Annotated in this window: 87 protein-coding genes and 1 pseudogene; 31 read left to right on the forward strand and 57 right to left on the reverse strand. The window is 69.0% G+C overall.

The genetic code is table 11. The annotated features are described in order from the left end of the window. Window positions 1-97 precede the first annotated feature (97 nt). Window positions 98-712, reverse strand: coding sequence for a LysE family translocator (locus ACQEU8_RS19175; RefSeq protein WP_433102650.1), 615 nt, complete (start codon window positions 710-712; stop codon window positions 98-100). A gap of 122 nt (window positions 713-834) precedes the next feature. Between ACQEU8_RS19175 and ACQEU8_RS19180 the strand changes: the two genes are divergently transcribed. After that, on the forward strand, window positions 835-1809 hold the full coding sequence (locus ACQEU8_RS19180) for a LysR family transcriptional regulator (protein WP_433102652.1): 975 nt from the start codon (window positions 835-837) through the stop codon (window positions 1807-1809). A gap of 435 nt (window positions 1810-2244) precedes the next feature. Here the strand turns inward: ACQEU8_RS19180 and ACQEU8_RS19185 are convergent, their stop codons facing one another. The 6 genes from ACQEU8_RS19185 to ACQEU8_RS19210 all read right to left on the reverse strand — a co-directional run bounded on the left by ACQEU8_RS19185 (window position 2245) and on the right by ACQEU8_RS19210 (window position 9007). Then, complete coding sequence (locus ACQEU8_RS19185) at window positions 2245-3123, reverse strand: hypothetical protein (protein ID WP_433102654.1); 879 nt, start codon at window positions 3121-3123, stop codon at window positions 2245-2247. 542 nt (window positions 3124-3665) lie between these two features. After that, the gene (locus ACQEU8_RS19190) at window positions 3666-4550 is read right to left on the reverse strand and encodes a hypothetical protein (protein WP_433102656.1); all 885 of its coding nucleotides are present in this window, start codon (window positions 4548-4550) and stop codon (window positions 3666-3668) included. A 311-nt stretch (window positions 4551-4861) separates the two neighbouring features. Beyond that, on the reverse strand, window positions 4862-5473 hold the full coding sequence (locus ACQEU8_RS19195; RefSeq protein WP_433102658.1) for a DUF1963 domain-containing protein: 612 nt from the start codon (window positions 5471-5473) through the stop codon (window positions 4862-4864). Window positions 5474-5897: 424 nt separating this feature from the next. Further along, entirely contained in the window at window positions 5898-6683 is a 786-nt protein-coding gene (locus ACQEU8_RS19200) for a DeoR/GlpR family DNA-binding transcription regulator (RefSeq protein ID WP_433102660.1), read from the reverse strand. 323 nt (window positions 6684-7006) lie between these two features. Continuing rightward, entirely contained in the window at window positions 7007-7441 is a 435-nt protein-coding gene (locus ACQEU8_RS19205) for an ATP-binding protein (RefSeq protein WP_433102662.1), read from the reverse strand. 195 nt (window positions 7442-7636) lie between these two features. Next, the gene (locus ACQEU8_RS19210; protein ID WP_433102664.1) at window positions 7637-9007 is read right to left on the reverse strand and encodes a cellulose binding domain-containing protein; all 1371 of its coding nucleotides are present in this window, start codon (window positions 9005-9007) and stop codon (window positions 7637-7639) included. 659 nt (window positions 9008-9666) lie between these two features. On the opposite strand from ACQEU8_RS19210, the gene ACQEU8_RS19215 reads away from it, so the two are divergent. Continuing rightward, entirely contained in the window at window positions 9667-12414 is a 2748-nt protein-coding gene (locus ACQEU8_RS19215; RefSeq protein WP_433102666.1) for an AAA family ATPase, read from the forward strand. A gap of 88 nt (window positions 12415-12502) precedes the next feature. Here the strand turns inward: ACQEU8_RS19215 and ACQEU8_RS19220 are convergent, their stop codons facing one another. The 12 genes from ACQEU8_RS19220 to ACQEU8_RS19275 all read right to left on the reverse strand — a co-directional run bounded on the left by ACQEU8_RS19220 (window position 12503) and on the right by ACQEU8_RS19275 (window position 26539). Next, entirely contained in the window at window positions 12503-13135 is a 633-nt protein-coding gene (locus ACQEU8_RS19220) for a hypothetical protein (RefSeq protein ID WP_433102668.1), read from the reverse strand. 34 nt (window positions 13136-13169) lie between these two features. After that, complete coding sequence (locus tag ACQEU8_RS19225; protein ID WP_433102670.1) at window positions 13170-13784, reverse strand: hypothetical protein; 615 nt, start codon at window positions 13782-13784, stop codon at window positions 13170-13172. 71 nt (window positions 13785-13855) lie between these two features. After that, a complete protein-coding gene (locus ACQEU8_RS19230) occupies window positions 13856-14407 on the reverse strand; it encodes a hypothetical protein (RefSeq protein WP_433102672.1) in 552 nt (183 codons plus the stop codon). Between the two features lie 104 nt (window positions 14408-14511). After that, window positions 14512-15489, reverse strand: a complete 978-nt coding sequence (locus ACQEU8_RS19235; RefSeq protein WP_433102674.1) for a hypothetical protein — start codon at window positions 15487-15489, stop codon at window positions 14512-14514. 135 nt (window positions 15490-15624) lie between these two features. Then, on the reverse strand, window positions 15625-16383 hold the full coding sequence (locus ACQEU8_RS19240; RefSeq protein ID WP_433102676.1) for a GH12 family glycosyl hydrolase domain-containing protein: 759 nt from the start codon (window positions 16381-16383) through the stop codon (window positions 15625-15627). Between the two features lie 18 nt (window positions 16384-16401). Next, complete coding sequence (locus ACQEU8_RS19245) at window positions 16402-17277, reverse strand: spherulation-specific family 4 protein (protein ID WP_433102678.1); 876 nt, start codon at window positions 17275-17277, stop codon at window positions 16402-16404. Between the two features lie 46 nt (window positions 17278-17323). Beyond that, window positions 17324-18241, reverse strand: a complete 918-nt coding sequence (locus tag ACQEU8_RS19250; protein ID WP_433102680.1) for an RlpA-like double-psi beta-barrel domain-containing protein — start codon at window positions 18239-18241, stop codon at window positions 17324-17326. A 468-nt stretch (window positions 18242-18709) separates the two neighbouring features. Next, window positions 18710-20158, reverse strand: coding sequence for an aldehyde dehydrogenase family protein (locus ACQEU8_RS19255; protein WP_433102682.1), 1449 nt, complete (start codon window positions 20156-20158; stop codon window positions 18710-18712). Between the two features lie 731 nt (window positions 20159-20889). Then, complete coding sequence (locus ACQEU8_RS19260; protein WP_433102684.1) at window positions 20890-22047, reverse strand: acyl-CoA dehydrogenase family protein; 1158 nt, start codon at window positions 22045-22047, stop codon at window positions 20890-20892. A 12-nt stretch (window positions 22048-22059) separates the two neighbouring features. After that, entirely contained in the window at window positions 22060-23655 is a 1596-nt protein-coding gene (locus tag ACQEU8_RS19265) for a 5-guanidino-2-oxopentanoate decarboxylase (protein WP_433102686.1), read from the reverse strand. Further along, window positions 23652-24458, reverse strand: coding sequence for an SDR family oxidoreductase (locus tag ACQEU8_RS19270; protein ID WP_433102688.1), 807 nt, complete (start codon window positions 24456-24458; stop codon window positions 23652-23654). Before ACQEU8_RS19270 ends, ACQEU8_RS19265 begins: the two co-directional genes overlap by 4 nt. Next, complete coding sequence (locus tag ACQEU8_RS19275) at window positions 24455-26539, reverse strand: acetate--CoA ligase family protein (protein ID WP_433102690.1); 2085 nt, start codon at window positions 26537-26539, stop codon at window positions 24455-24457. Before ACQEU8_RS19275 ends, ACQEU8_RS19270 begins: the two co-directional genes overlap by 4 nt. Before the next feature lie 338 nt (window positions 26540-26877). On the opposite strand from ACQEU8_RS19275, the gene solA reads away from it, so the two are divergent. From solA to mgrA, 4 genes are all read left to right on the forward strand, one after another. Beyond that, window positions 26878-28059, forward strand: a complete 1182-nt coding sequence (gene solA / locus ACQEU8_RS19280) for an N-methyl-L-tryptophan oxidase (RefSeq protein WP_433102692.1) — start codon at window positions 26878-26880, stop codon at window positions 28057-28059. Between the two features lie 153 nt (window positions 28060-28212). Then, the gene (locus ACQEU8_RS19285; RefSeq protein ID WP_433102694.1) at window positions 28213-29409 is read left to right on the forward strand and encodes a Glu/Leu/Phe/Val dehydrogenase dimerization domain-containing protein; all 1197 of its coding nucleotides are present in this window, start codon (window positions 28213-28215) and stop codon (window positions 29407-29409) included. Next, on the forward strand, window positions 29406-30527 hold the full coding sequence (locus ACQEU8_RS19290; RefSeq protein WP_433102696.1) for an FAD-dependent oxidoreductase: 1122 nt from the start codon (window positions 29406-29408) through the stop codon (window positions 30525-30527). Before ACQEU8_RS19285 ends, ACQEU8_RS19290 begins: the two co-directional genes overlap by 4 nt. Before the next feature lie 124 nt (window positions 30528-30651). Further along, window positions 30652-31674 carry an L-glyceraldehyde 3-phosphate reductase gene (mgrA, locus tag ACQEU8_RS19295; RefSeq protein WP_433108568.1) on the forward strand — a complete coding sequence of 341 codons (1023 nt, stop codon included), beginning with the start codon at window positions 30652-30654 and terminating at the stop codon, window positions 31672-31674. 129 nt (window positions 31675-31803) lie between these two features. Here the strand turns inward: mgrA and ACQEU8_RS19300 are convergent, their stop codons facing one another. Next, window positions 31804-32889, reverse strand: coding sequence for an S-(hydroxymethyl)mycothiol dehydrogenase (locus tag ACQEU8_RS19300; protein WP_433102698.1), 1086 nt, complete (start codon window positions 32887-32889; stop codon window positions 31804-31806). A gap of 289 nt (window positions 32890-33178) precedes the next feature. On the opposite strand from ACQEU8_RS19300, the gene ACQEU8_RS19305 reads away from it, so the two are divergent. Together ACQEU8_RS19305 and ACQEU8_RS19310 are read left to right on the forward strand one after the other, a co-directional pair. After that, window positions 33179-33802, forward strand: a complete 624-nt coding sequence (locus ACQEU8_RS19305) for a TetR/AcrR family transcriptional regulator (RefSeq protein WP_433102700.1) — start codon at window positions 33179-33181, stop codon at window positions 33800-33802. A 120-nt stretch (window positions 33803-33922) separates the two neighbouring features. Beyond that, window positions 33923-34972: a DMT family transporter gene (locus ACQEU8_RS19310; protein ID WP_433102702.1), complete on the forward strand. Its 1050-nt coding sequence runs from the start codon at window positions 33923-33925 to the stop codon at window positions 34970-34972. Here ACQEU8_RS19310 and ACQEU8_RS19315 read toward each other — a convergent pair. The 9 genes from ACQEU8_RS19315 to ACQEU8_RS19355 all read right to left on the reverse strand — a co-directional run bounded on the left by ACQEU8_RS19315 (window position 34869) and on the right by ACQEU8_RS19355 (window position 45694). Beyond that, the gene (locus ACQEU8_RS19315; RefSeq protein ID WP_433102704.1) at window positions 34869-35696 is read right to left on the reverse strand and encodes a DUF1963 domain-containing protein; all 828 of its coding nucleotides are present in this window, start codon (window positions 35694-35696) and stop codon (window positions 34869-34871) included. The two genes, ACQEU8_RS19310 and ACQEU8_RS19315, sit on opposite strands and share 104 nt — an antisense overlap. 170 nt (window positions 35697-35866) lie before the next feature. Further along, complete coding sequence (locus ACQEU8_RS19320) at window positions 35867-37093, reverse strand: amidohydrolase family protein (RefSeq protein ID WP_433102706.1); 1227 nt, start codon at window positions 37091-37093, stop codon at window positions 35867-35869. Window positions 37094-37152: 59 nt separating this feature from the next. Then, on the reverse strand, window positions 37153-38739 hold the full coding sequence (locus tag ACQEU8_RS19325; RefSeq protein ID WP_433102708.1) for a phytoene desaturase family protein: 1587 nt from the start codon (window positions 38737-38739) through the stop codon (window positions 37153-37155). Continuing rightward, entirely contained in the window at window positions 38736-39578 is an 843-nt protein-coding gene (locus ACQEU8_RS19330) for an ABC transporter ATP-binding protein (RefSeq protein WP_433102710.1), read from the reverse strand. Before ACQEU8_RS19330 ends, ACQEU8_RS19325 begins: the two co-directional genes overlap by 4 nt. Then, window positions 39575-40570 (reverse strand): ABC transporter ATP-binding protein, encoded by a 996-nt coding sequence (locus tag ACQEU8_RS19335; protein ID WP_433102712.1) that lies wholly within the window; start codon window positions 40568-40570, stop codon window positions 39575-39577. Before ACQEU8_RS19335 ends, ACQEU8_RS19330 begins: the two co-directional genes overlap by 4 nt. Then, the gene (locus ACQEU8_RS19340; RefSeq protein ID WP_433102714.1) at window positions 40567-41487 is read right to left on the reverse strand and encodes an ABC transporter permease; all 921 of its coding nucleotides are present in this window, start codon (window positions 41485-41487) and stop codon (window positions 40567-40569) included. The genes ACQEU8_RS19335 and ACQEU8_RS19340 overlap by 4 nt, the downstream gene beginning before the upstream one ends. After that, window positions 41472-42416, reverse strand: coding sequence for an ABC transporter permease (locus ACQEU8_RS19345; RefSeq protein ID WP_433102716.1), 945 nt, complete (start codon window positions 42414-42416; stop codon window positions 41472-41474). The genes ACQEU8_RS19340 and ACQEU8_RS19345 overlap by 16 nt, the downstream gene beginning before the upstream one ends. Further along, a complete protein-coding gene (locus ACQEU8_RS19350) occupies window positions 42413-43900 on the reverse strand; it encodes an ABC transporter substrate-binding protein (RefSeq protein ID WP_433102718.1) in 1488 nt (495 codons plus the stop codon). Before ACQEU8_RS19350 ends, ACQEU8_RS19345 begins: the two co-directional genes overlap by 4 nt. Before the next feature lie 282 nt (window positions 43901-44182). Next, complete coding sequence (locus ACQEU8_RS19355) at window positions 44183-45694, reverse strand: aldehyde dehydrogenase family protein (protein ID WP_433102720.1); 1512 nt, start codon at window positions 45692-45694, stop codon at window positions 44183-44185. Window positions 45695-46342: 648 nt separating this feature from the next. Here ACQEU8_RS19355 and ACQEU8_RS19360 point away from each other — a divergent pair. The 4 genes from ACQEU8_RS19360 (at window position 46343) to ACQEU8_RS19375 (ending at window position 54945) form a co-directional block, all read left to right on the forward strand. After that, window positions 46343-49090 carry an AAA family ATPase gene (locus tag ACQEU8_RS19360; protein WP_433102722.1) on the forward strand — a complete coding sequence of 916 codons (2748 nt, stop codon included), beginning with the start codon at window positions 46343-46345 and terminating at the stop codon, window positions 49088-49090. Between the two features lie 320 nt (window positions 49091-49410). Beyond that, a complete protein-coding gene (locus ACQEU8_RS19365; protein WP_433102724.1) occupies window positions 49411-50451 on the forward strand; it encodes a tetratricopeptide repeat protein in 1041 nt (346 codons plus the stop codon). A 42-nt stretch (window positions 50452-50493) separates the two neighbouring features. Next, on the forward strand, window positions 50494-51237 hold the full coding sequence (locus ACQEU8_RS19370) for a class I SAM-dependent DNA methyltransferase (RefSeq protein ID WP_433102726.1): 744 nt from the start codon (window positions 50494-50496) through the stop codon (window positions 51235-51237). A gap of 282 nt (window positions 51238-51519) precedes the next feature. Next, window positions 51520-54945: an NACHT domain-containing protein gene (locus ACQEU8_RS19375; RefSeq protein WP_433102728.1), complete on the forward strand. Its 3426-nt coding sequence runs from the start codon at window positions 51520-51522 to the stop codon at window positions 54943-54945. A gap of 666 nt (window positions 54946-55611) precedes the next feature. Here the strand turns inward: ACQEU8_RS19375 and ACQEU8_RS19380 are convergent. After that, window positions 55612-56469 carry an MBL fold metallo-hydrolase gene (locus ACQEU8_RS19380; RefSeq protein ID WP_433102730.1) on the reverse strand — a complete coding sequence of 286 codons (858 nt, stop codon included), beginning with the start codon at window positions 56467-56469 and terminating at the stop codon, window positions 55612-55614. Between the two features lie 15 nt (window positions 56470-56484). Between ACQEU8_RS19380 and ACQEU8_RS19385 the strand changes: the two genes are divergently transcribed. Beyond that, entirely contained in the window at window positions 56485-56745 is a 261-nt protein-coding gene (locus ACQEU8_RS19385) for a hypothetical protein (RefSeq protein ID WP_433102732.1), read from the forward strand. Window positions 56746-57095: 350 nt separating this feature from the next. Here ACQEU8_RS19385 and ACQEU8_RS19390 read toward each other — a convergent pair whose 3' ends face one another. After that, on the reverse strand, window positions 57096-58061 hold the full coding sequence (locus ACQEU8_RS19390; protein ID WP_433108570.1) for an AraC family transcriptional regulator: 966 nt from the start codon (window positions 58059-58061) through the stop codon (window positions 57096-57098). 82 nt (window positions 58062-58143) lie between these two features. On the opposite strand from ACQEU8_RS19390, the gene ACQEU8_RS19395 reads away from it, so the two are divergent. Further along, window positions 58144-58998 carry an NAD(P)H-binding protein gene (locus ACQEU8_RS19395; protein WP_433102734.1) on the forward strand — a complete coding sequence of 285 codons (855 nt, stop codon included), beginning with the start codon at window positions 58144-58146 and terminating at the stop codon, window positions 58996-58998. A gap of 271 nt (window positions 58999-59269) precedes the next feature. Beyond that, the gene (locus ACQEU8_RS19400; RefSeq protein WP_433102736.1) at window positions 59270-59854 is read left to right on the forward strand and encodes a TIGR03086 family metal-binding protein; all 585 of its coding nucleotides are present in this window, start codon (window positions 59270-59272) and stop codon (window positions 59852-59854) included. Between the two features lie 198 nt (window positions 59855-60052). Here ACQEU8_RS19400 and ACQEU8_RS19405 read toward each other — a convergent pair whose 3' ends face one another. The 4 genes and pseudogenes from ACQEU8_RS19405 to ACQEU8_RS19420 form a co-directional block, all read right to left on the reverse strand. Continuing rightward, the gene (locus ACQEU8_RS19405) at window positions 60053-60535 is read right to left on the reverse strand and encodes a hypothetical protein (RefSeq protein WP_433102738.1); all 483 of its coding nucleotides are present in this window, start codon (window positions 60533-60535) and stop codon (window positions 60053-60055) included. Between the two features lie 139 nt (window positions 60536-60674). After that, window positions 60675-61225 (reverse strand): annotated as a pseudogene (locus ACQEU8_RS19410) (hypothetical protein). 215 nt (window positions 61226-61440) lie between these two features. After that, window positions 61441-61878 carry a DUF6196 family protein gene (locus ACQEU8_RS19415; RefSeq protein ID WP_433102740.1) on the reverse strand — a complete coding sequence of 146 codons (438 nt, stop codon included), beginning with the start codon at window positions 61876-61878 and terminating at the stop codon, window positions 61441-61443. A 190-nt stretch (window positions 61879-62068) separates the two neighbouring features. After that, complete coding sequence (locus tag ACQEU8_RS19420) at window positions 62069-62644, reverse strand: TetR/AcrR family transcriptional regulator (protein WP_433102742.1); 576 nt, start codon at window positions 62642-62644, stop codon at window positions 62069-62071. A 105-nt stretch (window positions 62645-62749) separates the two neighbouring features. Here ACQEU8_RS19420 and ACQEU8_RS19425 point away from each other — a divergent pair, with 105 nt between their 5' ends. After that, complete coding sequence (locus ACQEU8_RS19425) at window positions 62750-64525, forward strand: ABC transporter ATP-binding protein (protein WP_433102744.1); 1776 nt, start codon at window positions 62750-62752, stop codon at window positions 64523-64525. A gap of 305 nt (window positions 64526-64830) precedes the next feature. Here the strand turns inward: ACQEU8_RS19425 and ACQEU8_RS19430 are convergent, their stop codons facing one another. Continuing rightward, window positions 64831-65199 carry a hypothetical protein gene (locus tag ACQEU8_RS19430; RefSeq protein ID WP_433102746.1) on the reverse strand — a complete coding sequence of 123 codons (369 nt, stop codon included), beginning with the start codon at window positions 65197-65199 and terminating at the stop codon, window positions 64831-64833. A 222-nt stretch (window positions 65200-65421) separates the two neighbouring features. Here ACQEU8_RS19430 and ACQEU8_RS19435 point away from each other — a divergent pair, with 222 nt between their 5' ends. After that, window positions 65422-65646, forward strand: coding sequence for a hypothetical protein (locus tag ACQEU8_RS19435; RefSeq protein ID WP_433102748.1), 225 nt, complete (start codon window positions 65422-65424; stop codon window positions 65644-65646). A 214-nt stretch (window positions 65647-65860) separates the two neighbouring features. Here ACQEU8_RS19435 and ACQEU8_RS19440 read toward each other — a convergent pair whose 3' ends face one another. Beyond that, on the reverse strand, window positions 65861-66793 hold the full coding sequence (locus tag ACQEU8_RS19440) for an ADP-ribosylglycohydrolase family protein (RefSeq protein ID WP_433102750.1): 933 nt from the start codon (window positions 66791-66793) through the stop codon (window positions 65861-65863). A gap of 267 nt (window positions 66794-67060) precedes the next feature. Here ACQEU8_RS19440 and ACQEU8_RS19445 point away from each other — a divergent pair, with 267 nt between their 5' ends. The 3 genes from ACQEU8_RS19445 (at window position 67061) to ACQEU8_RS19455 (ending at window position 69736) form a co-directional block, all read left to right on the forward strand. Then, window positions 67061-67807 (forward strand): DUF1838 family protein, encoded by a 747-nt coding sequence (locus ACQEU8_RS19445; protein ID WP_433102752.1) that lies wholly within the window; start codon window positions 67061-67063, stop codon window positions 67805-67807. Between the two features lie 223 nt (window positions 67808-68030). After that, window positions 68031-68486 carry an N-acetyltransferase family protein gene (locus tag ACQEU8_RS19450; protein ID WP_433108572.1) on the forward strand — a complete coding sequence of 152 codons (456 nt, stop codon included), beginning with the start codon at window positions 68031-68033 and terminating at the stop codon, window positions 68484-68486. A gap of 350 nt (window positions 68487-68836) precedes the next feature. Further along, on the forward strand, window positions 68837-69736 hold the full coding sequence (locus ACQEU8_RS19455; protein ID WP_433102754.1) for a GNAT family N-acetyltransferase: 900 nt from the start codon (window positions 68837-68839) through the stop codon (window positions 69734-69736). Window positions 69737-70204: 468 nt separating this feature from the next. Here ACQEU8_RS19455 and ACQEU8_RS19460 read toward each other — a convergent pair whose 3' ends face one another. Further along, entirely contained in the window at window positions 70205-70861 is a 657-nt protein-coding gene (locus ACQEU8_RS19460; RefSeq protein ID WP_433102756.1) for a winged helix-turn-helix transcriptional regulator, read from the reverse strand. Window positions 70862-70925: 64 nt separating this feature from the next. Here ACQEU8_RS19460 and ACQEU8_RS19465 point away from each other — a divergent pair, with 64 nt between their 5' ends. Then, the gene (locus ACQEU8_RS19465) at window positions 70926-71867 is read left to right on the forward strand and encodes an alpha/beta fold hydrolase (protein WP_433102758.1); all 942 of its coding nucleotides are present in this window, start codon (window positions 70926-70928) and stop codon (window positions 71865-71867) included. 229 nt (window positions 71868-72096) lie between these two features. Further along, a complete protein-coding gene (locus ACQEU8_RS19470) occupies window positions 72097-72933 on the forward strand; it encodes a maleylpyruvate isomerase N-terminal domain-containing protein (protein ID WP_433102760.1) in 837 nt (278 codons plus the stop codon). 228 nt (window positions 72934-73161) lie between these two features. Here the strand turns inward: ACQEU8_RS19470 and ACQEU8_RS19475 are convergent, their stop codons facing one another. The 16 genes from ACQEU8_RS19475 to ACQEU8_RS19550 form a co-directional block, all read right to left on the reverse strand. Continuing rightward, window positions 73162-74571: a glycoside hydrolase family 5 protein gene (locus ACQEU8_RS19475; protein ID WP_433102762.1), complete on the reverse strand. Its 1410-nt coding sequence runs from the start codon at window positions 74569-74571 to the stop codon at window positions 73162-73164. Window positions 74572-74753: 182 nt separating this feature from the next. After that, a complete protein-coding gene (locus tag ACQEU8_RS19480) occupies window positions 74754-76100 on the reverse strand; it encodes an NAD(P)-binding domain-containing protein (protein ID WP_433102764.1) in 1347 nt (448 codons plus the stop codon). Window positions 76101-76190: 90 nt separating this feature from the next. Continuing rightward, on the reverse strand, window positions 76191-77165 hold the full coding sequence (locus ACQEU8_RS19485; protein WP_433102766.1) for a methyltransferase: 975 nt from the start codon (window positions 77163-77165) through the stop codon (window positions 76191-76193). A 128-nt stretch (window positions 77166-77293) separates the two neighbouring features. Continuing rightward, complete coding sequence (locus tag ACQEU8_RS19490; protein ID WP_433102768.1) at window positions 77294-79426, reverse strand: DUF1989 domain-containing protein; 2133 nt, start codon at window positions 79424-79426, stop codon at window positions 77294-77296. Window positions 79427-79779: 353 nt separating this feature from the next. Then, a complete protein-coding gene (locus ACQEU8_RS19495) occupies window positions 79780-81177 on the reverse strand; it encodes a glutamine synthetase family protein (protein ID WP_433102770.1) in 1398 nt (465 codons plus the stop codon). Window positions 81178-81241: 64 nt separating this feature from the next. After that, window positions 81242-82675, reverse strand: a complete 1434-nt coding sequence (locus ACQEU8_RS19500; RefSeq protein ID WP_433102772.1) for an LLM class flavin-dependent oxidoreductase — start codon at window positions 82673-82675, stop codon at window positions 81242-81244. Window positions 82676-82732: 57 nt separating this feature from the next. Then, on the reverse strand, window positions 82733-83605 hold the full coding sequence (locus ACQEU8_RS19505; RefSeq protein WP_433102774.1) for an NAD(P)H-binding protein: 873 nt from the start codon (window positions 83603-83605) through the stop codon (window positions 82733-82735). A gap of 45 nt (window positions 83606-83650) precedes the next feature. After that, on the reverse strand, window positions 83651-89431 hold the full coding sequence (locus tag ACQEU8_RS19510) for an amino acid adenylation domain-containing protein (RefSeq protein WP_433102776.1): 5781 nt from the start codon (window positions 89429-89431) through the stop codon (window positions 83651-83653). Between the two features lies 1 nt (window position 89432). Continuing rightward, window positions 89433-91256, reverse strand: a complete 1824-nt coding sequence (locus ACQEU8_RS19515) for a non-ribosomal peptide synthetase (protein ID WP_433102778.1) — start codon at window positions 91254-91256, stop codon at window positions 89433-89435. Window positions 91257-91263: 7 nt separating this feature from the next. Further along, window positions 91264-92130, reverse strand: a complete 867-nt coding sequence (locus ACQEU8_RS19520) for an alpha/beta hydrolase (protein ID WP_433102780.1) — start codon at window positions 92128-92130, stop codon at window positions 91264-91266. After that, a complete protein-coding gene (locus ACQEU8_RS19525; protein WP_433102782.1) occupies window positions 92123-93166 on the reverse strand; it encodes a methyltransferase in 1044 nt (347 codons plus the stop codon). The genes ACQEU8_RS19520 and ACQEU8_RS19525 overlap by 8 nt, the downstream gene beginning before the upstream one ends. Before the next feature lie 179 nt (window positions 93167-93345). Further along, entirely contained in the window at window positions 93346-94593 is a 1248-nt protein-coding gene (locus ACQEU8_RS19530) for an aminotransferase class V-fold PLP-dependent enzyme (RefSeq protein ID WP_433102784.1), read from the reverse strand. Beyond that, window positions 94590-95444: a hypothetical protein gene (locus ACQEU8_RS19535; RefSeq protein WP_433102786.1), complete on the reverse strand. Its 855-nt coding sequence runs from the start codon at window positions 95442-95444 to the stop codon at window positions 94590-94592. Before ACQEU8_RS19535 ends, ACQEU8_RS19530 begins: the two co-directional genes overlap by 4 nt. Further along, entirely contained in the window at window positions 95441-96334 is an 894-nt protein-coding gene (locus tag ACQEU8_RS19540) for an LLM class flavin-dependent oxidoreductase (protein ID WP_433102788.1), read from the reverse strand. Before ACQEU8_RS19540 ends, ACQEU8_RS19535 begins: the two co-directional genes overlap by 4 nt. After that, a complete protein-coding gene (locus tag ACQEU8_RS19545) occupies window positions 96331-97248 on the reverse strand; it encodes a hypothetical protein (RefSeq protein WP_433102790.1) in 918 nt (305 codons plus the stop codon). The genes ACQEU8_RS19540 and ACQEU8_RS19545 overlap by 4 nt, the downstream gene beginning before the upstream one ends. Then, complete coding sequence (locus tag ACQEU8_RS19550) at window positions 97245-97715, reverse strand: VOC family protein (protein WP_433108574.1); 471 nt, start codon at window positions 97713-97715, stop codon at window positions 97245-97247. Before ACQEU8_RS19550 ends, ACQEU8_RS19545 begins: the two co-directional genes overlap by 4 nt. Window positions 97716-98298: 583 nt before the next feature. On the opposite strand from ACQEU8_RS19550, the gene ACQEU8_RS19555 reads away from it, so the two are divergent. The 8 genes from ACQEU8_RS19555 (at window position 98299) to ACQEU8_RS19590 (ending at window position 109377) form a co-directional block, all read left to right on the forward strand. Then, a complete protein-coding gene (locus ACQEU8_RS19555; protein WP_433102792.1) occupies window positions 98299-99714 on the forward strand; it encodes an FAD-binding protein in 1416 nt (471 codons plus the stop codon). 58 nt (window positions 99715-99772) lie between these two features. Then, window positions 99773-101572 carry a gamma-glutamyltransferase family protein gene (locus ACQEU8_RS19560; RefSeq protein WP_433102794.1) on the forward strand — a complete coding sequence of 600 codons (1800 nt, stop codon included), beginning with the start codon at window positions 99773-99775 and terminating at the stop codon, window positions 101570-101572. Window positions 101573-101609: 37 nt separating this feature from the next. Then, window positions 101610-102662 carry an SAM-dependent methyltransferase gene (locus ACQEU8_RS19565; protein ID WP_433102796.1) on the forward strand — a complete coding sequence of 351 codons (1053 nt, stop codon included), beginning with the start codon at window positions 101610-101612 and terminating at the stop codon, window positions 102660-102662. A 26-nt stretch (window positions 102663-102688) separates the two neighbouring features. Continuing rightward, window positions 102689-103882 (forward strand): cytochrome P450, encoded by a 1194-nt coding sequence (locus ACQEU8_RS19570; RefSeq protein WP_433102798.1) that lies wholly within the window; start codon window positions 102689-102691, stop codon window positions 103880-103882. A gap of 78 nt (window positions 103883-103960) precedes the next feature. Further along, window positions 103961-105829, forward strand: a complete 1869-nt coding sequence (asnB, locus tag ACQEU8_RS19575; protein WP_433102800.1) for an asparagine synthase (glutamine-hydrolyzing) — start codon at window positions 103961-103963, stop codon at window positions 105827-105829. A gap of 67 nt (window positions 105830-105896) precedes the next feature. Next, window positions 105897-106673: a VOC family protein gene (locus ACQEU8_RS19580; protein WP_433102802.1), complete on the forward strand. Its 777-nt coding sequence runs from the start codon at window positions 105897-105899 to the stop codon at window positions 106671-106673. Between the two features lie 24 nt (window positions 106674-106697). Next, the gene (locus ACQEU8_RS19585) at window positions 106698-107900 is read left to right on the forward strand and encodes an MFS transporter (protein ID WP_433102804.1); all 1203 of its coding nucleotides are present in this window, start codon (window positions 106698-106700) and stop codon (window positions 107898-107900) included. A 37-nt stretch (window positions 107901-107937) separates the two neighbouring features. Next, a complete protein-coding gene (locus tag ACQEU8_RS19590; protein ID WP_433102805.1) occupies window positions 107938-109377 on the forward strand; it encodes a flavin monoamine oxidase family protein in 1440 nt (479 codons plus the stop codon). A gap of 29 nt (window positions 109378-109406) precedes the next feature. Here the strand turns inward: ACQEU8_RS19590 and ACQEU8_RS19595 are convergent, their stop codons facing one another. Beyond that, window positions 109407-110357 carry a helix-turn-helix transcriptional regulator gene (locus ACQEU8_RS19595; protein ID WP_433102807.1) on the reverse strand — a complete coding sequence of 317 codons (951 nt, stop codon included), beginning with the start codon at window positions 110355-110357 and terminating at the stop codon, window positions 109407-109409. A gap of 62 nt (window positions 110358-110419) precedes the next feature. Here ACQEU8_RS19595 and ACQEU8_RS19600 point away from each other — a divergent pair, with 62 nt between their 5' ends. Then, complete coding sequence (locus tag ACQEU8_RS19600; RefSeq protein WP_433102809.1) at window positions 110420-112654, forward strand: ATP-binding cassette domain-containing protein; 2235 nt, start codon at window positions 110420-110422, stop codon at window positions 112652-112654. Between the two features lie 27 nt (window positions 112655-112681). Here the strand turns inward: ACQEU8_RS19600 and ACQEU8_RS19605 are convergent, their stop codons facing one another. After that, window positions 112682-113422 carry a response regulator transcription factor gene (locus tag ACQEU8_RS19605; RefSeq protein WP_433102811.1) on the reverse strand — a complete coding sequence of 247 codons (741 nt, stop codon included), beginning with the start codon at window positions 113420-113422 and terminating at the stop codon, window positions 112682-112684. Window positions 113423-113916: 494 nt separating this feature from the next. Beyond that, window positions 113917-114450, reverse strand: coding sequence for an NADPH-dependent FMN reductase (locus ACQEU8_RS19610; RefSeq protein ID WP_433102813.1), 534 nt, complete (start codon window positions 114448-114450; stop codon window positions 113917-113919). Between the last annotated feature and the right edge of the window lie 893 nt (window positions 114451-115343).

The following is a 115343-nucleotide window of genomic DNA, read 5'->3' on the forward strand; positions in this document are numbered from 1 at the left end:
CGCCACGGGTCGGACAGGGCAACCTCATAGCTGCCGGTACACAAGGACGGCAGATGGCCCGCGCGGTCGGGCGCTGGAAGAAGTACCGGCCCGGCCCTCAGACACCTGCGGCCACCGTGGCGCCCAGCCCCAGCAGGACAACGCCGGTGGTCACGCTGATTCCCCGCAGGACGGTCGGCTGCGACACCAGGGCGCGCCCTCGGCTGACGGCCCAGGTGAACAACATGTACCAGGAAGCGCTGACGAGCGCCCACAGGGCTCCCAGGGCGACGGTTGACAGGAACACCGGGCCTTTCGAGGTCACGAACTGGGGCAGCACCGAGACGGCGAACACGCCCGCCTTGGGGTTGCCGAGGTTGGTGATCAGGCCGGTGAGATATCCGCCCGCAAAGCCAGTGCTGTGCCCGCCCTCGCGGGGCAGGCGGGTGGAGATGGTGGTGGTGAGCGCGGTCCGTAGCGTCTTCACCCCGAGGACCATCAGCACGATGCCGCCTGCGATCCGGAGCGCCGCATACGCGGTGGGGCTGGCCAGCAGGACCGCGGACAGCCCGGCCGCGGCGGCCGTGGACCACAGCAGGAAGCCGCTGGCATTGCCCGCGAGCGTGCCTTGGAGCGTACGTTGGCCGCCTTCCAGAACCTGCCGGATCATCAGGGCTTGACTCGCGCCTGGCAGCATCGCCAGCAGCAAGGTGGTGGCGATGAAGGCGGGCACATGCGTGGGCATGGGAGTAGAACCCCTTCCGGGGGTTGCGGCCGATGGGTGCGCCACCAGGCTTCCTCTCCCGGACTCGTAAGAGAAGTTAAAGGAGATCGGTGCAGCGTTAGGGTGAGTGAATGCTGGTGGATCCGGGACAGCTGCGGCTTCTCGCGTTGATCGAGCGGCACGGCTCCCTGACGGCGGCGGCTCACGCTCTCCAACTCACGCCCGCGGCGGTCACCCAGCAGGTGGCCAAGGCCGAGCGCGACTGGCAGGTGCCCCTGGTCATCCGTGGTCCTCGCGGAGCAACGCTCACCGCGGCCGGTGCGCTGCTCGCCTCCCACGGTCGAACTGTGGAGGAGGCATCGCACAGGGCCGAGGCGGAACTGGCCGCACTGCTCGGCCACCTCTCGCTCCGTCTGCGGATCGGGACGTTCCAGGCGGCTGCCCTGCATCTGCTGCCACCGGCCCTGACGGCTCTGCGACACCGCCATCCGGACGCCGACGTCTCGGTCGTGGACGTGGTGTCCGGACGCGGAGCGGACGAGATCAGCGCGGGGCGCCTGGACGTGGCCATCGTCGCGTCCTGGGGCACGCCGCTCGCGCCGCCCCCACACGTACGGGCCCACCCGCTCCTGCTGGATCCGATGGTCGTGGTTCTCCCCGATGACCATCCACTGGCCACCGGGCAGCCCGCGCACACCGAACTCCGCCTGGAGCAACTGCGCGACGAATCGTGGGTTTCCATCCTGGCCGGCCATGCCGCCCGCGAACAGTTCCACGACGCCGCCCGCGAGGCCGGCTTCACGCCCACCGTGCGGTTCGAGACCGAGTCCTACGACGTGGCCCAGGCCCTCGTCGGCACAGGCATCGCAGTGGCCCTGGTCTCACGCCTGGCCCTGACCCACGCGCCCGGCACCACCCATCGCGAACTGGCCCACCCCAGGCCCTACCGCCAGCTCTACGCCCTGACCAAAACCGACGCCGGCCTCACACCACTCGCGGACATGCTCATCGACCTGCTACGTGATGTCGCCCGCGACATCACCGCCACCTGGGAGGCTCCCCTGCAAGAAGAACAACGCTCATCGAACTCACCGCACGGAGCCTGAAAGGCCCTCGGTTCTGAAATCGACACCGCTTCTGGATCGACACCGCCCGGTCCGGAGCGGCCGGCCCCGCTCCGACCGACCATCGACGCCGGCAGTCGGCTCGGCGTCGGCCCCGCCGTAGCCGGTGCCCCGGGAGGTCGAAGCCACGGCAGCCGGCTTCAACCACCCCACCGCGTCGTCGGCGCTTCACCCAGCGGCTGCGTGCTGCGGTTCCTCCGTCCGGGGATGGGCGTGGACGCCGCGGCGGATGGGCTTGCCGGTCAGCAGACAGAGGATGGCCGGAGGCGTGCAGTTCACGCCTCCGGCCACAACTCGCCGGATACGGATCCCCCGGTGCCCGGCCCGAAAGGGGGTCCCTCGTGGGGCAGATCAGCCGTTACGTCTACCGATTGAGGACGGCTGCGCCGGGGCCCGGCGTCAGGGTGACAGGGTGTCTCAGTTCCGCAGCTTGGCCAACTGCGCCTCAAGAGTCTTGGTGGGCAGTGTGCTCTTGTCGGTAATCGTCATGGTGGCTCCGCTGGTGGAGGCAAGCGAGATGACGACAGGGCCCTTCCGAACGACGGCCACATGGAAGCGCACCGTGGCTCCACTCTGCACCAGCTCAAGGGTGTAGGCGACACTGTCGTCGCCCCAATTTCCGGGCAGCTTCCTGACAGAGGTGACGGGAGCCGCGTCGGAGTTGCCCTCTGGGACGTCCTGGTTGTCGTTCCCCACTCCCAGCTTCGATCGGTCTTGCACGTCCAGCAGGAAACCTCTGGAGCACTTCAGCGCAGAGACCTTCAGGGCGTCGATGGTCCGCTGCGCTTCGCCTCGCCCGTAGGACGCAAGCGAGAGAATGTCCATTCTCAGGTTGGCGAGCTGCTTCTCTGCCTCCTTCAAGCCTCCCTCCAGATCCCGAACCTTCTTCTCCGGGGCACCTGCCACTCCCCCCGTTCCCGTCGCGGCGCTCGGACGCCCTTGGGGAAGTGCGGCAATCGTACGGGCGAGGGGCTTGCACGCCGGCTTGTCGGTGGTAATCGCTCCACTGGTGTCGCGCCCGTAGCCCGAACCCAGCTTCCGCGTGTCGTCGTCGTCCGCCTTGACCTCGAAGCCTCTTTCCCCGGGCTGGAGAATCAGCTTCTTGAGCTCGGCAGCGGAGGGCGGCGCAGCTTCGGTTGAAGACTGTGCCTTCTTGGGCTCGGCTGAAGTCTGTGCCTTCTTGGCACGGTTGGACTTCGCCGACCCCTTGGAATCCGCATCACCGCACGCGGAGGCGAGCAGGAGTAGTGAACCTGCGCAAGCAGCTATCGCGGTTCGACGGGCAAGAAACTTCACGAGTATTCCCCTGGTGCTGATGGCATGGACAAACGAGCGGGTCCAAGCTCGCCGGACTGAACCAAGCGCGCATCGCGCACAACGCACAGCGTTGCGGAATGCCCTCCTCAGTTCGTGTGGCGAGACAGTAGTGGAGGTTTTCGGGACTTCCCCGCACCGCCGAACACCGGGCGACACGGCCCGGCTGACCGAGCGCACCACGGACACCACCCAAATCCGCTGGGCGAACGGCCAGTTAGCATGCTTCAGACCGGTCGACCGGGTCACCACAATGTTCACCCGGGGTGCGCACTGTCGCCCAACCCCCCTTCACAACCACGCCGGTTCAACTGCCCCGCACAAAGGCGAGGGGCAGATGAGCCGTTACGTTTACCGAGTGAGGACGCCAGAACAGATGGCTTCTGGACGACTGGTGAGACTGAGGGCACCGGAGGCCCGACGCGGAGTCCCGGCGGTCAAGCAGACGCGTCCGGTCAGCAATACGCGTCCCGCTCGATGAGAAAGGCTCCGCCGGGACTCCGGCGTCAGGGTGACAGGGCGCCTCAGTTCCGCAGCTTGGCCAACTGCGCCTCAAGAGTCTTGGTGGGCAGTGTGCTCTTGCCAGTACCCGTCATGTCCATGCTGAGGGAGGCGAGTGAGATGACGACAGGGCCCTTCCGAACGGCGGCTACATGGAAGGGCATCGTGGCTCCATTCTGCGCCACCTTAAGGGTGTAGGCGACACCGTCATCGCCCCACTTGCCGGGCAGCTTCGTGACAGAGGTGACGGGAGCCGGGCCGGACTTGCCCTCTTGGACGTCCTGGTTGTCGTTCTCCTTTCCCAGTTTCGATGGGTCAGGCACGTCCATCTTGAAACCACCGGAGCACTTCAGCGCAGAGACCTTCAGAGCGTCGATGGCCCGCTGCCCTTCGCCTCGTTTATAGGACGTAAGCGAGAGAATATGGATTCTCAGGTTGCCGAGCTGCTTCGCTGACTCCTCCATGCCTTGCTCCAGATCCCGGACCTTCTTTTTCTTCTCTGGGACACCTCCTATTCCGCTCGTTGCCGTCACTGCGCTCGGACGCCCTTGGGGAAGTGCGGCCATCGCACGGGCGAGGGGCTTGCACGCCGGCTTGTCGGTGGTAATCGCTCCACTGGTGTCGCGCCCGTAGGCCGAAGCCATCTTCCGTGCGTCGTCGTCCTTGTCCCCCTTGACCTCGAAGCCTCTTTCCCCGGGCTGGAGAATCAGCTTCTTGAGCTCGGCAGTGGAGGGCGGCGCAGCTTCGGTTGAAGACTGGGTCTTCTTGGGCTCGGCTGAAGTCTGTGCCTTCTTGGCACGGTTGGACTTTGCCGATCCCTTGGAATCCGCATCACCGCACGCGGAGGCGAGCAGGAGTAGTGAACCTGCGCAGGCAGCTATCGCGGTTCGACCGACAAGAAACTTCACGAGTATTCCCCTGGTGCTGATGTCATTGACAAACGAGCGATGTCAAAGCTCGCCGGACTGAACCAAGCGCGCATCGCGCAGCGCAATGCCTCCTCAGTTCGTGGGGCGAGACAGTAGTGGAGATTTGCGGGACTTCCCCGCACCGCCGAACACCGGGCGACACGGCCCGGCTGGCCGAGCGCACCACGGACACGGCCCAAATCCGCAGGGCGAACGGCCAGTTGGCATGCTTCAGACCGGTCGACCGGGTCACCACAATGTTCACCCGGGGTGCGCATTGTCGCCCAACCCCCCTTCACAGCCACGCCGGTTCAACTGCCACGCGCAAAGGCGAGGACGGCTCGGTCGAATCGATACGCGGCAATGTCCGAGCGGCGGATCAGCCAGGACATAAGGGGGCCTTCACGGATATGCGCCATGTCATAGGTGGCCAGTAAGGCCCACGTCCTCAACTGCTGGGCTACTCGGGCATCGTCTTCCTCCGTACACAGATGACCGCTCACCACCTCCATATCCGGAGCGTTCCGCAACATCGGCGGATAGCCACCGATCTGATACCCCGAATTACTGACGGTCAGCTGCCCGACCAGCGCCTCGAAAGCATCAGTTCGGGCGACGTCGGCCAATCTCTGCTGATGCCGGTCGCTCAGCGGAGGAGCCGACAGAACGCAGGTGGCGAACAGCGGGATCGCCGTGCGGGTACCGAGTCCTCCCGGCGCCTGGCGTTCCACGCACGACACTCCTTTGGGCACATGGATCACCCGGTTTTCGCTGCTCGTATCGCTTGAGAAGAACAACAGCCGGCCCGCGCGAGGGAAGGGAATGTCCAGGGCTTCGGTGGGAATCGCGGCGCAGTTGATCGACATCAGAAAGTGCAGCGGCCCGTTCTCCCCTTCAGGCCAGGGCATGCTGTAGGGAAGCATCGGAAGGCCGTCCGACTGACCTGCTTGCGGCCCCCTTCCCTCGCATCCGAGGTGTATCGCAGGGCGAAGCCGACGAAGCCACTGTCCCCTGCCCCCGGGTGGAAGTTCGCTTGCAATGTGGAGCCATGTTTCGAACGATGCGCGATACATGTCGGCGAATCTAGAGGAAAAATCGAGACGCGGGAACGCCATCAACCCTGGCTGTCGAGACATCCTTTACAGAGATCAGCGCACTCTTCTTCCTCATGTCGCCTTCATAGCCCCTGACCAAGGCGGTCACACCCGAGGGTTCCTCAACTCCCGGTGCAAATAAAGGCGGAGTAGCGATCCGAGGCGACACGGGAACGCCACCGCATTGCTCATGAGTGCCGAGCATTCTGCTGCTCCAAGCGGTGCTCGGCACCAACGAGCCCTCCACCTCACCTCACCCGGTTCGCGGCCGGCCCTCCGCTTGAAGCGGAGGGACCACGACCAAGGTGGTCGTTATACCGCTCTCCCGGAACTTCGCCACCACGTCGGCATTGGCGCGAGAGTCGGTCACGACGTTGTGCACAGCCGTGATGCCGGCGACCTTGGCGCGATGCACCCTGCCCAATTTGGAGCTGTCGGCCACTACGATCGCGTGATCCGCCTGCTCCAGCATCACCCGGTCGACATCGGCCCCTCGCGCGCTGTAACGGGTAAGCCCCTTTTTCGGGCTGATGCCGTCGACACCGACGATGGCGAAGTCGAACTGATAGGAGCGCAGCGACCGTTCCGCGGCCCGGCCGACGAGATCGTTCGAGAGTGGTCTGGCCTGCCCACCGGTGACCACCACGTGCACCAACTGCCGGGCCAGCAGGGCATCCGCGGTGTCGAGGCCGTTCGTCACCACCGTGAGATCGCTCCGTCCCGCCAGATGCTGGGCTACGAATCGCACGGTGCTGCCCCCACTCAACGCCAGCGTCAGCGGACGGTGCGGAATGAGGGACGAGGCCAGGGCGCCGATGCGCTGTTTGGCCTCCGCATTCCGGGAGTATCGGAGACTCACCGGCATCTCGGCGCTTCTTCGTATCGCGGAGATTTTCCCGTACGAACGACGCAGGAGCCCCTTTTCCTCCATGGTGGCCAGGTCCCGACGGACCGAGGCGCCCGAGACTTTGAGCAGTCCCGGCAGGGTGTTGACCTCGATCTCTCCGTACCGGGTGAGCAGCGCCATGATGACGCCCATGCGTTCGTTCCGCTTGTTCTCATTCACCATATGCTCCGGCTAATTTCCGGGCGGACAGCCGCGGGGAACGGCTTCCGGAGAACCGGTCAGGTTGGATCGATGGCGAATGCATGTTGCCTGATGTCATGAATTGTCCGAATGGGTGTACCGACTGGCGGTTTCATCCAGTGGGGGGAGGGGACGGCGGGGCCGAGCTGCGGCACCCGGTGCGCTTGGCTGCGTCCACTCTGCTAGGGCGGGGACGCAATGGGACTAGGGGAACGCCCTAGTCCAGGGAGGTAAAAGTCCCGTTTCCGGGTGGGGCGTTGCTCCGCCGCGACGACCTACCGCGAGATTGTGAGCTGCGCCTGAATCTTCTTCCCCTGGCTGTTCGTCACCACTGCCCAACTGTCGACCAGTTCGGCGACGAGGTTGAGGCCGAACCCGCCCGAAGCGCCCCGCTCCTCCGGAGGCACGATGCGCGGGACCACCCTGCTGCTGTCACTCACTTCGAGGTGGAGGAGCCCGTCGCACAGAGCCATGCTCATGCTCTGGGGACCCGCAGTGTGCCGGCAGGCGTTGGTCACGAGTTCGGAGACCGCCAGGAGTGCCGCCTCGGCCTGCTCGCTGGTTTCTCCGTCAGGGCCTCGCAGAAATCCGTACTCACCGAGATATTCCGACAAGGCGCGACGAGCGAATCGGGCGGCCTGGACCCGGTTGGCCAAGTCCTCGGTGCGGGGAGACACGGCCTGGGGGCCGTGCACCGTCAGATGCGGCATGATCACTCGCCATTTACTGTTGATCGCAGCGGTTGGGTAGCTGGTCGGCCCTCGCGAGCCATCCCTTGTCTCCACCCTGGCACTGCTCAGTTGTTCTGCCTTCAGGGAAAATCCCTATGTTTCTCCTACCGCACACCATTGCCAGGTGTGACGGATTTGTCACCGTGCGCCATTCCCCGGCGTCTCCCGGCGTGCTCACGATGACCCGAGCGAGCAGGCACTTCCGTTGACGCGTAGACCGCTGAGCCATGGGCCTTCCGGATAGCCCCGTATCACCATGCCGACCGTGAGTTTGGCGCCGGCTTTGACAACCTGGTTGTACGAGTCGGCCGTGATCGAGACGCGACGCCCCTGGGCCGTCGACTTTCCGTGCCACGTCTGCTCGAGGCGGGTGCCTGGGGCAACCTGAAAGCTCACCTCCCAGCCCTGCCCGAGCGCCGAACCGGCCGAGATTTCCAGGTCAGCCTGCATGCCGTCCTTCCAGGTGTTGACGACTCCGAGCCGCGCGGTGCACCCCGGAGGGTCAGAGCGTTCATCGGCCGGTGCCTCGTCCTTCTCGGATCGGCTCTGGGACGGGTGGAGGGACGAGGATTGTCGTCCCGGAGCGCGCGACGATTCACTCGAGCCCTGGCCTTTGCTCGGCGTGGCCCTGCCTGTATCCGGAACCGACGATGTTTGCGCGGGAGGCTCAGTCGGCATTCCGCCATGGCCACCAGCCCTCTCCCGGCCCGAGTCGTCGCTGGACAGAGCACTGGTGAGGGCGAACGCGCTCACCATCACCAGCAGAACCCCGAAGACGACGCCCAGCCTGGCGCGTGGCACGTGTCTCGGGTGACGCGGTTCCTCCGCCGTGCGCGTGCCGACGCCGGGGTTGCGCGTGCCGGCGCTGGGGTGCGGTTGAGCCCGGCGCCGCCGCAGGTAGGCGGAGCCGCCCCACGGCACGGCTGCTTCTGCGAGCAAGGACGCGAGACTCTCGCCCTCCGCGCTGAGGCACGCATACGCCTCCGTACATCGTTGGCAGTTCTCAAGGTGCCCGGCCAGGCTCGGGGAACTCGCCCGCGCGCGTTGTCCGGCCGCGGCGTCCAGCAACCCGAAGTACGAGCGGCAGGGGTCCTGCATGCTCAGCCGGTACATGAGCCAGCTCCGGTCCCGGAATTCCGCGGAGACCCGTTCCACCTCGCCGTTCACTGAAAAGACTGAGCGGCCAAGGTTTAGGGCGAGCTCAGGGGCTGCGAGTCGCTCGACGAGACCCCACCAGAGCAGTTCCCCGTCGTCCGGCTCCATCTCGCGCAGGACGCGCAACGGCACCTGATCCTCTTCGCACAGTGTCGCTTCATCCCCCAGTGAAGCCAGCAGCTCGGGGTTGAGCAGCGCCCGCGATCCCGGGGACGCCGACCACTCCCGAGCGGTGTACAGCACGTGCCACAGAGTGCGCAGAACGCCGGGCATGCCCCGTTCCCAGGTCGCCGGGTAGGGGCTGTTACTGTTCCGCGAGGCGTCGACGGCCTGTTCGGCCAGGAGCTCGGCAGACGGTCGGTCGACGGTACAGAGCTCCGCGTAAAGCACGGCGGGTGCCCCCTCCCCGAGGCCATGACCGGGTTCACGTTCCAGGGGTTCGCCTCCGGGGGCAGATTGTGAAGTGGGGGTAAGGCGCCGCGGAGCAAGCCGGTAAGACAAGGGGCATCGTTCCCATGCAAGGTGTGGCCAAGGCATCTGTTGCTGGGCCCCTGGCAGGATCGGTGTTCGGCGCGCGCGTCATCAGCGGCCGTGCAGGGGTTCTCATCGATATCCGACCCTGGCACGCACAACAGCAATCCTCAAGATCCACTATTTCGGATCCTTTCCCGCGTTTACGTTAGGGGCCAGGTCAGGGACGTCCTATGGACCGAGCCACCGCGAGAGATGATCAATTCAATGAGCATTTCCCAGCCAGGACCACTCCCCCGCGTCCTCGGTCCTTACGGGAATTGCCGCTGTCCGCTTCGTCGGGATCGCTGCTGTCCGTCACATCCATGCATCCGTGGCTGCATTCCACCGTGAAGCGGAACTACGCCTCCATGTCCGCCTCTCCGCACCGACCGTATGCTGACCGCCGGCCCCGGAAGCCCTCTTCGCTCACCGGTATCGGCCCACCGGGTATCGGCCGTGTCCGCGGATGACCGTCCGGAATCGGTAAGATGAAACTTGCTGCTGAGCCCGTCGAGCATCAGTATCGGGGGGTGTGTATGAACAAGTCTCACGGTCATCGGTTCATCGGGCGCGCCGATGAATTGAGAATTTTGCGGAAGGGCGCCCGGGCCGCTGCTCGGGAAACTCCCCGGGTCGTCATAGCCTCGGGACCGGCGGGGGTGGGCAAGACGACTCTTGTCGGCCATTTTGCGGACGCCGTCGCCAAGGAGTTCACCGTTCTCAGAGCGTGGGACATCCCGCCGAAGATGGAATTGCCCTTCTACACGGTCACCGGTCTCCTCGACGACGGCATCGCTCTGAACCCGACGGGGCTCGCACGTGAAGTCACAGGCCCGGCATCCTCCGTGCTCAGCGTGGGCGGAGCAGTCATCGACCTGCTCGACGCGTTGCAGGAGGCCGCCCCGGTGCTCCTCTGGCTGGACGACGCCCACAAGTTCGATCTCGAGTCCTTGCAGGCGCTCGGATTCGCCCTGCTCCGCCAGGGCGCCGAGCGGATCCTGACAGTCATCTCCACCCAGCACCCCGCTCGGACGGTACGGGACATGGGCCTGGCGAACCTGGTCCCCGAACCGGACCACATCGTGCTCCGCGGATTCACGCTCCCCGAGACCCGGGACTTCATCGAGGACCGGACCGCCCGGCCGCACTCCGAGACCAAACTGCGCAGTCTGGCCAGGTGGAGCGACGGCAATCCGCTGTTCCTGGAAGCGGCGCTGGGAGCCTTCGCGGGGAGCCTGCCCGACGATCCGAGCACGATCCGGGTGCCTTCCTCTCTCAGTGAAGCCGTCGGCGCGTGGTCCCGTTCGTTCCCCCCGGCCGGCCTGGCCATCCTCAATATGCTCGCCGTCCTCGACGCCCCGGCCACCATCCCGCTCCTCGGCCGGCTGCTGGACTCCGACTCGGTCGGCGCCGACGCCGAAGCCCTGGTGGACCAGCACGCCGCGGTCTGGGCACCGGACGGTGTGCCGGCCGCCCTCCGGCTCGTGCATGTCGGCCAGCGAGACGCGCTGTACACGGCCATCCCCCAGCCGGAACGGAAGCGGATGCATCTCCGGGTCGCCGAGGTGCTGGAGCCACCGGTCAGCTGGCGCCATCAGGTGGCAGCGGCGGAGACCTACGACCCTCTCCTGGCGGAAGAGTTGCGCGGCGCGGCATGGCGCGAGGCACAGGCCGGACATGCGGCACTCGCCGCCGAGTACCTCCTTGTGTCGTCCGAGATCGAGCCGGACGGCGAGAGGCGGCAGGATGCGCTGGTTTCAGCCATCCGGTTGCAGGTCACCGGTGGCCAGCACCGGACCTCGCTGCGCCATGAGGACACGATCCTCAACTCCTCCGCGGGGCCTCAGCGGGACGAAGCGCTGGGCCTGCTCAGCCTCGCGAAGGGCAAGGACGGCGCTGCGTGCGCGTATCTCCGCCGCGCGCTTGACGCCTTCGCCGCACGTGGAGAGCTGGACCAAGCTGCCTGCGCCGCAGCCGGACTGGGCCTCGGGGAAGGCTCCCTGGGGCAGGGGCAGCAGTCGGTGAGCACCTCCGAGTTCGCCCTGCGGCATGCTTCCGACGAAACAGTGCGAGGCATGGCCCAGGCCAATCTCGCGTACGGACACGCGCTGCTCGGCGGCCCTGCCCTGGGTCTGCGGCACGTCGACCATCTGCCGGCCGATCCCGACCTTGTGCCGACGGCCGGCACTGATGCCCTCATCTACCGCGGAATGTTCCGCGGTCTCGCGGGCAACCTGACCGGCGGTGTGGCTGATCTGACCACGGCGGCCCGCCGCCGGGACATGGGGGTGTGGCGGATCAGCAGCATCGCGGCGCTGAGCCATGCCATCCTCTTCCAGTTCTTTCTCGGAGAGTGGCACGCGGCCAGGTGCAACCTCTCGATCGGGCTGGACATCACGCACACCGCCGGTCACCCGGCCGACTTCTTCGTCCTCAAATGCCTCAACGCCGTCCTGGACGCCTTCGGCGGCCGTCCCGACGAGGCCCAGGCCTCTCTCAGGGAAGCAGTGGCGATGGAAGCCACGGCGGACTTTCCGGGCCCGGATTTCCATCTGGCCTCGTTCGAGGCGGTGGTGGCGTTCGCGGCGGGTGACTACGAGCAGGTGGTTGCGCTGATCGGCACCGCCGTGGACAAGCCCGTCAACGTCAGCCGGTCACGGCTGTACGCGATCCGGCACATGCCGTTTCTCGGGGTGGCCTGTGCGCGTACCGGCGACACCGACCGCGCCCGGTCGATCCTGCACGGAATGGAGGCGGCAGAATCCCACGGTGCGCTGCTGCCGGTGGTGGTCCAGTGGCTGAAGGGCGCCATCGCAGCTGCCGACGGCGACCCGGCGGCCGCTGCGCGTGCCTACGAGAACGGACTCGCCGTGCCCCCGGCCGGCGGTGATCCGGCGCTGCACAGGGCCTTCGTTCAGGAGGATCTGGGCACCGTGATGATGGAGAACGGCAACCTCGACCAGGCTCGCCGGCACCTGAGCAGCGCGGAGGAGGCGTTCACCCGTCTCGGAGCGGAGCCCTCTCGGCGGAGGTGCCGCACGCTGCTGGCCGGCGCCGATGCTTCGGCACAGTTCACAGCCGGCGCAAGTCTGTGGGACACGCTGTCGGACCGCGAACGAGACGTCGCCGGGCTGGTGGCCCGAGGCTGGACGAACCCGGAGATCGCCGCGCGGCTGTACCTCAGCGTCAAGACGGTCGAATACCACCTGGGAAACATCTACGCGAAGAACGGCATTCACGGCAGGCGGCAACTCCGCGACCTGATGCAGTCCCAGCCGATGTGAGACCTCGGCCCGGGCAGAGAAGGGGCGCTCGTGAGCGACGCATTCTCTGCCCGGGCCGAGGAGGGGCGTGGTGGAGGGAGTGATGTGCCTATTCGCAGACCTTGCTTCGTTCGTCCGCCGTCATCGCCCTGGTGCGCTGCGTCTTGGAGCTGGGGTTGTCGGGGACGGGTCCTGTCGCGGTGAACGGGACGTACCAGTAGCGGCGGCCGTGGAACTTGTCCTCGAAGATGAGCTCGTACATACCCTTGACCTTCTGCAGCCTGGGCGAACGGACCACCCAGCCGACCTCGTCGGGCGGGACATTCAGAAACGTCGTCTGTGTCTCGCTGTGCTCACTGGCCCATGTCTTCTTGAAGGATTGCTCGAAGGCCACCTTGAAGACCGGGCCGAAGGGGAATTTGCGCTCGAATTCCTCCTTGAGGGACACGCCCATGGAGTTCGACTCGCCGGTCTTGTCCTCCCAGGACATGCTGGAGGTCTGTGGGTCTTCCGTGCAGTTGTGGACAAGGTCCCCGACCCGTCGCCGCTTCCCCGTGAACTCCTCGGGCGGGCCGCTCGGGTGGAACGTGCAGGACTTGGTGCCGTTGTCGCACTTCGCCAGCAAGGTGGCGTCACTGGGCCGTGGTTCGTCCTCGGCCTGGGCCGACGGGACACCGGTCAGACACCCCAGAGCGGTCACCAACGCCAGGCCCGCGGGACAGCGGACACGATCACGCATCATCGTTCGGATCTCCTCTGGTGAGGGGGTCGGCGCCTCATGAGCACAGGGTCGCCTTTTCCTTTTTCGTCATCGGCCGGGTGTGCTGCGATTTGACGCTCGTCCCCACCGGGGCTTTCGCCGTGAACGGGACGTACCAGTAGCGGCGTCCGTGGAATTCGTCCTTGAAGATGAGTTCGTACGTGCCCTTGACCTTCTGCATGCGCGGCGCGCGTTCCACCCAGCCGACCTTGCCCGGGCGGACATCGACGAAGGTGGTGGCGCTCTCGGTGTGTGCCTTCTTCCACGTCCGCTCGTACGACGTGGTGACGCTCACCATGAAGACGCCCGACCAGCCCGTGCCCACCGTCATGGAGAGCCCCAGGGAGTTGGACTGTTCGGTGGTGTCGGACCATGTGATGCCCGAACGCTGCGGCAACGAGGTGCAGTTGTAGGCGAAGTCGCCCACCTGGCGATCGTCGCCCCGGTAGTCGGTCGCCGGTCCGCTCGGGTGGAAGGTGCAGGACTTGGTGCCGTTGTCGCACTTCTTCAGCAAGGTGGCGTCAGTGGGCCGTGGTTCGTCCTCGGCCTGGGCCGACGGGACACCGGCCAGACACCCCAGAGCGGTCACCAACGCCAGGCCGGCGGACCAGCGGACACGATCACGCATCATCGTTCGGATCTCCTGTCGCGGGAAGTCGTGCGAAGGGGGCTCTGCCGGGCGGCTGGAGGGCGGCCCACTTGTCATCTGAACTCGACTGACTGAGCACGGTCGTTCCACTGCTCACTCACCTTCGGGGTGAGGCCCTTGAAGCGTTCGGAGCTCTCACCGGCGAGGTAGGGCTCGGCATGGAGGACGATGTCGCATTCGGCCCAGCCCTGGAACGAGGAGAGGTTGTTCTGGAACTTCTCGGGGAGGTTGAAGTAGAAGTCGGCCTTCCCGTTGCGGTGGCACGGTCGACTTCCCCACAGGGTGAGCGTGTCACCGCCGTAGCGCTTTCCGGTGAAGAGGGTCCCTATCACCACGTCGCTCGACTTCTCCACCCGCGTCTGGGCGCTGTCCGCCCCGTCCTTGATCTCCTGGGCGGCGTACTGCTTCGCCCGCTCGTACGTGGCGAAGCATTTCTGCTCGTCGTTCGAGACATTTTTCGTGCAGTGCTGGGAGGGTGTCTCACCGGCGCCTGCCGCGTTGGTGGTCACCAGGGCGGCACATGTGAGGCCGACAAGTCCGGTGACGGCAGCCATGATCTTCTTGGTTCGTGAGGACTTCCTGAGACGGTGCGATACAGCGGTCATGGGGTTGGTTTCTCCTGAGCCGTGGGGAGCTGGTGCGCCGGTCGCACCGGCGCGACCAGCCGAGGGGTGCCGCTGGCGTAGTGGCCGGGTTCAGAGGTGGTTCGTCAGCCGCTCGTGACGTCGGCGTGAGACACGCGGGTCTCCAGATCGGCGCCTTTGGTGCTGTTCACGATCTGCACCGAGTCGATGGCTGATTCCTTGGGGGGACCCGTCCGGTCAGAGTTCTGGTGCAGATATTTGCGGTACTTCTTCGCAAGGCCGGTGAAATCGACGCTCACCCGGGTCGTCTTGCCCGCCTGGATCTGCTGGCCCGGCACGGTGATCCGGCAGCCGGGTACTCGCTTACCGTTCTCCACGCTTCCTGCGCACTTGTTCGTCCACAGGACTCCGTCCGCGTTCGGAGTCATGAAGTGCCCGGGGTCGTAGTGGACGACCGAAATGACGTCCTTACCGCCGCCTGGCACGTGGTAGATGAGATCCGTGGTCAGAATGGCGCGCTTCTCGTTGCACGTGAATCCTCCTGACTTCCGGGCGAAGGCGTCGTAGGAGACCTTCAACGGGCCATCGGCGAAGTTGTACGTCTCGCCCGACTCCTTACGCCTGATCGAACTACCTATGTATTCGTAGGAGAACGCCATCTCTTTGAGGTCGCACGACCCCTCGGTCCGTGAGTTGTTCTGCATGACGAGCTGCAAAGGGCTGCCGGAAGCGCCCTTGACCTGATGGTCGTAGCCGGGATATTTGCCCAGGCGCTCCTTCGGCCAGCCGTAGTTGATGAACCGCCATGCAGGACACTCGCGTCTCCCGGCGTCCGAGACATAGTTGAACCATTTGCAGCCTTCGTTGTTCTCGCGCCACGGGCTGTCGATGGCGTTGCAGCCCCTGTGGTCGTTCCCGTAGTTCTCACCGGTCGTCTCGACCGAGACGCTGTAGCAGCGGAGTGAGGGGCCGGGGTCGTACAGGATCGACTTGGCCGGCTTGGCGGCGGCAGGGTCGTGGAGGGAGTACGCCAGAGCAGCGAACAGGACCGCCGCAGGTACTCCGATACGCAACGGGTAGGGAAGTCTGACGGAATTGCGCACAGATCTCTCCTGGGGACACGGTTGAAGAACGCACATTCCTGACGGGGTACGGGGAGGGCGGGGTGCCTGGGAACGGGGGACGACGGCTGGTCGGCCGGCCGGCGGTTCGGCCGGCCGACCAGCCGAAGAGGGGGCCTATCCGGCGTTCACCTCCGACATGAACGAATCGAGCTTCAGTCCAGCGCCGCCCTTCCACGGCTCGAATCCGGCCTGGATGCTCGTCAGATACCAGGAAGACTCGCCGAACCCGCGGCTGTTGGCGTCGCTGATGAATTCCTTGGCGTCGAAGGAGACTTTCTCCATGGCCGAGGGAGCCACATAGGAGATGACCTTGCTCGTGCCGTTGTTGCCCTCCCAGATTTCCCATGTGCTGCCCGCCACGGTCGCGGTGCCGGTCTTGCTGCCGATGGGCTGGATCGGGCCTGACTTGTTCGCCCAGACCATGATCTCGACGGCGTTCACGCCGCCCTTCTTCGGCTCGGGGTCGAGCCAGATGTCGTAAGCGGCATTGTGGGTGGCGTCAGCGGCGGTGCCGAAAGTCGCGGTGGTCGGTGCACTGCTGATGGAGCTGATGCGCGCAGGCAGCTTGGTGCCGGGCGAGCAGGTGTCGTAGTGACAGCCGTTGAATATGGACGGGTACGACTTGGGCGCGCCGTTGGTGGGCACCTGACCCTCGGCCTTCGTCACCTCGAAACCCGAGTCGGTGGTGTTGATGCACTGCGCGCCGACCTGGTTCCAGACGTTGTTCTGCACGATGTATTTGCCGACCTCGACCTTCCCGAACTGCTCGCACATCTCGGTCGCCTCGGCCGAGGAGGCGGCGGTGAACAGGGCACCCGCCCCCGCCAGGACCGGGGCCAGGACGAGGACCGTGGCTCGGAGCTTTTTCTTCATCGTGTCTCCTTCTTCGTATTACGAGAACCGGCCGGTCTGGCCGAGTTCGGATTCCCAGTACGCAGCCGGTGGCAGCGTGTCCCAGGGGTTCTGGTCGGTCGTGGTGTCGTTGGTGACGTAGACATGGTCGGCGTTGCGCTCAGCCGAGAGGGCCACGACCTCTTTCATCCGGGCGGTGTCGGGCACGTCGTAGACGAGGTGCCAGATCCGCTCCGAGGACGCTTTCGCCTCCCACGCCTCCGGCCGGTGCTGCCTGTAGGAGTTCTCGCTGCCCTCGAACGTGACGAGGGTGTCGGCGGCGCGGGTGTAGCACTCCTCGGCGCCGGTGCCGGGGTTGTCGACGACGACGGCCTCGGTCCCGTGGTTGTCCTCGACGTACTTCTTCAGCTCCGCGTAGTAGTCGACGTAACTGTTGTCCGGGCCGCACTTGGACAGCCCTTCGTCGAAGAAGATGCCGTCGAGACCCGCGCTGCCGTACATCTCGTACCAACGGTCGATGTCGGCCTTGATCTGCCTCATCCATGCGGCGGGGTCGGTGGCGCCGCCGCGCGTCTTGAGGCCCGTCGTGCCGAAGTAGCCCGTGGGCACATAGCCGATGATGTCGACGCCCGCGCTGTCGGCCTTCCGTAGTGAGGCGAGGTACTCCTCGTCCGGACCGGTGCCCGGTCCGCTCGCGGGATTGGCCACCGCCATCCCTACCGCCTTGCCGCCCTTGACGAGCCGGTCCCAGGAGGGGCCCGGAGCGAAGTACGCGGGCACGGAGACCTTCTGGCCCGGCGCGGCATCGGACGCGGGCTGGTCCGGTGTGGCGAGGGCCGGCAGGGCCACAGCGGTGAAGGCTCCGGCCGCAGCGACAGCGGCGACGAGGGTGAGAAGTCGTGCAGGACGGGGCATAAAGGCTCCTCAGCGGAGTGCGGGGGGGATGCGGGGGCTCGGCAGATCAGCCGGCCGGCGCGGTGTTTGACGCGGCGTCCTTGGCGGCGTCGGACCGCTCACTGGTGCGGTAGTCCAGCGGGGTGTAGTCGGTGGGGCAGCGCTCCGCGCAGGAGGCGGGCACCTGGAAGGTGTACTCGCGGCCGCCGTGCACCAGCTTGTCGTCGGCGTCGACGATGCGCACGGTGTAGGTTCCCGAGGGGTTCGGCGGGAGGTTGTACCACTGGCCGTTGTCCCCGTTCCGCTCAGCCCGCTGCCAACGGCCGTTCTTCAGGACCTGGACGCCGTGCACGCCGTTGGGCAGATCGGTGAGGAGCAGGGGCACGTACCACTTGGACGCGCCGCGTCCGAGGGCGAGCTTTACATCCCCGCGGTCGCGGGGCGCGGGAATGAACTTCCACTCGATCTTGCGGTTGTTCCAACGGCCGGCACCCTCGATATCACCGATCGGCCGGCCGTGCAGCCGGAATTTCGGCAAGGAATGCCTGGTGATGTCGAGGTGCTCGTAGTTCGAACGGCACCACTCGTTCGCATCGCCGCAGCTGTCGGTGACCACCGCGTCCAGTGTCGCGCCGTTGTACCGGTCCGATGTCCAAGTGCCGCCACGGCAGATTCCGGTACCGGCTGCGCCGGAGTTCTTTCCCTTGCAGTAGTCGCCAAGTGAGATGCGCACCCACCGGCCACAGTTACGGCCATTGTCCCAGAGTCCCTTGAGTTCGGACTGCGCGTCGGGCACCGGCCGAGGGGTCACCGCTTCCTTGAACTCACCCGGAGTGTGCCAGACATTGAGTGCCACAACGTGACGGCTTTCCGCGCGCGAGGGCGGAACGCCGCAGCCGCCGCTGACATCGCCCGTCTTGTCGAAATGGGTGGCGACACCGTCCGTGTGGGTCTCGGCGCCCGTGGCCCGGGACGGCAGCAGCAAGCCGATGGTGATGAGGAGTCCCAGCGCCGCCGCCGCGTATAGGTGAGGCTTGCCGGGTTTCCGTCTGATGTGCACGTGACTGACCTCCGTGAAAGGCAAAGGCGTCAGACAGGTCGGAAATTCAAGTGGGAATGTGCTCGCTGACCACCGGAACCTAGAACGGCAACTCCTGGGGCCACAAGCTCAGTTGTGCGGATGCGATTCTCGACAGCGGCACCTCGCCGGCCGGGCGCCCGTAGCATTCCGTCCCTCGCAACATGCTGCCGATTCCGCTTCCGGGGAGGTCAGGGCGGGTGGCAGCGGGTGAACGGCGGTCACCACGCATCGGCGATCGACGGTGCGTCGTCACGTTCCGGACCGCTGCTCGGGTGCGGGAAACGCTCATCGAAATGATCGGTGAAGTGGCGGCACGTCCGCACGCCACCGCCGCGGGCGTACTGCTCGGAAAGCGGCCCGGGCGAACGACAGTCAGGGGTTCCAGCCGAGGTATACGGATTTGGTCCAGGTGAAGAAGTCGACTGCGGTCGCGCCCTGTTCGCGGAAAGTGTTGCTGGAGGAGTCCCGCACACCGCCGAAGGGGACGTTGAGGTCGAGTCCCGTGGTGGGGCGGTTGACCTTGATGACGCCGACCTGGGCGCGGGCGGCGAACTGCTGAGCGGCGGCCAGATCACGGGTGCAGATCGCGGCGGCGAGCCCGTAGCGGGAGTCGTTGACCACGTCGATCGCCTCGTCCAGGTCCTCGGCAGGCAGGACCGCCACCACCGGGCCGAAGATCTCGTCGCGAGCAGCGGAGGTCTCGCGGCCGACGCCGCTGAGGACGGTGGGAGCCAACAGCAAGCCCTCGGGCTTCGCGCCTCCTGTCGCTACCGTCGCGCCCGCCTGCTCGGCACGTCGGATCGCGTCGAGGTCGGTGGCCAGTTGGGCCTCACTGACGACAGGGCCAATGGTCGTCCCGGCTTCCATACCGTTACCGGGGCGATAGCGGGCCGCCTCGTTCACCAGTGCCTCCACGAAGGCGTCGTGCACCCGAGGTGTGCAGATCACCCGGGAGGAGGCGGTGCAGGCCTGCCCTGTCAGGGCGAAGCCGCCGGCAGCGGCGATGCGGGCGGCGTGGACAACGTCCGCGTCGTCGAGTACGACCAAGGCGTTCTTGCCGCCCATCTCGACCTGGACGCGTGCGCGCCTCTCGTACAGATTCCGTTCCACACGCATGCCGACGGCGGTGGAGCCGGTGAAGGACACCGCGGCGACTCGCGGGTCGGCGGTCAGCGTCTCGCCGATGACCGCGCCCCGGCCGTGGACGACGTTGAGCACACCCGCCGGGAGCCCGGCCGCAGCGAGGGCTTCGCTGAGGTGGTACGCCGAGACCGGGGTGATCTCGGCCGGCTTGAGAACGACCGCGTTGCCGCTGATCAGCGCGGGCGCTGTCTTCCAGGCGGGGATCGCGATGGGGAAGTTCCAGGGCGTGATCACCCCGGCGACACCGAGCGGCTCGCGGCGGGTGTGGATCAACGTGTCGGGCTGCGAACCGGGCAGGGTCTCGCCGCCCAGCCACCAGCCGGCGGAGCCGAAGTAGCGCAGTACGTCGATGGCGCGCCGTACCTCGCCCCGTGCTTCGGCGAGGGTCTTGCCCTCCTCGCGTACGAGATCGCGGGCGACCGTCTCGTGGCGACTGCGCAGGATCTCCGCCGCGTCCATGAGGACCGCGCCGCGCGCCGGGGCCGGGAGCGCCGCCCAGCCCGGCTGCGCCTTGGTAGCGGCGCTCACGGCCGCGTCCACCTCGTCCCTGCCGGAGGAGGGCGCAACGGCGACGACGTCGGCGGGATCGGCGGGGTTGCGGCGCTCGAATCCTTCCCCGGGCAGGCGCTTTCCGGCGATCAGATTGCCCACCTGAAGGGTGTTCGTGGTCGTACTCATGGGATGGGGTTCCTCTGCTTCTACGAGTTCCGCAGCTTCTGCGGAGACGTGGTGTGGACTTCTGCGGAGACGGGGTGTGGAAAGGGGCGGTGGTCAGCCAGGTGTCGATGCTCTGGGGCACGGCCCTGACGGTCGGCAACGGGGAACCGGACGAACGCACCGAGCAGTAGGAGGCGGCATCGGCCGGCCACGCGGCGTCGAAGCCGAGCAGGCCGCGGGTGGCGACGTACTCGTCGAGCCGGCCGGGGCCTGCACAGCAGCGGGTCGTCTGCGTGGAGGAGACCGGGCAGCGGATGCTCGGCTGGCCCGGGCACCACGCCGAGCAGAACGTAGGAGGTGGGGCAACCGTCCAGGACGGTGCGCACGGCGGCAGCCAGGCGGCCCGGGTTCACCGGTGTAGGGGGCGCTGACCAAGCCCGCGTCCCGGGTGACCGTGCAGGCGTGCGCGAACGGTCCCGGAGCGTGCCGCGCCGGCCGGCCTCGTTGGCCCGGGACTCCAGCTGCCACAGCGGCAACCGTCACCGGCCAAGCGCTGGCAGCCGGCGTCTGCGGCACATCTGCCGGGACGTCGACGGTCCAGTGGTTGACCGCTTGCCCGTCTCTCCTCCGCCGCCAAGCCTCCGGACTCCGCGGACAGGCCCCCGGACTCCGCGGACAAGCCCTCGGACCTCAATTGCTCGGCGGAAGTGAGCAGTCGGTCGCGCCGGTCCGCCAGGAACGGGCCCGTACGCTCAGGGGAGGTGGCGGGAGATGACCAGCCGCATGATGTCCGAGGTGCCTTCCTCGATCTCCTCGAGCTTGGCGTCGCGCATCCACTGCTCCATCGGGTACTCACGCGAGTAGCCCCATCCGCCCAGGGTCTGCACACCGGCCCAGGTGCAGAACATGGCGGTCTCGGAAGCTGTCAGCTTGGCCATGGCGGCGAGCCCGGTCACGTCCGCGCCGGCGTCGATGGCCCGGGCGGCGCGCAGGACCAGCAGCCGGGCGGCCTCGATCCGGTTCGCCATATCGGCCAGGCGGAAGGCGACGGCCTGGTGCTCGATGACCGGCTTGCCGAACTGCACACGAACGCATGCGTAGTCACGGGCGTACTCGAACGCTGCTCGCGCCGCCCCCACCGCGGCGGCGCCGAGCACGACGCGTGAGATGTCGAAGGTCCGCATCAGCCCGACGAATCCCGCGCCCTCGGCGCCCAGCCGGTCCTCCTCGGCGACGAACACGTCGGAGAAGAACACCTCACGGCAGACGATGGCGCGCTGGCCCATCTTCCGCATGGGCTTTCCGACGCTCAGCCCCTCGGCGTCCGCGGACACCAGGAATGCGGTGACCCCCTTGGCCCGCTCCCCCGGTTCGGTCTTGGCGAAGACGACGTAGAAGCGGGCGGCACCCGCGTTGGAGATCCACGCCTTCTGCCCGTTCAGCACGTACCCGCCCTTGGTCCTGCGGGCGCTGGTGGTGATGGCTGCGGCGTCCGAACCGGCGCCCGGCTCGGTTGTCGCCAGCGCGGTCATCGGCGCGTCCGGGCCCACCAGCGGGCACAGCCAGCGCCGCTGCTGTTCCTCGGTGCCGAGGGCGAGGACCGGATCCGCGAAGAAGCCGTTCGAGCAGACCAGGTTTCCGATGCCGGGGTCGCCGAAGCACAGCTCCTCCTGCACCAGGCATTGGGTGAAGACGTCGGTGAAGGCGCCGCCGCCCAGCTCGCCCGGCAGCATGAAGTCGGTGATGCCGACCTCCGCGGCCTTGCGCCAGACGTCGAGGGGCGTCTCGACATCCGCTTCGTCCACGGCGCGGCCGCGCGGCCGGATCTCGTTGCGCGCGAAGTCGCGGCACAGCTGCACGACGGCACGCTGCTCGTCGGTGAGCGGCCAGGGTTCGGTGAGGGCGTTCATCGCTTTCCAATCTCAGCCGGCGGCGGACTCGGGAAGATGGATGAGGGTCGGACGGTCTGCCATGAGGGCCGCGTCGAGCGCGCGGATCAGCTGCCATTGGTCACCGGCGCTCACCCCGTGGCAGCCCATCGCGCGCGCCAGCCCCGGGAAGTCCACCGCGCACTGGTCCACGGCGCGGATGGGCTCTCCGCGATCGGCCATCTCCTTGCGGATCTCCCCGTATCCGCCGTTGTCCACGACGATCACGGGCAGCGGCAGCCGCAGTTGGGCCGCGGCGGCGAGTTCCTGCACGGTGAACATCAGGCCGCCGTCCCCGTGCAGGGCCACGACGGGTGCCGAGGGGCGGGCCAGCTTGACGCCGATGGCCGCGGGCAGGCCGTAGCCGAGGGTGCCGAGTCCTGTCGGGTAGAGGAACGACCGGGGGGCGTATGCCGGCATGTTGGACAGCGCGCCGTAGTAGCAGGCCATGGTGGAGTCGCCGACCAGGATGCCGTCACGTCCCAGTGCCTGGGCCAGGGCTTCGGTGAGGGCCAGGTGGACGGCGCCCTCGGCGCGTGCCTGCCGGTCGCGGCGCACGCGTGCCTGGGCGGCGCGTTCGGGTCCGCGCGGCGTGGCCTCGGTGTGCGACAGGCGCTTGAGAAGCGCGGTGAGGGCGAGTGCCGCGTCGGCGACGATCGCCGTGTCGGGCGAGGCGTTGGTGGCGGCGGCCTGGGCGTCGATGTCGATCCGGATGAGTGTCCCCGGCACGTCGAGTGGGCCGAACCACAGGTCGCTGGGGGCGAGTTCGGTGCCCACCGCGACGACGACGTCGCTGTCCCGAACCAGCTCACGCACGGCCCGGTGGTGCAGCCCGGCGCCGACGGCCAGGGGGTGATCGTCCGGGAAGACGCCCTTCCCGTTGGCGGTGGTGACGACCGGCGCGCCGAGCCGTTCGGCCAGGTTCCGCAGTTCCGCGGTGGCGCCGACGCTGCCGCCGCCCGCGAGGAGAACCGGCTGCGCCGCCTCGGTCAACGCTTGGGCCGCGGCGCTGATCTGCCCGTCCGCCGGTGCCGTCGGCGGCACCGGGACAGGTGGCACCACCCGCGCCGGGGCGCGGTCGTCGAGCAGGTCGAGGGGGATCTCCAGGTGCACGGGACGAGGCCGGCCGGTGGCCATCGCGGCGTAGGCGTGGGCGACCGCGAGAGGGATCTCCCCGACGCTGGTCACCCGGTGGCTGTAGGCGACGACGGCGTCCAGGGCCGCGCTCTGGTCCTTCAGCTCGTGCAGGTATCCGTTGCCGCGGCCGGGGTGCCGAAGCGGCATACCCGGGGAGACGAGGAGGACGGGGACCGAGTCCGAGTACGCCTGCGCAGCGGCCGTAGCGGCGTTGAGCAGGGCGGGCCCGGTGGTGGTGACGCAGACACCGGGCTTCCCGGAGGCCCGGGCCCAGCCGTCGGCGGCGAAGCCGGCTCCCTGCTCGTGGCGGGGGGCGATGTGCCGTATGCCGTAGCGGGACAGGGCCGCGTAGACGGCGAGGTTGTGGGTGCCGGGGATGCCGAAGACGGTGTCCGCTCCGTGGGCTCGCAGGGCCGCGACGAGCGCTTCGCCACCGGTGAGTTCCGCCGTCATGCCGCTGCCCCCGGGTCGGTGTAGACGGGCTTGCCGAGCCACTGTCCGCCGTCGACGGTGAGCACCTCGCCGGTGATGTATGCGGCCCGCTCGCTGAGCAGGAACGCTGCGGACTCGGCCACTTCCTCCGGGGTGGCGAACCGGGCGGCGGGCACGCTGGCGAGGACACGGGCACGGGCGGATTCGGTGGGCCACAGGGCCGCCGAGGCGCCTTCGGTCTCCGTAGGGCCGGGGGCGAGGCAGTTGAGCCGGACCCCGCGGGCGGCCCACTCGACGGCCAGGGTCCGCGTCATGGCAAGGACGCCCGCCTTGGCCGCGGCGCTGTGGACCGTGCCGGGGTGCCCGTGCCACGCGTAGCTGGCGATCACGTTCAGTACTGCGCCGCTGCCCTGGTTCAGCAGGTGGCGGGCGGCGGCCAGCGTGCAGTGGAAGGTGCCGTTGAGCACGATGTCGATCACGGCCTTCCAGCCCCCTGGGGAGAGCTGTTCGCCGGGGACGACGAAGTTTCCGGCGGCGTTGTTGACCAGCACGTCGAGGCGGCCGTGCCGCTCGGCCACACCGTCCACGGCGGCCTGCACCGCCACGGCGTCGCGGACGTCGCAGGCGACCGCGTCGGCACTGCCCCCGGCCGTCTCGATCATCTGGACGGTGCCGCGCAGCGCCTCCTCGCGGCGGCCCAGCACGGTGACGTGTCCGCCGCCCGCGGCCCAGCGCTGCGCGACGGCCCGGCCGATGCCTGAGCCACCGCCGGTGACCAGGGCCACCCTCCCGGCGAATTCCAAGGGCTGTTGCTCGGGGTTCATGCGTGTTCCTCTGTCTTGTGACGTGAGCGGACGGGAGAGGCCAGCAGCAGCGCATCGACCGCGAGGCAGCCGCCCGGGCCGACCCGCAGCGGGTTGATCTCCAGCTCGACCCGGTCGCCCCGGTACCGGACGATGAGTTCGGACACCGCGACCACGGCGTTGACCACGGATTCCAGGTCGGCCGGGGGTGCTCCGCGCCAACCGGTGAGGAGCGGTGCGCAGCGCAGCCGGCGGATCATCTCGCGGGCCAGGTGGGCGGAGACAGGGGCGCATTCGGTGACGGCGTCGCGGTGGAGCTCGGCCTCCGTGCCGCCCGCGCCGATGGTGACCATCGGACCGAGCCGGGGGTCCCTCCGGGCCCCGATGAGGAGTTCGGTGACGTCGGGGCGGACGTCTTGCTCCTCCAGTACGTAGAGGCCGTCGCCCAGGCGTTGCCGCAGGGCGGTGAAGGTCTCTGCCACGACAGCGGCATCCGTGAGACCGATCGCCACTCCGCCCGCCTCGGTCTTGTGCTCCAGCCAGGACGCTTTGAGCACGTAAGGGCCGCGCAGCTCGGCGAGGGCCGCCTGTAGTTGGTCACCGTCGCGTATCTGGCGTGCCTCGGGGAAGGCAATGCCGGAGCGCTGCAGCGCCGCGCGGGTCTCCCAGTAGTCCCGCGGCGGGCGGTCGCTCGGGGCCGGCCGGGGAATCCAGCGGCCGGGGCGGGCGTCCAGTTCCACCGCGCCTGCCAGTGCGCCGGCTGCGGCGTCGACGGTGGGAAAGACCGGCACACCGGCCTCGCGCAGCACGGTCGCGGTGTCGCTGTCGGCGCCCATGGAGTGCAGCACGAGCGCGCGTCCGTGCCGGCCGGGCAGCGCGGCCAGTTCGGCGGCGGCGTGCTGCTCGGTCTCGGTCAGCGCGGCGCTGTCCATCCCGTAGCGGCCGAAATAACCGGACATCAGCACACTGTCGGCCTCGCCGGACGCCAGCAGCGCGTCGACCGTATCGACGTAGCTCCCCATGTCCTGCTCGCCGGCGCCCGCCAGGTCCACGGGGTTGTCGGTGGCGGCCGTGTCCGGCAGCAACGCCCCCAGCTTCGCGACCAGCTCCGAGCTGAGCCGGGGGACGGTGAGCCCGCTGCGGTGGACACAGTCCGCGGCCAGGGCGCCCTGCCCTCCGCTGTCGCTGAGTACGGCGACGCGCCTGCCCCTGGGCGGGACGTGTGCCATGAGGCAGCCCGCCACGTCGACCAGCGCCGCGGGGGTGGCCACACGCAGGGCTCCGGCGGCGCGGCAGGCCGCGTCGACCAGTTCCGTGGGGGCGGTGAGTGCGCTGGTGTGGGAGAGCGCCGCGCGGGCGCCGGCCTCGCTGTCGCCGGCGGTGAGCAGGAGGACGTGCTTGTCGGCACGGCGCAGGAGCCGCACGGCGTCGAAGATCCGCTGCCCTTCCTCGAAGCTCTCGGCGTACACGGCGACGACTGTGGTGGATGTGTGATGCGCGAGGTCCTCCAGCAGGTCGGCCGCAGTGACGTCGAGCTGGCTGCCGACCGAGACGAACCGGGAGATGCCCAGCCCGGCACGCTGCGCGAGTTGGGCGAGCTCGCTGCCGATCTGACCGCTTTGGGAGACGACCGCCAGACCACCGGGGTGGAAGTCGCCCCAGGCGATGTGCAGTGACGTCTCGGCGTCGAACAGCCCGAGACTGCTCGGTCCGATCATCCGGGCCCCGGCCTCGGCGAGCCGCACGGCGAGGGCCGGCGCGTCGGGCACGCCGGCGGTGATGCCGAGGAAGGCGCGGACGCCGAGCGCCAGGGCTTCGTCGACGACGAGGCCGACCTGTGCTGCCGGCACGCACACCGCGACGAGCTCGGGCACCTCGGGCAAGTCCGCGAGCGAGGCCACCGTCGGCCTGCCCAGGATCTCCTCCGCCCTGCGAGTGACCAGGTGCACCGAGCGCCGCTCCCGCCCCGCCAAGGCGCCGCGGGCGAGCCAGTAGCCCCACTTGGCCGGATCCGCCGACGCCCCGACGACCGCCACCGACGCCGGGTCCCGGAAGACGGCGAACGAGGGACGCCCGGCACCGGCAGGGGATGGGGTGGACATGGGTCGATCGACTCCTCTCGGCGCCGCTCCGGGACGGTTTCTCTATTGACTGGTTGGCCAGTCAGTAATTTGGATCGTCCCCCTCGGTGCCGCGCCGTGTCAACACCGTCGCCTCCGCGCACATATCCCATGGATAAGGGGGATCTCCGCCCAGGATGACCCGCAGAACCGAGACAGCCTCCTGACTTGTGAGTCAATATACGGGGCGCCTTCGCCTCCGTTCTCTTGACAATGCAAGCACTCCGCTACATCGTCGTTCCAGAGCCGCCGCCCGGACCGCTCCCCGGCCGGTCGGCGGCGCAGGCCACCGCTTCTGCGTCCGAAAGGCCCCCACCCCCATGAGCGCACACGCAGATCCCCGGTCCTTCGACGTCATCGTCGTGGTCATGGGGGGACTGGGGTCCGCCGCTGCCTGGCACCTCGCCCGTGCCGGACGGCGGGTCCTCGGGCTGGAGCAGTTCACGTTCGGCCACGACCGCGGGGCATCTCACGACACCTCGCGCATCCTCAGGCACAGCTACCACCGTTCCGACTACGTCCGGCTCACCGCGCGTGCCTACGCCGACTGGGCCGACCTGGAACAGTCCTCCGGCGAGAAGCTGGTGACCACCACAGGTGGAGTCGACCTGTGCCCGCCGGGCTCATCGATCCCCTTGGACGACTACGAGACGAGCTTGGCCGAGGAGAACATTCCCTACGAGCTGCTGAGCCGTACCCAACTCCAGGACCGCTGGCCGCAGATGAGACTCCCGGAGGGCACCACCGGCCTCTACCAGGAACGCACCTCCATCGTGCCCGCCGCGCAGTCCGTCGCCGCGATGCAGCGCCTGGCCGCCGCCGACGGCGCGACCCTGCTGGACCGCACCCCCGTCACGTGTGTCCGGCAGGCGGCCCGCGGCGTGACCGTGGTGACCCCGCACGCGCGATACTCCGCCGAGAAGGTGATCCTGTGCACCGACGCCTGGGCCAATACGCTGCTGGAGCCCCTGGGCTACAAAATCCCGCTCACGGTGCTCGACCAACAGGTCACCTACTTCCAGCCCACCGCCCCGTCCCGGTTCGCCCCGGCCGTCTTCCCGGTGTGGATCTGGCTGGACGAACCCTCCTACTTCGGTTTCCCCTGCTACGGGGAAGCGACCGTCAAGGCCGGTGAGGACTGCGGAGGCCCTCAGGTGAGCCCGGACAGGCGCACCGGGAGCACCGACCCCGACATGCTGAATCGCCTGACCGCCTTCATCCGGAAGCGGTTCCCGTACAGCGGCACGCCGGTCCGGTCCAAGCGCTGCCTGTACACCCTCACTCCGGACCGGGACTTCGTGATCGGCCCTGTGCCCGGCGCCGAACGGGTCCTGGTCGGCCTCGGCGCGGCACACGCCTACAAGTTCGCCCCCACCCTGGGCCGCATGCTGGCCGACCTGACCGCCCACCCCGCGCTGGCCGGCGCCGAGCCGTACAGCACCTTCCGCCTCGACCGGCCGGCACTCACCGACGCCACGTACCCGGTCAACTGGATGACGTGAGGCCGCCCCACCCACCCGGCGCCCGGACGGAGCACCGCGGCCCGCCCGCTCCCCCGCCCCTCGCTGAGCACTCGTCAGTGACCGACCTGGACGGAACGCATGACCGCCATTTCTGCAACCACCCCTCCCACCACTACGACCCGCCGGCCTCTGATGGAGGTCGTCTGGAGCGACCCGGTAACCGGCCGGCAGGGATTCGTCGTCATCGACCGGCTCGTCCGCGGGGTGTCCAGTGGCGGTCTACGGATGCGTGACGGCTGCACACTGGACGAGGTCCGCGGGCTCGCGGCCGGCATGACCCGCAAGGAAGCCCTCCACTACGACCCGGCCCGGCGCTACATCCCCCTCGGCGGTGCGAAGGGCGGCATCGACTGCAGTCCCCACGATCCGCAGGCCCCGGCCTTGCTCCGGCGCTTCCTGGACGGAGTGCGACCGCTGTTGCGGGAGTACTGGACCACAGGCGAGGACCTGGGAGTGCGCCAGGACAGCCTCGACGAGGCCGCGGCCTCGCTGGGTCTGGACAGCACCATCGAGGCGATCTATCCGCTGCTGGACGACCCGGCCGCGGCGCGGGCCCGTCTCTCGGCCGCCTTCGCCGTCACCGTCGACGGCATACCACTGCCCGAACTGGTCGGTGGCCTCGGCGTGGCGGAATCGGCGCTCACGGCCCTGGACCACGCCCGTATCCCGCGCGGGTCCGCACGCGCCGTCATCCAGGGTTTCGGGTCGATGGGCGGAGCAACCGCCCGCTACCTGGCCCAAGCGGGGGTCACCGTGGTGGCCATAGCCGACGCCCACGGGATGGTCGTCAACGAGCAGGGGCTGGACGTGGAGCGGCTGCTGCTCACGCGCGACGCCTTCGGCTCTGTCGACAGGACACAGCTTCGTCCCGAAGACATCGAGGCCGCCGGCAGTGCCTGGCTCGACACCGAGTGCGAGATCCTGGTCCCCGCCGCGATCTCCTACTGCATCGACCTCGCCGCCCAGGAACGGATCACAGCCCGCGTCGTCGCCGAGGCGGCGAACATGCCGACGCTGCCCGAAGCGGAGGCCGCGCTGCATGCCCGTGGTGTCACCGTGCTTCCCGACTTCGTAGTGAACTCCACGACCAACGCATGGTGGTGGTGGACGCTGTTCGGCGACACCTCCGCTGACCCCGACGAGGTCCATGCCATGGCGCGCGACGCGATGCGTCAACTCACCACGGACATGCTCGACGACGCCGAGAAGGACGGCATCACACCCCGGGCAGCCGCCCAGGGAGTGGTCGAGCGTCACTTGTCCGAGATCGAAGCCCGATTCCCCGCTCCCGAACCCGGGCCAGGGCTGAAGAACGGCTGCCGGCCATGAGCGCGGACACCGACCTGCTCGTCGTCGGCGGCGGCCTGATGGGATCCGCCACCGCCTGGGCGGCTGCACGGCGGGGGCTGTCCGTCACGCTGGCCGAGCAGTTCGCGCCGGACCACGCACACGGCAGCTCCCACGGAAGCGCGCGCATCGTACGGCGCAGCTACGACGATCCGACCTACACGCGTATGACGGGGCGGGCCTTCGAGCTCTGGCGCGAACTGGAGCTCGACGCCGGGGCCGCCCTGCTGCGGATGCTCGGCGGGATCGACTTCGGCGACCCCCGCTACCTCGACGCTGTCGCTGCCCAGCTCGACAGGGCCGGAGCAGCACATGAGCTGCTCACCTCGGCGGAGGCCGAGGAACGCTGGCCGGGACTGCGCTTCGAGGGACAGGTGATCCACCATCCTGAGGCGGGCACGGTCGACGCCGCCGCCGCGCTCGGCGCCTTCCACACCACCGCCGAGAGGCGCGGGGCACGGCTGCTCTTCCACACAGCCGTCCGGAACATCTCCCTGGTGTCCGGTGGGGTCCTCGCGGAGTTGGCGGACGGTTCGACGCTCACCGCCGCACAAGCAGTCGTCGCCGCGGGCGCCTGGCTGCCCGAGCTGCTCGGCGACCGTCTCAGGCTGCCCGAACTCACGGTGACCGAGCAGCAGGTGTTCCACTTCCCCCGGCGTGATCCCTCCGCACCCCCGTGGCCCAGCGTCGTGCACGAGTACGGGGAGGGGATCTACCACCTCCAGGGTGGACGCGACGGCGGTCCCGGGGACGACCGGAAGATCGGTGTCCATTACGGCGGCCGACGGACCACACCGGATCAGCGCGGAGCAACCGTCGACCCCGCAGCCCGCGCCTCCATGGTCGACTACGTCAGCCGCTGGATGCCGGGCTGCGTCCCCACGCCGCGTGGAGAGACCACCTGCCTCTACACCAGCACGCCCACCGAGGACTTCCTCATCGACCGCACCGGGCCGCTTGTCGTGTGTTCCCCCTGCTCAGGACACGGCGCCAAGTTCGCGCCGCTGATCGGCGAGCTCACCGCCGATCTGGTCACCGGCGTCGGCTCCCCGGCGGAGAAGTTCCGCCTGTCGGCGCATCTGCCGTCGCCCGATCCCTGAGCAGCTGCCTCCCCGGCAGGTGAGCACGCCGAAATCTTCCTGGACGCCCGCTCGTGCGCTGAGCAAGAGTGGGCGCCGACCTCACATGAGTCCCACTCCCCCAGCCCACTCCCATGGAGACGTGTTGTACACCGCACACCCCGACCGCTACGCGCACATGCCCTACCGACGCACCGGCCGCAGCGGCCTGAAACTGCCCGCGCTCTCACTTGGCCTTTGGCACAACTTCGGTCCGGAGCGGCCCGTCGAGACTCAGCGCGCCATCCTCCGCCGCGCCTTCGATCTCGGTGTCACCCACTTCGATCTGGCCAACAACTACGGCCCGCCGCCCGGCGCCGCCGAGTCCGCACTCGGCCAGGCACTCAAGGCGGACTTCGCCCCGTACCGCGACGAGCTGGTCATTTCCACCAAGGCCGGAAATCCGATGTGGCCGGGCCCGTACGGTGACTGGGGATCACGCAAGTCGCTGCTCTCCTCCCTCGACCAGAGCCTGCAGCGAATAGGTCTGGACTACGTCGACATCTTCTACTCGCACCGTCCCGACCCCGAAACTCCCCTTGAGGAGACGATGGGTGCCCTGCACTCGGCGGTGCAGCAAGGCAAGGCACTGTATGTGGGCGTCTCCAACTACTCCGCGGAACAGACCCGTGAGGCCGCACGGATCCTCGCCGGCCTCGGCACGCCGCTGCTGATCCATCAGCCGCGCTATTCCCTGCTCGACCGCCGCCCCGAAACCAGCGGTCTGCTGGATGCTCTCGCCGAGCTCGAGGTCGGCTCCATCGCCTACTCGCCGCTGGAGCAGGGGCTGCTGACCGGTCGGTATCTCAACGGCATCCCCGAGGAGTCGCGTGCCGCCGGTGACAGCCCGTTCCTCAAGTCCGAGGCGCTCACCGAAGAACTGGTGGGCAGGCTCCGCGACTTGAACGAGATCGCCGGCTCACGCGGTCAGTCCTTGGCCCAGATGGCGCTGGCCTGGGTGCTGCGCAGCGGCCGGGTGACCTCCGCCCTGGTCGGTGCCAGCAGCCCGGGGCAGCTCGAGGACAGCGTCGCAGCCACCCACAACCTGCACTTCGACGCCGACGAGCTCGCCCGCATCGACAGGACCATCCGGCCCGAGCCGTCGTCGAACGCAACCTCTCACGGATGATGCCTCCCGCACCGGCCTCCCGGCGCCCGCGCCGGGAGGCCGGCCACGGGAACGTCGTCGTCGGCCGAGCCCGATGACGTCGACCCCGTTCACCAGCGCTTCAGGCCCGTCCACCGGGCCGGGCGCCGGTCACAGGACCACAACCGAGCGCAGTACCTCACCCTCGTGCATACGGGCGAAGGCCTTCTCGACCTCGCCGAGGGCGATGGTCTCGGTGACGAAGGCCCCGAGGTCGATACGGCCTTGCTGGTGCAGGTCGACGAGCAGGGGGAAGTCGCGCGAGGGCAGGCAGTCCCCGTACCAGGACGACTTGAGGGCACCGCCGCGGCCGAAGACGTCGAGCAGCGGCAGTTCCAGTCGCATCTCAGGGGTGGGGACGCCGACGAGGACGACGGTGCCCGCCAGGTCCCGGGCGTAGAAGGCCTGCTCGTACGTTTCGGGGCGGCCGACGGCGTCGATGACGACGTCGGCGCCGAAGCCTCCGGTCAGTTCGCGTACGGCGGCGACCGGATCGGATGCGCGGGAATCGACCGTGTGAGTGGCGCCCATGGTGCGGGCGGTCGCGAGCTTCCGGTCGTCGAGGTCGACGGCAATGATCCGGGCCGCCCCCGCCAGCCGCGCCCCGACGATCGCCGCGTCTCCGACACCGCCGCAGCCGATCACGGCCACGGTGTCGCCGCGTCCCACCCCGCCGGTGTTGAGCGCGGCGCCGATGCCGGCCATGACCCCGCAGCCGAGCAGTCCCGCCACCTCCGGTGGGACTGCCGGGTCGACCTTCGTGCACTGCCCTGCGGCCACCAGCGTCTTCTCGATGAACGCGCCGATACCCAGCGCCGGCGACAGTTCCCTGCCATCCGCCAGGGTCATCCTCTGCTCGGCGTTGTGGGTGTCGAAGCAGTACCAGGGACGCCCGCGCAGACAGGCCCGGCAGTGCCCGCACACCGCACGCCAGTTCAGGATCACGAAGTCCCCCGGCGCTATGTCGGTGACGTCCGGGCCGACCGCCTCCACCACGCCTGCGGCCTCGTGGCCGAGCAGAAAGGGGAAGCCATCGCTTATAGCGCCCTGCTTGTAGTGCAGATCCGTATGGCAGACCCCGCAGGCCTGGACCTGCACGACGGCCTCCCCCGGCCCGGGGTCCGGCACCAGCACGGTCTCCACCCGAACGGGCTCGTTCTCCGCAAGAGCCACCACGCCTTGGACCTGCTGTGTCATCGCGAGTTCCCTTCTCCTGCACTCAGTGCCTGATGTGTCGACTCGACAATGAACCCTTACTGATTCAGGAGTCAATATACGCGTCTCCAACACTCCCAGAACAGAGCCGCTTCCTGCCCGTTCATCGGAAAAGAGCGCTTCAGAATCCTGACTGAGAAGTCAACAGCGATTACCACTACAGGGCACACTGACGAGCCGGATCACGGGGCCGGCTCCGCCCGCGGATCCGGCGTCACCACCGATCCGGATCACCTGACACCGGAGTCAGGAAGGCCAGTAAGGTGTCTCTGTGACGCGTAAAAATGTGGTTCTCAGGCGCGAGGAAATCCTCGAAGCGACCGTGGAGCAGGTCAAACAGCGCGGCATCGCGACGACCCGCGTGGCGGATGTGGCGAAGGCGCTGAACGTGAGCAGCGGCCTGGTGCACTACCACTTCGCGAGCAAGGAGCAGCTCGTCGAGGAGGCCTTCGCCTACGCGGCCCACCGCGAGATGGAAGCCCTGCGCATCGTGGTGGCCCGCTCCTCGCCCGTGGTGGCCCGGATGAAGGCGCTGCTCCGGCTGTACTCGCCGACGGGGCAGGCGGCAAGCTGGCGACTGTGGATCGACGGCTGGTCGGCAGGCATGCGCGACAAGGGTCTCCACGACGTGATGCGGAAGATGGACGAGGAGTGGAAGTCCTCCATCGCGACCGTGGTGCAGGCGGGTATGGACAGCGGCGAGTTCTCCTGCACCGACGCCCGGGCCGCCGCCTGGCGGATCACTCTCTTCCTGGACGGCCTCGCCGTCCAGCTCGTCGGCCGGCGAGGCGCCCTGGGGAAGGCGGAAGCCGCACAGTGGGTCCGCGAGCACGTGGCTGCTGAACTCGGCATCGACGCGGAGGCCTTGAAGCCGCGCCGCAGCGCGGCACGTTGAATCGCCCTCCCGCCTCTTGCCCACCACCCCTCTATTGACTGACTCATCAGTCAGGAAATAGGCTCCAAGGGTCGATAGACCGCTTGGTGCGCATTGTCGCGCGGACAGCAGAGGGGCTCCGTGACCGCTACCTCGCGCCCGACCGAGCCACTCGTCCAACGAGCGGGCCTGGGACGCCGCACCGCTGTCGCGGCGCTGACGTGTGCCACCGCCGTCTGGGGCTGGAGCTACATCGCAACCGTCTGGCTCCTCCCGGAGATGGGCACGGCGAGTCTGGTCGCGGTCCGCTTCACCCTCGCCGGTCTGATCATGCTCGCCGTCCGGCCCCGCGCGGTCCTGTCGATCGGCCGCCGGCATCTGCTGGCCGGGCTCGCGCTCGCCGGGCTTCTCGGCTCCGGGACACTGCTCCAGGTAGAGGGCCAGCATCACATCCCGCCCTCCCAGTCCGGCTTCCTCACCTCCCTCTTCGTGGTCCTGACGCCGCTGGTGGCCCGGATCCTGTTCAAGACGAGGATCCCCCGGGGGGTTTGGGCCGGTGTGGCCGCGGCGTCCGCGGGCTTGAGCGTCATCTCCTTCAACGGGGTTTCCGTCAGCCTCGGCACCTGGCTGACCCTGGCCGGCGCGCTGGCGTACGCGCTGCAGATGGCACTGCTCTCGGAGTACTCGTCGGCGGACAAGGTGTACGGCCTGGCCGCCCTGCAGATCCTCGGTACCGGCGTCATCGCCGCATTCTGGGCGGTACCGCAGGGCATCGACCTGCCGGATTCGCCTGCCGGCTGGGGCTGGCTCGCCTATTCGACGCTGCTGGCGACGCTCGGTATGTACGCGGTGCAGACGTGGGCCCAGTCCCGGGTCACCGCCGCGAGCGCCGCGGTCGTCATGGCCTGTGAGCCCCTCTTCGTGTCTCTCTTCAGCCTGCTGGTCGGGGCGGCACTGTCGGGACGGACCATCGCCGGTGGTCTGCTCATCCTGGTCGCCATGTGCCTCGTCATCTACGCCGAGCGATCACGCCCGCCGCTCGGCGTCCCGCTCCAAGGCCCCGACGGCGCACCCTCGGAGGCCCGACTCAGCGTTCAAAGAATGCCTCGGCCCGGTCGAAGCGGCCTTCGGCCAGATCCTCGCGATAGATCATCCAGTGAAGCCAGCCGTCACGGAAGGCCTCGAAGGTAGCCAGATGTACCCAGTCGAGCTCGTCCGGCTCCGCCGACTCAGGGGGTACGACAGGCGGCTGTCCCCAGGGCGCGTAGCCGCCGACCTGGGACGCCGGGTCACCACCGAGCTCCGCGGCCAGGTCCACTTCGGCGTGGTAGTAGGGATGGCTCGGGTCGTACGAGGGGTGATCCGGGTCGTGGTAGAACGCGCCCGTGATGTCGCTCACGACCGCGTACTCAGCGTCCGGCCAGGTCGGGACGATCCCGTTCAGGAAAAACGGCCTCTTCTGGGTATGGCGGTCAAGATCGTACGGCGCCTGACGCGGCCGGGTGGGCTCCGAGGCCGGGATGTACAGCAGCTTGATACCGGCCCCTGGCTCCTCCTCGTGATCGCCGGGGACGAAGATGAAGTCGCAATCGCTCTCGAAGCTGTCGAAGTAGAAGAAGACCAGCTCGCCGTCCGGAGGCAGGGGGATGTCCAGCTCATGGGTAGGGAGCAAAGCGCAATCGAGGGTGGCTTGATGGTGCATCGGCCCCCTCCCCTCCCAGGAGGGCCAGGCCATGCCCTCGGGCAGCCCCGGGAGACCGGCAAAGTGCCCCACGACAGATCCCTCCCCGGCGTCTTCGCGGTGCCGGCGCAGGCGTATCCCGGGTCGTAGCAACCGCAGCCATCGCTGTGCCTGTTGAGGGGTCAGAGTGTCGGTGACGGGAGCAAACAGGCTTACGTCGAAAGAGGATGTCACGCGCCGCACGCTAGACCGCAACTGCTCGACACGAAGGCCGACCAGTTCGGCCCTCGGTGTGGTTGTGGGTGCTGACCTGGCCGTTTGCCGGCTATGGGTGAGCGAACTGAGCAATGTGCACGAGCGGTTCATGTATGTCGTCGAGCACCTCGCAGGCCACCGTCGCAGCACTACGTCAGCTCGTTCTTGACGACCTGCCCTCCCTTCATGACGAACCGGACATCTGTGAAGGCCGCCACGTCGTCGGACGTGCCGGGAACAGCGATGAGGTCGGCGTACTTGCCGGGGGTGATGGAGCCCACCCTGTCCTCCCAGCCCATGCATTCGGCGCTGGTGAGCGTGGCGGCCCGCAGAGCCTGCAGTGGCGTCATGCCGTACGCGCACATGGTGGCGAGCTGACGGGCCTGCATTCCGTGCGGAAATCCGCCGGCGTCCGTGCCGAAGCCTATCTTCACGCCGGCGCGCACCGCCTTGGCGAAGGCCTCGCGCTGTGTCTCTGTGGCCTGGTCGTTCTTCAGCTGCGCCTCGGCGTCGAAGCCGGCGGCATCCGCGTTCTCCGCCAGCCAGTCGCTCCACCAGATGTCGCAGGAGAGGTAGGTGCCGTGCTCCAGCATGAGCGCGATGCCCTCGTCGTCGAGGTAGCAGCCGTGTTCGATGGAGCGCGCACCGGCGCGGACCGCCCGTTTGATGCCTTCGGCGCCATGAGCGTGGACGGCGACATGGGCTCCGTAGTGAGCCGCCTCCTCCACGGCCGCCCGCATCTGCGCCTCGGTGAGCTCCGGCGCGCCGGGCACGGTGCCCGTGGCCATGACCGCGCCGGTGCCGATCAGCTTGATCAGGTCGGCGCCGCCGTGCAGGATCTCCCGCACTCGCTCACGTACGTCGTCCACGCCGCGGACGGAACCGAAGCGGAACTCCCTGGGCAGTTCGACGTCATGAGCGAGTCCCGTGATCATGCCGCTCCCTGACGAGACCGTCACATAGGCGCCGGCGACGGCCATACGCGGACCGAGGACGAGTCCGCTCTCGATCGCGTCCCGCAGAGCCACGTCGACGAACGCCCGGAAGGCCCCGACGTCGCGGACCGTGGTGAAGCCCGAGAGCAAGGTGTCGCGCGCGTGCCCGATCGACTCGAAGGCCTGCTGTGCGGCGCTCTGTTTGATCTCCTGCACGGGATCCCCGCAGGCGGCGATGCCGATCAGATGTGTGTGCAGGTCGATCAGCCCCGGGCAGAGCGTGGCCCGGCCCAGATCGATGACCTCCACTCCCTCGGGGACCGGTGCACTGCCGGGCCGCACCGCGCTGATCCGCTCCCCCTCCACCAGGACGGTCCGGTCGGTCTGCAGTTCGCCGGCCTCGACGTCGATGAGTCGCGCGCAGCGCAGGGCGAAGGCCATCGGTCCTCCTTGAAGAGTGAGAGTTGAGCCGGAACGTGCGCATGCGGTGGGCCAGCGGCTCACTGTTCCAGTACGGCCATGGCCGCGTTGTGTCCGGGGATTCCGCTCACGCCTCCGCCCCGGACCGCTCCCGCGCCGCAGAGCAGCACGTTCGCGTACGCGGTCCCGACTCCCCAGCGCCCGGCCCCGTCCGCCTCGTTCACCTCGTTCGCGAAGGGGAAGGCCAGCGGCCGGTGGAAGATGTTCCCGCCCGGCAGCCGCAGGTCCTTCTCCAGGTCGAGCGGGGTCTTGGCCTCGATGCACGGTCTGCCGTCCTTGTCGCGCGCCAGGCACTGCTCGATCGGCTCGTCCAGCACCTCGTCGAGTTGGGCGAGAGTTGCCTTGAGCAGAGTCTCCCGCTTCTCGTCGTTGTCCTGGGTGAACAGCCGCGCTGGAGCATGGAGGCCGAAGACGGTCAGCGTCTGATAGCCCTGCTTGGCCAGTTCCGGGGCGAGGATCGAGGGGTCGGTCAGCGAATGGCAGTAGATCTCCGAGGGCGGCGACGAGGGCAGGGCGCCCCCGGCGGCCTGCTCGTAGGCCCGGGCCAGTTGCTCGTAGCCCTCGGCGACATGGAATGTGCCGGCGAAGGCCTCGCGCGCGTCCACCGAGGCGTCGCGGAGCCGTGGCAGGCGGCGCAGCAGCATGTTGACCTTGAGTTGCGCGCCCTCCGCGGGCTCGGCCGGCGCCTCGCCGCCGACCAGTTCCGCGAGGGCCTCAGGCGATGCGTTCACCAGTACCTTGCGCGCGGCGACGGTGCTCTCCTCCCCCGTGCGGGTGCGGCAGGTGACGGTCGGGTGGGACCCGTCGGGGTCGACGCGGAGGACCTCGGCGCCGGTCACGATCTCGGCTCCGGCCGTTCGCGCCGCACCGGCGAGCGCGTCGGTGAAGGCGCCCATGCCGCCGACGGGGACGTCCCAGTCCCCCGTGCCGCCGCCGATCACGTGGTAGAGGAAGCAGACGTTCTGCGCGAGAGAGGGGTCGTGGGCCTCGCTGAAGGTGCCGATGAGTGCGTCGGTGAGGACGACCCCGCGGACCAGGTCGTCGCTGAAGCGCTCCTCGATGGCGACGCCCAGCGGCTCCTCGAAGAGCATGTTCCACGCCGCGTCGTCCCCGATGCGCGCGCGCAGCGCCTCCCGGGTGGGCAACGGCTCGGTGAGCGTGGGGAAGACGCGCTCGGCGACGCGTCCGGTCGTGGCGTAGAAGTCCTGCCACGCCTCGTACTCGGCGTCGGATCCGGTGAGGGCCCGGAAGGAAGCGCGGGTGCGCTCCTCCCCGCCTCCGACGAGCAGTCCGGTCGCGCGGCCGTCGCGCACGGTGGGCGTGTAGGAGGACACGGAGCGCTTCCTGACGCCGAAGCGCAGTCCGAGATCGTCGACGATCTTCGACGGCAGCAGTGAGACGAGGTACGAGTAGCGGGACAGCCGTGCGTCCACCCCGGCGAAGGTCCGCGTGGAGACGGCGGCCCCGCCTGTGGTGCCGAGGCGTTCGAGGACGAGCACGGAACGGCCCGCCCGCGCGAGATACGCGGCGGCGACGAGGCCGTTGTGCCCGCCGCCGACGATGACGGCGTCGTAGACGTCCCGGGAGATTTCGGCGGATCCGGTCATCGTTGTCCTCCTGTGTGGGGTGGCGCGAGAGCGATACGCGTGCCGATACGTCGCTCGCGCGGTGAGGCGGTGGGAGCCGCGCCGAGCAGCCGCCGGGTGTACTCGTGTTGCGGATGGCGGGTCACCTGGTCCGTGCTGCCGCGTTCCACGACGCTGCCGTGCAGAAGCACGTCGACTTCGTCACTGATCCGGCGGACCACTTCGAGGTCGTGCGTGATGAACACGTACGACAGTCCACGCTGTCGCTGGAGCTCCAGCAGCAGGTTGAGGATCTGTGCCTGGACGGAGACGTCGAGCGCGGATGTGGGCTCGTCACAGATGACCAGGTCGGGGTCGGTCGCCAAGGCGCGTGCGATGCATACGCGTTGACGTTGCCCGCCGGAGAACCGGTGCGGATAGGCGTCGGGGTCGACACCTTCCATGCCGACGGCGTCGAGCAGTCGGCGGACACGGTCGCGGCCGTCGGGCCGGTACAGCTTGTGGGCGCGCAGCGGCTCCGCGACGACCTCCCCGATCGTCAGACGGGGATCGATCGACTCGTAGGGGTCCTGGAAGACCATGCCGACGCTGCGGCGCAGTGCCTGCCATGCCCGACGTCCTCGAACCGTCCGGCCGCGGAAGCGGACGGTGCCGCTGTCGGCCCGCTCCAGACCGACGAGGACGCGCGCCAGGGTGGACTTCCCCGAGCCCGACTCGCCCACGATGCTCACCGTGCGGCCGGCTTCGATGCGCACGTCCACCGAGTCGAGCGCGGTGTACTGGCCGTACTTCTTGGTGAGGCCGGTCGCATCCAGCAAGGGCGCCGTCTCCTCGGTCCCTGTCCCCTCGGGCTCCTTCATCGTGTCTCCTCCAGTCGGTGGCAAGCCGCGACATGACCGGCGGACAGCCTGCGCGGCTCGGGGAGATCGGTGCGGCAGCGCGCGTCGGCTTGCCCGCATCTGGTGTGGAAGGGGCATCCGGAGGGGACGCCGCCGACGGGCGGGCTCCCGGCGATCGTGATGAAGGGCTCCTTGGGCTGTGCCGCACGACCGTTCTGGAAGCATCTGAGCAGGGCCTGGGTGTACGGATGGCGGGCCTTCTCGAAGAGGGTGAGCACATCGGTGTGCTCGGCCAGGCGACCGCCGTAGAGCACGGCGACGTGGTCGGCGATCTCGGCGACAACCGACATGTCATGCGTGATCCAGATGACGGTGAGCCCGTACTCCTGCTGGAGCCGGCTGATCAGCCCGAGGATCTCGGCCTGCACCGTGACGTCCAGCGCGGTGGTCGGCTCGTCGGCGATGAGCAGCCGGGGGTGGAAGGCGAGCGCCATCGCGATCAGCGCGCGCTGGCGCATGCCGCCGGAAAGGGCATGAGGGTAGAGGCGGGCGACACGGTCCGGGTCCGCGATGCCGACATCGGCCAGGCCCTGGCGGGCCAGGCGGTCGGCCTGTGCTCTGTCCGCCCCGTTGCGCACCCGGTGCACCTCGGCGATCTGGTGGCCGACGCGGATCACCGGGTTGAGGGCCGCGGACGCGTCCTGCGCCAGGTAGGCGGCGGTGCGTCCGCGTGCCTCGCGCAGGGCTTCTCCGCTGAACGTCGTCAGGTCGACGTCCCCCACCCGGACCGATCCGGCGGTGATGCGCGCCCCCGCCGGCAGGAGCCGGCTCGCTGCCAAGGCCAGCGTGGACTTGCCGGAGCCGGACTCGCCGACCAGGGCCGTGGTGGTGCCGGCGGGGACATGGAGGTCGACGTCCCGCAGCGCGGTGAAGTCTCCGTAGGAGACGCTGAGGTTCTCGATCGTGACGTCACTGCCGAGACGGCTGGTGGTGATCTCCGGAGAGAGGGTCATGGCGCCTCCGTTGCGGCACGAGGGTCGATGGCGCTTCTGATGAGATCCACCAGCAGGTTGGCGGTCACGACGAAGGCCGCTGCGACGATCACCGTGCCGGTCAGCACCGGACGGTCGAGCTCGGCGAACGCCTCGGTCTGCATCTGACCGATACCGGGCCAGCCGAAGATCTTCTCGACGAAGACGGCTCCGGAGAGGAACACCGCCACATCCATGCCGAGCAGTGTCGTCACCGGAGAGGCGGTGTTGCGCAGCACATGACGGGTGATGATCCGCCGTCGGCTGAGCCCCTTCGAGACCGCGGTGCGCACATACGGGGAGGACAACGCCTCTCGGGTGCTGTCCCGTACGACATTGGCGTAGTACGGGGCGCCCAGGATCCCGAGGGTCAGCGTCGGCAGCACGATCTGCGGCAGACCGGTTCCGCCGTCGATGGGAAAGAGTGCAAGTTGATAGCCGAACATCAGCAGCAGCAGGAAGCCGAGGGAGAAGACCGGCACCGAGAGCAGTCCGACGTTGAGGGTCGCCAGCAGCCAGCTGCGCTTGGGCCGCATCGCCTCCCACAAGCCCCACAGACCGCCGAGGACGACCTCCACCGTGAGGGCCGCCGCCGCGAGGGCGGCGGTGGCGGGAAGCCGTTCGAGGATCAGCGAGAGCACCGGGCGGTCGGTGGAGTAGGAGGTGCCCAGATCTCCGGTGGCCACCGAGCTCAGATAGTGGCCGAGCTGGGACCAGAGCGGGTCATCGAGATGGAGCCTCGCGCGGACCTCGGAGAGAACCTCTGCGCTCGCCTTCGGGCCGGCGATGCTGCGGGCCGGGTCGCCCGGAACGACGTACTGCAGAACAAAGGTGAGCAGGACCACCGCCGTGACGGTGAACAGGCCCAGCAGGAGGCGTGTGGCTATGCGTCGAGCCATGACTGGCGCTCCGAGAGTGGGTTGCGGCGGTTCAGTCCTTCGGCGATCAGAACGAAGGAGAGGACGGTCGCGATGATGAGGACCAGGGGGACGAAGAGGGTGTGCGCCGCGTAGGTCATGCTGTCGGAGCCGTCCGCGAGCATATTGCCGATCTCCGGAGTCGGCGGCTGGATTCCCGCACCGAGGTAGGAGAGGCCGGCGCCGACGACCACGACGGCCGCACCGTTGAGCGCGGCGACGTTGAGCAGAATGATCGACAGGTGGGGCAGCACGTGGCGGCGCAGTGCGGTGTGGCGGCGCACTCCGTGGGCCAGGGCGGCTTCGACGTAGCCGCGATTGCGCAGTCGGACCGTCTCGCCATGGACGAGGCGTGCGGTCCAGGCCCAGTACAGGGCGGTGACGACGATGATGATGCCGGTGGTGCCCCGACCCACGATGCTCGCGAGCGCGAGCCCGGACAGCACCGTGGGGATGGAGAGGAACACGTCGACCAGGCGCATCAGGCCCTGCTCGATCCAGCCTTGGTAGAACCCGGCAATGAGTCCCACCACGGTGCCCAGGCCGACAGAGGTGACATTGGCGACGAGCACGATGATCAGCGTCGCCCGCAGGCCGTGGAGCGAGCGGGCGAGCAGGTCGCGGCCGATGGCGTCGGTCCCCAGCGGATGACCGTCCGCGCCGATACCGGCGGGCAGTCCCGTGGCGGTGAGGCCGTCGGTGTGGATCGTGTACGGCGATCCGGCCAGCGGAGCGAGCAGCGCCAGGACGGCCAGCACGCCCAGCACGCACAGCCCGCCGATCCACAGCCGGCTGCCGTGCGCGAGGGCGGACCGCGGTGAGACGGTGGCGGCCGGTGCTCCGGCGTCGTGGCGCGCGAAGGACGTCGCGCCGGAGACGGGCGGCCTCGGGGAGATGGGGGGAGAGCTCATCGTTTCACCCACAGCCGGTCGTAGTACGTTCCGGTCTCCCCGCGCATCTGGTAGTTGCGGATCGCAGGCACCCGCGCGGCGAGGAAATTCAAGCTGCCGATGAAGATGCCCGCCGCGTCCCGGACGAGCTCTTCTTCGACCTGTGCGAGGACTGCGTTGGCTGCTTCCTCGGTGGGAGCCCTCCGCGCCTTGGCAGTGCCGGCGTCTACGCGCGCGTTCTTGTAGCCGGTGTAGTTCTGGGAACCGGACGAGGTGAAGCAGGTCGAAGCGAGTTCGAGAGCACTGCCCAACGTGACGTACATCTGCGACCCGTACAGATCGCCCTCGCCCTTCGAGGTGGCCTGTTCGAAGGCGGACTGGCTCATGGCGTTGAGGCTGATCTCCACTCCTACCGCGTCGAGTTGCTGTTGGATGACCTGCGCGAGCAGCGGCCACGGGTCCTGGGTGCCGTGCAGGAATTCCAGCCGAAGCCTGCGTACGCCCGCGCGGTCGAGCAGGTCGCGGGCCCGCTCGGGCGCATGGGTGTACGGCTCAGCGGTACGGCGGTACCGGGTGAGCCGCTTGGGGAAGGGACATCCCCAGGGCTCGGACAGGCCGAAGGTCAGACGCACAAGCTGCTCCCGGTCGATCGCCCAGTTCAGGGCCTGCCGCACCCGCGGGTCACGAAGTTCCTTGCGCTTGTGGTTGATAGAGACCCACTGGGCACCTTTCACCGGGGTGGGCTGCACGAACCGCTTGCGCATGGACGGATCGGCCGTGAACTTGGCCGCCTGGCTGGGGACCAGCCCTTCGCCGAGCACATCGACTCGGCCGCCGCTCAGTTGAAGCGCCTGAAGGGGGTAGTCGATGCCCCAGCGGTATTCCAGGGTGTCGATGAGCGGAGTATGTCGCCAGAAGTACTGGTCGAAGGCGGTGAACACCGCGCGCTGCCCCTTGCCGTCGTAGCGGGCGAGACGGAAGGGGCCGTTGCCGATCGGAGTACGGCCGAAGCCGGAACCGAGGCGACGGACCTCCTCTCGAGGCAGGGCGGCGGTGTACGGCTGGCACAGCAGCGCCGGGAACAGGATGTCCGGCTCCTTGAGCTGGATTCGCAGCGTGTGGGAATCCGGGGCCGAGAGGCCACGGATCTTCTCCGCCTTCTGCTCGTTGACCGCCTTGGCCCCCTCGATTCCGTGGAGGAAGCCCGCCGCCCATGAGGCCAGCTCCGGATCCATCAGCCGCGTCCAGGCGTAGATGTAGTCCTGGGCTGTCACCGGTCGCCCGTTGTGGAACCGCACGTCTCGTCTCAGCGGAATTGTGTAGACCCTGCGGTCCGAGGAGACCCTCGGCATAGCGGCTGCGGCATGTGGCGCGGGGCCTTCGTACTGCCCCGCGAACTGGTACAAGGGCGCGTAGAGGACCGTCGAGATGGCCTCCCAGCTATGGAGGTCCCAGCCGACGGCGGGGTCGTAGGACTGTGCCTCGTTCGACCAAGCCGTGATCACCCTGCCCGAGCGCCGGGCGCCGCGCGGGTCGCCCGGTCCCGGCGCCCATCTCTCAGCCTCGGCCCGGGGGCCTGCCCGGGGCGGTCGGGAGTCGCCGTTGCAACCGCTCAGCAGCACGGCAGCGACGCCGCCGGCCCCGGTCGTCACAGCCTGTCGGCGGGTCGGTTCATATCGTGAGCCGGCCATGAGTGTCCTCTCGTGCAGCTGCCGCTACGCGGCATGACCGGATGGCAGGACGAGACCCGGGGCGACGGTTCGGCTCACGGCGCCCGGATGCCCTCGTCACCATTGGATCGTTTTGGTTTCCAGGTACTCATGCAGTCCGTGGACGCCAAGTTCTCGTCCGACTCCGGACTGCTTGTAGCCACCGGTGGGCGCGAGCACATTGAATTCACCGTTGTTCACCGTGACCAGCCCGGCCCGGATCTGCCGGGCGAGCTGCTCCGCGCGGTGCGTATCGGCGCACCACACCGCTCCGGCGAGTCCGTAGATCGAGTCGTTGGCGATCCGCACCGCCTCCTCTTCGTCTCGGTAGCGCATGAGGGAGACGACCGGGCCGAAGATCTCCTCCCGTGCCACCACCATGTCGTTGGTGACATCGGCGAAAACGGTGGGAAGGACCCAGTGGCCTTCGCCCAGGCCCTCGGGTATGCGGTCCTGCGGCGCCTTACCGCCCGTGACGAGCCGCGCGCCTTCCGCCAGTCCCTGTTCGATGTGGGCCAGCACACTGGCGAATTGCCTGGCTGTGGCCAGCGGGCCGATGTGGTCGCCGGGCACAGCCGGGTCGCCCAGCTCCCATCGCCCGGCTTCTTCGGCGGCATGCGCCACTGCCTCGTCATACACGGCGTCGGGCAGCAGTACGCGGGTACAGGCCGTGCACGTCTGTCCCGTGTTGTAGAAGGCATCGGCCAGCGCCGCCCGTACAGCCTGGTCGAGATTCCCGACCGTTGTGCCGTCCGGTTCGTCGGCGAGAATGACTCTGGCCGACTTCCCGCCGAGTTCCAGCCCTACGCGCTTGACGGTTCCGGCGGCGGCTGCGGCGACGGAGCGGCCCGCTGCGGTCGACCCGGTGAACGACACCGCGTCGACGTCGGGATGGGAGGCGAGCGCCTCTCCGACCACTGTTCCGGGGCCGGTGACAAGGTTGAGGATTCCGCCGGGCACACCGACCGCGAGGCAGGCGCCGGCCACGACCTCGGCCAGCATGAAGGCGTTCAACGGAGCGTCACAGCTCGGCTTAAGCACGATCGTGCAACCTGCGGCGAGCGCCGCAGCGGCCTTGGCCGCGATGAGGTACAGGGGGTAGTTCCACGGGGTGATGGCGGCGACGACACCCACGGGCTCCCGGACCACTTGGGAGGCCCCGAGGCGCTCCTCCCACTCATGATCGATGAGGAGCTCGGCATAGGAGTGGAACACGTCCGCCGCAAGGCGCGTCTGCACGTGAAGGGCGTTGTCGAATGGGGCGCCCATCTCCGCACTGATCACAGCGGCAAAGTCCGTCTCGCGTTCCCGGATACCCGCTGCGACGGCGGCCAGCAGAGCCCGGCGGGTGGCCACATCCGCTGCGGACCAGGCCGGAAACGCCTCCCGGGCAGCGCCTACCGCGGCGGAGACATCCTCCGGCGTCCCCTCCGGCACCCGGCCGACTGCCTCGCGGCCGGTGGGATCAGCCACAAGAGTATGCGGCCCGCTGGGACCGGCGAGGGGAGCACGCCACGTTCCGCCGATCCAGAACTGCCGACGATCCGTGTCAGCGCGGCTTCGGGCGATGTCGGGGACCGGATGACCCATGGCCTTGCTCCTCAAGGGCGACTGGGGCTGCGGTGGGCAACAGTGCGGCAAGCGGGAGGCAACCGCCCTGTGGCTGATTCCGAACGGTAGAGCGCTACTGACTCATGGGTCAATAGAGAATGCGCGGATACTGACTTTCAAATCAATAAGAGGGAGAGTCACGCACCCCCTGGATCACCCGCTGACGGCACAATTGATCTTGGCGCGTACGGCTCGGCTCCCGTTGCACGCACACGCCACGGCAGCCCGCCCACTCACCCTGCTGACCACCATCTTCTCCGCTCTCTCCAGCACAATGACGCTCCTGGAGCCTGAGCACGCCGCCGGAGCATGAGGCCGGGCAGGGCCACCTCTCCGGTGACTCGATGCACCACGACTGCTCTGCGCCCTATCTGAATCGGAACGACCCACGCAGTTGACCAGTGACTCAGCCCAGAGCTGACTCCGGGCTTTCGAGTCATCCCAAGGGGGGCTCTCTCCAGCCGCGGCTACTTCTCAGCCACCGGCATGCTCCAACCTCTGCCTCTGCGACTGAAACCTCAGCCCCCCCTCGACCGTGCCGCGGCCCAGGCGGCATGCCGGAATCAGTAGGCTGGGCCCATGAGAGCCCATGGCCGACCCATTGAGCCCCGGCATTGAGGGGTGTGTATGGAAGAGTCGCGCGGCCATCGGTTCATCGGGCGTGCCGGTGAGCTGAGACTTCTGCGGCAGGCAGCACGGGACGCCGCCCGGGGATGTCCCCGGGTGGTCCTCGTCTCGGGCACAGCAGGTTTGGGGAAGACGGCCCTCGTCGACCATTTCGCGTACGGAGCCGAGAAGGAACTCACCGTCGTCCGTGGGTGGGACGTCCCGCCGAAAACGGATCTGCCCTTCTACACGGTCACCGGGGTCCTCGCCGACCACGGCGGGGAGAACTCGGCACAGCACAACTACGCCCCCTCAGGCACACAGCCCTCGGTGATGAGCATGGGTCAGGCGGTCATCGGCCTGCTCGACTCGCTGCAGGAGACCGGTCCGGTGCTCTTCGTGCTGGACGACGCCCACAGAATCGATCCCGAATCCCTGCAGGCGATCGGTTTCGCCCTGCTGCGCCAAGGCGCCGAGCGCGTACTGACCGTAATCTGCACCCAGCACGCTGCCCGGACCGTGCGTGACATGGGCCTGACCGACCTGGTGCCGGCAGTCGACCGCGTCGAGCTGTCCGGGTTCTCTCTGATCGAAACACAGGACTTCGTCGAGGACCGCACTTCCCGGCCGCACTCCGCGGAGCAACTGCGCGACCTCGCCGTGTGGAGCCACGGCAATCCGCTGTACCTGGAAGCCGCACTCGGGGCCTTCGGCGGGCGGCCACCCGAGGACCCGGCCACCATCCAGGTGCCCGCCTCCCTCAGCGAAGCCGTCGGCGCGTGGTCCCGTTCCTTCCCCGCGGGGAGTCGAGCGATCCTCGACATGCTCGCCGTCCTCGACGCCCCGGCCAGCGTTCCGCTGCTCGGCCAGTTGCTCGGCTCGGACACCGTCGGTGCGGACGCCGACGTCCTGGTGGAACAGCACGCTGCCATGTGGGTGCCGGAAAGTGTGCCAACACTCCAACTGGTGCACGCCGGGCAGCGGGACGCGTTGTACGCGGCCATCCCCCGACCGGAGCGCAACCGCATGCATCTGCGCGCTGCCGCGTCGCTGGAGCCACCGGTCAGCTGGCGTCACCAAGTGGCGGCGGCGGAGTCCTATGACGCGTCTCTGGCAGCGAAGTTGCGCAACGCGGCTCTGCACGAGGCGCAGGCCGGGCATGCGGCACTGGCCGCCGAGTACCTGCTGGCCTCGTCCGAGGTCGACCCGGAGGGTGAGCGCAGGCAGGACGATCTGCTCTCCGCGGTACGGCTCCAGGCCATGGGGGGTCAGCACCGCACGGTGCTGCGCCATGAGGAGAGGGTGCTCCGGTCCGCTGCGGGGCCGCAGCGGGACGAGGCTCTGGGCCTGCTCAGCCTCGCGAAGGGCAAAGACTCCCTTGCCGGCTCATATCTGAGGCGCGCCTGCGACGCCTTCGCCGCACGCGGTGACCTGGCCGCCGCGGCCTCTGCGGCGTCCGAGCTCGGCGTGGCGGAAGGTTCTCTCGGGCTGGGACGGCAGACATTGAGCACCTCGGAGTATGCGCTGCGGCACGCGACAGAGGAATCGGCACGGGGTCTGGCCGAGGCCAATCTCGCGTACGGGCACGCACTCATCGGCGGCCCGGCCCGGGGCCTGCGGTACCTCGAGCACCTCCACGAGGTCCCCTCCCGCGTACCCGACACCCACACCGACGCCCTCATCTACCGCGGAGTGTTCCGCGGCCTGTCGGGCGATCTGACCGGCGCGGTCGCGGACCTGACGACGGCGGCCCGGCGGCGCAGCATCGGGGTGTCGAGGATCAGCAGTGTCTCAGCGCTGACCCACAGCATCTGGTGTCACTTCATGCTGGGTGAGTGGCCCGAGGCACGCCGTACCCTCTCCGTCGCGCTGGATATCGCGCACACCTCGGGACGCCCGTCAGACTTCTTCGCCCTCAACTGCTTCATCGCCGTCCTGCACGCCTTCACCGGCCGTTTCGACGAGGCCCGGGCGGCGCTGCGGGACGCGCACGCGTTGGAAGTGTCGGCGGACTTCGCGGGCCCGGACTTCCATCTGGCCATGACCCAGGCGTTCGTGGGATTCGCCGCGGGCGACTATGCCGAAGCAGCCGCGCTGATCGAGCCCGTGGTAGCCATGCCCGTCAACGAGAGCCGCTCACGCCTGTACGCCGTCCGGCACATGCCCGTGCTCGGACTGGCGTACGCCCGCAGGGGGGACACCGACCGGGCGCGTTCGGTACTGCGCGGTCTGGAAGCGGCGGAGCCCCACGGCGCGCTCCTGCCCGTCGTGGCCCAATGGCTCAGGGGCACCATTGCCGCCGCTGACGGCGACCCGGAAGCCGCTGTACGTTCGTTCACGGCCGGCCTGGCCGTGGCCCCGGACGGCGGCGACCCTCTGGTGCACAAGGCGGCCATGGAACATGACCTGGGCGCCGTACTGCTGGACACCGGGGACACCGAAGGGGCCCGCCGGCATCTGAAGGCCGCCGAGAGGGTGTTCGCGCGCCTGGGGGCGGAGCCGGCTCGGCAGCGGTGCCGCGCCCTGCTGGACGGCCTCGACACCCCGTCGGCGCCGGCCGCTGAGGAAACGGGTTTCTGGACCACGATGTCGGACCGGGAACGAGACATCGCCAACCTGGTTGCCCGCGGCTGGACGAACCGGGAGATCGCCGTGCAGTTGTATATCAGCGTCAAGACGGTCGAATACCACCTGAGCAACATCTACGCGAAGAACGACATCGAGGGCAGGCGACAGCTCCGCGACTTGATGCAATCCCGCCACACGTGAGCGAGGACGGCCGCGCGGGGTGCCTCTTGGGACCTTGGCGAGTGCGGCTCGGGTGGCGGGTGGAGGTTGTGCAGGTAGGGGTCAGCTACGCCGACGGCTCGTCGGCTGGAGCAATGAGAGGACCTCGCGCTTGCGCCGGGGCCCGTCCGACCGGGCGGAGCGCCGACCCCGAAGATCCCCTACGTCCTGATGACGACGCCCACCACCACCCGTGGGACCGCAGAGGGACAGCGGAACCCTTACGCGGACGGATTCGGCGCGCCCTGGCGCCGCATAACTTCGTGTCCGGACCACGAAGTTGATCGAGAGGCCAGGGATCGATGTACGGCACGGCATTCGCACCCGAGTACCAGGGCGCGCTGGGCGAGAAGCTGGACGTGAACACCTCCTACGAGGACGTGCTCGCGGCGGCCCGCAGCGCCCTCGCCGACGCGGACACCGCTTTGGACCGGGCCCGCGCCGCACTCGCGCTCGCCGAGGCCCATCGACGCCTCGGCCAGGTCGAGGACGCGCAAGCCGCCTGGCGTACGAGCTACCGCAGCGCGCGCACCGCGGGCGATCCGGACGCCATGGCCTGGGCCTTGTGGAGCGGCGGCACCCTCGCCCGCCAGTGCGGCCGGCTTGCTCTGGCTCGACGCCTGCTGACCTGGGCAGTCACCCTGGCCACCGAGGGCCGCGACCGGCTCGCCCACGGCTACGCACTCGCCGGGCTCGCTGAGACGGGCCGTATCCAGGGCGATTACGCGGCCGTCGCCGAGCTCCACGAACGCCTCCTGGAGCAGGCGCGTAAGCACGGCGAGGCCCGCCACATGGTGTGGGCGATGTCCGGGATCGCCCAGATGCACCGCAACCAGGGCGATCACCGCAAGGCACTTGAGCTCTTCGAGGAGGCCGCCCGCATCGCCGGCGAGACGGGAGACGCCCGGGGACGCGCCTGGTCCTTGCGCGGGGTCGCCGACGTCCTGTCGCTGCGCGGCGACCCGGACCGGGCCCTGGCTCTGCTGACGGAGGCCGAGGTGACCTTCCGCAGCATGGATCTGACCAGCGCGCTCGCCTACAACCACAAGATGCGCGGAAACGTCCTCTTCCGGGCCGGATGGTACGAGGCGGCACGCGCCACGTACGGCATCGCCCTGGAGGAGTTCAACGCGATACGCGAGCCGCGCGGTGCGGCCCTCTCCCGTCTCGGTCTCGTGAGGGCCCGCGCCCGCCTGGGCCGTGAGCGGGACGAGACCCTCACCGAACTCGCCGACTTGGACGCCGTTTTCGCACGCATCGGCCTGAAGGCCGCACGGGAGACCGTCGCCGCGATCCGGGCCGAGTTGCTGGCGGAGACGACACCGGTGGCGGTCCAGAGGTAAATGCGTCGACAGCGCCCTCCGTGCCCGGCAAAGTGGCCGTCCGTGACGAGCAGTGAGCTGTGGCCTCGAGCGACCGCCGACCGCTACGACGCCGAGGAGACCGAAATGTCCTCGGCCGCGGTTCTCGGACCGACTCTCGACTTCCTCGCCGCACTCGCCGGAGACGGCGGCCGGGCACTGGAGTTCGCCATCGGAACCGGACGAGTGGGCGTCCCGCTCCGCGAACGCGGCGTGCCGGTTGCGGGCATCGAACTGTCCGAGCACATGGCAGCGGTCCTACGACGCAAGATCGACGCGGACACGCTCCCGGTCACCATCGGGGACATGGCCACAACGGTCGTCCCCGGCGAGTTCACCCTCGTCTATCTCGTGTACAACACGATCACGAATCTGCTCACGCAGGACGAGCAGGTCGAGTGCTTCCGCAATGCCGCGCGTCATCTGGGGTCCGGCGGCCGGTTCGTCATCGAGCTGGGCGTGCCGCCGCTGCGGTTCCTGCCGCCCGGCCAGGTCGCGGTGCCGTTCGACGTCTCCGAGCAGCATCTCGGCTTCGACACCTTCGACCTGGTCGAGCAGATTCTCGTCTCGCACCACTTCACCCGCGACGGCGACGACGGCCGCTACCGCCGCAGCAACTCTCGGCACCGGTACGCCTGGCCGGCGGAACTCGACCTGATGGCACGGATCGCCGGGCTCGAACTGGAACGGCGCGTCGCAGACTGGGACGGAGCGCCGTTCACCCAGGACTCCGCGAAGCACATCTCCGTGTGGCGCAAGCCGAGCTGAGTCCTGCAGGTCTTCCTCCCCCTCCCCGGCTATCGGACGGGTCGGGACGGGGCGCAGTTGCTACTGCTGCAGCGTTCGAAGGTGTTACGGCGCTGGTGCACGCCCTGGTTCGAAGGGGCGTCCCCGGCCCGTGTATGACGCACCGCGCGTACGCAGAGCCGTCCGGGTTTTCCACAGGCCGATACGGCGGTCTCGGACGCGATCTAGAATTCCTGCGAGCGAGTTCAGTGGTTTCCCGGAAGAGGGGGATGCGCGGTGAAGCCAGCGGCGGGCGAAGGTGCTGTGCGGGAGAGCATCGCCCGCCGCGTCGAGAAGCTGCGCACCGCCGTGCAGCCGGCCCCTCCGCGGAACGAGGGCGACCGGTCGACGCCGGTGTCCGCTCTGCTCGACCTCGACGACGAGCAAGCGCTCTGGCTTCTGGCAGAGGAGTTGGTGCGCTATGCCTCGCTCACCGCGGGTGTGAAGTCGGCCGGTGAAGCGACTGTCTCCGCATCCGGTGGGCCCGCCGAGCACGGTGGAGCGACCCCGGCCACGGAGCGTGCTCGCCGCTGCGAGGTGAGAGTGACCCTGCTCGACGACGCCGTCGAGGCCGGGGCGGCGGCGACGGTCCACTTTGAGCTCGACGCGCCGCCGACGCACCTCCTTCGTGCGGACCCGGCCGATGATGACCGCTTACTCATCGTCGCCACCCCCACGGACAGCGACACCGTGACACCTGCCTCACAGCCGTACTCCGTGGGCAAGGAAGGGACCGGGGCCGTCGATTTCACCTTCACCCCGGCCGAGCACGGCGACCGGCCGCTGCGTCTGACGGTCTACGACCGCGAGTTCGGTACCCCGCTCCAGGAGGTCACCGCGACGGTTCCGGTCGCCATGGGGCAGCGGGACATCACCCGGGCTGTAGCACACGCCCTGCGCGGACTCCGCGACATCGAACTCACCGTCGGGGACATGCAGGAGCGGCCGCCGGCCGAGGTCGCCGCGAGTTGGACACGCCTCGTCCCGCCTTCGCAGTTCGGCCTGTCCGCCGACGGAGCCGAGAGGTACGGCCTCGCGCTGAGGGCCGCGTGCGACCAGATCGCCCTGCAGCTCGCCGAGACCGAGGAACCACTGCGCACGGCGGGCTTCGACCGGGCGGGCGTCATCCGGCGCCTTGCCCAGCCTTCCGTGGCCGCGCAGATCGACCTGCTGTTCGTCCCCCATGAGGTCGACGCGCACAGACAGCCGCTCCGGCTCCTCGTCGACTTCCAGGGAGAGCGGAACGCCCTGAATGCGCGCGACCTGCGTTCACTGGCCGGTGACCTGGCGCGGCGAGCCGTGAACGACCCCGGGGAACGGCCCGTCGCCCGAGACGAGGAATCCGCCGTAGCCGACGCCCTCGCCCGCACCCTGGCCGTCCTGGGCGAGCTGGAGATGAGCGCCACGGAGGCCCTCGCGTCGCGGCCGGAGCGCCTCGCGCAGCTGTTGAAGTCCGCGGTTCCCGACGCCGGCCCGGCGCTGACCGAGCGCGGGGCGCTCGTCTACGACCTGCTCGTGGACAGCACGGCGCAGCACGTTGTGGATTCCCTCGCCCGGCGCGTCACGTTCGCAAGGGGGAGCCTCGCCGAACAAGGCCAACGCTTCGCCGAGCTCCGAAGCCGGCTCGACGAACTACGGAACAGGCCCCAACGCCCGGTCCACCGTGACGAGACCAGCAGCGTGGACGCCGAGTTCGAGGAACAGTACGCGCGGGACATCACCGGAGCCCTCGGCCAGCTGACCCTCCACGGCATCGACCTCCACCACACTCCGGACTCCTGGCCCCTGGACGCCGCCTACCTCGGCCTGCGGTGCGAGCTGCCCGACAGCGAGGGCTCCGCGCCGATCCCGGTGGAGCGGGCCATGGCGGGGCTGACCCGGATCTTCCTCTGCGGCGAGGCGGGTTCCGGCAAGACGGCACTCGTCCAGTGGCTCGCCGTTTCCTCGGTCCAGCGCAAACTACCGCCTCCGCTCTCTCCTTTGCACGGGCGGATCCCCTTCGTCGTTCCGGTGCGGCGCCTTCCGCCCGAAGGGTTCCCGCTGCCCTCCGACCTCCTGGCCGCGATCGGATACGCGGGCGAGGGCACACTGCCCGCCGCATGGGTGGAGCGGGTGCTCGCAGAGGGCCGCGCGCTGCTGCTCATCGACGGCGTGGATGAAGCACCGGCGAGTGAGCGGCAGCGGCTGAGGCAACGGCTGCGCGGGTGGATCGGCATGTACCCCGGCAACGTATGGCTGGTCACCGCCCGGCCGTCCGCCGTGCATGACGGCTGGCTGTCTCCCCTGGGCTTCAGGCAGCTGCTGCTGGCGCCCATGAGTCGCGACGAGGTGTCGGACTTCGTCCGGCGCTGGCATCACGGGGCCGGGCGGGAGCCGTCCGCCGACACGGACCGGCTGGCGGCTCACGCGGACGACCTCGTCCGCGCGCTGCACACCACGCGCCACCTGGGCCGGCTCGCCACCAGTCCGCTGGTGTGCGGGATGCTCTGCGCTCTGCATCGGGAACGCGGTGGCAGCCTTCCGACCAGCCGCAAAGAGCTGTACAACGCCGTCTTGCCCATGCTCCTCGAACGCCGGGACTCCGAGCGGGACATCACCCGCGCCGATGAGGTTCAGCTGCCGTTGGAGCCCAAAGTTCTGCTCCTCCAGTCGCTGGCACACCGGATGCTGGTCGAGGACCTGTCGGAGCTGGGCAGGCACTCGGCTGTCGACGTCCTTGAACGGCGTCTTCCCGCACTGCCGGACGTCCCGGACGAGATCAAGACCGAGCACGTGTACCGCCATCTGCTCGACCGGACCGGTGTGCTGCGTGAACGCTTGCCCGGCACTGTGGAGTTCGTCCACGACGCGTTCCGGGATCATCTGGCGGCGCAGGAAATCGTGCGGCGGCACGATTTCGACCTGCTGCTCGACAACGCGCACCGCCCCGAATGGGAGGACGTCGTCCTGATGGTGGCGGCGCATGCCCGCCCCGACGAGTGCGCACGTCTGCTGAACGGATTGCTCGGGGCGTATTCCGGCCAGCGGGGAGCACAACGCCTTCGCCGCAAACTCCTGGCCCTCGCTTGCCTGGAGCACGTCCGGGAACTCGATCCCGAGATCCGCGCCCGGGTGCGGCGGTACGGCGGTGGCCTGATTCCGCCCACCAGCGCGGCGGCCGCTCGCGCCCTGGGATGGGTCGGTCCTCTCGTACTCGAACTGCTCCCGGATCCCACGACCGCTTCAGACGCGCAGGCGTACCTCCTCGCCGTCACCGGCACCTCCATCGGCGACGACATGGCGATCGACTATCTGGCGCTTCTGCGCGACCGCCGAAGCCACGCCATCCGCACCCAGCTGGCACAAGGCTGGCGCCGCTGCGACACGGACCGCTACGCCCGGGAAATCATCGCCCACCTGGACGACACCGACCTGTACTTCCCCGTCTCCGACCTCGCGGAGCTGCGCGCGCTGGCCGCACTCGGCGGCCGCGCCAAGGTACAGGTCGTGGGCCCGCTCACGCCCACCGAGCTGACCGCCCATCTCTCCGCCGAACGTCTGACCCACCTGTGGCTGTCCGAGAGCGTCGGAGCATCACTGGAATGGTTGCGGGCCTTTCCCCGCCTGCGTGAGTTGCGCGTCGGTAACCGTCTGCCCCTGGTGACCGGTGTGCCCGCAGGCGTCCACATCGTTCAGGAGCAACATGGCTGACCTACGGCGAAGCGGGAGGAAGAGCTGAGCCGTCGTGCCGACGGGTCTGGCCGCCAGCACAGTTCATGACGCGGGTGGCGGCTTCGCCGCGCTCCCGGATGAGCCCGTTCACCGCCGCCCGCGGCACCTCACCATGCGCTTCGGCAAGCGCGGTTCGGGGTTGCCGGGTGCTGCTCTTCGGCAGCGCCGTGGAGGCCACACCGGGGGCACACACGAGGCCGTGCTGGAAAAGAGCCCCGGAGAGGTCGATCAACTGGCCGACAGGCTCCGTCGCGCATGGTACGACCACTTCACCTGCTACGAGCCGGCCCCGGGCTGCTTTCCCTATACGGACGCCGTCAATCCGGCCGACATGGCCGATGAGGAACTCGTCCGGGCCATGGACGCGTTGCACGAGGCCGGATACAACCAGCCTGCTGGGGCTGGTGGAGGGAAGAACCCTCGCAATGGTCGAGGCTGCGGACCCAACTGGAGTGTCTCCTGCGCAAGGACGGGATGCTCATCCGCTTCGAATCCCGCGATCACCACTTCCCGTGGCCCATGCTGTGTCTGCCTCCCCGCCCGGACGACGCTGCGGACCACAGCCGCCGTCGTCGACGACGAGACCGCCGGGGCATTGGGACGTCTGCACGCCCTCGCGGCCTGGCCGGCGCCGAACGGCCGCGATCACGCCGAGAGGAACGGCTCCGTCAAGTGCGGTGTCGCCAGGTGCAGCTTGGTGGCGGTTTCGGGGGCGAGCATGCGCTTCCTCGAGTGCCTGGCCGCCTCAGGGTCGGCTTCGTGTGCGTAGGCGAGCTCGGGGTGGAGCAGCTGGAGCGCGTGCACCAGGAGGTCGCCGGTGACGAGCACCAGCTCGCGCCCGTCGGCGACCAGCACGCTCTGGTGTCCGGGCGTATGACCTGGCGTGGCGACCGCGCGCCCGGCGCGCAGCGGCGTGTCCCCGTCGAGTAGCCGGAGCCGACCGGCGGCCGCGAGCGGGTCGGTGAGGGTCTCGCGAAGCTGCGGATTGAGCGCGTCGAGGACGTCGAACTCGGCCCGCTGGAGCAGGTATTCGGCGTTCGGGAAATAGGGGCGGCGGCCGCTGGTCGAGGTGTTGCCGTCCATCGCGCCGCCCCCTGATGGGACGGCCGCCTCGGTCACGACCGCCCACCCGACGTGGTCGGTGTGCAGATGTGTGAGCACCACGGTGTCGACTTCGGCCGGGTCGATGCCCGCGGCGGCGAGCGACTCGGGGAGCACACCGGGCACGGGTGCCCACGAGCCGGCCGGGCTGTCCGCCGGACCGATTCCGGCGTCCACGACGGTGAGGCCCTTGTCGCCGCGGATCGCGTACGCGCGAAACTGGAGCCGCCAGCGGCCCTCGGCGTCGACCGCCCCCGGGTCGTAGCGGTCGGCCTCGGCCCACTGTGCGGCCGTGGCCTCGGGGAATGCCTCGGCGCGCGGGGAGAAGAACGGGCCCTCACCGTCAGCGAGGGCGATGACCTCGGTCGAGCCGATCCAGAGGCGGGGAACGCTGAGGGACATGGCCGCGATCCTGCCATGCTGGGCGCCTCGCCTGTCATCCGTTCGGCGCAGGCAGCATCGGTCTGGCCTTCGCTGCACCCGCCCAGTCCGCAGAAGCGTTGCGGCGAGTGCTTCGAGGCCGCGTCGGCCGCCGAGTTGGCCGAGGGGCGGGAACCGGAGCTGGACCGGATCGCCTTCGCGGGCTCCTCGCGGGAGCTGGCCGACCTGAGCGGTCCGCATGCTGACTACCTGAACCGGTCGTGGGCCGATACACCGACGCTGGGGGCTGAGAGCTGAGAGGCATCAGTGCCTCGGTCAGGTGCCGGCCGGGAAGTCGCGTGCTCTTTCGTCCAGTTCGGCGGCGTACCGCGGGCCCGCAGGCGAGGTCCGTACGCATGCGGCGGACGGCCTTCCGCGTACGGACGGACGGAGCGTACTCCGTTCATGGTCGAGGGCGACGATCCGGGCTTAGGTTGTGGCGAGGCGGGCGGCGGCCAGTTCGTACTGTCCGGCGGCAGCCCGGTGGTCGCCGAGGGTCTCGTGGACTTTGCCCGGTGCGGGAGCAGGTCGAGAGCCGAGCCTGAGGCGACCCGAAGCCGCCTGCGGGCACCTACTTGCCAGAGCGCCGTGCGTGCCGCGTTCCGGAGTCAAGGACGATTGCGGGCGTGGGCGCGGTAGCGTTGCGGACTGACCCCACGGGCTCGCTTGAAAGCGGCGCTGAGCGCGAACCCGCTGCCATAACCGACCTGACGGGCGACGGTGTCAATGGTGGCGTCCGACTCCACGAGCAGGTCGGCGGCAACGTCGATTCGCCATCCGGTGAGGTATGCCATGGGCGGCATGCCGACGAGATCGGTGAAGCGGCGCGCCAGCGTCGCTCGGGACACCCCGGCCTCCCGGGCGAGCGCGGCCACCGTCCAGGAATGGCCCGGGTCACCGTGGATGAGGCGTAGGGCGGACCCGACGACGGGATCCCCGTTGGCTCGGTACCAGGCAGGCGCGTCGGCATCCGGCCGGTTGAGCCATTCGCGGAGGCTGCCGACCAGCAGGACGTCCAACAGCCGTTCGAGCACGAGGCCTTGGCCAGGCTCATTTCGTACGGTCTCCTCGGCGAGCAGCGACACCAGCGCGGTTTCGATGTCGGCCGTGGGGATGATCAGCAGCGGCGGCAACACACGGAGCAGGCGTGTTGCGATCTCGCCCGGTCCCGAGTACTTGCCGATCAGCAGCGCCGACGATCCATCCGCGCCGTCCTCGTGGGCTCGCTCGCCGTTGACCCAGGTGCGTACACCCATGTCCGCGGCCTCGGGCAGTTCTTCACCGGCTGCGGTCGTCCGTCGGGGACCGGGCTGAACGACCACCTGGATCGGAGTGCGGGGGTCATCGGCGAAGGTGAACACGTCCGGGCCACGCATCATCGCGATGTCGCCTGCGCCCAGGCGTACGGGATCACCTGCGCTGGGCAGGACCCAGGGCCTCCCTCGCAGGACGGCCACCAGGTTGAGGGGCGCCCTGTCCCGCACCTGCACCGACCATGGCGGGTGCAGGATGGTTCGCAGCACGAACGTCCCCCTTGCCCTGGCTCCGTCGAGCAGGATCGAGAGGGGGTCCACCGGCACAGGATAAGACGCACCATTATGGGCCTGCGAGCCTCGACCATGGCCCGGGCCCCGGCGTTCCGGTGGACTGTGGAGCATGACAGCCACTACGCCGACAACGTTGGTCCTCGCGGGGACAGGCAAGACCGGCCGCCGGGTGGTGTCCGGGCTCCGTGCGCGTGACATGCCGGTACGGGTCGGTTCCCGGAGGGCCGAGCCGCCTTTCGATTGGCAAGACGACACCACGTGGGAACCTGCTCTGCGAGGCATGGACTCCGTCTATGTGGCCTTCTACCCTGATGCGGCCTTCCCCGGCGCGGCCGGGGCCGTGGGTTCCTTCGCAGAACTCGCGGTGGCCTGCGGCGTTCGGCATCTCGTCCTGCTTGCTGACCGCGGTGCTGCCGAGGCCGAACGGTGCGAACAGGCAGTGCGGGACTCGGGTGCGGAGTGGACGATCGTGCGGGCGGGGTTCATCACGCAGAACTTCAGCGAGGCGTTCCTCGTCGAACTGGTCCGGGCCGGTGTGGTCGCGCTTCCGGCTGGCGACGTCGCGGAGCCGTTCACCGACGCAGAGGACATCGCGGATGTCGCCGTCGCGGCGCTGACCGAAAGCGGCCATGCCGGCCGGATCCACGAAGTAACCGGGCCTCGGCTGATCACCTTCACCGATGCCGTCGGTGAGATAGCGAGGGCGACCCGCAGGGAGGTTCGCTATCTGCCGGTCACGCCCGAGCAGTTCGTCTCATCACTGACCCGACGAGGCGTATCCGCCGAGTACGCGACACAACTGACCAACCTCATGGTCGAGGTCTTCGACGGCCGCAGGGCCAGCACGACCGATACCGTCGAACGCCTTCTCGGCCGACCGCCCCGCGATTTCACGGAGTATGTCCGCAAGACCGCCGTAACTGGAATCTGGAATGCGCACACAGAGTCTTCTGGTGGAGCCTGACATGCTCGGGAAGTCGCAACAAGGCTCGACCAGGCACGGCCACCGTCGGCCACCGAAGGCTCGGCCGCCACTCCCCCGGGCCCGTACGGCCGACCGCTGACGGCCTCGTCCCCGGATGGCACACCCACTCACGCCGATGAACCGCCCGCAGCATCGAGGACATCGTCCGCACACCTCTGGGAAGCCGCCGGACGCCCGTGGGTCTACGGATCTCTGTCAGGGGCAACTCACCACCGCTGTCCTGTCAGTGGGTCCTTATAGGCTCCCGACCATGACAACAGAGCCGGCCCATGACCCGCGTCCGATCTTCGCCCGGGCACTTGATCAAGCAGGGAAACAGGTCGCGGCGGTGAGTACCGATGAGCTCGGTAACCGCACTCCCTGTGCCGATTACGACGTTCGCGCGCTGCTCGGGCATGTGGTCTCCGTGCTGCACAAGCTCGCCCGTGTCGGCACCGGACGCGATGCGCGCGACATTCCCGATGTAATCGACGGCATAGCCGATGACGTCTGGGCAAGCGCATTCACCCGGGCCCGTAGCGAGGTCGAGCGGGTGTGGGCCGACGACGAGAAGCTCGACCAAATGGTCGAGCTACCGTGGGCCACGCTGCCCGGCCGGGATGTTCTCGACGCCTACACCCACGAGTTCACGGCTCATTCCTGGGACCTCGCACATGCCACCCGGCGGCTCGCCGACCTCGACCCCGACCTTGCCGAGCAGGCACTCGAGGCATTCTCGAAGTTTGCGCCGCCAGAGTCCCGCAGCGAACAGGGCCCGTTCAGCCCGGCCGTACCGGTGCCCGACGACGCCGACGCCTACACCCGGCTGGCCGCCTACCTGGGACGACGACCATAGTCAGCAGCACGTAACCGCGACTTGGGCCAGCAGAACCATCGGCTATCGGACGTGCCTCTTTGCGGACCGACGTGTCGAAGAGGCGTCGCGGACCCGCAGCGGCCGTAGCCGGTGGGGCCGGGTTGGGCGAACTCGACGACGGCGGTGAGGAAGATGCTGGGAAGTCGAAGAGCCGACCGCCTCAGGCAAATGTGCCTATCAGAACATCCCGAGCAAGTAGACGACCGCGAGGGCGATCAGGACGCCCAAGGCCACCACCCCGCCGGCGACCCCGGCCCACAGGGCACCCGTCACGCTCGCCGGTCGCTGTTCCTGCCACCCCAACTCCTCGGCGATGCTCCGGATCAGGCGGTGCCCATCGGCCGACGAGAAGCTGTGCTCGGTTCCGTCCGCGGCTCGGTATCTGGCCTTGTACAGGCTGCGCCCGACGGACGTCTCCGTTCGCTTCCGCACTCCCCCCGGCCCGTACTCAACTGTGCGCACCACGTCCGTCAACGTGTAGACCTTCTCCTCGGCATGCAACTGGACGCGATATGTCCACAGTTTGTCGGTCCGCCGCGGCCCGTGGACGTCCGCCGTCAGATCGAACCCTCGCTCTGTTCGGTCCATCCGGTACGGCGTCCCCGCAACTGCGTCCAGCACCCGCCCGTACAGTTCCTCAGCTGCCCCCATTGCTCCCATGGCGTCGAACGTTAACGATCAAGCAGGGCCCTGTCACTGCCCCGGGGCGGACCGCAGACCTGGCTCCACTCCCACACGTCGTCCAAGAGCTGCCCCGCAATGATCACTCGGAACGTCTTGGCCGGCGGCGATCGTGGAGTCAGTCAAGGCCGGTCGCCCATGCCGTCAGCGCACCAAGTCGTCGACGGCAAGGCCGCATCGGGGGTCGACCCGGTGCAGTAGGGCGGGACCGTCGTGGTGCTCCTTCACCCAGGCGCGATCTGCCTCTGTGATTTCGTCGTCGATCCACGCGAACGCCCGGCCTTTCGCCCACGCGACGATGTCCGGCGTCTTCCAGAACACACCGCCGCCGGGCTCGGCCCGCGGCGAGGACCAGGCGATGAAGGGCAGCTCGGGCAATCCCAGGACCGGAGCGACGAAAGCGTTGGCCTCTTCCTCCCACGTCGTCGCCCACACCAGGTCGAAGGGGAGCGCGTCCAATGCGGGGCCGTGATTCGGGTTGAGCCACACGCGAAGCGGTTTCACCGGCTTGTTCGGCAGCCCCCACTGAGTCAGCCGACGCCGCTCGGCGGCCTCCCAGCGAGGCGTCAGGAGCCGGTGGGTCTCGTATCCCTCAGGCCGTCGGTACGGTTTCGCGGCATACGGATTCAACGGTCCGTCCACGTCCACCAACAGCACTGGGCGCACCAGCTCATCCCCCCTGATCCTGCCTCGCACAGTACCGGCCGATGCCGGCCCGGGTTTCTCAGGGCTTGGACGCCGGGTCACAGACCGTTCGCGAGTTCGGTGAGGAAGTCGGCGTTGGCCGCGGTGTCCTGGCCGAGGATGACCTGGTGGTGCGGGAGGGCAGCGAGGCGGTCGGCGACGGGTGGTGCGGCGAGCTTGGGGAAGAGCTTCGCTCCTGTTTACCGGCCGCCCTCTTCCGCCAGATCCCGCACGTGTGCCACGGCCTCGTCCAGAAGTCGTGCGGGGACGAGCCAGTAGTCGTAAATACCGCCCTGCACGGAGTTGTAGCCGCAGAGCACGGCAACGCCCGTGCCGAGGTGGTCCTTGAGCTCGCCGGCCAGCCAGCCCACGAAGCCGCTGTTGTCGGCGGCTGCCGGGAAGTGGAAGGCGAAGACGCCGAAGACCTCCGACTCATCACCCTGCACCGGTTCGAGGACCGACCAGCTCTCCTCGTCGCGCACCAGAGCCAACGCGTCGGCGGACGGCTGCGGTACCGGCCCTGCGGGGTGCTCGTGGTACGCCCAGTGCCCGGGCAATACCTCGAAGGCGGCCTCCGCCAGCACTCCGCGAAGCCGGTTGCGAGTTTCCTGTGGTGTTTCGTGACTGATGCTGACCATGGGCTGCTCAACCGCGGACACCACCCTGAGATTCCCGCCCCGAGATTCCCGCCCCGGACTCGACGTCACACCACAACGGACGTCGCCACAGACACCACCCGACGACTCCCCGACCCTCCCGGCGCCCTCGTACATCCTGCCGACGTAGGACCAACGCCGGTCGGTACCCGGGATCAGAAACCGACACTGGTTAGGGCGCGATCGCCTTGCGCAGCGTATGCAGGCACAGGGTCATGGCGGTGTGCTTGGACGCTCCGGCGGTGCGGGTGTGCTCCCAGGCCGAGTACAGCAGTGCCCACACCAGATTGCAGACCCACTCCCCGTCCAGCTCGGGATCGATGCTGCCCTCCGCGTGGCCGCGCCGGACCGTGCGCAGGAAGTGCTGGTCGGCGGCGGTCTCCTCGTCCCAGCCGGACCAGGTCGCGAGCTGCGGCGACTCGAACATCAGCGTGAGGCCGTCGCCGAGCTCGAAGTACTCCTGGCAGAGCCGTTCCAGCGCTTTGGCGGCCGGGCCGTCGTCGAGCCGGGCGCGCTCGGTCGCCGCGGCGACCTTCTCCAGGACGTCCGCGCCGATGGCCGCCAGCAGATCGGACCGCTCGGGGAAGTAGCGGTGCACGGTCGTCCGCCCCACGCCCGCCGCTGCCGCGACGTCGCCGAGCGACGCGGTCGGGTCGCCGGCCAGCAGGGCGACGGCGGCGTCGACGATGGCGCGCCGCGTGCGTGTCCGTGTTCCACTCTCAGGCGCCCCTGTCCGCTCCTCGCTCATGCGCCATACGGTAGCGCTCCCTCCACGATGAAAATCGCTTGACCGTTACGGAACAGCAGTGTTCCATTCGGCAGCATGAGTGTTCCGGAAGGTACGTCTTCCAAAGTGTCCATTCCGCGGCTGCGGATCCTCTGGTCGTTCGCTCGTCCGTACTGGCGAGCCCTGGTCCTGGCTCTCGTCCTCGCCCTCGTGGGGTCCGGGATGGGGCTGGCCACGCCGATGGTGACGAAGGGCGTGCTCGACGCGCTCGGCCGCTCCGACTCGCTGCGGGGACCGCTGCTGGCCCTGCTGTTCCTGCTGGTCGTCGGCAGTGCCGTCACGTACTGGCAGTGGACGCTGATCGGCGCTCTGGGGGAGCGCGTGGTGCTCCGGGCCCGCGAGTCGATGGTGCATCGCTTCCTGCGGGCCACGGTGCCCGCGGTCACCCGGCGGCCTCCTGGTGAACTGGTCACCCGTGTCACGTCCGACACGGTCCTGATGCACGAGGCCGCCACCGGCGCCCCGGTCGGCCTGATCAACGCCGTGGTCATGCTTCTCGGGACCCTGGTCCTGATGGGTGTCCTCGACCTGGTGTTGCTGGGCACGGTCGTGGCGGCCGTGGCGGTGCTCGGCGTCCTGTTCGCCGTCTTGATGCCCGGGATCGCGACCGCCCAGCGACGCGCCCAGGACCACTTGGGACGGCTCGGCGGCAACCTGGAGGGCGCACTGCGCGCCATCCGTACGGTGAAGGCCGCCCGGGCCGAGGACCGCACGGCCGAACGCATCGTCGCCGACGCGCGCACCTCCGCCGAGTACGGTATTCGCGCGGTCCGCCGCGAGGCCCTGGCCTGGACGATCGCGGGGGCCGGCATCGAGCTGGCGATCGTCCTGGTCCTCGGCGTGGGCGCGTGGCGGGTATCCGAGGGGACGCTCGAGGTCTCCAGCCTTGTCGCGTTCCTGCTGTACGCGTTCGGGCTGATGGAACCGGTCAGCGAACTCGGCCAGAACGTCACCGCGCTCCAGTCGGGCATCGCCGCGGCGGAACGGATCCGGGAGACGGAGGACCTCCGGACGGAGGGGACGGAGGGCCTCGGGACGGAGGGGACTTTTGGGCGACCCGTACGGCAGTCCCCGGTGCGCGAGACCGCCCGACCGGACACCCCCGTACTGGAACTGCGAGCCGTCACCGCGGCCTACGGACCCGACGCCGAACCGGCCGTGCGCGGTGTCGACCTGGTGATTCCGCGGCGCGGGCACATCGCGATCGTCGGACCGTCGGGAGCGGGCAAGACCACCCTGTTCTCCCTGGTACTGCGCTTCTTGGAACCAACCGGAGGCGAACTGCTCCTGGACGGCCGTCCCTACCGCGACCACACCCACGACGAGATCCGGTCCCGCCTGGCGTACGTCGAGCAGGACACCCCGGTCGTGCCCGGAACGATCCGGGACAACCTGCTGCTGTCCCGCCCCGACGCGACGGACGCGGAACTGCGCCGGGTGCTGGAGGAGGTGCGGCTGGCGGAGAAGGTCGACGCCCTGGACGACGGGCTCGGCACGTCCCTGTCCGGCACGGCCGTCTCGGGCGGCGAGCGGCAGCGCATCGCGCTGGCCCGGGCCCTGTTGCGCGCCCCGGACGTGCTCCTCCTGGACGAGGCGACGGCCCAGCTCGACGGGCTGACCGAGGCCGCCGTCCAGGGGTGTGTCCGCGCCCGCGCGGAGACCGGCGCCGTCGTCACAATCGCCCACCGGCTGTCCACCGTGATCGACGCGGACACCATCGTGGTGCTGGACGGGGGCCGGATACGCGCGCGGGGCAGCCACGACGAGCTGCTCGCCACGGACGCGCTGTACCGGGAGCTGGTGGAGGCCCTGCGCATCTCGGCGGACCCGCAGGCGGTGTGACGAGGCCGCCCGGTTCTGCTCGGTCAGCCCGTACGTGGCGGGCATGCCTGGCGGGTAGGAGCAGCCGGCGGCGTATTTGCCCGTGAGTTCGGCAGCGCGGGTGGCGGTGAAGGGCCCCTGGACGCGCAGCAGTCCGACCGGCTTCATGCGGCGGATGCCGACTGGATGCGGCAGCGGAAGGGGGCCGTAATCGTGCGGGACGCTCTTGCGAGCTCTTCCTCACGTCGGTGCGAGTCGCATATCTCCAGCCCCTGATTTGATGGCGGACCCGGCGGGCTGGCTCAGTTTCTGCGGTCGTGCTGTGGCTATGCGGCCGGGGCCGTCCGGCGGCGCCGGCCCCGGCGTATGTGTATGACAGTGGCGAGTACGGCGGTGGCGGTCCCCCCGGCCACGAACAGCGTGGTCGACACCAGTCGGGCGTTCCGGACGGGCTCGCACACGCGTGTGTGCCACTCGGCTGACTGCTCTGCAACGGCCTTGTCACCCGAGAGAATGGACCCGCACGCCTCCGAGACACTCGCTGTCGGGTCGGCGGGGTCCTGCTGCGCCTGGATATCGGCCAGCGCCGAGACGGCCGAGGCGAGGAGGAACACTGCCGAGGCGGACCACAGGGCAGCACTGATTGCCAGTCTCTTCCACCGCTGCGGGATCTCCCCCGCCCCGGCCTGCGTCATTACCGCTCTTCTTTCTGTTCGATGTTTGCTCGTCTGATGCTTTCTCGGCCTCGGACGCACGCCTACGCACCGACGCCTACGCACCGCCTCATGTCCGAAGACGGCAACTCGACCGCTTGCCCAGCGGCTACAGGGGACCGTAGGCGTGGTCGGTTCGACAGTGCCGATGTTTCGTGCGTTCCAGCCCGGTGCAGGTGGCGCGAGCCCCGCTACCGTACGGGAGTGGAAATTGTCGCCTTTGACTCCTACGGGCTGCCGGCCCTGCGCGGCCGGGGGCCGTTCCAGTTCTTGATCAAAGGCGTGTCGGGGGCGACTCCGGACAGCGGCGTTCTCGTCTACGGACACCACCGTGCAGGCATGTGGGTGGACGACCAGACGCTCGAGTTGGTCTACCGCGATGGCGTCACGCACCCGATCGAGGGGGCTTGTGCATGGAGCCGGCCCTGAGCGAGGCGTGCGCTCTCAAAGGCCAACGTGAGCTGGTCATCTACGGGTTCCGGGTCGTGCGGGTTCACCGTAACCACTGGGTACGCGCTGCGTCGCTCCGAGTCCTCGCCAACTTGTGCCCCGGCTGCGGCCGTCCGGGGGCCGTCCGCTGAGATCGCATGCCCTGTCTCACCCCCCAAGCGCACAGTCGGCCAGCGATGCTCGGCTGTCCCCGTCAAGTGTGACGACCGGCTGACCGGGAATCCCACCGGCTCCACACCGGGATGGCCTCCCGCGCTGCGAACCAGGCGGCCGGAAGTCCTCGGGTCCCTGTGCGGGCGGCGACGACGCCGCCCGCGATGGCGCAGGTCGTGTCGCGGTCCCCCCACCCGCCGAGCGTCTGCCACAGCGTTTCCGTCAGGTCGTCCAGGTGCCCGGCGGCCGACCACAGGGCGAAGGGCACCGTGTCCGGTGCCGAGATCAGCTTGCCGGAACCGAGCACCGCGGCGGCATGCCGCACCGAAGTGCGTGGTGGGAACCGCGCGGCCACCAGCAGCTTGGCGCGTACCTCCCCTTCGGGGACCTGCGCGGCCACCTCGCGCAGGAACTCCTCGCGCGGCGGAGCGTCCTGCGCCGCGCCCGCCGCCGCCAGCGCCGCCGCGACCGCGACCGCCACCGCACCAGCGACCGCCTCCGGGTGAGCGTGCGTCGCCAGTGCGGAGAGCCTGGCCTGCGCACGTACGTCCGCCAGGTCCTCGTGGAACCAGGCGCCCAGCGGGGCCACCCGCATCGCGGCGCCGTTGCCGTAGGAGCCCTGCCCGCCGAACAGCTCTCTCGTCACGGACTGCCAGTCCTCGCCGTCACCGATGCGCCGGAGGACACCGTGCATGGACGGCCCGTATTTGCGCCCCGGATCCTCGGCATACGCGGCGGCGAACTCCCGGGCCAGTCGGCCGGGGTGCACCTGACCGTACGCGGTCAGGTGCGCGAACAGCACGAACGCCATGGCGGAGTCGTCCGTCCACGCCCACGGCGCCGGGCGCAGCCGACGCGCGGTCCACTGCTCTTCCATGGGCTCCCAGGACCGGGTGAACCATCCGTCACCGAAGGCATCACCCATGGCGAGCCCGTCGAGGCTCTCGTGGGCGTGCCGGATGCCGTTGCTCATGACGATTCCCTTCAGTGCTTCGCCTGCCGCGGAAGCATTTTCCTGGCGGGGCGCGCCGTAAGCGAGGGGATTGCGCGCAGCGCCGACCGGCGCGTATCGCCCCGTGCTCGCCCACTGGGCGTCAGCCAAGGCGCTCCAGCGACCAGATGATCCGAACGTAACGGCCTGACGCCCGGCCCGTCATCGTGGCCGCTCTTCCCGGCCGCTTCCGCACCTGCCGGACTGATTCCCGTTCGGCCGAGGCGGCGGTCGAGCAGAGTAGTCCTTATGACGACACCCGCAGAGTTGCTCCGTTCCTTTGCCCGCACCCGTGCCTCGCTCGACGGCGAGGAGGTTACGTACTGGTGGTCAGGGGACGTGTACTCCTGGGCGCCCGACGAGCCCTACCAGCGCGTCTTCGGCTTCGAAGGTCTCAACGTCGCTCGCCTGGTGCGGGACGCCGAAGCCGGGCCGGACGCTTACCAACTGCTCACCCGCGAGGCCGCCTTCTTCCTGGACCCCGCCAGCCGCGAGATCCTGGAGAGCTGGCAGGACCTGCCGGTGGTGCACATCTGGAACGACCCGGCGAACCAGAAGTGGCGCCCCTTCCCGATCCCGGTGACCGAGCTCGGTCGGCAGGTCTGCTTCAGCCTGGAGATCCCGCTTTCCTACCCCTCGCCGCTGCCAGTGGCCGACTACCCCGTCCACTCGGCCGGCGACACGTACAAGGCTCTGGAGTGCTTCCAGTTCTTCGCCGACCGCGCCGATCTGGCAGGCCCGGCGCCCAGCGTCCCGGCCACCATGTCGTGGACGCGGATGTCCCCATGGCTCCCGTGGATGGCCCGCGGCCAACGGCCCGGCGGCCTCACCTTCCACTGCCGGGGCCGCAAGCTCGACTCGTACGCTGAGGTCCCCGAGCGCACTCGTACCTACATCGCCGACCACCACCCGGAGTTCGCCCACGCACCGGAGAAGTGGAGCGAGCCGAACGAGACCAGTTGGACGTACTTCCGCAAGCTCAATCCGCCGAAGTAGCCGCCGGGCACCTCACGTCGCGAGGAACCAGAAGTAACTGCAGATCCGGCACAGCATTCCCGAACGCAGACCAGGGGGCCGCCGACGGCACGGTCGCCGAGGCGGTCGCCCCGGCGGGTTCGTCACAGCGGGCCGTTGAGATGCTCGGGCCATGGACACGAGTGCGAGGGCGGACGGGATACGGCAGGGCCGGGCGGCGACCGGGATCGAGTCGGGCCGTCGCATGGCATGGGCACTGCGTTCCGCGGAGCCGACGGATGTCGAGGCGATCGCGGAGCTGCGGGCGACGGTGCTGCGCCCGGACCTGGAGCGGTTGGGGCGATTCGACGAGCATCGGGTCCGGCAGCGGCTGCGGGATTCCTTCTCCCCCCAGCACACATCGATCATCGTGACCGACGGCGCCTTCGCGGGCTGCGTCACATTGCGGCCCGCCGAGGAAGGGCGGTGGCTGGAGCATTTCTATCTTGCTCCGAGCCTCCAGGGCCGAGGGCTCGGATCGGCTGTCCTGCGAACACTGCTGGGCCGGATCGATGCCGACGGCGCGCTCGTCCGCTTGAACGTCCTGCAGGGCAGCGCCGCCCAGCGGCTGTACGAGCGCCACGGGTTCATCGTGGAGGTTCAGGACCCGGTCGACGTCTACATGGTGCGACGGCCAAGTGCGGGCTCACTCGGAACCTGACGAGGATTGTGAACCGCACCGGGCGAGCGCGGGCCCGCTCATGGCGTTGGGTGCTGCTGCGGCGCAACCGGCTGGGTGGCGACACGCCACCAGTGCGACTGCCGCAGGGCCAGGACCGTGTCGTCGCGGCTGGGTGTGATGAGCGTGGACTAGCGCCTGGCGCCGGAGGAAATCCGTGGACGGACCCGCGGAAGATCCCGTACGGTGTGGCTCCACGCCCTGAGATGGACGGAAGGAGGCGAGTGCCGTGCAGTTCACACCTTTCCAGCGCTCCCTTTTCCGCTGTCCCGGCGTGGTTCGCGAGTTCTGACCCGGGAGCGCTCCAAGCAGCCTGTATCCCGGAGGAATCCATGACCGATCCGGTCATCCGCGCGCTCTCCGCGAGCGACGCCCATCTCTTCGACGCACTCCCCGACCCACTGGGCGCCCGTGAAGGCCACCGGCGTACCCGGTTCCGCCCCGACTGGAAGCGCGTCGCCCTGCGCGACGGCGAGGTCGTCGCACGCGGCGCGTGGTGGGGCGGCCCCGAGGACTCGGAGCCCGTCAACATCAACTGGTTCGACGTGGCCGAGGGCGAGGAGGAGGCGGGGGCCGAACTCCTGCGCTCCGCTCCCTGGCAGGTCGAACTCGAGATCAACCTGCCCGGCGGCTGGCGGGACAAGCCCGACCTGCGCGCCGCCGCAGAGGCACGCTTCGCCGCCGCACGAGCCGCCGGTTACGAACTCCTGGTGGAACGCTTCCTGTACCGCTGGACCCCGGAACGAGGTCTGCCCGAGCGGCCCGGACGCCTGCGCTTCAGCGCCGAACCCGACGACGCCGTGTTCCTCGACGCGTTGCGCCGCATCCACTCCGTCACCCTGGACGCCCACGCGCTCAGGGCCATCGAGGAGGGCGGCCTCGACCAAGCCGCCCAGGAGGAACTCGACTTCTTCCACTGGTGCCCCTCCCCACGGGAGTGGTGGCAGATCGCGCACACGCCGGAGGGCGACCTGGCCGGCATCCACATCCCGGCCCACAACCCCTCCGGCCCGACCATCGGCTTCATCGGAGTCGTCCCGGAACAGCGCGGTCACGGCTACGCCTACGACCTCCTCGCGGAGTGCACCCACTTCCTCGTCGAGGAGGGCGCGCAGTTCGTCAGCGGAGCGACGGACCAGGGCAACTTCCCCATGGCCGCGAACTTCGCCAAGGCCGGCTTCCCCGTCGTCAGTGAACGCATCAACTTCCACCCGGCGGGCCAAGCGGCCTAGCGAGCAGTAGCACGCGGTAGCTGCTGTGAGTGGTCCGGTCCGGTCCGAGGGCAGGTCCGGACCACTTGTCAGTGCCCGGTGTCATGCTGGCCGACAGCGTGACCGGCAGTGGGCGAGGGAGGCGGAGTCGGGACGCGACGGAGAGGTACGGCACGTGCGGGGGCGTCGGTTCCGTGGGCGGCAGAGACCGCGCTGTCCTGCCATCGACGGCGAGCGCTCGTCGTCGGCCGGTGGGCGGTTCGGTGCGCCCCGCAGCCCAGGACGGCGGTGTCCAGAGCTCGTCGCCGTCCAACCGCTGCAACGCGCGGCGGATGGTCGACTCACACGGCGGGCGCCCACCTGCCTGCAGCGCCGCGAGGATCTACTCGAAGACGATGGCTGCCCGGAGGCTCCCTGTCCGGCGTGGCTTCGGGCCGCGCTGAGCGTCGATCGCCTGGACGTGTCCGCCCTACAGCGTGGGGTGAGCGGTCATCGGCGCACGGAGCCTCCGGCATCGGCGCGCCGGTGGGTGAAGACGGCTCGTACGGCAGCTTCATCGCCTTCGATGTCGATGAGCCCCAGGGTGTCGTCGAGGGTGAGCACACCCGCTGCCAGTCCGAGAACGATCGAGGCGTCAGCGCGTACGACGGCATCGAGACCGCGGCCATCATGCGGGGTCACCTCTACGCCTGAGCGCGTGGCCCGCACCTGGAGCACCTGGCCGTCGACCTCGATCCCCACCGTCGATGACCGGCGTGCAGGCGCCCTGCCGACGAGCAAGGCTCGGAGGGCGACGACGAGCCATTCGGCGCGGAAGCGGTCGCCGCCCGGCCCGCGCGTCATGAGCGGCGTGGACCAGCGGATGAGGCCCTCAATCGGCTCCCGCAGCTCGGCGCCCCATGGGGTGAGCGCGTACACGATGGCGTTGCCCTCCTCGGCCAGGCGCCGCTCGATCACTCCGGCGGTCTCCAGGTCGCGCAGCCGGTCGGCGAGCAGGTTTGTGGCCATACCGGGCAGCCCATCACGCAGCTCGCGGTAGCGAGCGGGACCTATCAGGAGCTGGCGGACGATGAGCAGGTTCCACCGGTCGCCCACGACATCGAGCGCCCGGGCGAGCCCGCAGTACTGGCCATAGCTTCGACTCATGACCCCTACTTTACAATCTCAAGTGCGCCTGACAGTATCCGCCCTCGGTGAGAGGAGGGTCGTCATGGCTGACGCGGGAAGGCCGGCCTGGGTCGACGACGAGCTGTTCCCGTTCGAGAGCCGCTTCGTCACCATCGACGGGCACACCGTCCACTACGTGGACGAGGGATCGGGGCCGACGCTCCTGCTGCTGCACTCCAACCCGACCTGGTCGTTTGTGTATCGCGACGTGATCCGTGCCCTGCGGGACGAGTTCCGCTGCGTCGCCCTGGACTACCCCGGCTTCGGACTGTCCTCGGCCCGCCCCGGTTACCGGTTTCTCCCCGAGGAGCAGGCGGCCGTGGTCGTGGCTTTCCTTGACCGCCTGGACCTGTCGGGCGTCACGCTGGTCGTGCATGACTGGGGAGGGCCGATCGGGCTGTCCGCAGCTGAGCAGCAGCCAGACAGGTTCGAACGCCTCGTTCTGGCCAACACGTGGGCGTGGCCGCTCAACGGCGACCTGCCCGTCGAGCTGGCCTCTCGCCTCCTGGGTGGACCGGTCGGACGCGAACTGACCAGGCGTTTCAACCTGTTCGTCAACGCGACGATCCCCGCCGGGCACCGGCTGCGAAAGCCGACCGCCGACGAGATGGCGCACTACCGACAGGCTCTCGCTACTCCTGGGCGACGTGGCGCGTCGGCTGTACTTGCCCGGCGCATCACCGCTGGCCGCGCTTTTCTCGCCGGTGTCGAGGCCGGGCTCCCAGATCTCGCGTCGCTCCCGGCGCTCATCGTGTGGGGCGACGCCGACCTCGCCTTCCGCGCCAGGGAGCGACAGCGCTGGGAGCAGGTCTTCGCCGACCACCGTACGGTCGTCGTCGAAGGCGCCGGTCACTTCGTGCAGTCCGACGCACCCGACCGGTTCGCGGCGGCGATCCGCGACTGGCGGTTCGCGCCGGGCCGGCGGCGCACACCTCCGGCTCGCGAGGACGTGGACGTCCGGCGGAAAGCGCCAAGGGAGCCGTAGTGGCCTACGACGTGCAACTGGCCGGCCGAGTCCGGGAGCTGCTGGTGGACGGCTTGCTTGTGGCCGAACGGACGATAGTCGGCGGATTCTGCTTTCCCGCAGCTGGCAGGGTGGCGGTGGCAGTGTCAGTGGCGACGAGTGGCCAAGGCGGCCTCTTGGCACGGGTGCGATGACAGAGACCCCATACCCCCAGGCGAGGCCAGACCCTGACGCCCAGAAAGGTACTGCCATGGTCCCGGCTCCGACGCACAGCGGTGCACCCGACACCCTGGCCCAGGCCTGTGCGGCATTGCGGGACGTTGTTCCCCGCCTCGTTGCACTTGTGCGCAGCGTCCCTGATGCCAACGCCGCCTCGGTCGGTACGTGGACGGTGGGCGATGTCGCGGCCCATCTGTCTCATGTCTTTCGCTTCGACACCGACGCCCTCGCCGGAAGACCGGTCCCGCAGGCCACAGTGACGTCGGCGGGAATGGCCGAGGCCAATGCGAAGATGTTGGCCGAGGACGGCGAACGGGACCCAGCCGTACTCGCAGATCGCATCGGCACGCTTGCAACCGAGTTCGACGACGTCGCCTCGCGTTCGCGAGCAGCCACCATCGGTTGGCTGCAAGATATCCGCCTGCCGCCCTCTGCGGTGGCGTGTCACCTGCTCGAGGAATGCCTGATCCACGGCCATGACATCGCCAGAGCCACTGGGCGCCCGTGGCCGATACGGCGTCGCCACGCTCTGCTCGCGGTCGAGGGCGGCGTGCTTCCGCTCATGGCGGCTCTGCCGCCCACTGCCTTCTTGGATCAGGAGAAGGCGGGATCCTTTCGAGCTCGGGTCGAACTGCGCCTGCGTGGGGGTGGACACACATTGCTCGTCTTCGACCGCGGTTCGCTGAAGCTCGACGCGGCGGGCGCACGTGACGTTGACGCTCACATCTCTGCCGACGCCCCAGCTCTTATGCTGGTGTTCATCGGACGACAAGGACTATGGAAACAGCTTCTTGAAGGGAAGCTCGCCGCTTGGGGTCCTCGGCCATGGAAGCTCCCCCGCATGCTCACCGTCATAAGCCCCCCGTAGCCCGCTCGCCGGATCTGTTCCGAACCACGCACTGGGTGGGCGGTGCGTCGTAGCCGAGCCAGGTGATCGCAGCCGAGGGGGTCGAGGGGTCGGCCTCGTGGGCTCTCCGCGCGATCGTCCGGGCGTTGTCCACGTCGCGGCCGGATCCCGAGGAGTCCCTGCTGGACTGGGCTGCGCTCGGGCCGGTATGCGGCCGCCGGGTCGTCGGGCGCATGCGGGCCGCAAGGCTCAGCGCGTGTTCCGGGGTGTGACGAGCACCGTCACCGCCGCGTCGGGCCGTGCGTGCACTCGTGCCGTCGCCGTCCGGTCCGGGGGGAGGACGGGCGTCGGAGTCGCCGCCGGGCCCGTGACCCGGACGCGCCATCCGCCCGGGCGTGGTGGTACGCGTACCTCGGTGATGCCGTGCGACGCTCGATACGTCAGTCGGTAAGTGTCGGTGGCCGGGGCGTGTTGCTCCGTGGTGATCGTGCCCGCCACGGCTGGGGCGTATGGGGCGGCCGTCTGCTCCTTGTTGGTGCGGAAGCGGCCCTTCTCATCGACGGCGCAGTAGCCGCCTCCGTAGCACCAGACGTAGCTAGCCCAGCCCGAGCTGTAGCGGTTCAGTGAGGTGAGCGCGTCGCGGTAGAAGCGGCCCATGTGGGGCAGGGCGTTGTTGAGCGGCCCCCACTCCCCCACGACCACCGGGACGCCGTACCGCGCCGGGTAGGCGGTCACGGCCGCCTCGTAGTCCTCGATCCAGCCTGCGGCGGGGTCGTAGTCGGCGCCCGCCTCCATCGCGGTGTTGTAGAAGTGCGGCGCGTAGACGACCTTGGGGTCGTCGATGCGGCCGAGGCCAGTCGGGATGCCCTCGCCCACGATCGGGGTCGGCTCGAAGAAGATCCAGTTGTCGTCGTCGACGGAACGGATGGCGTCCGCGAGGCGGTTGTACATCGGGGTGAGCTGCTCGGCCTCGATGTGCCGGGCCGCCGTCGGCAGGTCCTCGCCGGGCCGGATCTCGCCCATCGGCTCGTTGATCAAGTCGTAGCCGATGACGGCCGGATGGTCGGCGAACCGGGCCGCCAGGATCCGCCACATGCGTGCCTGAGCCTGCTGTAGGTCGGCGTCCGTGTAGAGGTGGGTGAACGCGCGCTGCACGGCCGGCTCGAAGTACTCGGAGAACCAGTCGTCGGGGTGCGGCTCGAAGGGCAGGCCGTCGGTCCTGGTGGCCCATGCAGGGATTCCGCGGTGTCCGAAGGCGGGTCCGAAGACGTCCTGGTGGGCGTCGATCAGTACATGGATGCGGTAGCGGTGCGCCCAGTCCAGGATGCGTTCGATCTTCTTCAGGTAGTCCGCACTGTAGTGGCCGCGCCGGGGCTCCAGGTCGTCCCAGAAGACCAGCAGCCGGGCGAAGTTGAAGCCCTGGTCATGCAGATCCTTGAAGTGGCGTTCGGTGATGGCGGAAAGCGCCTGCTCTCCCCGGTGCGTCTTGTCCTCGACGTTCCAGCCGCGCAGGGTGATCACCCGGCCGCGGTCGTCGGTGAGGCGGGGCGGCTGCGGTGGCCCGGCGTCCCCGCCAGTGGCGGCCGCGGGGGCGGTCGCCGCGGCCAGCAGGACGAGGCAGGCGAGCGTGGCGAGGGCGGCGAGTAGGCGTCGGTGCACGGGCGGACCTCCGGTACGGCTGTACGGTCGGTTCCTCGGTGGCGGAGATCCCATCAGCTGTCTGACGGCCCATCAAGAGGGCCTGCTTGGACCCCGGGGCGGGGGCGATGGAGCCCGCCCATGCGGCCGGCGCCTCCAGGTCCGTCGGCCGCCGGTCCGTGCCTCGTCTTGGTGGTTCGGGGTCAGCGCCGTCCGTCGAGGAACGTTGACATCGAGTCGTCCATGGCGTTCCACCATGGTGTGTGGTGGATCGACGCCTCGTTTCCGGTGCACGGCGAGGAGAACGCGCGGTCCCGATACTCGGTGATGCTCTCTTCCTTGTGATGCTCCCACTGTTTGAAGTGTGCGCGGGTGAGGTCGAGATCGAATTCCGGGTAGTCCACGTCCTTGATGAGGTCGCGGATGTGGTCGGCCTGGAAGTCGATTTGATCGAAAGCGCCGGCGAGAGCGTCCTCGCGCTCACGCCATGCAGCGATGTCACTGACCATCTCCTGGCGAGGGGGCAGGGGGATCCTGCCCAGCACCAAGTCGCGGGCGTACCACGCTTCCGCGTCGAACAGCGTCATCGTGTAGAACTGGTCCTGCATTCCCAGGTAGATCATCTTGGGGTTGTCCACCCAGAAGACCCCCTTGTACAGATCTGGGGTGTACAGGACGTTCTTCGTACGCAGCCGCAAGCTCTGCTCGATGAACGGGAACCGGTGCTGGTAGCCCGTGCAGAGGATGATCGCGTCTACCTGCCTGCTCGTGCCGTCCCTGAAGTGCGCGGTGCTGCCGTCGACGCCGGTGAGCAGCGGAACTTCTTCTATTCCCTCCGGCCACTTGAAGCCCATCGGGGCGGTTCGATAGGAAATCGCCACCGACGACGCGCCGTACTTCTTGGTCTGCAGGGCGATGTCCTCTGCCGAGTAGCTGCTGCCCAGGAGGAGCAGATTCTTGTCGGCGAACTCCCGTGCGTCACGGAAGTCATGAGAGTGCAGGAGGCGTCCGGGGAACGTCGAGAATCCCTCGTACATAGGCAGGTTCGGGACCGAGAAGTGTCCGGTGGCGACGATCACGTAGTCGAATTCCTCGGTCCGCGTCCGACCGCTGTCGAGCGCTTCCACCGTCACGCTGAACGTGTCCCTGATCGCATCGTGGGCGATCCATCGCACCCCGGTGTTGAACTGGATGAGACGCCGGACGTCGCTCTTCCTCGCCCGACCGGTGATGTAGTCGAACAGAACCTCGCGCGGAGGGAACGAGGGAATCGGTTTCGAGAAGTGCGCTTCGAATGAGTAGTCAGCGAACTCGAGGCACTCCTTCGGCCCGTTCGACCACAGGAAGCGGTACATACTGCCGTGAACTGGATCGCCGAACTCGTCGAGCCCGGTTCGCCAGGTGTAGTTCCACAGGCCGCCCCAGTCGCCTTGCTTTTCGAAGCACACCACCTCGGGGACGTCGGCCCCCTTACTGCGCGCCTGCTCGAATGCGTGCAACTGGGCCAGGCCGCTGGGGCCGGCGCCGACAACGGCAACACGCGACATCATGCGATCCTCTCTCCCGTCGCCCCGTGCCGGTGTCTGGGCGGGCACAGGGCCTTACGCTTCGGCCGGTTCAGAAATGGGCGGGTGTCCGATTCATGCGGGGGTTGCGACGATGACGCTCATGGGAGAGGAGGTGGGCCGGGTCTCGACGTGCCGCACGCCCGCCTGTTCGAGGAGAGCGAGAAATTCCGCCTCGGTACGGCTCTGCCCGGTCAGCAGCGTCATCATCACGATGTCCTCGAACTTGCCGAAGTGCGGTACATCGCCCTCGGGCAGCACTTCGTCGATGATGAGCAACCTGCTGCGCGAATCCATGGCTTTCCGCACATTGCGCAGGATTGTCACCGAGTCCGCGTCGTTCCAGTCGTGCATGATCCACGACAGGACATAGGTGTCGCCGCCGGTGGGCACCGAGCTGAGGAAGTCGCCGCCGACACACTGCGCTCGCTCGGACAGCCCGGCCGCCTTCAGATACGCCGCGGCCTCCGGCACCACCCTGGGCAGGTCGAACACGAGGGCGCGCATGCCCGGGTAGCGCTCCAGCAGGGTGCTCGCCAGGGCGCCCCTTCCGCCTCCGACGTCGACCAGGACGTCCACGTCGGACAGGTCATAGGAGTCCAGAGTCGCCGAGTTGACCATGCGGGACATGCTCGACATGGCGCCGTTGAAGAGGGCGCCCAGCTCCGGATGGTCGGCAAAGTAGCTCCACCAGTCCTGACCGTGCACGTGGTCGAACGCGGGTTTTCCGGTGCGCAGACTGTGGATCACATTGGTGAACGCGCGCTGGCGCTCGGGCATGCCGACGTAGCGGGCGAGGTCGCGCATCGAGCCGGGGACATCGCTGCGCAGCGTCTCGGCAAGTGGCGTCAGGGCGAAGCGCCGGGGGGTGACCTCGGTGAACACGCCGACGCTCGCCAGTGCCCGCAGCGCCCGGTAGAGGGCGTTCGGGTCGCTGCCGGTGGCGGCAGCCAGTTCGTCGACATGGCGCGGGGTGTGGCCGGCCTCGTCGGCGACACCCAGCTCGGCCACCGCGATGAGCAACTGGCTGACCAGAGAGCTGTACAGCATTTCGTACATGCGAACCCCGGGCGGCATATCACCGGGCTCACCCGCCGCAGACACCCCGTTGACATTGGGAACGGTCTCGGTCATGACTCCCTCTCTCGGGTCAGATGTGGTGATCGTCGCGGCGTTTGTCAGGAACGAGGCCGCAGTTTCTCCGGGTCGTAGAACGGAAACTTCACCACTTTCGCGGGAATGCGCTTGCGGTGACCGTCCAGTTTGCCGACTTCGACCTCGGTGCCGACCCCGGAATGTTCGACCGCCATCCGGCACAGGGCGATGTTCTTGCGCAGTACGGGCGACCGAGTGCCGCTGGTCACGACCCCGGTCCTGAACCGGCCCACGTAGACGCAGTCACCGTGCCCGGCAGGTTCGTTTCCCTCCAGTTCGAGGCCGACAAGTGTGCGCTGTGGATTGGCTTTCCGTTTCAGCAGTGCCTCCTTGCCGCTGAAATCGTCCTCCTTGGTCTTCAGGGGAACGGTGAAACCGACGCCGGCCTCGAAGGGATCGATCTGGTCATCGAACTCGTACCCGGCGAAGATCAGCCCTGATTCGATGCGCAGCATGTCCAACGCGTCCAGTCCCAGAGGGGTCAGTCGATGCGGCTTGCCCGCCTCGGCCACCGCGTCCCACAGAACCGGTGCATCCGCCGGGTGGCACCAGAGTTCGTATCCGAGCTCGCCGGAGTATCCGGTTCGGGAGACGAGCAGCGGGATGCCGTTGTGGTCGCCGATGCGCCCGATCGCGAATCGGAACCAGGTGAGATCGGTGAATGCGGGCTGGGTCGGAGGTGTCCAGATGATCTCTCGAAGCAGGTCGCGGCTCTTCGGCCCCTGCACGGCGATGTTGTGCAACTGGTCGGTCGAGTTCTTCACCCGGACTCGGTCGAGTCCGAGTTCGGTGGCCTTGTTGCGCAACCACGTGCCTGTGTATTCGTCGCCTACGACGAAGCGGAAGTTGTCGCAGCCAAGCCGGAAGACGGTTCCGTCGTCGATCATTCCGCCGGTCTCGCTGCACACCGCCGTGTATACGACCTTTCCCTGTGCGAGCTTGCGCATGTTCCTCGTCACCGATGCCTGCAACAGGGCCTCGGCGTCCGGTCCCACCACCTCGAACTTGCGCAGCGCCGAGAGGTCCATGACGGCCGCGTGCTCACGGCAGGCCCAGTACTCTTCGACGGCACCGTGTGCGTCGAAGCTCGACGGTGACCAGAATCCCCGGTATTCGGTGAACTGCCTGGTCAGTGCCGACGTCCGCGAGTGGAATCCACTTTCTCTGGTCAATTGCGGCTTCGCCTCCGGTGTCACCCGATGCGCGATCGCCGCCGAGAACTTCCGTTCGGCGGAGTAGACGCGTACGTGCACATCGGTCGGGTTCCACGCGTTCGACGGATCGATGTCGTCAGGACACGCTGAAGAGGCGCATACCAGATCGGTCATGGCACGCATCAGCACGTAGTCGCCCGGGCGGGACCACGGTTCGTCGAAGACCAGACAGTGATTGCCGTCGAACATTGTGTTGTAGAAGAGGTTCAGGGCCGGCCAGCCCTTACGAGGTGCGATGCCGTACGGCTGCAGCTCGCGGTTGAAGTTCTCGGTGCAGTTGGCGTGGCCGGGATAGCCGAGATCCTCGTAGTACTTGCTGTTGCACGCCAGACCGAACGTGTCGTGCCTACCGACGGTGTCACGGACGATCTCGACCAGCGGTTGCAGGTCCTGGTCGTAGAACTTCCCGTACAAGCCGGGCTGCGGATAGGCCCTGCCCATGAAATACCGGGTGGCGGTCGAATCCAGACCGCGTTCGATGCCGTCGTCGAGCCGGTGGCTGTGGAAGGCCAGGAAATCCGAGCACTGCCTGCCTTCGACATCGATGATCTGGATGAACTGCCCGGCGCGGACCCGGTAGCTCTGCGCGGTCGCCCGGTCGATCCGCATGTCCAGAACCGGTTCGGCGAGCGGCTCCGGCAGCGTCGGCCCGCGTTCCGGCCCGGTCGCCGACCGTCTGACCTCGACGGTGAGATCGGACGGCGGATTCTGCTCGTCGACCCGCATACGTCGGGCCGGGGCGGCGACGATGCAGATGGCGGCGCGCGTCGCGGTGAACTTCTGCCGGGCGCCCGCGGCGGAGTCCGGTCCGAACAGGCGCAGGGCGCTCGCCTCGGCCGGACGCAGGCCACGCCCGTGCAATACGTGGAGAACGGGTTCGCCATCCGGTGCCTTGCGCCCTTCGAGCTCTCGAAGGGTGGTTGCCGGGGAGTCCGCTGCCACCGTGAACGCCGCGAAGTCCTCTCCGACCACCCCGTCCGCCCCGTCCGCCCCGTCTGCTCCGAGCACGGTGACTTCAGCGGTCTGCCCTCCGTCGGGATCGATCACGGTGACCTCGTCCCCAGCCCCGACGGGCACTGCGGTCACCCCGCCGGGCCGCACCAGGTACAGCTCCAGACCGGGCTCCGGCGGGAGCAGCCCCGGCAGCAGGAGCCGCGAGGTTCCGGTCGCTGTGGTCGGGATGGCCGAGCCGGGGGTGTCCGGGTCGGCCGGGGTGGCTGACGGGAGAGTCAACGCCGGTCACCCTCACCGCGGGCTTGAATGCCGCGCATCATGCACTCCCCTCTGTTGACGACTCACGGAAGGATGTCGAGGTATTCCTTGACGTCCCATTCGGTCACCGCGGCACAGAACCGCTCCCACTCGTCGGTCTTGTGGTGGTGGAACACCCGGTACATGTCGTCGGGCAGCGCGTCCCGGACGACGGTGTCGGCCTCCAGTGCGCGCAGCGCGTCGCCCAGGTTCATGGGGATCTTCTTGACCTCCTTGCCGCCGGCCATCGCGTCGTAGATGTTGCGCTCTTCGGGCGGCCCCGGATCGAGGTTGCGCCGAATGCCGTCCTGCATTGCTTTCAGCAGCGCCGCGAGGGAGAGGTAGGGGTTGACCGACGAGTCGACCGAGCGGTACTCGAACCTGCCGGGGGCGCTGACCCGCAGCGCTGTGGTCCGGTTCTGATAACCCCAGTCAGCGAACAGGGGAGCCCAGAATCCGGCATCCCACAGTCGGCGATAGGAGTTGACCGTCGGAGCGGTGATACAGGTCAGTGCCTCCAGATGCTCCAGGACGCCGCCTATGGCATTCAAACCGATCTTGCTCGGCAGCCGCGGGTCGTCCCCTTCGGGGAGGAAGACGTTCTCGTCTCCCTGCCACAGCGAAATATTGTGGTGGCAGCCATTCGCGGAGACACCCGTGAACGGCTTCGGCATGAAGCACGGGTACACGTTCATTTCCCGGCCGACCTGCCGGCACACCTGCCGGTAGACGGTGAGGTTGTCCGCCGTGGTGCTCGCTTCGTCGAATGCGAAGTTCAGCTCCAGCTGGCCCGGGGCGTCCTCGTGATCGCCTTGGATCATCGTCAGCCCCATCGCCTCGCTGTACTCGATGACTCGATGAATCACCGGCTGCAGCTCGGAGAACTGGTCGATGTGATAGCAGTACGGCTTCGTCCTGCCCTCGACGGAGGGGGTGCCGTCCGGATTGAGCTTCAGCCACATCATCTCGGGCTCGGTGCCCACCCGTAGCTGCAGACCGGTTTCCCGCTGGAAGTCCTCGTGAATCCGTTTCAGATTGCCTCGGCAGTCGGACGACAGGAAGGCGCCCGGGTCTTCTTCCTCCTCGCGGCCCCGGAACAAGGTGCAGAAGACGCGCGCGGTACGCGGATCCCAGGGGAGGACGCGGAATGTCTCGGGTTCGGGGATGCCCACCAGCTCCCAGGCCCCGGCACCGTATCCGATGTACTCGCCGGCCCGGTCGGTGAACAGGTTGGCGGTCGCGCCGTACACCAGCTGGAAACCCGTGTCGGCGAACTTCTCCCAGCAGTGCGCGGGAGCGCCCTTGCCCATTACACGTCCGGTGACCGAGACGAACTGGAAATAGATGTACTTGACGTCGTGCTCGTCGATCAGCCCGCGCACCCGCGCGACTTCCTCGCTCCGGCCCGGCCGGCCGACGAAGTCTTCAAGATCTGTGCTCACCGTTGGCTCCTAGGGTTTGTCCCGCTGCCGTTGCCGGAGATGCCGTGGAACTCCGTAGTGCGTGTCACAGGCTCGCCCCCTGTGCCGTCGGCTGTGCTTCCTGGAATTCCCGCGTGTGCGGTGGGATGGGCCGGTGGGCGAAGCGGCGGCCGGGGTGGTCTTCGCGGAGCCGGATGACGCCGGGCCCGTACAGCTTTTCGCGCAGCGTGGATCCCTCGTAGTCGGTCCACATCACGCCGCGGCGCTGGAGTTCGGGGACGACGAGTTCGATGAAGTCGGCGATGTCCTGGTACTTCACCGCGTGCCCGATGTTGAATCCGTCCACGCCGGTCACGTCCATCCAGCGGATGAGCTCGTCGGCGACTGTGCGGGGTGAGCCGACGATGGTGGGGCCTGAGCCGCCGATGCCGATGAATTCGGCAATGTCGCGCGGGGTCCATTCCTTGTCGGGGTCCATCTTGGAGAAGAGGTCGACCATGGTCTGTCCGGCGCGGGTCTTGACGTGCTCGAGCGGCACATCGGGGGCCAGCTGGGACATGTCCAGCCCGCTCCAGCCGCTGTAGCGGGTCATCGCACCGGCGGGGTTGATGAGGCGGCGATAGGACTCGAATTTGGCTCGGGCGGCCTCGTCGGTGGGAGCGCAGACCACGTTGAGCATTTCCAGCACCTTGACGCTCTGGGGGTCACGCCCGGCTTCGGCGGCGAGCTTCCGCACCGTGTCGATCTGCCCTTTGAGCGCGGCCATGGACACGGCGTTGGCGAAGACCACTTCGGCGTGTGCCGCGGCCAGTTGCTGCCCCTTGGGCGAGCCGCCGGCCTGGAAGATGACCGGGGTGCGCTGCGGCGAGGGCTCGCACTGCGCGATACCGGGGACGGTGAAGTACCGGCCATGGTGGTGGATTTCGTGTACGCGGGCCGGATCGGCCCATACGCAGTTCTCCCGGTCGCGGACGACGGCGTCGTCTTCCCAGGACGCCTCCCACAGTTTGTAGGTGACTTCGAGATATTCGGCGGCCCGGTCGTAGCGTTCGTCGTGGGGCAGTTGCCGTCCCATACCGAAGTTGCGGGCTGCGCTGTCGGAGTAGGAGTTCACCAGATTCCAGCCGATACGGCCGTTGGTCAGATGGTCGAGAGTGGTGAACCGGCGGGCCAGCGCGTAGGGATGTTCGTAGGAGGTCGATGCGGTCACGCCGAAGCCGAGGTTGTCGGTGACGCTGGCCATTGCCGAGATCACCAGCGATGGGTCGTTGGCCGGAAGCTGGGCCGCGTCCGCGAGCGCTTCGGCGACGCTGCTCCGATATACGTCGTGATAGCCGGCGTTGTCGGCGAAGAAGATTCCGTCGAATCGGGCTTCTTCGAGAAGCCTGGCGTAGTCGGTCCAGTACCGCAGGTCCGTGTAGCGGTGGCCCCGGTCGTTCTCATGGCGCCACAGCCCTGCGGACAGGTGAGCCGGGCCCAGGAAATCGAAGGCGAACAGGCGCATACGCCGAGAGGTCATTGTCCTTCTCCCTTCACTGACCGAGGGATTGTGCGTGGGCCGTGCGCGGGACGGGATTCATGCGAGAAGCGGGCGCAGCACGGCGTGTGCCCAGGCGCCGAGGCTGGTCGGGGTCGTCGTCAGGACGCAGCGCTCGTCCTCGGGTGTGAAGTCCTCCGTCAGCCCGGCGGACATGCCGACGACCGCCTCGACCTGTTTGGCGCCGAGGCCGCTGTCGGAGAGTGCCTTCCTAAGCTCGCCGTCACCGATCTGCACGGCCTCGACCGGCCTGCCGGTGGCCTGCGAGACGATCTCCGCTGCCTGCGCGAATGTGATGTCGCACGGCCCGTGGACGGCCTGTACCTGCCGGCCCGACCATCCGGCATGGAGCAGCCTGGCGACGGCGACGTCTCCGATGTCGCGCGGGTCGACCCAGGGCATCGGGTGGTCCACCGGGAACGGAGTGGCCAGCACGCCCTGTCTGAGCTGGGGGAGGTTCATCAGGAGATTCGAGAAGAAGTAGCCGCAGCGCAGATGGGTGACCGGGATCTGCAGCCTGTCGAGCTGCTCCTCGGTCCGGGCGAGGCCGTCGATTTCGCCGACGCCGTGCCGTTTCTCGGCGCCCACGCTGCTCAGGAAGACGATCCGGCCGATGCCGTTGTGCTGAATGGCCCGTGCGGCATTGGCCCCCATCAAGGCATATGTGGCGACCGGGTCCGGGTCGAGATCGAGCGCCTCGGCCCAGAACAGCGCGTCGACGCCTTTGGTGGCCTCGACGACCGCGTCGGTGTCGCGTTGGTCGCACCGCACGGCGCGAACTTTCCCGGCGGTTTCAGGGCTGAGCTTCGAGGGGTCCCGGAGCAGCAATGTGGGCCGGACTCCTGCCTGGATCAGCAGCTCGGTGACTCGTGATCCCACCTTGCCGGTCGGTGTGGTGACGGCAATCCGCATGCGGTTCCTGCCCTTTCTTCACAGGTGGAACGGTCTCGATGCTGTTCACCCCGTGCGCTCCCTGTCGGGCATCAGTCCGTCGCCGTATTTCTCGACGAATTCGGTGATGATGGCGTCCTGGTCCCCGCGCGGGTCCCGGCCTTCGCACAGCGAGTGGAGCGCCGAGCTCAGCTCGCGATACGTCCGCTGCGCCGCGTCGTAGGGCGTGCTGGTGAATGCCACCAACTGGTAGAGGGGCGTATACAGCTCCGGGTGCAGCTCGTGCAGTCGCCTCTCCAGCGCGCGGTGCTGGAGGAACGACGAGTCGGCCACATGCGCCGAGAGCTCCTGGAGATTGCGCAAGGACAGTTCCGCCAGGGCATGGCCCGCTGAGACCCGCGATCGGCTGTACTCCTCGGCGACCTCCGCCACCACGGCTGCGCTCCCGTCGCGGGCTGCGAACCGTGCCCGCTCCAGCAGCCCCGACAGCGTGGCCGCGTCCTCGAAGCTGCAGTTGATGCCCTGTCCGAAGAACGGGACGACGGTGTGCGCCGCGTCCCCGACCAGCACCGCACGCCCGTGGTGGTAGGGGGCGCAGCTGATGATGCGGAGCCTGCCGGGCGTGCGCGTCATCAGCTCCTGACCGACCTCGGACATCCGGTCGAACACGTCGGGAAACTCGGTGGCGCAGTAGGCGCGGATCGCGCCGGGCGACGACAGTCCGGAGAACTGCCGCTGCGGAGCGTCGTGTGCCAGCGGCTTGAACAGGCTTGTGGTGAACGTACGGTCCCGGTTCGGCTGGGCCTGCAGGAAGTGATCGCCCCGCGGCCACAGGTGCATGCCCGTCGGGTCGGCGTCCCGGTACTCCATCGTGATCTCGGCAAAGCCGTGGTCGATGGTGTCGCGGCTCACCCACATGTCGTCGGGGTGCGCCTGGGCGATCGCCTCCCGCACCGCGCTGTTGGCCCCGTCGCAGCCGACCACCAGGTCGGTTGGCACCCACGCGGTGCTGCCGACGCGGTCCTGCATCAGCGCGGCAGGGCGGGCGGTGTCCACGTCGACGCACAGCTGCCCGTAGTGGATGCGGACGCCTGCCCGCAGCGCGTGGTCCCGCAGGATGTCCTGGAGGATCCGGCGCGGGATGGACAGCAGGTGGTGCGAGTCGGCGGTGCCGTAGGGCTGTGTGGAGATCGCGCCGTCGCGGTGGTGGATGATCCGCTTGTCCAGCACCAGGCCCTGCAGGTAGAGGCGGCGCTTGGCCGACCTGGGCAGGCAGTCGAGGCCGCGCGAGGTGAGGGTGAGGTTGAAGGAGTTGCCGGATCCCGGCTCGACCGCCTCGTCCTCTTCCTCCCGCTCGAAGACGTCCACCTGCACGCCCTGCCGGCGCAGCAGCGTGGCCAGCGCGCAGCCGACCGGGCCTGCGCCGACGATCACCACCGAGCGCTCGCCCGGCTCAGGCACCGTGCTCCTGAAAGGGACCCGGCCCGCCTCCGGAACCGCGCCGTCCACGCCGTCCACACCGTCCGCACCGACCGCACCGACCGCACGGAAGTACGCGAACATCCGCCGGAGCCATCGCGTATCGGCCGCCGGGATCGGACATCCCAGGTCGGCGAGGGCGCGCACGGACCGCTCGTTGTCGAACGAGAGGTCTCCGAGGCGCATCATGCCCTCGCGCATGAGGGGCACCAGGGGCCCGAGCCCTCGCTGCTGGTCGCCGGACTCGACCTGCCGTTCCAGTGCGGCCATCCACTCGGCGTGCGAGGTCGGGCGCACCGGGTATCCCTCCGCGCGGATCGTCTGGATGATCTCGCGCCAGGTGAGCCCGCGCGGGTGGAACAGATGCCAGTTCTCGTTGTCCGCCTCGGCCTCGGACAGCCGGACGATCGCCCTCGCCACGTAGTCCACGGGGAGCAGGTCGACGGCCGGCGTCTCGGCGATGTCCTCCGGGTAGCGGCCGAGCGCCGCGAAGCCCTTCAGCTGAAGCCAGAAGAAGTCGTCGTGCCGGCAGGCTCCGGTGCGGCTGTGTCCGCCGATGCGGCCGATACGGTGCACCGTGACGGGCAGGCCGAACTCCCGTGCCCGCAGCGCCAGGTGCTCGGCGACCCACTTGCTCTGCGAGTACCCGATCCCCAGCGACGCGGGGTCGCCCGGTACCGAGCGCTCCCCGACCGGGCCGGCCGTGGAGTCCGGCGGAAAGACGCCCAGGGTGGAGATCACGCGCAGCGGCGTGCGGTTGATCCCGCAGAATTCGAGGAGCCGCCGCATGCCGTCGACGTTCGTGTGCTTCACGGTGTGGTACGGGGCGACGAAGTTGATGTGGGCGGCCGCGTGGTAGACCTCGCTCACCCCGCGTGCCCACGCCTCGTACTCCTCCCCCAGGCCGAGCCGGGGCCTGGACAGATCGCCGGGGCAGATCTCGACCTCGTCGATCCTGGAGGCGTCGAGCGCGAACTTCCGGAACGCCGCGCGCAGCCGCTCCCGCCCCTCCTCCACGCTGTCGGCGCGGAGCAGACAGGCCACGCGGTGGCCGGTGCGCTGCAGTTCGTCGAGGAGATGGCTGCCGAGGAATCCGGTGGCGCCGGTGAGCAGGACGGTGGCGTCAGCCGGTTCGCTGCGCTCCCCCACCGAGAGGTCCCGCAGCTGGGCCTCCTGGCGCAGGTCCGGCAGTCCGTCGTCCCGGTCGCCGCCGAGGCTCCGTGCCATGCCGCGCACTGTGGGTGTGCTCAGGAGCGCCGACAGGGCGATGTCGCTGCCCAGCCGCTCCTTGGTCAGCCGGTGCAGCCGGACGGCGAGCAGGGAGTGTCCGCCCTGCTCGAAGAAGTCGACGTCCGGTGTGGCGGGCCGGTGCCCCAACACCTGCGCCCACATCTCGGCCATCGCCCGCTCGGCGTCGGTCCATTCCGCGCTCGTTCCGTCCGCGCCTTCGTCGGCGGAGTCCGGCCGGGCTTCGGCGTTCAGCAGCGCCTCCAGCGCCCGGCGGTCGGTCTTCCCGTTCGGTGTCAGTGGAAAGGTGTCGATGCGGGTGACCGTCCGGGGAATCATGTAGCCGGGCAGGACGGCGCCGAGGCGGGCCCGCCAGTCCGGCGGGAGCGGTGCGCCACTCTGCATGAACGCGTGCAGGACACGGTCACCTCCCGCGGGTACGACGATCACCGCCGCCGCGTCCACGTCCAGCTCCCGCTCCAGCGCGGCCTCGACCTCACTGGGCTCGACCCGGTATCCGCGGATCTTGACCTGATCGTCCTCCCGGCCGTGGTAGTGCAGCCGCCCGTCCGCCGCCAGCGCGACGATGTCCCCGGTGCGGTACATCAGCTGCCCCGGGACGAACGGATCGGGGACCATGGCCCGGCTCGTCTTCTCCGGCAGGCCGATGTACCCGGGCGAGACGACCGGTCCCGCGACGCACAGCTCCCCGTCGACCCCGAACGGCGCACGCTGCGCCGATTCGGCGTCGCTCAGCACGTACGCGTCGACACCGGCGACCACGCGGCCGATCGACGGGAGCGCCGGCCAGGTGTCGGGGTCAGCGGGGAGTCGGTCCTCGCTGCACAGGTGCGCCTCGGACGGGCCGTAGGCGTTGATCAGCCGGGCTTTCGGGTTGCGCCGGAACATCTCGCGCAGGTCGTCGGTCACCACCAGCCGCTCGCCCGTGACGTACACCTCGCGCAGATCCGGGAGGCACGCCCCGGACGACCGCAGTACGGCGGCGAGTTCGCGGAGCGCGACGTAGGGGAAGTACGCGCGCTCGATCCGCTGCTCGGCCATGAGCGCGGCCAGTTGCTCGAAGTCGGTGCGGGCGCAGGCCGGTGGGATGACGAGGGTGCCTGAGCTGCACAGGGTCCCGAAGACCTCCAGGGTGAACACGTCGAACGCCGGCGGCATGTACTGCAGGGTGTTCATCCGGCGCCCGGACGAGAGGATGTGCTGGTTGCGGACCAGGTTGGCCAGCGTGGCCTCCGGCAGCTCGACGCCCTTGGGGCGGCCCGTCGAGCCGGAGGTGTAGACGATGTACGCCGTATCGAGCGGCGTCTTCCGGTCCCGCTCGGGCGGCGTCCCCGCGCGGCCGATCCGGGACAGGTCGACGACCTCGAGGCCCTCGGGCGGCTCCACGCCCGCCATGGCGGTCCCGGCCGTGCGCACCAGGATCCGTGCGCCGCAGTCGTGCAGCACGAACCTCAGCCGCTCCGCCGGATGGTCGGCGTCGAGCACGACGTAGCTGCCGCCGGCCCGGAGGATTCCCAGGATCGTCACCACGAGTTCGGCACTGGGGCGCATCAGCACGGCGACGGGCGCGCCGTCGCGGACTCCCCGGTCCGCGAGATCCGCGGCCACCGCTTCGGCCCGGCGTGCCAGTTCGGCGTAGTCCGTCGTCACGCCGTCTGCCACGATCGCCGGGTCGGCGGGTGTCGCCTGGGCGCTCGCGGTGAACCGGTCCGCCGTCAGCTCGGTGCCCAGCTCCGGCGCATCGGCCCGGCGGGCGCAGAACCCGGCGATTGCCCGCTCTTCCTCGTCACTGGTCCAGCGCAGGTCGTGGACCCGCGTGTCCGGGTCGTCCAGCACGCTCTCGACCAGCGTCCTCAGGCGCTGGGCCAGATAGCCGGTGAAGCTCTCTCCGTCGTCCGCCGCGGTGGTGTGCTCGACGACCAGCGTGTAGTGGTCCGGCGTCTCGTCCACCAGGATCGCCAGGTCGTACTTGGCTCCTCCCGGCACGTGCTCCCAGGTGTCCGCTCCCCACTCGCGCAGGTCCAGCCGGCGGGAGCCGGACGGCATCACGGTGATCATGGCGTTGAAGAGGTCACCGGCGCCGCCGAGATCGGCGCCGGACGCCCGGAGTTCGGCCACCACCGCCTCCAGCGGGGTGTGCCGGTGCCGGAGCGCTTCGAGGATCTCGCGCTTCACCGCGCGGAGCACATCCCGCGCGCTCGCGTCGGCCGTCAGCCGGTGGCGGAGCACGACGGTGTTGGTGAGGTGCCCGATGACCTCGGCGTCCCCGGTGTCCCGCACGGTGACCGGGATGCCGAGGAGGATGTCGTCCTGGCGGGTCTGCCGGTGCAGCAGCACGAAGCCGAGGGCGACGAAGAACATGCTGGTGGTGATGGCCTCGGTGCGGCAGAACTCCGCCACACGCGCCGACAGCCCCTCATCGAGGGCGAGTTGCCGGGTGAGATGCCTGGCGGGGCCCTCCCCCGGCAGGCCGATCGGCGGCGGGGCCGGGGCGTCCGTCAGCCTGCCCCGCCAGTGATCCGGCGCCTCGGCGTTCGTGCACCGCTCGGACCAGCGCGCGTAGGAGTCGATGGCCTGGCGCCGCGCCCGCATGTCCGGTTCCCGGCCTGCCGCCAGCTCGGTGTAGGCCGCCTCCAGCTGGCTGAGGTAGGGCTTGAAGGACATGCCGTCGAAGACGGTGTGGTGGATGTTGAACACCAGCACACTGCGGCCCTGCGCTGTGAGGCGGAGGTGCCGTACGTGTACGAGGGGCCCGGCGAGCAGGTCGAACTTGGTCCCGGCGACCTCCGCCACCTGTTCGGCCACCCAGCCGTCGGGGTCGGGTCCCGCGTGGTCGCGCTCGTCGACGATCGGCTCCAGCCAACTGTGCACGAGCTGGCTCAGGTCACCGTCGGCGTTCATCTCGAACGTGGTGCGCAGCGCGGAGTGGGCCCGGTGCACGGCTCGCAGTGCCTCGACGAGCACGCTGTGGTCCAGCGGCACCCGCAGGGGAAGCAGCAGGGGCTGGTTGTACGCCGTGGGATCCGCGCCGTGGACGCTCGCGAACCATAGGCCGGGCTGCGCCGGCGAGGCGGGGAAGCGCCCCGCATCGATGGTCGGTCGGTTGCTCGGAGCGGTCATCTCAGTCCCGGCCTCGCTTGCTGCGGATCAGGTCGGCGACACCGCGCACGGTGCCGGCCTTGGCTATCTCGTCGGGCGCCAGGGCGACTCCCACCACGTCCTCCAGGCGGGCGCCGAGGTCGACAAGGTGCAGCGAGGTGACCCCGCTCTCCAGCAGGCCGTCGTCCGGGCCGATCTGCTCGCCGTCGCGCACATCGGCCAGCGTGGAGGCCACGACGTCGGCGAGCCGGTCCCGCGTCGTATCGCCCGGGGACCGGCCGGTGCTGCGGGCCGCGAGCCGCGACGAGAGTTGCTTGCGGTCGATCTTGCCGTTGGCGTTGAGCGGGAAGGCGTCGAGGACGAGCACGGCGGACGGGACCATGTAGTCGGGCAGGCGCTCCTGCAGGCCCTTCAGCAGCTCCCGCTCCACGAGTTCGTGGCCGGGCGCGGGCACGCACCACAGCGCGAGCCGGTCCGCGGCCCCGTCGCTGGGCACGGCCAGCACCACGGCGCGTTCGACGCCGGGGACCGTCTCGGCGGCCATCTCGACGTGCCGCGGCTCGACGCGGAAGCCGCGGACCTTCACCATCTGGTCCGTGCGGCCGGCCAGCACGATCTCGCCGTCGCCGGTCAGCTTGGCCAGGTCGCCGGTGCGCAGCAGGCGCCGGCCCTCGTGCCGGACGAACTTCCGCTCCGTGAGCTCGGGGTCACCGCGATACCCCAGCGCGAGGCCGTCGCCCGCAATGCACAGTTCGCCGATCTCCCCGGGCGGGCACTCTTCCAACGTCTCCGTCCGCACCGTCATCTCGACGCCCTGCAGGGGGCGGCCGATCGGGATCTCGGCGGTGGAGAGGTCCTCCGGGGTGACCTTGTGCACGGCGGTCAGCGTGGAGTTCTCCGTACACCCGAAGGCGTTGAACAGGTCGCCGCCGTCCATGGCGTCGAGCGCGCGCTCGATGTGCCGGGCGGAGGGGAAGTCACCGCTGACGAGCACCGAACGGGCCTGGGCGACGGCCTCGGGGTGGTGCTCGACGAGCAGGTTGAACAGGTCGACGGAGAGGTGGAGCACCGAGATCCGTTCGCGTGCCACGAGCCGCGCGAGATCGCCGAGCGGGGGCAGATCCTGCGGGGCGACGGTGAGCCGGCCGCCGCGCAGCAGGCAGCTCCAGGTGTCGGTGGTCGACGCGGCGAAGGTCGGCTGTGCGAGCTGCAGGAACCGGTCCTCGGGTCCGGGCGTGAAGCCGGCGAGCTGCCGGGAGAGCTGTGCGATGCCCCGATGGGCGATGAGAACGCCCTTGGGCTCGCCGGTCGAGCCCGATGAGAACAGCACGAACGCGGGCGCTTCCGCGGTCAGCTGGCACCGTACGGGCTCGCTGGACGCCGCGGCGGCAGCGGAGAGCAGGTCGCCGAGCGGGAGGTGCGTCCCCGCCGGGATGCCGTCGGCTGCCGCTGACCCCGTCACGGTCAGGGACGGTTCGGCGACCCGGCACATTCGTGACTTGTGGTCGGCGGGGTGGCGGGGGTTGAAGGGGAGCACCACGAGGTCGGCCTTGAGGACACCGAGGAAGACCTGATACGTCGCGAGGCCGCGGTCGAAGTGCACCCCGATGTTCTCGCCCGGGGCGAGTCCGCGGTCGCGCAGCACGCGCGCGATCCGGTTGCTGCGGGCGTCGAGTTCGGCGTACGTGAGTGTCGTCTCGCCGTCGGAGAGCGCCTCGCGTGCGGTGTGCTCCCGCGCTGTCCGCTCGAAGGCGTCGACGATGGTCTCGGTGGGGGTGCTTTCGGCCGGGCCGGCGGCGTCCGTTCCCGGGGACCGGAACGACGTGGCGGTCGCTGGATGGGTCATCGCGGTGTCACCGTTCCTTCTCGAAGTGGGATTCCGCCGCGCCCAGCTGTTCCAGGCTGAGGCGGCCGAACGGCGTCGCCGGGTCGGCCAGGTCCAACGGCAGGTCGAAGTGGTCCCGGTCGGGCACCGTCCGCGTGGTCACCGGGTCTCCGAGCGCCGCGAGGTAGGCCGCGTACGCGTCCTGCTGGCGCAGATACGTCGCCGTCTCGTGCTCGCCGACCGCGAGCAGGACCTCGGCGCACCGCGGAGCGGGCATCCCCAGTGGGCTGCACTCCTGGGCGAGCCGGGGCGTCAGACCGACGGCGTCGTTGACGTAGGTCCGCGGGATCTCGCGGAGGTCGTACAGGCCGCTGAGCAGGCACGCGCTGCGGACGCGCGGAGCCGCGGGGTGCGCGAGCGCCGCCGCGAGCAGATGCGCACCCGCGCTGCTGCCCGCCACATGGATCCGGTCCGGGTCGATCCCGTGGCTCGGTCCGCCGGTCCCGGCGAGCCAGGACAGGGCGGCGCGCACCGAAGCGATCATGTCGGGCAGGGTGCGGGCCGGCGCGAGGCCGTAGCCCACCGCCACATACGCGTACCCGTGCGCCACGGCGTTCTCGGCCGGGAAGCAGGAGTCGTCGATGCCGAGCTCCTGCCAGTGCCCGCCGTGCACGAAGACCAGCGCCGGCGCCCCGGCCTCCGCTCCCGGGGACGGGGCGGCGGGGAACACATGACAGCGCTCGGCGGCAGCCGTGCCGTACCGCACGGCTTCCCGCACGTGCAGGCGCGCCCGGGCGGCGTCGCTCCGCGTCCGGTACCGCCGCAGCGATCCGGCCGGGCCGCGGGCGACGGAGCTCGGCGCGTACTCGCGGTCGAGCAGGCTCGGCTCATCCATCGGGCTTGCGCCCCTCGATGACGCCGTGCGGTGTCCAGCCCTCGCTGTGGATGCGGGTGATGTCCACGAATCCGCTGGCGGCGAGCCACTCCTCGTGATCACGCCACGGGTAGATCCGCGACTCCTCGAACGGCAGCACGGTGAAGTACACGTTGTCCAGCGCAGCGTACAGCGGCCCTGTGCCGTCGTCGTCGGCGAACGCGTTGAACACGACCACCCGGCCACCGGGGCACAGCGCCTCGAAGGCCCGCCGCAGCAGGGTCAGGTTCTGCTCCGGCGACCGGATCACCAACTGGTGGGCGAACAGCACGAGGTCGTACCCCTGGGGCATCGGCTCGGCGAACATGTCGCCGGCCATGACGTCGATCTGGTCGCTGAGCCCGGCGGCCTCGACGTTGTCGCGGGCCAGCTCTAGCGGGCCCTCCAGGTCGAGCACCGTGATCTTCAGATGCGGGTGGGTTCGCGCCAGGGCGATGGCGCTGACCGCGTCGCCGACGCCGACGGCCAGGACGGTGGCCACCTTGCTGTAGTCCACCTGGTGCAGCAGGACCGGTTGCGACAGCTCCGACCACGAGTACATGCCCCGGTAGAACCGGTTCTCCAACTCCGGGTGCTCCTCCAGCCGGGTGTGGAGATCGTGCCCCGAGCCTGGCAGGTGCTTGAGGCCCAGGTTCTTGCCCGTCCGCAGCGATGTGGCGTACTCCTGCGCGGGACGGTAGGTCAGCCGCTGCTGGAAGTCGATGATGCTGCGCAGGTGCGGCCACGTGCCGTCGTCGATCGCGGCACGGATGGTCTCGCTCGTCGTGTAGCGGTCGCCGGTGCGCTCGGTGAGGCCGAGGGCCGTCGTGCCCAGGAGCAGCGTGCACGCGGACTTGGCGGGCAGGCCCAGCCCCGCGGCGACCTCGTCACTGCTGGAGGGGCCTTTCAGCGTCAGGTGCTCGAACAACTGCAGCTCGGAAGCGGCTTGCAGCTGCTGGAAGGCAGCGAACCCGAAGAGCACCGGGACGAGCGAACTGAGGTCAACCGGCTTCGTCATCACACAGCCCCCAACAAGCTGGTGTCGTATTCCTTCATCGCGTTCCTCCGGTTGTCGTGCTCTCACCACGTGCCCGCCGCTCCGCCTCGTTCCGCGCCTGGCGCCGGATGCGGAAGGTCCACAACTCGGGACAGAAGCGGTGCTTGCCGATCTTCCGGAGACATGCTCGGGTGCCTGGGTCATTGCGCTCCGTTCACGGCGTGGTCGAGCTCGCGGACTGCGCGCAGCACCTGCTCGTGCGTCACGTACAGCGGGGCGAAGGCGAAGCGGATCAGATCGGGGGGCCGGGAATCGACGAGTACGCCGCGGCCGGCGAGCGCCTCCTCGACCTTCTCGGCGTCCGGGACCCGAAGCGCGAGGTGCCCGCCACGGCGGTCCGGGTCCCGCGGCGAGACGAGCTGCCCCAGCAGATCGGGACGGCTCGATTCGAGGCACTCCAGGAAGAACTCGCCGAGGTCCCGGCTGCGGCGGCGCAGCGGATGGATGCCGACCTCGATCAGTGGGTCGAGGGCGTGGTTCAGCGCGACGAGGCTGAGCACCGGGGGTGTGCCCGTGCGGCCCCGGTCGATGCCGGGGGCGGGTTCGAAGGTGGGTCCCATGGCGAAGGGACTGGTGTGCCCGTGCCATCCCGACAGCGGGAAGTCCACCGCCGGCTGGAGGCGGGAGGCGACGTAGAGGAACGCGGGCGCCCCCGGGCCGCCGCCCACGTACTTGTAACCGCACCCGATGGCCAAGTCGACGTCCTCGGTATCGAGTTCGACCGGCAGCGCGCCCGTCGCATGGCTGAGGTCCCACACCACGACGGCCCCGACGGCGTGGCACAGCGCGGTGGTCGACCGGATCTCGCGCCGCTCCCCGGTACGGAAGTCCACGGGCGCGGCCACCACGGCCGCCACCCGCGAGCCGTTCCGGCTCAGGAAGGAGTCGAAGCCCTCCCGTGATTCGACGACGAGTTCGCGCCCCAGGAGCCGGGCCACCGAGCCCGCGATGTACAGGTCGGTGGGGAAGGAGGCGGCCTCGACGAGCAGCACGGGCCGGTCGCCGCGCAGGCGGCACGCGGCGACCAGCGCGTTGAACAGGGTCGTCGACGTCGTCTCCCCCGGAACCACGACCTGCCCCGGCGCCGCACCGAGCAGGGTCGCGAGCTTGTCCCCGATCGTCCGCGGCAGGTCGAGCCAGCCCTCGCGGAACCAGCCCTGCACCTGGGAGCGTGCCCACGGGCCGCGTACGAAGTTCTCGAACTCGCCCGGCAGACCGGCGCGCGGCGGACCCAGCGAATTCCCGTTGAGGTGCACGGTGCCGTCGGTGACGTAGTCGCGTGCGCGGGCGGAGAGCGGGTCGAGGCCGTCCCGGTGCCGGGCCTCGTCCAGCAGCAAACCCCCGTCCGGGGGCGCCGTGGTCGTCTCGGACTCGGAGTGTGTCGTCATCCCGTCCTCGCCTTCCGGTCGCCGTCGGCCAAGACCCGGTCGCCGTCGGCCCAAACCTGGTCTCCGTCGGCCCAGACCCGCGCCGTGACCCGCACCTGAGCCGCGCCGTCGCGCACCGAGCCGGTGCAGCGCAGCACCGACTCGGATCCATCCCGGGTCACTTGACGCACCGTCACCGCCGCCTCCCGGTCGCCGAGCGCCGTGAGGCCCAGCGCGGAGGCCGCCGGGAGGCAGCCCGGGTCCTCGGGGAGGCCGAAGCCGGGGGCGAACACGCGGGCAAGGACCTCCCTGCTGTCCGGGTCCCAGCGGAAGAGGGTGAGGTCGGTGAGGCCCAGGTCCGCCATGCGCTTGGCGTCCGGTGGCGGCAGCGCCCGCGGATCCTCGGAGACGCGGAGGATGGTGAACGCCCTGCCGACCCCGCTCGCTCGGGGCGTGCCGTCGTAGGAGCCGAACAGGGCGGGGTCGGCGGGGATCTCGTGGTCCACGACCGGCCCGCTGAACGGCACCTCCACCTCATGCCCGTCGGTGCGCAGCCACTGGCATCCGGCGTCGGTCTTCCTGCCGACCTCGCCCGGGTCGAGGTGGCCCCTGCTGACCAGGAGGGCGGCCACGCCGGCCAGCGAGTGCGTGCCGAACGGCGTCTCCCCACCGGTGTTGAAAATCCGCGATGCGAAGGTCCGCTGCTGCCGGGAGCACTCGCTGACCAGCGCGCTCTCGACCGTGTCATCGGTCGTGCGCGCATGGGCCGCGGCCTGCGCGACCGCGTCGTCGGCGCACGGGCCTTCGGGGACGAGTACGTCGAGCGCGGCGCCGCGGCCGGGGGCCGTGCCGAACATGTCCACCCTCGTCATATGCATCGTTCCCCCACCAGCTGCTTCTCGGCGAAGTCGACGACGACCTGCTCGTCGCCCTGGTACGGCGGTTCGGGGCGGGGCCAGTGCACGACGAGATCGGTGAAGCCGGCCTCCTCCAGCTCGCCCGCGGCGTCCTCGTAGGCGCCCACGGACCCGGTGATCCCGCCCACGGAGGCGTCGGCCACGAACAGCCGGCGCATCGTGGCCGGGTCCCGTCCCTCGCGCTCACACGCCGCGTCGACGCCGCGCAGCTGCTCCCGCAGCACCGGCATGACCTCGCGCAGCGGCCTCATACGGAAGTCGGCGGGCGGTCCTGAGGTGATCCAGAACTGCCCGAAGCGCGCGGCGAGCGCCATGCCCCTCGGCCCGGTCGCCGCCACCGCGAACGGCAGCCGCCGCCCGTCCTCGGCCCGGGGGTGGAAGGTCACCCCGGACGCCGTGTACCAGTCCGACGTCTCGTCCACGTCGCCCTGGGCGAGCACGGCGTCGAGCAGCTCGACGAACGCGTCGAACCGGTCGGCGCGCTCGCGGGGGCGGAGCGTCGCGCCGCCGAGGATGCTCACGTCGTACCCGGGAGCGCCGGCGCCCAGCCCGCAGATCAGCCGCCCCTCGGCAACGTCGTCGACGCTCACGAGGTCCTTCGCGAGCACCACCGGGTGGCGGAAGTTGGGGGTGGCGACCAAGACGCCGAGTCCGATGGTGCGGGTCACCGTGGCCGCGCCGGTGAGCGTCGGGATCGAGCCGTACCAGCGGCGGTCGGCCAGCCGGCGCCACATCAGGTGGTCATAGGTCCAGGCGTGGTCGTACCCCAGCTGCTCCACGGCCCGCCAGCGCTCGGCCGCCGCCTTCCACTTGTGCTCGGGGAGCAGCACGATGCCGTGCTTCATACGCCCACGCCCTGGAGCTGCTGTCCCGCGACCAGCCGGGTAGCCCTGTCGAGGATGCGGAGCACGCTGGGGACGAACGTGATCAGGACGGCACCGGAAGGGCCGGTGACGACCGGGTGGTGGTGCCCGTCGACGTTCGGGTACAGGCCGTTGTGCGCCAGTTCCGCGCTCACCTCGGCGGCGCGCTCGCGGAGGTGGCGGACGAATTCGATGCGGCTGACCGGACGACGCACCGTCAGAAAGAAATTGTCGTACAGCTCTTCTTTGTCCCGCAGCACGGTCAGATTCGCCGCCTGCCCGGATTGCTGCAGCAGTGAACGCCCGTTCAACACGAGATGGCCGGCAATGTACTCATGCGCCTCGGCGTTCCGCGTCACGGCTGCGCCGAGGGCCTCGCAGGAGGGATCGCCCTGCCAGGGCAACCTGCCCCGGAAGAGCCGGCGGACGGGCCGGTAGTCCGGCGCCCAGGTTCCGCTGAAGGCCGGGTGCTGCAGCATCATGCGGTGCCGGATATGACTGTGGTAGTGGGCTCGCGGCACCGTCGACGAATAGAGCAGCATCGCGCTGTACGCGTCGATGCAGGCGGCCAGCGATTCGAGCTCCGGAGGGCTCGGCATCTGGTCGCGACGGTCCCCGATGATGTCGTACATGGCGCGCCAGAGCGCGAACGAGATCTGGTGCCCCAGAATCCAGCGGTACCAGAAGACCCGCTCGGCTTCGACCGGGTGCACACCGAAGACGTTGTACTCCGGAACGCCCGGTTCCGTGGTGGCGTCGTCTTCCATGGTGTCGTCGCCAAGGTCCGCCGCGGGGGCGAACTCCTGGCCGGGCGGCGGCAGGAACAGCGGCCGCAGCTGCAACTCGGGAATGTGGGCCTGGCTCGGTCCTGTCCTCAGTTCTCGGCCGGCGTTCATGACGCCTGGCCCGAAAAGTAGATGAACTCCATCTCGAGGCCGTTGGGATCCAGGACGTAGAGGCTCTGCATCCCGTCGTCGTCGGTCACGATGTCCGACGGCGGCTCGTCGCGCGTCCACCTGATGTCCTGCCGCTCCCGGACCTGCCACCAGCGCTTCCGGAGCTCGACGAGGTCGTCGTGGCTGTCCACGGTGATCCCGAGGTGCTGGAACTGGTAGCCGCGCGGGTCGGGTTCGCGCCGGCTGTGCCCGGCCCGGTCGAAGACGTGGAACCGCACGGTCCCCACCTTCAGTTCGACCAGCTTCTCGATCCCGGGGAGGCGCGAGTGGGTGAGCGGCGAAAATGTGCTGAGCGTCCACTCCACCGTGGCCCCGAGGAATTCCTCGTACCACCTGGTCGTGGACTCCACATCATCGGTCTGGATAGCGACATGGTGAATTCTCGGCGTGATCGCAAATGCGTTCATCGAGACCCTTTCGTCGCGAAGATGCGGCTGACGTAGCACTGCCACCACAAAGCCGGTCAATGGGTCGAGCCCTTAAAAGAATTGGGCGACGGGCCAGCAATAGAAGGCTCCCTGACCGGCAGTGCCCAGGACAATCAGAGGTTCCTCAAAACAGTCTCAACTCGCTCTCGCCGAGCGGCCCTTGCCGCGCTGCGAGCGGATGTCCTGCCTGGTCCCGCGCGGAAACATCGGCGGTACGGAACGCATCGGGCGGCCGTCGCCGAGGAGGCCGAACCGGGGCCCCATCATGTCGACCACCTGAAATGAGCCTCCGTACAGAGGCGCCGGCCCAATTTAAAGAAGCTTTGACAGTAACTTCAGGATCTTCTTCGGCTCCCCGGGCGCCGCGCCGGGCTACGATGACGAATCGAGGAGCAATTCCTCCGGAACAAGGTGCCGTTCCCGACGAGAGTTCCGAGGCGCACCTGCCGTATCGGCGGCGCATGCCGTATCGGCGGCACACGCCGTATCGGCAGCACAGCCGTCTAAGGCGGCACGAAGTGCGCGGCAACCGAACCGACATCGCAGGTCAGGAGACGAGGCAATGACCCGCTCGGATTCCCCCGGGAACGCCGCAGTCATGGGACACGCGCCGGCGCTGGACGGCGAACTCCTGGTCGACGGGGTTTCCCGGCAGGCGTACGCAACCGACCTGGGCAACATCACCACCAACGAGCCCTGTGCCGTGCTCCGGCCCGGCTCGGCGCAGGACATCGCCGCGATGATCCGCTTCTGCCGGTCCCACGGCATCGCGGTATCGGTCCGGGGGCGGGCGAGCACGACCCTCGGCCAGACCCTCTCCGGCGGCCTGGTCATCGACACCCGGTCCCTGGACCGTATCCACTCGATCGGTCCCGACGTCGCCGAGGTCGACGCGGGCGTCTCCTGGAAGGACCTGGTCAACGCCGCGTTCGAGAGCTCCCCGCGGCTGACGCCGCCGGTGATCACCGCATACACCTCGCTGAGCGTGGGCGGCACCCTCTCGGTCGGCGGTCTCGGTGGGCTCGTCGGCGCGCTGCGCACCGGGCTTCAGGGCGACCATGTGCGCGAGCTGGAGGTCGTGACCGGGGCCGGTGACATCGAGCGCTGCTCCGCGACCCACCGTGCCGACCTGTTCGACGCGGTCCTCGGTGGCCTCGGCCAGTGCGCCGTGATCACCAAGGCCGTCGTGGAGCTCGTGCCGGCCAAGGAACGCGCCCGCACCTACCAGTTGGGCTACACCGACAACGCCGCGTTCTTCAGCGACATGCGCTCACTCATGGAACGGCCGTGCATCGACCACGTCTACGCGACGCTGCAGCCGCCGGGAGCCGAGCCGACCCACCGGCTGTACGCGACGGTCGTCCACGACCCGGCCGACCCGCCCAGCGACGAGGTGGCCCTCAAAGGCGTGACCGCCAAGCCGGTGATCCACGACAGCTCCTATCTCGACTACGTCTTCACCATCGACCGCTTCGTCGACGGGATGCGGGAGACCGCGGACTGGGACCGGCTCGCCAAGCCCTGGTACGACGTGTGGCTGCCCGGTGACGCCATGGAGGACTACGTCGCCGAGATCCATCCGACGCTCACCGAGCGCGACCTCGGTCCGTACGGCATCAGCCTCATCTACCCTCAGCGGCGCTCGCACTTCGCGAGACCGCACCCGCCACGCCCCGAGCCGGACGGCTCGCCCTGGGTCTACGTCCTCGACATCAACACCACGGCCGATTCCCCCGAACCCGATCCGGACTTCGTCAAGGAGATGCTCGACCGCAACGACCGTTGGTTCGCCCGGGCACGCGACCACTACGGCGCGGTGCTCTATCCGATCGGCTCGCTGCGGTTCACGGCGCAGGACTGGCGCACGCACTTCGGTGACCTGTGGCCCGCCTTCAGCGCGGCGAAGGACCGCTACGACCCCGACGCCCTCCTCACACCGGGACCGGGCATCCGCCAGAGTCCGCTCGCGAAGAGCTGACACCGCCTAGGCCGCGCTCCGCGGCCTCTCCGTCATCCGAGCAGTTGGGAGTAGCTGCATGCTGCCGTCCAAGCCGGAACTCCACGGTTCCGTCGGTGCCGTCGCCAGCACCCATTGGCTCGCGTCGTCCGCGGCCATGCGCATCCTCACCAACGGCGGCAACGCGTTCGACGCCGCTGTCGCCGCTGGATTCGTCCTCCAGGTGGTGGAGCCGCACTTCAACGGCCCCGGCGGCGATGTGTCCATCGTGGTCAACCGGGCCGGGCACGACGACGTCCAGGAGATCTGCGGCCAGGGCCCGATGCCCCGGGCCGCCAGTATCGAGGCGTTCAGCCGGCTCGGCCTGAACAGCATCCCCGGCTCCGGGCTGCTGCCCGCCTGCGTGCCGGGCGCGTTCGGCGGATGGATGCGGCTGCTCAGCGAGTTCGGAACCATGCGGCTCGCCGACGTCCTCGAATCGGCGATCGGCTACGCGGAGAAGGGGTTTCCACTGCTTCCCGAGACCGCGTTGGCCATCTCCACACTCGCTCCGCTGTTCCGCGACGAGTGGCCCGGATCCGGCCAGACCTATCTGACCTGCGGCCCCGCCCCAGCCGCCGGCAGCCGCTTCCGCAATCCCACGCTCGCCCAGACCTACCAGCGCCTGCTCAAGACCGCCGAGTCCGCGTCGTCGGACCGCGAGGCCCAGATCGAGGCCGCCCGGCACGCCTACTACCGGGGCTTCGTGGCGCAGGAGATCTCCGACTTCCTCGCCTCCGGGCCCATGCTCGATGCGACCGGCCGGCGCAACGCGGGGATGCTGACCGGGGAGGACCTCGCCCGCTGGGAGCCGACCGTTGCGACCGCGCCGAGCCGTGCGTACGGCCCCTACCGGGTCTTCAAGCCCGGGCCCTGGTCGCAGGGGCCGGTGTTCCTGCAGCAGCTCGCGCTGCTGGAGGGATTCGACCTGCCCGCGATGGGACAGGGCAGCGCCGACTACATGCACACCGTGGTGGAGTGCACGAAGCTCGCCATGTCCGACCGCGAGGCGTGGTACGGCGACCCCGACTTCGGCGATGTGCCGCTGGAGGCGCTGCTCGGCGAGGACTACGCACGGCAGCGGCGCGCCCTGGTCGGCGACTCCGCCGCGCCGGATCTGCGGCCGGGATCCCCCGACGGCCGCACCCCGTTCATCCCGCCCGTGCCCACGCCGGACGAGACCGAGCCCGACTCGGAGGTGATGTCCCAGCTGCGCAACGGGCTTCCGACGATTCTCAAGGCCACCACCGCGAAGGCCGACACCTGCACGGTCACCGTGGCCGACCGGCACGGCAACATGGTGGCGGCGACACCCAGCGGCGGCTGGATGAAGAGCTCGCCGGCCATCGGCAGCCTCGGCTTCCCGCTCGGCACCCGCGGTCAGTCCATGTACCTGGTGGACGGGCACCCGAACTCGCTGGAGCCCGGCAAGCGGCCCCGGACGACCCTCAGCCCCACGATCGTGCTGCGGGACGGGCGCCCGTTCCTCGCCTTCGGGACGCCGGGCGGCGACCGGCAGGACCAGTGGACGCTCCAGTTCTTCCTCAACGCCGTCGAGTTCGGGCTCGACCTCCAGCACTCGACCGAGACCACGGCCTTCCACACCGACCAGGTCCCCGCGTCGTTCACCCCCCACGCGTTCCGCCCCGGGGTGCTGGTGGCCGAGGAGACCTGCGAGCCGGAAACGGTCGAGGAGCTCCGGCGGCGTGGCCACGAGGTGGAGCTGGTGCCGGCCTACTCGCTCGGACGGATCTGCACGGCCGGACTCACCCCGGACGGGGAGTTCGCCCGCGCTGCCGCCAGCCCTCGCGGCAGGCACGCGTACGCAGCGTCCGCATAGCCCCCACTCCGACCGATCCGTGAAAGGACGAGTGCTCGTGACCCCCGCCAACAGCACGCCACCGACCGTCGAACTGCAGGACGCGGAACAGCGGCGGGAATGGCAGAAGTTCACGCTCTCCGACCTGCCCGAGATGATCAGTGCCATGCACGTGTGCCAAGCGGTCCACGCGCTGTCCGTCACGCCACTGCTGGACCGGCTGCGCAACGGACCGCGGCAGCCCGGCGACGGCCTGCTGGCCGGGCTCGACCCGGACATCGGAGCCGGTTTCCTGCGCTACCTGGTCAACCGGGGCATCGTCGAGACCCGCGGTGAGGAGTACTCCCTCACCCTGCTCGGGGAGTGCCTCACGGCCGATGTCTCGCTGGCCCGGCTCGGGGTCTACGTCGAGGCGTACGGCGGCGTCACCAGCCGGATCGGCGAGCTGCTCACCGGTGAGGCGAGCTACGGCAAGGACGTCGTACGCGACGGCGGGGCGCTCGGGGCACACTGCGCCACGCTGTTCTCCTTCTTCCACACCCCGGCCGTACTGACGGCCATGCGGGGCCGGAACGTGACACGCATGCTCGATGTCGGCTGCGGAGGCGGCCAACTGATCGTGGACGCCTGCCTCCGTGACCCCTCACTGACCGGCATCGGCATCGACCTCTCCCCGGACGCCATCGAGTGGGCGAGGGACCTGGCCCGGCGGGAAGGCGTGGCCGACCGGGTCGAGTTCGTCGTCGGGGACGCCTTCGCGCCCGAGACCTGGCCGGACGTCTGCGCCGAGACCGACGGCCTGTGCATGATGAGCACGCTCCACGAGCACTTCCGGCACGGCGAGCAGGCAGTCGTCGACCTGCTGGACGACATCTCGACGAGGTTCCCGCAGCTGAAGATCCTGCTGGTCGGCGAGCCGGAGCTGCGTTTCGACGGCCGGGAGAACGACGACGACTTCTTCCTGATCCACGTACTGAGCGGACAGGGTCTCCCGCGCGACCGCTCCGCCTGGTTCGACGTCTTCGAAAGGTCCCGGCTGGAGTGCCGCCAGGTCTACACCCGGCCGGGCGCCGGACCCCGGATCTGCTTCTACGACCTCGCGGCGCAGTAGCCCGCACGCCCTGGAGGGAGCCGGACGTGACCACAGCAACGACGGCGAGCTCGGTGCCCGAGAGCGATGTGGCGCTCTTCTCCACCGAATCGCTGCTGGACCCCTACCCCCACTACGCAACGCTGCGCGGCCTCGGTCCCGCCGTCTATCTGACCGAGTACGACATGTACGGCCTCTTCCGGTACGAACACGTCCGACCAGCGCTCGTCGACTGGGAGCGGTTCAGCTCGGCCGAGGGCATCGCGATGAACGCTCCCACGAACGAGCGCATGGAGGGGTCGGTCCTCCGGATGGATCCGCCGCGGCAGCGAGTGGTCCGTAAGGTCTTCGACGATGCCCTGCGCCCGAGGTTTGTGCGCAAGGTCGCCGGTGATCTGGAGCAACTCGCCGGCCGTCTCGTCGAATCCCTCGTACGGCGGGGCGAGTTCGACGGTGTCGCGGACTTCGCGCGCAAGCTGCCGGTGGACATCGTGCTGGATCTCATCGGGTTTCCCCGCGACGAACAGCGCGAGGAGATCCTCCACTGGGCGCTCGGCGCGTTCAACTTCATGGGCCCCGCCAGCGACCACCAGTACGCCTCGCTGCCGGAAGTCGAGGCGCTCGCGCAGTACCTCGTCACGAAGGCGACACCCGAAAAGCTGCTCCCCGACAGCTTCGGCCAGATCGTCTGGGAAGCGGTCGACCGCGGCGAGATCACCGAGAACGAGGCGTTGCTGACGATGAGCGCCTATGCGTGCGCCGGGGTGGACACGACCATCGCGGGTATCGCGAGCACCCTGTGGCTCCTGGCGCGGAACCCGGACGAGTGGGCGGAGGTCCGCCGGGACCCGACGACCGTTCCTGGCGCCTTCCTCGAAGGCCTGCGCGTGGAAGCACCCGTCCAGTTCTTCTCGCGCGTGACCACATGCGATGTGGAGCTCGACCAGGTGACGATCCCCGCGGGGGCCCGGGTGGTGCTCTCCTACGGCTCGGCCAACCGAGACGAACGCCACTACCCCGACCCCGACCGTTTCCGCGTGCGCCGGCATCCCTCGGACTCCGTCGCCTTCGGCTTCGGCGTCCACACCTGCCCCGGGCGGGTGCTCGCCTCCATGGAAGCGCACGCCCTCTTCACCGCGCTCGCCGAACGGGTGGAGACGATCGAGCTCGCCGGTGAGCCCACCCGCGTCCCCAACAACATCACCCGGGGCCTCGAAAGCCTGCCGATTCGCGTCACCTGACGCCGGCGGTGCCGGATCGGCCTTTGTCGGCGACGGAATGCGTCCGAGTTCAGTTCGAGTACGTCAGAGGAGAATGCGATGTGCGGGACCACTGGCTGGATCAACTTCGACCGCGACCTGACCACCGAGGGCCGGGTGGTCCAGAAGATGGTGGACACCCTCGTCCCGCGCGGCCCGGACGACGGGGGAATATGGCTGAGCCGCCACGCGGCCCTGGGGCACCGCCGTAAGGGGATCATGGACCCCCTCAATGGCGCTCAGCCGATGACCACGCCGGAGAAGATGCCCGACGGGACGCCGCTGGCCGCGATCAGCTACACGGGCGAGGTGTTCAACTTCCTCGACCTCCGCGAGGAACTCAAGGCGAAGGGCCATGAGTTCCGGACCCGGTGCGACACCGAGGTGGTGCTCCGCGCGTATATCGAGTGGGGACCGGATTTCGTGGAGCGGCTGAACGGCATGTTCGCCTTCGCGATCTGGGACGGTCGCACCGAGGAGGCGCTGCTGTACCGCGACCGCCTGGGCATGAAGCCGCTCTTCTACTACCCGACCGGCAACGGCCTGCTCTTCGGGTCGGAGCCCAAGGCGATCCTCGCCCACCCGGAGAGCAAGGCCGTGCTGTCGCTTGACGGGCTGCGGGAGCTGCTCTCGTTCCTCCGCGTTCCGGGCCAGACACCGCTGAAGGGCATGTACGAGGTTCGGCCCGGTCACGTCCTGCGGGTCCGCAACGGTCGCCGCTTCGAGGAGAAGTACTGGGAGTTGCGGTCCTGGGAGCACACCGACGACCTGCCGACGACCGTCCGGACGGTGCGTGACCTGCTGGAGGACATCGTCACCCGGCAGATGCGCGCCGACGTCCCGCTGTGCAGTCTGCTGTCCGGGGGGCTGGACTCCAGCGCGCTGACCGCCCTCGTGCAGAACTCCCTCGACCCCACCCGGAACCGGCGGCTGCGCAGCTTCTCGGTGGACTTCGTCGGCCACGTCGAGAACTTCGCGCCGGAGCCGCAACGCGCGGACCCGGACGCCCCGTTCGTGGCGGAACTGGCGGGCCACGTCGGGACCAACCACCGGGACATCGTCCTGGACACCCCGGATCTCGCCTCGCCTCAGGTGTGGAACGCGGTGTGGAAGGCCCTGGAACTGCCCTACGGCATCGGGGACCACGGCCCCTCGATCTACCTGCTGTTCCGGGCGATCCGCGAGGAGTGCGACGTCGTGCTGTCCGGCGAGGCCGCGGACGAGACCTTCGGCGGGCTGCTCTGGTTCCACGACCCGCGCGCCGTGCACGCGGACACGTTCCCGTGGCACGCGCTCGGCGAGAAGACGGTCGAGGAGCAGGCAACCACGTTCCTGAACCGCGAACTGGTCCGGGAGCTGAGGCTGTCGGAGTACATCGCCGATCAGTACCGAACGGCCCTCGCCGAGGTTCCGGAGCTGGAGGGCGAGACCGGCCTGGACCGGCGGATGAGGACCGCGACCTATCTGAACCTGACCAGGTTCATGCCGATCTGCCTGGACCGCAAGGACCGGCTCAGCATGGCCAACGGCGTGGAGGAGCGCCTTCCGTTCTGCGACCACCGGCTGGTCGAGTACGTCTTCAACGTGCCCTGGTCGATGAAGACCTTCGACGGCCGCGAGAAGAGCCTGCTGCGCGCCGCGACCAAGGATCTACTCCCCCGGTCGATCGTGGAACGCCGCAAGGCCCCCTACCCGTCCACTCAGGACGCCGGCTACGACCTCGCGATGCGGCAGGAACTGAAGAAAATCGTCGCGGAGCCGAACTCCCCCGCGCTGCCGTTGTTCGACCTGGACGCGGTGCACGAGCAGCTCACCGCTCCGTCCCACGCGGCGTCGTCGATGGCGAAGCGAGCTCTCCAGGACGAGACCCCCGTGCGGCTCAACTTCTGGCTGGAGTCCTCCGACGTGAGCCTCGACCTGACGGGCTGAGACAGCCCGTTCGGCACACGTACTTCGACCGGCGCTCGACAAAGTATGGGAAAGGGAAGGGGCGTTGATGAGCACGTCGCACGCCTGCTCGGCAACGGTGGGCTGGTTCGAGATCACTGCCACCGATCCGTCGCTCAGCCAGAGTTTCTACGAGGGGCTCTTCGGCTGGAGTTTCGACTCGTTCGGTGGCGAGGACTCGTACCGCACGATCACCGCGCCGGGCGCCGGGACGAGCATGGGGGCGCTGCGCCGCGGCGATCGGGACGCGCTGTGCATCGGCGTCGTGTGCTCCGACGCGGCGGCGACGGTCCGCCGGCTGGAATCGCTCGGTGCCGTGCTCTCCGAGCCCCCCGAGCGCACGCCGGCGGGCGACATCCACGCGGTGGTCACCGATGTGCGGGGGAACCGGCTCGGGCTGTTCGAGCCCGCGGGGCAGGGGGGAGCGGCCGCCGGTGATGCGGCGCCCGTGCTGAACTCGACGGCGTTCTTCGAGATCGGGACCAACGATCTCGCCGCGACGCAGGAGTTCTACAAGGCGGCGTTCGGCTGGACCACCGAACGCGACGCGGCGGCCGAAGGCGTGGCCTACTACAGCGTCCTGCTGCCCGACGCTTCAGCTGAGATCGGCGGCGTTCTCGACCTGTCGGAGATGGACGGCAGGAGCGACTACGCGATACCCGGGCTGTACGTCTCCGACATCGAGGAGCTGCTGGAGCGCTCGGCGGCGGCCGGGGGACGCCGGGTGATGGGCCCGGTCTCGGATGCGAACGGGATCGTGGTCGGCCAGTTCCTCGACCCTGTCGGCAACCGGTGGAGCGCGTTCACCCTGCCGTCGTCCGACTGAAGCCGGTCGCGGAGGAGGAGAGTCATGCCTGTTGCGGTGTATGTGCTGGGCGTCGCGATCTTCGCCATCAACACCACCGAGATCATGGTGGCCGGACTGATCCCGGGGATCTCGAGCGGGCTCGGGGTCTCCATCTCCGCGGTCGGCTATCTGATTTCGATCTTCGCCCTGGGGATGGTCGTCGGCGGCCCGTTCCTGACCGTCGCGATGCGGAATCTTCCGTCGAAGCGGTCGCTGATCTGGCTGCTCGCGGTGTTCGTCGTCGGCCAGTCGGTCGGCGCGCTCGCCCAGGACTACTGGGTGCTCGCGGTGGCGCGGGTGGTGACGGCGCTGGCCGCGTCGGCGTTCTTCGGGCTGGCCGCCGCGGTCTGTGTGCGGCTCGTCGGTGCCGAGCGCCGCGGCCGGGCGATGTCGGTCCTCTACGGCGGCATCACGATCGCCCAGGTCGTCAGCCTGCCCGGCGCGACGTTCATCGGGCAGCACCTCGGGTGGCGGGCGAGCTTCTGGATCGTCGGCGCCCTGGCCCTGGTGTGCATCGTGGCGGTCGCGCTGATGGTCCCGGACCGCAGGGAGACCGAGACGCTCGACATGTCGGCGGAGATCCAGGTCCTCCGTAACGCGCGGCTGTGGGGCGCGTACGCGACCAACGCCCTTGTCATCGGGGCGATCCTGGCCGGCTTCAGCTATCTGTCCCCGATCTTCACCGATGCCGGCGGCTTCTCGGAGTCGACCGTTCCCGTGCTGTTCGCCGTGTACGGCGTGGCGACCGTGGTGGGCAACACCGTTGTCGGGCGCTACGCGGACCGCTATATGCGGCCGATCCTCCTCTGCGGACTGACGGCGCTGACCCTGGTACTGGTCGGGTTCGCGCTGACGCTCACCCACCAGGTGCCGGCGGTCGTCGCCACCGTGCTGCTCGGCCTGATCGGGCTGCCGCTCAACCCCGCGATGGCCACCCGCGTCATGTCGGTGTCCAACAACGGCGCGCTGGTGAACGCCCTCAACGGGTCCGCCATCAACGTCGGTGTGACCATCGGCCCCTGGCTCGGCGGCCTCGGGATCAGCGCCGGGATGGGCCTGTCCGCGCCGCTGTGGATCGGCGCGGTCATGGCGTTCGTCGGGGTGATCACGCTCATCCCCGACTTCCGGCAGCGTGTCGGCGCAGCTGCGCAGTCGGTCCCGGTCCCGTCGACGCCCGCCACCGAGGACACCGGGAAGGCGACCTGACGCCTGAATCGCATGCCATTCGACGAAAGGGACGACAGTGACCCGGCCGACTGAACGAGACACAAGAACCACCTTCGACAACGGCCTGCCACCCCTCAGCGGCATCGAGCACGTCATCGTGGTGGGCGCGGGGCTGGCCGGCCTCGGTGCCGCGTACGAACTGGCCAAGCAGGGCACGCGCGTCACGGTGCTGGAGGCATACGGCTATCCGGGTGGCCGCACCAGGACTCTGCGCACCCCGTTCTCCGACGGTCTCCGGACCGAGGCCGGGGCGATGACGGTGACGAACGAGTGCGACTACTACACGATGCACTATCTGGGCGAGATGGGCCTGGAGACCGAACCGAGCGATCTGATCGACACGGATTTCCGGTACTGCCGCAACGGCACCCGCATCCGGCCGGACAAGACGGCGGACAACGCCGCCCTCCTTGGCCTGAACCCGGACGAGCGGGACCTGACCATCGAGGAGATGGTGGCCAAGTACGTCAGAACGCCGAACAAGGAGATCGGGCCGGAAATCCTCTCGCCGACCTGGAACCCGTCGCCACGGCTGCTGGAGCTCGACCGGCTCTCGGTGCGCGAGGTGCTCGAGGCGCGGGGCGCCTCCGCCGCCGCGATCGGCCTGATCGAGCCGCTCTTCCTGGAGATGCGCGGGGGCGAGCTGGGATCCGCTTCGGCGATGGCGTGGGCCCGCTACGAGTCGGGCCCCTGGTCCCTGTCCGACACGGATACCCAGTGGAGCAAGATCAAGGGCGGCACGGACATGCTGGCCCGGGCCCTGGCCGACAAGGTCGCCGACCGCATCCGCTACCAGGCGCCCGTGGTACGGATCGCGCAGGACGACCGCGAGGCGCGGGTGACCTTCCTCGACCGCAACCGGCTCGAGACGCTGACCGCGGACCGCGTCATCGTCACCGCGCCGTTCGCGGGCATGCGGCACATCAACCTGGAGATGGCCCGGCTGTCCCAGGAGAAACACGCGACCATACGCCGGATGCGCTACGCCTCGGGCACCCGTGTCTTCCTGCAGATGCGGCGGCAGTTCTGGCCGGAGAAGCAGCTGATGCTGTCCACCGACCGCCCGATCGGCACCATACGCGACGCCACGCCGCGGCGGCCGGACGGACGGAAGATCCTCGAGTGCTGGCTCAGTGGCTGGGCCTCGCAGGCGGTGGCGAGCATGGGCCCGGAGCAGCGCATCGATTTCGCGCTCGGCGAGGTCGAGCCGCTGCTCCCCGGGGCGCGCGAGAACTTCGAGCTCGGAGCGTCCATCGCCTGGGACAACGAGCGCTACATAGGGGGCATGTACATCCTGCCGGAGCGGGGCCACCACGAGTTGATGGAGCACGCTCGGCGGCCGGAGGGGCGGATCCACTTCGCCGGCGAGCACACCGCGTACGAGCCCAACGGCGGCTCCATGAACTACGCGCTGGAGTCCGCCGTACGGGTCCTCATCGAGCTGTCGGGCACTTGATGCCGCAGGCCGCCGGGGCGGCGGGCGGGTCACTGACGGCCGAGGCGGTCGCCGAACCGGCGCAGCGCCGCGCGGAACTCCTCGGGCTCCTCGACGGTGAAGTCGGCGTCGAGGAAGGCGAGCCGCGGCAGGAGCCACTGCCAGGAGTCGAGCATCAGAACGGCGTGGGTCCCGCCGCCGGCGGCCGCGGTGAGGTCGACGTCCTCATGGGCGAACGCGTCCGCCACCGCCGTCATGGGGGCGTCGATGGTCACCGCCACGCGCTGCCGGTTCCGCTTGATGCTCCGGCGGAGGTAGTCGGCGCCGGTCTCGGTGGGCAGCGGCCGGGGCGAGAACGTTCGGCTCCGCGCCCGGAGTTCGGTGACGCGGTCGATACGGAAGACGCGCCAGTCCTGTCTGTCGATGTCCCACCCCAGCAGGTACCACCGCATGAGCAGGTGGATCTGGCGGTAGGGCTCGACCGTGCGCGTGGTGGCGGTTCCGCTCGCCCCGACGTAGTGGAAGGCCACGAGGCGCTGGTGCGCGATCGCCTCGGCCAGCGTGCTCATCGTCTCCGCGCTGGTGCTCGGGGTGAGCGTCGGTGTCGTCTCCAGGCTGGCGCGCAGCGCGGCCACGCGGGGGCGCAGCCGCTTGGGCAGGTACTGGTCGACCTTTCCGTAGGCGCGGATCGCCGCGTCGTCGATGCTGCCCTCGCTCGCGTTGCCGGTCGCGCCGAGCGCTGCCAGGCCCAGCAGGGTCGCGATGGCCTCGTCGTCGTCGAGCAGCAGCGGGGGCATGGTCTGCCCGGCCGTGAGCCGGTAGTAGCCGCCCGGGCCCGGCTGTGTCTCGACCGGGTACCCGTAGCCGCGGAGCCGGTTGATGTCGCGGCGCAGGGTGCGCGGGGGGACGTCCAGCCGGGCCGCCAGTTCCTCGCCCGAGAACGTCTTGCCCGACTGCAGCACCACCAGCAGGGTCAGGACCCGTTGCATGACGTCGGCCATGACCGCATGATCGCAGAAATCGCGGCCATTTTCCGGCCACATCTCGCGTTAGGGTCCTGACCATGTCGAACCGCAAAATCCGGATCCGCGGAGCCCGTACCAACAACCTGAAGCAGCTCGACGTCGACGTGCCGCGCTCACAAGTCGTGGTCTTCGTCGGAGTGTCGGGCTCGGGCAAGTCGTCGCTGGTGTTCGACACGATCGCCGCCGAGGCGGGCTACCAGCTCACCGAGACGTTCCCGCCCTACTTCCGCAACCGGCTGCCGAAGTGGACCCGGCCCGAGGTCGCCCGGATCGAGGGGCTCTCCCCCGTGGTGGTGATCGACCAGCGGCGGCTGGGCGGGAACGCCCGCTCCACGGTCGGCACGATCACCGACACCTGGACCTACCTCCGGCTGCTGTTCTCCCGGGTGAGCACGCCACATGTCGGCGAGTCCAGCCACTTCTCCTTCAACGACGCGGCCGGCATGTGCCCCACATGCTCCGGCCTCGGCGAGGTCGTGGCCAGCGCCGTCGACCGCTTCATCGACGAGGACAAGGCGCTGAGCGAGGGCGCCGTCCTGCTGCCCGGATTCGCCACCGGCGGCTACTGGTACACGAATTTCGCCGACATCGGGGTGTTCGACCTCGACAAGCCGCTGCGCTACTGGAGCCAGCACGAGCGGGACGCACTGCTGTACGGCATCGGGTCCGCCGGGCCGCTGGCGAGCCGGCTTCCCAAGGGCTACCAGGGCATCGTCGAGCGGTTCGAGCGCATCTACCTGCGCACCTCCGACGACATGAACGAGCGCAAGAAGGAGGCCCTCGCCAAGTTCACCCGCTCCGAGAGGTGCCCGGACTGCCGAGGGGACCGGCTCAACCCGGAGAGCCGGAGCGCCACGGTGCTCGGCCACACCATCGGCGAGATGGCGCGGATGGAGATCGGTGAGCTCGCGGAGCTGGTGACGGGCGTGACCGACCCCATCGTGGCGCCGGTGGTGTCCGCGCTGACGGAACGGCTGCGGGCAATGGTCACCATCGGGCTCGGCTACCTCCATCTCGGCCGCGCCACCACGACGCTCTCGGGCGGCGAGTCACAGCGCATCAAGACCGTCAAGCACCTGGGCAGCAGCCTCACCGAGATGGTCTACGTCTTCGACGAGCCCACCGTCGGACTGCACCCCCACGACATCTCCTCGATGACCGAGCTGCTCAAGCAGCTGCGGGATCAGGGCAACAGTGTGCTGGTGGTCGAGCACGACGTCGCGGTCATGGCCATGGCCGACCAGATCGTCGAGGTCGGGCCGGACGCGGGCGCCCAGGGCGGCACGCTCGTCTACCAGGGCAGCTTCGACGGCCTGCGCACGGCCGGCACCGCCACGGCGGCGGCGCTGTCGCAGCAGCGGCCCGTCAAGGACGATCCGCGCCCGCCGCGGGGCCACATCACCGTGGCCGATGCCACCCGCAACAACCTCAAGAACCTGAGCGTGGACATTCCGGCGGGCGTGATGACGGTGCTCACCGGTGTGGCCGGTTCCGGGAAGTCGAGTCTTGCGGGCGAACTCGTCGCCCAGCACGACGCGGTCGTGATCGACCAGAAGGCAGTCAGCACCAACCGCCGCTCGACCCCCATCACCTACACCGGGATCGCCACCGCCATCCGCAAGGTGTTCGCACGGCACAACAACGTCCCGGCCGGCCTGTTCAGCGCCAACTCCGGCGGCGCCTGCCCGGACTGCAAGGGCCTCGGGGTCGTCTACACCGACCTCGCGTTCATGGAGGACCAGGAGACGGTCTGCGAGACCTGCCAGGGGCGCCGGTTCACACCCGAGGTCCTGAAGCACAAGGTCGACGGGCTGTCCATCGCCGACGTCGACGACCTGACGATCACCAACGCCATCGAGCGGCTCTCCGATCCCGCGATCACGAGGGCCCTGCGCCACCTGGAGCAGGTCGGCCTGGGGTACCTCCGGCTCGGCCAGCCCCTGACGACCCTCTCCGGAGGTGAATGCCAGCGGGTGAAGATCGCCAAGGAGCTCCGGGACTCCACCAGCCCGACCCTCTACATCCTCGACGAACCCACCACCGGCCTGCACCTCCGCGATATCGACACCCTGCTGAGCCACCTCGACAGCCTGGTGGACCACGGCCACACCGTCGTACTGATCGAGCACAACCTCGACGTCGTCCGACGGGCCGACTGGATCATCGACCTCGGCCCCGGACCCGGGAAGCACGGCGGGCGGATCCTCTATCAGGGACCCGTCGCCGGCATCACCGGCACGGCCACCGCCGAGGCGCTGCACGAAGCCGGCTGATCCCGTCTCCCGGTGCCGCCCGGCGCGCTACACGGGTTCCCCATGGGAACGGGCCCTGTGCTTTACCGCGTTCGGCTCTGCCGGTACGGTCTCCTCGCTGAACCGGAAGCCGATGCCGCGCACGGTGACGATCCATTCCGAGGAACCGAGCTTTTTACGGATGCTGCTCAGGTGCGTGTCGATGGTCCGGCTTGCCAAAGATGTCACTCCCGTGTCGGTGTTGTCGTAGCCCCATACGCGCCGCAGCAGTTCGGACCGGGAGAAGATCTTCCCCCGCTCGGCCGCGAGCAGGTGTAGGACCTCGAACTCCTTGCGGGTCAGTTCGATCAGCCGGCCGTCGACCCGGACCTCGCGCAGATTGGGATCGATCTCCAACTGGTCGGCGACGAGCAGCGGTTCGGGCTTGGCTCGCACTCGCCGCAGCAGCGCTCCGAGGCGCGCCATCAGCTCACGGCTGGGATAGGGCTTCGTGATGCAGTCGTCGCATCCCCCTTCGAGGGCCAGCACCCGGTCGAGCTCGTCCACGGAAGAGAAACCGATCATGGGGACGTGGCTGGCCTCGCGGATTCTTTTGCACAGCGTGAGTCCGTCGAAGTCGGTGAGGTCGAGATCGATGAGAACGACGTCGAAGTTGTGAGCGGCGGCCGTTGCCTCCGCGCCCGTCCCGACCGTTTCGGTCCCGAAACCGTGGCGCTCGAGGTCCTTGATCATTTCATCGACCCCTCCGCAATCCGCAACGACCAATACGCGCGCCTCTAAGTCGATCAATGCTTCCCTCCTCCCTCGTCGATGCGGTCACAGCCTGCCGTGCCCATGGAACCACCGTCATGGCCTGCGGTAGTCGCGGCATCAACAGCTTGCATCCCGCGCAGCGTGATGTGGAAGATTCCATTTTCGACCCGGCCCGCTCGCGGTCGGCCCACGAACGCCACGGTCGGGAAACGGATTCGGACATCCCTTATCAGGCCCGACGTCCGGTTGCGGAACGCGAACGGCGGCCGTCACAACTCCGCCGCCGACAGCAATGCGGCGGCAGTGGAGGTCCCTGGGCGTGGGCTGGTCCTGGTTCCTGCTTGGGGCATCACAGATGGCGAGAAAGGATCGTCACGACTACGGCGCCGGACGAACGTCCGGCGCCGTGGTCGAGCGGGGAGATCCGCGTGGCCGGGCGGCACGGCCTCGTCGGCGGTGGGGGTGCTCAGGCGGAAGGCTGCTCAGGCGGAGTGCTGCTCAGGCGGAACACTGCTCAGGCGGAACACTGCTCAAGCGGAATACGCAGGGCGCAGCGCAGCGGCGAGGCGGGCGCGCGAGGAGCTGATCCAGGGTTCGAAGGCGTCCGGATCGCTGTATGAACCCTCGAGCACGAAGAGCGAGCGGGTGGGCAGGGTCGCGCCGAGTTCGGCGAGTACGGGCTTGAGGAACAACTCGGGGGCGAGCGCGTGGCTCGGTCCGCCGCCGAGCATCAACGGCACGGCCACGACGCCGTCGAGCCCGTTCAGGGGGAATCGGTCGAGGAAGAGCTTGAGCAGGCCGGTGACGGAGGCTTTGTAGGTGGGGCTGGCGAATACGACCAGGTCGAGACTGGTGACAGTCTTGACGGTTTCGGCGACCGACTCGTCCGTCCAGTCGAGCAGCCTGGTGCCGAAGTCGGCCAAATCGACGACCGGGTCCGGCGGAAGTCCGGTGAGCTGCTCCGCGAGATACCGAGCGGCCTGGTAAGTGCGCGACGCGGGCTTCGGATTGCCCACCACGACGCCGACCTGCGGCGCGGATATTCCGGGAATGTCTACTGCCATGGGAATCCTCCCTGAAAGGGCGCGGCGGCCTCCCAAATCGCCTTCAATCCGGGTGACTTTGGAGGGGTGTGTCAGCCTTGACTGAGACGCGAACTCTCGGGAGCCCGACATGGCGGATCCTCAGCCGCTTGTCCCCCATGCCTCCAACGGAAGGGCGCTGGAGGGGCGTTCGGGAGGGGGCGGTGCACAGCGGGACACACTCTCTCCTTCAGGGCCGGGCCGGCTGAGGCGATCGTCCTGTCTCCATATGCTTACGTTGCTGCGTTCCGCGGTCAAGGGCAGGGGAGAAATCCGTCACGTATGTCCGAGTAGATCCGCGTCACCCAACAAGCGTTTGTCTTCACACGAAGACGAACTTGAGTGACGGGCGCGCGACGGCGAACTGGCTGGTGCCCACGGCCGGCCCACCGCACTGCGCTCCAGCACCATCTCCGTGGCGCGAAACGGGTGCGGTGCAGGGCGGGTTACGGGGGGTCAGACGGGTGCGCGACGGCGACCTGGGCTGAGCACACGGCGGGCCCACCGCACACCGCACCGTCTTCCTTACGCGAAACGGGCGCAGGACAGGGCGAGTTACGGCGGGTCGGGCGGGTGCGCGAGCCGCAGACGCGGGGCTAGCGGCAGCGGCGCGGGCGACGCTGCCGTCTCCGGCACGGCGTGGAACGCCTCGGTGGGGGTGAGCATGGGAATCGGATCGTCGATGCTGAAGCGACGCACAACCGGGGGCGCGGGCGGCGCTCCCGCCTCCGGGGCGGCGCGGAGCGCCTCGGTGGGCGGTGAGCATGAGAACCAGGTCGTCGATGCTGAAGCCGACGCGCAGCCAGCCGTTCTCCTGTGTGCGGCGAGCCAGTTCGGCGACAGGGCGCAAGGCTGTGTCCCGATCGGCGGCGAAG

Origin of the sequence: Streptomyces sp. CA-250714 (assembly GCF_050936705.1) — a bacterium.
GTDB lineage: Bacteria > Actinomycetota > Actinomycetes > Streptomycetales > Streptomycetaceae > Streptomyces.

Bases quoted from the DNA above. Each gene is read 5' to 3' on its own strand.
- ACQEU8_RS19325 (WP_433102708.1), bottom strand. From the start codon at position 38,739: ATGACCGGATCCGCCGAAATCTCCCGGGACGTCTACGACGCCGTCATC.
- ACQEU8_RS19335 (WP_433102712.1), bottom strand. From the start codon at position 40,570: ATGACCCTCTCTCCGGAGATCACCACCAGCCGTCTCGGCAGTGACGTC.
- ACQEU8_RS19600 (WP_433102809.1), top strand. From the start codon at position 110,420: ATGTCGAACCGCAAAATCCGGATCCGCGGAGCCCGTACCAACAACCTG.
- ACQEU8_RS19365 (WP_433102724.1), top strand. From the start codon at position 49,411: ATGTACGGCACGGCATTCGCACCCGAGTACCAGGGCGCGCTGGGCGAG.
- ACQEU8_RS19180 (WP_433102652.1), top strand. From the start codon at position 835: ATGCTGGTGGATCCGGGACAGCTGCGGCTTCTCGCGTTGATCGAGCGG.
- asnB (WP_433102800.1), top strand. From the start codon at position 103,961: ATGTGCGGGACCACTGGCTGGATCAACTTCGACCGCGACCTGACCACC.
- ACQEU8_RS19245 (WP_433102678.1), bottom strand. From the start codon at position 17,277: ATGCCCCGTCCTGCACGACTTCTCACCCTCGTCGCCGCTGTCGCTGCG.
- ACQEU8_RS19320 (WP_433102706.1), bottom strand. From the start codon at position 37,093: ATGGCCTTCGCCCTGCGCTGCGCGCGACTCATCGACGTCGAGGCCGGC.
- ACQEU8_RS19485 (WP_433102766.1), bottom strand. From the start codon at position 77,165: ATGCTGTACAGCTCTCTGGTCAGCCAGTTGCTCATCGCGGTGGCCGAG.
- ACQEU8_RS19355 (WP_433102720.1), bottom strand. From the start codon at position 45,694: ATGGGTCATCCGGTCCCCGACATCGCCCGAAGCCGCGCTGACACGGAT.
- ACQEU8_RS19515 (WP_433102778.1), bottom strand. From the start codon at position 91,256: ATGACCCATCCAGCGACCGCCACGTCGTTCCGGTCCCCGGGAACGGAC.
- ACQEU8_RS19360 (WP_433102722.1), top strand. From the start codon at position 46,343: ATGGAAGAGTCGCGCGGCCATCGGTTCATCGGGCGTGCCGGTGAGCTG.
- ACQEU8_RS19500 (WP_433102772.1), bottom strand. From the start codon at position 82,675: ATGACCTCTCGGCGTATGCGCCTGTTCGCCTTCGATTTCCTGGGCCCG.
- solA (WP_433102692.1), top strand. From the start codon at position 26,878: ATGAGCGCACACGCAGATCCCCGGTCCTTCGACGTCATCGTCGTGGTC.
- ACQEU8_RS19585 (WP_433102804.1), top strand. From the start codon at position 106,698: ATGCCTGTTGCGGTGTATGTGCTGGGCGTCGCGATCTTCGCCATCAAC.
- ACQEU8_RS19540 (WP_433102788.1), bottom strand. From the start codon at position 96,334: ATGAAGCACGGCATCGTGCTGCTCCCCGAGCACAAGTGGAAGGCGGCG.
- ACQEU8_RS19525 (WP_433102782.1), bottom strand. From the start codon at position 93,166: ATGACGAAGCCGGTTGACCTCAGTTCGCTCGTCCCGGTGCTCTTCGGG.
- ACQEU8_RS19430 (WP_433102746.1), bottom strand. From the start codon at position 65,199: ATGACGCAGGCCGGGGCGGGGGAGATCCCGCAGCGGTGGAAGAGACTG.
- ACQEU8_RS19465 (WP_433102758.1), top strand. From the start codon at position 70,926: ATGGCTGACGCGGGAAGGCCGGCCTGGGTCGACGACGAGCTGTTCCCG.
- ACQEU8_RS19200 (WP_433102660.1), bottom strand. From the start codon at position 6,683: ATGGGCGTCATCATGGCGCTGCTCACCCGGTACGGAGAGATCGAGGTC.
- ACQEU8_RS19555 (WP_433102792.1), top strand. From the start codon at position 98,299: ATGACCCGCTCGGATTCCCCCGGGAACGCCGCAGTCATGGGACACGCG.
- ACQEU8_RS19480 (WP_433102764.1), bottom strand. From the start codon at position 76,100: ATGATGTCGCGTGTTGCCGTTGTCGGCGCCGGCCCCAGCGGCCTGGCC.
- ACQEU8_RS19460 (WP_433102756.1), bottom strand. From the start codon at position 70,861: ATGAGTCGAAGCTATGGCCAGTACTGCGGGCTCGCCCGGGCGCTCGAT.
- ACQEU8_RS19420 (WP_433102742.1), bottom strand. From the start codon at position 62,644: ATGAGCGAGGAGCGGACAGGGGCGCCTGAGAGTGGAACACGGACACGC.
- ACQEU8_RS19415 (WP_433102740.1), bottom strand. From the start codon at position 61,878: ATGGTCAGCATCAGTCACGAAACACCACAGGAAACTCGCAACCGGCTT.
- ACQEU8_RS19380 (WP_433102730.1), bottom strand. From the start codon at position 56,469: ATGTCCCTCAGCGTTCCCCGCCTCTGGATCGGCTCGACCGAGGTCATC.
- ACQEU8_RS19285 (WP_433102694.1), top strand. From the start codon at position 28,213: ATGGAGGTCGTCTGGAGCGACCCGGTAACCGGCCGGCAGGGATTCGTC.
- ACQEU8_RS19610 (WP_433102813.1), bottom strand. From the start codon at position 114,450: ATGGCAGTAGACATTCCCGGAATATCCGCGCCGCAGGTCGGCGTCGTG.
- ACQEU8_RS19530 (WP_433102784.1), bottom strand. From the start codon at position 94,593: ATGACGACACACTCCGAGTCCGAGACGACCACGGCGCCCCCGGACGGG.
- ACQEU8_RS19510 (WP_433102776.1), bottom strand. From the start codon at position 89,431: ATGACCGCTCCGAGCAACCGACCGACCATCGATGCGGGGCGCTTCCCC.
- ACQEU8_RS19505 (WP_433102774.1), bottom strand. From the start codon at position 83,605: ATGCGGATTGCCGTCACCACACCGACCGGCAAGGTGGGATCACGAGTC.
- ACQEU8_RS19405 (WP_433102738.1), bottom strand. From the start codon at position 60,535: ATGGGAGCAATGGGGGCAGCTGAGGAACTGTACGGGCGGGTGCTGGAC.
- ACQEU8_RS19550 (WP_433108574.1), bottom strand. From the start codon at position 97,715: ATGAACGCATTTGCGATCACGCCGAGAATTCACCATGTCGCTATCCAG.
- ACQEU8_RS19260 (WP_433102684.1), bottom strand. From the start codon at position 22,047: ATGAACGCCCTCACCGAACCCTGGCCGCTCACCGACGAGCAGCGTGCC.
- ACQEU8_RS19455 (WP_433102754.1), top strand. From the start codon at position 68,837: ATGACCGATCCGGTCATCCGCGCGCTCTCCGCGAGCGACGCCCATCTC.
- ACQEU8_RS19520 (WP_433102780.1), bottom strand. From the start codon at position 92,130: ATGGATGAGCCGAGCCTGCTCGACCGCGAGTACGCGCCGAGCTCCGTC.
- ACQEU8_RS19290 (WP_433102696.1), top strand. From the start codon at position 29,406: ATGAGCGCGGACACCGACCTGCTCGTCGTCGGCGGCGGCCTGATGGGA.
- ACQEU8_RS19535 (WP_433102786.1), bottom strand. From the start codon at position 95,444: ATGACGAGGGTGGACATGTTCGGCACGGCCCCCGGCCGCGGCGCCGCG.
- ACQEU8_RS19445 (WP_433102752.1), top strand. From the start codon at position 67,061: ATGACGACACCCGCAGAGTTGCTCCGTTCCTTTGCCCGCACCCGTGCC.
- ACQEU8_RS19545 (WP_433102790.1), bottom strand. From the start codon at position 97,248: ATGAACGCCGGCCGAGAACTGAGGACAGGACCGAGCCAGGCCCACATT.
- ACQEU8_RS19395 (WP_433102734.1), top strand. From the start codon at position 58,144: ATGACAGCCACTACGCCGACAACGTTGGTCCTCGCGGGGACAGGCAAG.
- ACQEU8_RS19255 (WP_433102682.1), bottom strand. From the start codon at position 20,158: ATGAGTACGACCACGAACACCCTTCAGGTGGGCAATCTGATCGCCGGA.
- ACQEU8_RS19450 (WP_433108572.1), top strand. From the start codon at position 68,031: ATGGCATGGGCACTGCGTTCCGCGGAGCCGACGGATGTCGAGGCGATC.
- ACQEU8_RS19230 (WP_433102672.1), bottom strand. From the start codon at position 14,407: ATGACCGCTGTATCGCACCGTCTCAGGAAGTCCTCACGAACCAAGAAG.
- ACQEU8_RS19240 (WP_433102676.1), bottom strand. From the start codon at position 16,383: ATGAAGAAAAAGCTCCGAGCCACGGTCCTCGTCCTGGCCCCGGTCCTG.
- ACQEU8_RS19195 (WP_433102658.1), bottom strand. From the start codon at position 5,473: ATGCTTCCCTACAGCATGCCCTGGCCTGAAGGGGAGAACGGGCCGCTG.
- ACQEU8_RS19580 (WP_433102802.1), top strand. From the start codon at position 105,897: ATGAGCACGTCGCACGCCTGCTCGGCAACGGTGGGCTGGTTCGAGATC.
- ACQEU8_RS19205 (WP_433102662.1), bottom strand. From the start codon at position 7,441: ATGCCGCATCTGACGGTGCACGGCCCCCAGGCCGTGTCTCCCCGCACC.
- ACQEU8_RS19400 (WP_433102736.1), top strand. From the start codon at position 59,270: ATGACAACAGAGCCGGCCCATGACCCGCGTCCGATCTTCGCCCGGGCA.
- ACQEU8_RS19560 (WP_433102794.1), top strand. From the start codon at position 99,773: ATGCTGCCGTCCAAGCCGGAACTCCACGGTTCCGTCGGTGCCGTCGCC.
- ACQEU8_RS19220 (WP_433102668.1), bottom strand. From the start codon at position 13,135: ATGATGCGTGATCGTGTCCGCTGTCCCGCGGGCCTGGCGTTGGTGACC.
- ACQEU8_RS19440 (WP_433102750.1), bottom strand. From the start codon at position 66,793: ATGAGCAACGGCATCCGGCACGCCCACGAGAGCCTCGACGGGCTCGCC.
- ACQEU8_RS19345 (WP_433102716.1), bottom strand. From the start codon at position 42,416: ATGAGCTCTCCCCCCATCTCCCCGAGGCCGCCCGTCTCCGGCGCGACG.
- ACQEU8_RS19270 (WP_433102688.1), bottom strand. From the start codon at position 24,458: ATGAACCCCGAGCAACAGCCCTTGGAATTCGCCGGGAGGGTGGCCCTG.
- ACQEU8_RS19470 (WP_433102760.1), top strand. From the start codon at position 72,097: ATGGTCCCGGCTCCGACGCACAGCGGTGCACCCGACACCCTGGCCCAG.
- ACQEU8_RS19300 (WP_433102698.1), bottom strand. From the start codon at position 32,889: ATGACACAGCAGGTCCAAGGCGTGGTGGCTCTTGCGGAGAACGAGCCC.
- ACQEU8_RS19330 (WP_433102710.1), bottom strand. From the start codon at position 39,578: ATGAAGGAGCCCGAGGGGACAGGGACCGAGGAGACGGCGCCCTTGCTG.
- ACQEU8_RS19225 (WP_433102670.1), bottom strand. From the start codon at position 13,784: ATGATGCGTGATCGTGTCCGCTGGTCCGCCGGCCTGGCGTTGGTGACC.
- ACQEU8_RS19595 (WP_433102807.1), bottom strand. From the start codon at position 110,357: ATGGCCGACGTCATGCAACGGGTCCTGACCCTGCTGGTGGTGCTGCAG.
- ACQEU8_RS19275 (WP_433102690.1), bottom strand. From the start codon at position 26,539: ATGTCCACCCCATCCCCTGCCGGTGCCGGGCGTCCCTCGTTCGCCGTC.
- ACQEU8_RS19215 (WP_433102666.1), top strand. From the start codon at position 9,667: ATGAACAAGTCTCACGGTCATCGGTTCATCGGGCGCGCCGATGAATTG.
- ACQEU8_RS19265 (WP_433102686.1), bottom strand. From the start codon at position 23,655: ATGACGGCGGAACTCACCGGTGGCGAAGCGCTCGTCGCGGCCCTGCGA.
- ACQEU8_RS19340 (WP_433102714.1), bottom strand. From the start codon at position 41,487: ATGGCTCGACGCATAGCCACACGCCTCCTGCTGGGCCTGTTCACCGTC.
- ACQEU8_RS19385 (WP_433102732.1), top strand. From the start codon at position 56,485: ATGCTGGGCGCCTCGCCTGTCATCCGTTCGGCGCAGGCAGCATCGGTC.